Genomic DNA, 115,343 nt, shown 5'->3' on the forward strand with positions numbered 1-115,343 from the left:
AATAGCGGCGTGATAGCGGGTGCGAAATTCGGCCTCTTTTACCGTCTTGTTCAGGCCGGGAAACTCCACGCCCAACACCACTTCGACCAGGCAGCGTTGATGATGATTAAGCTGCAGTTTGTGGGCGCCACCGTGGGCAGGCACCAGACCGTTGATGCGCTGCAGTTCACGGGCACAGGCAGGCGCGCCGATAAAGGCGAGCTGATCCCCTTCCTGCAACTGCATGTCGGGGCCGACCGCCGTGTACAGCTTTTCGCCCCGCGTGATGTCGGTGAGATAGCCGTGCTGCAAATTGCGCAGGCCGGCTTCCCGAATCGTTTTGTTGTGCAGGGGGCTGGACCTGGGAATCAGCATGTCGACATGATATTCCCGGGCGTGCTCCAGCTGCTCTACCAGGCCTTCGCGCTCGGGCAATAACCTGCGACCAAACAGCATCAGAAACACTGAACCTGCGAGTAACAGTGGCACGCCGACCCAGGCCAGATCGAAGATGTGAAGACCGGGAAAACCGCGATCCTGCATCAGGCCGTCGACGACCAGGTTGGTACTGGTACCAATCAGCGTACAGGTACCGCCCAGAATGGCGGCGTAACTCAAGGGCAGCAGTAGCTTTGAGGGTGACATCTTCAGGCGCTGCGCCCACTCCTGTACCGCCGGGATCATGATGGCGACAACAGTGGTGTTGTTGAGGAAGGCACTCAGAAAGGACGTCGGTAGAATCAAGCGCATCTGGCTGGCCAGCGGTGTTCTGGGCTGCCCCAGCAATTTATGTGCAATCCAGAAAATAGCCCCGGTATCCCGCAGGGCCGCCGCCACCACATAGAGCACCGCCACGGTTATCATGCCCGCATTGGAGAACCCCGCCAGCGCCTGACCGGTGTCAATAACGCCAGCCACCAGTACAGCGACCATCGCTGCCATCATGGCTATTTCTGCAGGCACCCGGTTGCTGGCCAGGGCCACCAGCACCGCGATGACTACTGCCAGGGTATAAGCCATTTCCGCCGTCATATTTCGAACTTCTCACTACCAGGTATGCTGCCTTCTACAACAAATAATGTGCCAACTCTGCAGAGTCCGCCATCCTGTTGATTTACAATGATTTTCCCATTTTTATAAACTTCCTATTCCAGGTTTACAGCCATATTTAACGGATTTACGTATCTTATTTGACATCTATCTCGCTTTATTTGACGTATATTGCTTTCGATCTGCGAAGAACGGGTAACAGGCCGCAGGCGACGAGACCAGAGAGGGGCAATTTCTACCATGCAGCCAACCAGGGACAGCGGACACCGCGATACCTCCCAGCCAGCCGTTGCAGAGTGCATCATCGGTGCTGACCAGGGGTTGCAGGCTGTCATGCAGCGGGTCAATCAAGTGGCGCCGTCTGAAGCCAGTGTACTCATACTTGGAGAGACCGGTTCCGGCAAGGAAGTCATTGCCCGCGCCATCCATGAGCGCTCCAGAAGACGCAACAACGCCTTTGTCCGGGTCAACTGCGGAGCCCTGCCATCGGACCTGATTGATTCCGAACTGTTTGGTCACGAAAAAGGCAGTTTCACTGGCGCGGTTTCACAACGGCGCGGGTGGTTCGAGCGCGCCGATGGGGGCACCTTATTGCTGGATGAAGTGGGCGAGTTGCCGATGGCAGCTCAAATCCGGCTACTGCGGGTGTTGCAGGACGGCATCATCCAGCGGGTGGGGAGCGAGCACGATATTGCAGTCAACGTCCGGGTCATTGCCGCCACCCACCGCGATTTGCCGCACATGGTGCAGGAAGGGCAATTCCGTGAAGACTTATGGTATCGCCTCGCTGTGTTCCCGATCATTCTACCTGCCTTGCATGAGCGCCCGCGCGACATCAAACCGCTGGCGCTGCATTTCATCCACCGCGCCGCTCAACGCCTGGGGCTGCCCACCCCGCGGCTAAAAGCGACAGATTTACAGCTGCTAATGAGTTACCGCTGGCCGGGCAATGTCCGTGAACTGGGTTCTGTGCTGGAGCGCGCCGTTATCCTGGGCCAGAACAGGGAAATGGACCTGAAGACCTCGCTGGGCGCAGAAGGGCTGAGAAAGTTTGCCTCCGCAACGACAAAACCACGCGCAAAGGATTCAGAAAAAGATCCGATTGAACCCCTGGACGTAATCATCACACAGCACATTCAACGGGCACTGGCCAGGGCCGGCGGTCGGGTGGATGGCCCCGCAGGCGCAGCCGTATTGCTTGGACTCAACACCAGTACCCTCAGGGGGAAGCTGCGCAAGTACGGTATTGAGCCTGCCGACTTCAAGGACTGAGATTGCCGGCAACACCCGGCGGCCCGCACACCCGGGCTATGCGGCAACACCCGTCATCAAATCACCGTTCATCGCCCGGGCGGTCTGGTAGCCGAGCTACTTCAGATTGACGATCTCTGCATCGCGCAACTGGTAGGCGGTAAATGCCGTCACAGATACCGGCACATCCTGCATCGCCTCCTGCCGCTTGCGCGCCTCCTCCATGCGCTATGCCGGGTTGCGAATGTCAAATCCAGTATGGTTTGTGGTGAACAGACGATCGGCTCCCACCTGCAGATTTCCAAGTCATGATGAGGCAAATAGCGATTCCATCTAACGAGAATTTGCTTGAAAAATCACCGGATCCGGCTTTCCCGCAGTAGAACAGCCTTCTGTCCAACAGACTCCTGGAGGACAATATTGGTAGTTGCTGCGACCGGCATTCTTGGCACTGTACATAGCCGTATCTGCGTTCAGCATAAGCGTATCAGTATCGATTCCATCCTCGGGGTAAACACTGATACCGATACTCAGGGTTACCTGCAGCTGGTGGCCAGCTATCATCCGCGGCGCCGCGAGTTTGGCCAACAATTTTTCGGCAATCTGCGCGATGTCCCTCCTCTCTTCGACCTCGCTCAATAAAATAACGAACTCATCGCCGCCGTGGCGGCTTACGGTATCCGTGGCACGCACACAGCCCGCCATGTCCGCTGCGACAGTACGCAATAACTGATCTCCCACCGCATGGCCGAAAGCGTCGTTGATTTCCTTGAAATGATCCAGATCCAGGAACAGCAGCGCAACCTGCTTGCGATGCCGTTTGGCCATGCCGATGGCCTGAGAAAGCCGCTCCACGAGCAGAACCCGATTGGGCAGGCCAGTGAGGAAGTCGTGTTGGGCAAGATGGCTCATTTTCTGCGTTTCAAAGTGAGACTGGCGGGCATCGTGAAACACAATCACCGCGCCGGCGATCTTTCCGAAACAATTATGGATGGGTGCGGCAGAATCCTCGATCGCCATATCGGTGCCATCACGCCGGATCAGCACACTACCCAAGGCCAGCGCCACAATCCGGCCCTCGCTGATAGCACGCTGAGAGGGGTTCGTCGTCCGCTGTCGGGTGATACCGTCGACAATGAACAGGACTTCCTCGACTGGACGCCCAAGAGCCATTTTACCCGGCCAAGCGGTCAGTGTTTCCGCCACCTTGTTGAGATAGATCACCGTGCCTTTCGGATCGACGACCAGAACGGCATCACCAATGGCATCCAGGGTGATTTGTGCCATATCCTCAAACGAGACATCAACGAAGGCCGTGATGGGCGGTTCATCAATCCGCGGGCCGTTCCTTGCCGCGTTGTGGCAAACAACATGGTTCCACAGTTCGCGTATTTGTCGATGAACTCGAATTGTTACTCCCTGCACACTGCAAAAAAGCCGATGGAATGCATGTCCTTCAGCGACAGATTGTCTACCCAAAGTCCCTTCCCAGGTACAGGCAGGATCCTCTTCCGTGGCGCTGCAATGGTACCGCCTGACCGGCGAGAACAGGCCCAGTATCCAATCAACTGGGCGACGCGGCACCGGGAGCAGAAAGCTGTTGCAATGCGGGCAAACGGCGGAGGTGGCGCCAATAGTGTGGCGGGATGCCGCAGGCAGCGGTATGTTGGTGGTAGTGGCCATAACGGCCATATTAGAAAAGCAGTTTCACCTGGTCTGTACGCAACCCCACACAAGATACTAACCCGGCAAGCTTTCGGCAGAGTGGTCAACGGCGCCGAACATGCCTTGGCCGTTGAACTCGCCAGCGATGTACGCAGTGTAAACAGAGTGGACTCCAGCGGGCTGAGCCATTCATAGCCGGCCGGCTCAAGAGGTTAACGGGGAGACAACAAACGATCCGTCTCCCTTTTAACCACGGCATAGCACTCGCAACTCATTTGCTCGAGCCTGGGGCGATCTATCACTTCGATGTGGCCGCGGCGATATTTGATAACACCGAGCTTTTGCAGGCGACCAGCCGCTTCTGTCACGCCTTCGCGGCGCACACCGAGCATGTCGGCAATGAGCTCCTGGGTCATGATGAGGTGGTTCGTGGGCAGGCGGTCCAGAGACAACAACAACCAACGGCACAACTGCTGGCCAATGGAGTGATGGCGATTGCATACGGCGGTCTGGGCCATTTGAGTGATCAGCGCCTGGGTGTAACGCAATACCAGTGACATCAGCGGACCGTGGCGACTGAATTCGTCTATCAACCGCTGACCTAACAAACGGTAACTACTGCCACCGCTCTGAACAATGGCGCGACTGGAGGTGCTTTCGCCGCCCATGAACAGCGAAATACCCACCAGGCCCTCGTTGCCTACGACGGATATTTCCGCCGATGAGCCACTTTCCATGACATACAACAGGGACACAATACAGTCAGTAGGGAAATACACATGACGCATTTTGTCCCCAGGCTCATAGAGCACTTTGCCAAGGGGCATGGAAGCTTCTTCAAGGTAAGGAAACAGCCGTTGCTGAACCTCGGTTGGCAATGCAGCTAGGACGTGGTTCTGCGTTGGTTGTAAGGTCGAGCAAATCAACTGACGCTTCCTTTTCGTAACCAGGCTATAGACTCACTAAAAAGCTTGATTGTAGTTGCCCTGTCGCCGGCAAGGGGAATGAATAGCGCAAACTTCGCGGCGCTGTGCGGCAAAAAACCTTCTTCGGTTCTGAATCCGTTACTCCAGCAGCGCCTCAGCTTTCTCGAGCCGACATCGACTCCCCGATGCATGGGCCACCATCGTGCCATAGTGTTCAAGCGGGTTGGCTACCCCCCAGGTTGCGTGTGATGACGCACAGACATCGCATCCAGGGAAGAACACTATGTTTGGGTAACGTTCCGTAATTTCGCGGATTGTGAGTATTAGCCCACAACAGTATTGGACTGACGATCGGAGGGCAAGCGTTCAGTCCAATGCAAGAAGGAATGTCCAAAAGTATCCGGCCTTTTTCACTGGAAAACAACAAGAGTTGTCGCCATCGAGACTGAAGAAGAATTTACGCATGGAATTTCACTAGCTGGCAATAAAGCCAGATAGGACGAGAGGAGAACCGTATGAACTGGGACATCATTGAAGGTAACTGGAAGACATTCAAGGGCAAAGCCCAAGCACAGTGGGGCAAGTTGACAGATGATCGCCTTGATGTGATTGCCGGCAGGCGAGACGAGCTGAAGGGAGAAATCCAGAAGGCTTACGGTATTACCAAAGACGAAGCCGAGGAGCAGATCAAGGACTTTGAAGAAATGAACAAAAGCTGACTTCTGGCGACTCCCGCGGCCTTTTTCGTACTGCCTGCGACACTCTGTCGAAGGCAGTATCTCAGGCCCCGAAGAGAAAGGTCCGGTGCCAATCGACAACTGGCTATCGCCCGGGTATTCGAGTACATGTATCGGCAGATTAATTCGCATTCAACCAGGAATATTCCAATGAACTACCAAATTTTATCCATCGTAGCCATTGCTGGACTAAGCTTGGCGATCACAGGTTGTAATCAAGGTACGTCGAACACCGCCAAAGATGTGTCGGAGGCGCGTGCGGAAGCCAATGAAGAAGTCAATGAAGCCCGACGAGATGCGACTGATAAATTCAGTAATTCGAGGGAAGATGTAGTCACCGCCCGGGAAGACTATGTCAGTCGTACCCAGGACGCCCGTGAAAACCTGGCAGAAGTCGAATCTGAGGCAACGACCGCCAATGCAAGAGCGGCGTTCGATATTGCCCAGACGGAAGCTGAAGGCCGGCACAACATCGCCACCGAGAAATGCGGCGCATACACGAATGTTGACAAAGCAGCTTGCCTGAGTCGTGCTGATGCGGCCTTTGCCACCGAAAAAGCGCAGGCAATCGCAGATCGGGATGCAGCTTTGGCGCAGGCGAGACATCACGAGTAAGCACCCAGAGCCAGAGACTGCCCCGCGGCAACCCGATGGCCTACACCAGAACGCCGGAGAAGCGGATGGGCCAGTCTCTTGTCGGCCGTTCTCTAGTACTCGAAATAAAAATCAGCAGCGATGACACGTTTAGTGTCAGGCCGACCATTTTCAGAGCGAGATCTTGTGACAAAAATTCCTCGGCTATAGCTTGCCCAACAACAGCAACACCACTACCACCACCACGATCGCGACGATGGCGCCGCTAGGCCCATAACCCCACTGGCGGCTATGCGGCCATCTGGGAATAGCCCCCACCAGCATCAGTATCAGAATGATTAACAGAATTGTTCCCAAGCTCATAGTGCGCTCCCGGGGTATTGATGTAGTGATGTCGAACCTTGTTCAACATCTAGCCATTCAACATACAAACTGAATGTGAGGCTGTCTGTACGTTGGCGCACCTTGCCTGCTGACGACACGACCGCGACAGCCTGATCGGGAGAGATATGCGGCGAATGCCGAACATTATGACTGACAAATACCACCGATATGCGCTCTACCGATGCAATCATCGCCGTCTCAGGAAAGTCCGGGTCAATGGCAATACCAATGAATGTGATTTCTCCAGTTCCCTTCAATGATTGAAACAGGCGCCTGGTACACCCTGCACGAGTGCCGCGGATAACCGCCGTCCCCCGGAACAGGTACAGACGCCGGAACCGGCAATCAAGACCGGCGACTCTACAAAGGACAATGGATATCGCACACCAATCCCCACCTGGATAGGCTACTATGCGTGAAATATCCCGCGATCAAGCCCGGAGGCTGTATGTCCACCATTGTTAATGAATCCAACGTACATGCCAGATTGCGGGACAAGGCTGAAGCCCAGCTTGAGGCGGGAACCGCACCCGCCACAGGTCAATGGTCAATGGGCATTGACACCTTGCGTCTCCTCCACAGTCTATCGAGTGACCCCAACAGTGCCGATGACGCCCTCAAGCTGCTTCATGAGTTGCAGGTTCACCAGGTGGAAATTGATTTGCAGAACGAAGAAATTGCCACAAATGGGGAGGCGGTTGTAGAGGATCTCCGCCTTTACAGGACACTTTACGATAGCGCACCCTTCGCCTACTTTGTCGTAGATGTCGATGGCGTCATCGTTCAAGGAAACCTTATCGCCGCCAGACTCTTTGGTGTTGGGCAGGACGATCTGGAAGGACAGCGTATTGACACCTTCTTGAATCCGCAAAGCCGATCACTTCTGCTTGGCCTGATAAAGCGTGTCGCGCAGAGCGGCGCCAGGGATTCCTGCGTAGTCGAAACGAGAGTGGGGCTACAGGAATTCCAGAACCTACAGTTTTCGGCGTCCATCCCCCCGGGGCGTAGGCATATTTCTTTGGTCTGCTGCGAGTGCGGAATGCGGAGAAGCGCCGATTAATCGCTCTGCGACATGGAAGCTTTGACGTCTGCCGATCCGCCGCCCCCCCTGTGACCACACGTATCGTTGGTATTGGCGCATCCGCCGGCGGCCTGGCGCCGCTGGAAGACTTCCTTGCCCGAATACCGCCACACAGTCACATGGCTTATGTGGTGGTGCAACATCTCGACCCCACCCATAAGGCCTTGCTTCCGGAACTACTCCAACGCGTCACCCCGATGTCGGTACAGGAAGCCACCCAGGGCATGTCCATCGAGCCTGACTGCGTGTATGTGATACCGCCCAATACAGAACTCAGCGTTGTAGGCGGTCTGTTGAATATTGCAAAGCCCATGGAGCCAAGGGGTATGCGTCTGCCCATCAACGTGCTGTTTTCTTCCCTGGCCAGCGCCCGGGGCGAAGAAGCCATTGGCGTGATACTGTCCGGCATGGGTTCCGACGGCACCCTGGGCCTGCAAGCAATCAAGGCCGTGGGCGGACTTACGGCGGTGCAGCAACCAGACACAGCGCAGTTCAATGCCATGCCCCAAAGCGCTATAACATCGAACTGTGCCGATATCGTTGCCTCGCCTGGCGATTTGCCCGCGCGCATCCTGGCCCGCTTGACCAACGCACCCGCCCCGTCCAACGTCGGCGGAAAATCGGAGCGTTCTGAGTCGGGATCGGAGCACCTGCAGCACATTCTGCGCCTTCTCCAACAGCGGACCCGCCACGACTTCTCACTCTACAAAACCAGCACCCTGCACCGCCGCATGGAACGGCGCATGGCGATCCACGAAATCGCTACCCTGTCGCATTACGCGGATTTTCTCCAGCGCAACCCCGATGAGATCGACCTGCTATTCAAGGAAGTGCTGATCGGGGTGACCAGCTTCTTCCGTGATGCCCCGGTCTGGGAATATATGGCGGATATCACCCTGCCGGAACTGCTGGAGCGACAGCCCGGCGAGTCGCACCTGCGTGCCTGGGTGGTCGGCTGCTCAACCGGCGAGGAGGCCTACTCCCTGGCCATGATCTTTACCGAGGCACTGGAGAAGCTGCCGCCATCTCATGGCTTTACCCTGCAGATCTTCGCCTCCGATCTTAGCCCCGACGCCATTGCCACCGCACGCCGAGGCCACTATCCCGCAGGGATTAGCAGCAGCGTCTCGGCCGAGCGCCTTGCGCGTTTTTTCAGCGCCGATGACAACGGCTACCAGATCAACAGCGATATCCGCGACCTGGTTCTGTTCGCCCAGCAGGATGTGGTGCTTGATCCCCCCTTCACACGTCTCGACCTGATTTCCTGTCGCAACCTGCTGATTTATTTTGACCAGAGCCTGCAACGCAAGCTCATTCCCCTGTTTCACTACAGCCTGCGCGCCGGGGGTGTACTTTTACTAGGCAGCTCTGAAACGGTAGGACGCTACACTCAGTTGTTTGAACCCCTTCAATCCAAACTACGACTTTATGTGAGCCAGGATAATGCCCGTAGCGGCAATGCCAGGTTGCCGGTAAAGTCGTTTCCACCCTTGTCCCGGATAGCCAAGGAGCTTCCTGTGCCCCCCAGCGCCCCCCCTCCCCAGACAGATGACAATCTGCAAACGGCAGCGAACAGGGTGTTACTGCAGGTCTACTCCCCCGCCGCTGTAGTAGTCAACGACGAGGGTGATATCGTCTTTATCAGTGGGCGCACGGGAAAATACCTGGAACCTGCCGCCGGCAAAGCCAACTGGAATTTTCACGCCATGGTGCGGGAAGCCCTGCGGACACCCATCGCCACTGCCCTGCGCAAGTGCGCGAACCAGAATGAACCGCTGCAATTACAAGGTATTCAGGTGCAACTGCCTGGTGGAGCCATACAGAGTGTCGATATTACCGTTCAGGCACTGCGAGACCCCTCCACCCTGCGCGGCATGAAGATGATCGTGTTCCGTGATGTCGCCCCGTCTCATGCCAGCCCTGCCAACAAAGGAAATTCAGAAGCAACCACGCAGCAGGCCCATGCTGCTGAGCTGCAACAGCGCCAGGATGAAATTCAGACACTGCGAGAGGAAAACCGTACCTCCCAGGAAAAGTTGCAGTCGGCGAATGAGGAATTGCAATCCACCAATGAAGAATTACAGTCAACCAATGAAGAACTGACCACGTCCAAGGAAGAAATGCAGTCCATGAACGAGGAGTTGCAAACCATCAATGCAGAAATGCAGACCAAGCTTGATAGTCTTTTCCTTGCTCAAAGTGATATGAAAAATCTGCTCAACAGCATCGAGATAGCTATTCTGTTTCTCGACCAGAACCTGAATGTACGCCGGTATACCGACCGGGCATCAAAAATCATCAATATCCGTGAAAGCGATGTCGGCCGGCCTCTCAGTGATCTCACCAACAGTCTTCAGTATCCAGACCTTAGTAACGACGCCCTTACAACTTTGAGCACCCTGGTTTTTTCGGAGAAGCAAATCCTTGCCACCGACGGCCGCTGGTTTACTGTGCGAATCATGCCCTATCGCCGACTGGACAATGTGATTGACGGAGTTGTCATCACTTTTCTGGACATTACCGCAACCAAAAAGCTGGAACACAACTTACGCAAGGATTTATAGTCGTGACGAACCAGATACTTGTCTGGAAAAGTTGATCTTACATAAGTTAGATAGCGCACCGACCTGATCTCGAAATTCAAATATTCTAGGTTCATCACCCTGCATCTTTATACGGTCACGGTGAGTGGAAAATCCTAACTGAACAATCATCTGGAGATCAGATCATGAGAAAGAATCAGGTCAAAGATAGTGGCGGCGAAGAGAAAGGGAAGATCAATGAGGTTGCCGATAAGGCCTCGAGCAACAAAAGTACGGAGCACAAAGGTGATGCAGGCAAGCGTGGCAGCACCAGGAAGCAAGCGAAATGAACAGTTCAACGGCACAGTCGAAAGGTAAATACGGCGCCGCAGATGAGATGCAGGCCGGAGCCATGTTACTGAGCGCCGACACCATTACCGGCGATGAAGTCTGCAACATGCAAGGTGAAAAGCTGGGAAAAATCCAGGACTTGATGCTTGATATTAGCGAAGGAAAGATACGTTACGCAGTCCTGGCATCAGGTGGCTTTCTGGGTATGGGAGATCGTCTGTTCGCTATTCCATGGAAGGCCCTGAAAGCGGACAAGGAGAACCATCGTTTTATACTCGATGTGGCTATCGAGCGCTTGAAAAACGCACCGGGTTTCGACAAGGATAAATGGCCGAATATGGCTGACACTACCTGGAATTCAACCGTCGAATCCTACTATATTCAATAAGCGGATTATTAACTGGGCAGGATGCGGCACCCGCGAAGGCAGGCGCTGCATTGCTGCTGTGTCGACGAGGAGTAGCAAGGATCATCAACATCCGCGAAAGCGATAGCAGCGGCCCGCTCAGCGAGCTCACCACCATGCAGTACTCGGAGCAGAAGAATTTCGGTTCCATTTTCACCCTTTCCTTTCCCTGCTCAGTGCGACACCGAACCGACTAATCAAAACCATCGGCGTAACCTGGAAACTCATCCTGGATTCCATACTTACTGGCGATTCAGTCATCTTCCCGGTAATGATATCGGTGAAGAAATGCGTGATGAAGCGGTCGGCAGGACATTTTGTCCGACCAAAGTAACTGACTCCAAGGAGATTCACTTGAACAAGCTACAATCATTTACCTTTTACGCGTTGGTCGCACCCGTTATAAGCTTAGGTGCAGGTTCTTTACTGGCTGAAGAATCCACCGGCCAGAATATGGATCGCCAACAGCAGAGCACACAGCGCGAAGAAGGTGTCAAGCAAGGTGCTCAGAGCACCCCCCGTGCAGAGCAGCATAACTCGAAGGCAGCGGCAGATCGCCGGAACGCCAGCAGCCAGAATCGAGGCTTTATGGACTCGACTCCAGCTAATGGCATGCGGGCAAGCAACCTGATTGGTACCGAGGTCAAAACCTCTAAAGATGAGGACGTGGGCTCAGTGAGTGACCTGATTATTAATGATAACGGCCAGCTTATGGCTATTGTAGTCAGTGTCGGCGGTTTCCTGGGCATGGGAGAGCGGGATGTCGCAATTGGCTGGGATGACGTCACGCAGTCAGGCGTTGCAGATGAACCGCACCTGCGGATAAAAGCGACCCTTGATAGCCTGCGCGCTGCTCCAGAGTTTGAAGCGCGCAATTGAGTGCCCCACCCAACAATTAGAGTGCTATAAAAAAGGCCGCGACGAAAGTCGCAGCCTTTTTCAAATATATCCAGTCTACTCGTTTTCGGCGGCGCTGAGCATGGAGTATATATTCGGCACGGTCCGCTTCTGAACCCGTTGGACATAGACACCATTGTCCGGTTCACCGTCATCGGCGCGATGCCCGTAGAGCAGTTGCACACCACGCAAATCGCCAGGCTGCAGGCCGACGAAGGCCTCGGTATAGCGAAATCCCATCACCTGCCCGGACGGTCCGGGATGGTCCAGGCCGATGGTGTGACCAATCTCGTGAATCAGCGTGTAACGAATGTCATAGACAGACTCGTCACCGTCGAATCCGACTTTCCACGCGTGATCAGGGTTAAGGCACACCAGCGCCTGCTCTATGCTGCGCACACCTGCCTCTGGAGCGGGGCGGTAAGACACATTGGCAAATGCCCGTCCTTGCGGCTGACCCTGGGCACCCAGCACGATATCGGCATCACGGGCATCAGCGACCTGATGGAATGACAGATCGGCGACGCGCGCCCACACCCGAAACGCGGCAGCAGTTTCCCGCGCCAGGGTTGCCATGGAGAGATTCTCCCCCAAAAGCCCCTCGATCGGTGCCAGCTCACCGCAGTTGTGCGACCCATCGAAGCGCAGTGTCTCACCGGCAAAGGCATAGCTGACACTGGCCCCCGCCCCCAACCGGCGCTCTCCCCACTTCACTTTATGCCCGTCCAGCTCAAGCAGCCGGTACCCGCCTTCACCGGCATGGGCAGGCAGCAGGCAGGCCATTACTAACGCGAGTAAAGATAGGCCCGCACACGTTACTGATCGCACCGCAGTCTCCTGAGAAAAGTAGCTGACAGCATCGAAATCGACCCTGCAAGAGCGCTTCGAAAGAGAGCACCCGGCCTCCGGAAAGGAACATTGAAGACAACGAGAATGAAAACAACGAGCTAAGTGCGCTAACGCACCGACAAGGCGTTCGCTTGTGCTCAAACTGACCGTACAGTGGGGCTTTTGCGCCTGACGAACTGCGCTCAAGCACTGCCTGGAAGGTAGCGGCAATCACCGGAGATGTCAATTAACGAAGCGGCTGGCCAAGCTGGCTCTGACGGGGAACTGTTGTGCACTGACCAACCCTTTCGGCGTGATTTGGAGCCACATTTCTGATGCCAGGCATCATCTACTTTCTGCCAACAATCCTGGTGCATAGAGTGATGTGGTTCTCGCTGATCTATTCAGGTGTTTTCTTGTATTAAAAGGTTCTCTCGTATCAAGAGATTCACAGCGACAAACCACGGCACTATCGGATCTGGCCCGGTGCTAGTTTCCACCATCGATCACTTCCCTTTCTGCGATGTTTCGAGCAGTCGAATGGCTTCCCCAGCACTGTTTCGTTCGCTAACGCACAGCGCCCCCGGAATGGTTAGTGCAAGCTGTATCCTCCGACGTCCGGTGGCGTCATCACTAACTCGAGGAAAAAAATCATGGGCATCATCATTTGGCTTGTTATGGGTGGACTGGTTGGCTGGATCGCAAGCTTGATAATGGGCACCGACGCCAGGCAGGGCATTATCCTCAACATTGTGGTCGGCATCGTCGGCGCTTTGGTTGGCGGATGGCTGGTTGGACCGCTGCTCGGCGCCGGCTCCATCAACGACGGCATCACTTTTATGAGCTTTGTCGTGTCGCTGATCGGCGCAATAATACTGCTCGCTATCCTGAGTCTCTTTCAGCGCAGTTCCGGCTCCGCAGGCTGAGAGCAGTGCGACCCCGTCATGAAGAGGATGCGGGGAACGCCGTCGAGGCTTTCACTGACGGTCGCTGAGCCGCTGACGCAGGCGCGGAGTGCATCGCTTGGCGATGATCCACACGACGCGAACGATGCCGGGAACATTGCCGAGTATCGAGATCAGGCAGAATGCTGACCCAGAAATGCTTGCCGCGGTCTACCTGCGGCAAGATCGTCCAGCGGCGCCAGCACGATTGCGATGGTGCTGCGCAATGGGGTGTGCTCCAGGGCGTCTATGAGGTGCCGTTCGGGCACCACCATGCGGTATCCATCCCTGTTTCAACATCAGTGCTTCGATGATAGCATATCGTCGCGCAGATTCTCCGCCCGCGCGGCACCGATCGCGCTTGCAACTTTCTTCACTTCCTCGGGGGGCGGCAGCACAGCCGGCAACCCCAGCGATTCGATCCACAGTTCACGGACGAACCCCCTGGTGTGGTAAAGGTGATGGTCCTCTTCCTGCTCTACTGCTTTGAACGCAGTCTTAAGGAACTCGGTTCCCTCTCCCTGTGCATGCTCTGCCAGATGCCCGATCAATTCCCAGTTCTGATGGTCCTTGGTTTCCGCCAGCACTACACACTCGCCGGCCACCAATTGCGCATTCTCGGAACTCCCATGGGCCTTCGCCATTTCCATCGCGGTGATCAGCGATTCGCCGATGTATGTGACTACGTCCCGACCGGGGGTTACAGTGTCCGGATTCAGTCCCAGTTCCTCGAACACCCTCAGCAGCTCACGCTCGTGAGCGCGGGTCTGTTCAAGGTACTCCTCCCATTCAACTTTGAGGTCTTTGTTCTGCGCACATGACAGCGCGGTCTGGTAGATCTTTATACCACCGCGTTCCGCTTCGAGGGCCTGACACAACAACTCGTGGAGTTGCCTTTTTATATACGGTTTCTTTTTCATGGATTCCTCCTGAACAGTGGTAGTTCATTTGATGGGGTTCACCCATCCGGCAGATGCCGAACTGAGTGCAGAACAGTAAACAGCGAGCTGCTTCTGCGGTCGGTGCAGTTACGCACTTAGCCATCTGCAACGCCAGTTTTCACGTTTGTTGCCCCACCCTCATGCACAACCGGTGTTTTTCCCGGCAGGAACTTATGAGTAAGTTTTAAGGAACCTCTGCGAGAGTGTGTTGATTAGCGCAATTCTGTAGAAACCCCGGTGATTCGAAGTTCATGTCCGGCATTACCCACCTGAACGTTTTCGGTGGAGCAGAAAGCGCCCCATCAGTGGTTTGACACTGATGCCGTGGACGACAATGGACAGCGTTACCACGATCAGCGTCTGGCTGACCAGTTCCAGAGCAACTTCTTCAGACAGACCCTGCTGGATGGCAAACATCAGATAGTACAGCGAACCAATGCCGCGAATACCGAACCATCCCACCATGCCACGTAGCGGCCATGACGTTTGCGTTCCCAGCAGGCCAATAATGACGCTGACCGGACGGGCGATCAGGAACAGGAATAGCGCCAGTCCCACCGTACGCAAGCTCCAGGAATCGAGAAAAAGCGTACCGCCGATGAGCAGTACCAGCATCATTTCCGACAGACGCTCCAGGTTTTCCTTGAAGATTAACGAGCCGCCACTGATCGAGGGAGGGAAATCGTCATCCGGATTTACACTTTTCACCTCCGCTTCGAGTACCTCCAACTCAAGCATTTGCGCTTTCAGCTTCTCCGCGTTACGGACACTGTGAGCCGACAGCGGGCTTTGCGGAGGGCCGGCAAGTTTGAGTTCCGTCTGGCGCAAGCTGACAGCGGCAAAAAAAACCGCCAGAAAACCCCAGGCACCAACTAACAGGCTCAACCCGTAGGCCACACCGATCAGGCCTAGACCGAGAAAATTGTCCATGAGGTGGTGACGGGGCGGAGCATCCCGAAGTCTTTGCGCCACGTGGGCCAGTATGTGTCCCGACACCAGCCCGATGGCGACCCCGGCAGCCGTTGCCCACACCACATCGACCAGAACCCAACGTAAATTGAATTCCCCAAGATCGTGCAAACCCAGCATCCCCAGACCCAACATCACGAAAGGAAACGCACTGCCATCATTCATTCCTGCTTCGCTGGTCAGCGTAAATCGCAGTGGTTCACGGTCACCGGGATGACGCGTCTGAACATCGGTGGCCAGCACCGGATCGGTGGGGGCAAGGATAGCGCCCAGTAGAACGCCAACTCCCATCGGCAGATCAAGCACAAAGTAGGCAAAGGCTGCGACCAAGCCAACACTGACGGCCATGGATACCGAAGCCAGCAGAAACGGCCCACGCCAGCGGGAAAAGTTGAAGGGGGCTGGAAGCTTGACGCCGGCGGCGAACAGCGAAATCAGCACCACCACCTCGGTGAGTACCTCGAGCAACGCGGATTGCTCGAGCGGATTGAAGTGAAACAGATTGAGTACCGTTGGACCGAGCAATAGCCCGAGCGCGAGGTAGAACATCGCCGGTGTGATGGGCGATCGCTGCAGCAGGGTTGCTGTCAATCCCCGCGCCAGCAGCAAGCCACCTACGAGCAGAAACCAGAGTGAGTCAGACATGATTTAGCTGCATGGGAGTTTCAGTCCCGGATGCCGCTTTGGCGGCAGGATGCAAAAGCACAGGATTACACAGCCCTGTCAGTACCAGCGTCACAGCCGGCAAATTCCCTACCGCTTTTCATAGAGTAAAAACGCTGTAGTCAACTGAGTTTTCGGTTTGTTCTTTCTGCGCCACCTGTGAGTTTGAACCATCAAATGGATGCAAGTTGCCCACACCGATAATGGCGGGTAGCGGCAGCTGTCTCTGTTCGCTGGGCCTCTTACTCCGAACAACAGCCGCAAGGTCGGTAAAAATAGTCCACGCGGGAAATTTTCCGAAAAGATTCTGCTGCCCAGCAAATCACAGCTTTGATGCCGCGTAGCGGCGATTCACGGACATGCATTTTTAGCAGTAAGGCTTCAGGTTACGAAGCTTGGTATCGGTCAGCATGTGCTCGAGGGTGCTAGGGAGTGCCTGACATTGCCAGGAAAAATAAAGAAAAACCCATTGATATCAATGGGTTAATAGGGGTTTACTGCTTGTGAATGCCAGCCAGTGCCAGATGTGGAATCACTCCCACTCAATCGTCGCCGGCGGCTTGCTGCTCACGTCGTAGGTCACCCGGCTCACCCCCGATATCTCGTTGATAATCCGGTTGGACACCTTCTCCAGCAGCTCGTAGGGCAGGTGCGCCCAGCGGGCGGTCATGAAGTCGACGGTTTCCACGGCGCGGATGGCAATGACGTATTCGTAGCGTCGGCCGTCGCCTACCACACCGACGGACTTTACCGGCAGGAAGACGGCGAAGGCCTGGCTGGTCTTGTGGTACCAGTCCGCGGCATGCAGTTCCTCGATAAAGATGGCGTCCGCCCGGCGCAAGAGGTCTGCGTACTCCTTTTTCACTTCGCCGAGGATGCGTACGCCCAGGCCGGGGCCCGGGAAGGGGTGGCGGTAGACCATGTCGTAGGGCAGGCCGAGTTCCAGGCCGATCTGGCGCACCTCGTCCTTGAACAGTTCCCGCAGGGGTTCCACCAGTTCCAGCGCCATGTCGTCGGGCAGGCCGCCCACGTTGTGGTGGGACTTGATGACGTGGGCCTTGCCGGTCTTGGCACCGGCGGATTCGATCACGTCGGGGTAGATGGTGCCCTGGGCCAGCCACTTCACGTCGGTAATTTTGGCGGCCTCCTCGTCGAAGACCTCTATAAAGGTGTTGCCGATGATCTTGCGCTTGGCTTCCGGGTCGTTTTCGCCGGCCAGCTTGCCGAGGAAGAGGGCTTCCCGGTCGGCGCGAATGACCTTCACACCCATATTGTCGGCAAACATCTTCATCACCTGGTCGCCCTCGTTCAGGCGCAGCAGGCCGTTGTCCACGAATACGCAGGTGAGCTGGTCGCCGATGGCCTTGTGCAGCAGGGCCGCCACCACGGAGGAGTCAACACCGCCGGACAGGCCCAGCAGGACCTTGTCAGAACCGACCTGCTCGCGCACCCGGGCGATGGCATCTTCCACGATATTGGCGGGGGTCCACAGGGCCTCGCAGCCGCACTGCTCCAGCACGAAGTGCTCGACAATGCGCTTGCCCTGCAGGGTGTGGGTCACTTCCGGGTGGAACTGGATGCCGAAGAAGGGCTTGTTCCGGTGGGCCATGGCAGCGATGGGGCAGGAGTCTGTCTCGGCGGTCAACTCGAAGTCCGGCGGCAGGGTGGTCACCTTGTCACCGTGGCTCATCCACACATCCAGCAAGGGGGTACCATCTTCGGCGATATGGTCGCGAATATCATGCAACAGGCCGCCGTTACCGACCTGGCGAATCTGCGCGTAGCCGAACTCGCTGGTGTCTGATGGGGTCACCGCGCCACCGAACTGCTCGGCCATGGTCTGCATGCCGTAGCAGATACCGAGCACCGGAATATCCAGCTCGAAGACCAGCTGCGGCGCGCGCGGAGAATTTTCCGCCGCCACGGATTCGGGGCCGCCGGAAAGGATGATACCGCTGGGGGCAAATTCGCGAATCTCGTCGTCGCTCATGTCCCAGGCGCGGATTTCGCTGTAGACCCCCACTTCCCTGACCCGGCGGGCAATCAGCTGGGTGTACTGGGAACCGAAGTCCAGGATGAGGATTCTGCTGGCGTGGATGTTGGCGGTCATTGCGGGGCCTGGCTGGAGAAATGGATCCCCGCCTGCGCGGGGATGACTCAAAAGTTGTGACCACCGCCGGGCAGGCGCGTGGTCATGAAAACGGTAAAGCCTGATCTGAACCGGCGCCTAGCGCACCGGGTAGTTCGGCGCTTCCTTGGTGATTGACACGTCGTGTACATGGCTCTCGGACATGCCGGCGTTGGTCACCCGCACAAACTCGGGCCGGGTGCGCATCTCATCGATGGTGAGGCTGCCGGTATAGCCCATGGCGGAGCGCACGCCGCCCATCAACTGGTGCACGATGGCCGAAACCGGCCCCTTGTAGGGCACGCGCCCTTCAATCCCTTCCGGCACCAGTTTCTCGGCGCCCTTGCTGGCGTCCTGGAAATAGCGGTCGGAGGACCCCTGGGTCTTGGACATGGCGCCGAGAGAGCCCATGCCACGGTAGGCCTTGTAGGTCCGGCCCTGGTAGAGCTCGACTTCACCGGGAGCTTCCTCGGTACCGGCGAACATGCTGCCCATCATCACGGCGTGGGCGCCGGCGACGATGGCCTTGGCGATGTCGCCGGAGAAGCGAATGCCGCCGTCGGCGACTACCGGAATGTCGTGCCCCTGCAGGGCTTCAATGACATTGGCGATGGCGGTGATTTGCGGCACGCCGGTGCCGGTGACGATACGGGTGGTGCAGATGGAGCCGGGGCCGATGCCGACCTTGACGCCGTCGGCGCCGGCCTCCGCCAGGGCCAGCGCCGCGGCGCCGGTGGCGATGTTGCCGCCGATGACCTGGATCGAGGGATATTCCGCCTTGATCTTGCGCACCCGCTCGATCACGTTGCGGGAGTGGCCGTGGGCGGTGTCCACCACCAGCACGTCGACACCGGCGCGCACCAGGGCGGCCACGCGGTCATCCGTGTCGGGGCTGGTGCCCACTGAGGCACCCACCCGCAACTGGCCATAGGAATCCTTGCAGGCGTGAGGGAAGCTCTCGGCCTTGTCGAAGTCCTTGACGGTGATCATGCCACAGAGGTCGAAATTGTCGTTCACCACCAGGATCTTTTCGATGCGGTGCTGGTGCAGCAGGCGCTGCACTTCCTCGGCGCTGGCGCCCTCCCTGACGGTAACCAGTTTGTCCTTGGGCGTCATGATGGCCGACACCAGCTTGGTGGGGTCGGACTCGAAGCGCACGTCGCGGCGGGTCACGATGCCCACCAGGTCCTCACCCTTCAGCACCGGCACGCCGGAAAAACCGTGGGCAGTGGTGAGTTCGTGCAGCTCGGCGATGGTGGCGTCCTGCTGGATGGTGATCGGGTCCTTCACCACGCCGCTCTCGAACTTTTTCACCCGGCGCACCTGGTCGGCCTGTTCGGCGATGGTCATGCTCTTGTGGATGATGCCGATGCCGCCTTCCTGGGCCATGGCAATGGCGAGGCGGGCCTCGGTAACGGTATCCATGGCGGCGGACACCAGGGGGATGTTAAGCTCGATGTCCCGGGTGAGGCGGGTCTTCAGCGACACGTCGGTCGCCACCACCTCGGAGTAGCCCGGAACGAGCAGAACATCGTCGAAAGTCAGGGCTTCCTGGGCAATACGCAGCATAGGGTTGCTCTCCGGCTGGCGGGTGAAAGTTAAACGTGCAATTATAAATCCTCAGCCTCCTTCAGGTAAACAACAGTAACCTCTCGCGGCCGTGTCCAGTAGCAGTCTCCCACCCTATTCCCCTGATTCAGGCTCTCCTTCCAGTTTGACGACCCAGTCCGCCCCGCCGACCCTCACCGTCAGCCAGCTGAACAGCCAGGTGCGACGCCTGCTGGAGTCGAGTTTCGACTTCCTGTGGGTAGAGGGGGAAATCAGCAACTTTGCCGCGCCCTCTTCCGGGCACTGGTATTTCTCCCTCAAGGACGCCGGCGCCCAGGTGCGCTGCGCCATGTTCCGCAACCGCAACCAGCGCCTGCGCCTGCAACCCAAAAACGGCGACCACATCCGCCTGCGCTGCCGGGTCTCCCTTTACGAGGGCCGCGGCGAATTCCAGCTGATTGCCGAATTCATGGAGCCGGCCGGCGCCGGCGCCCTGCAGGCCGCCTTTGAACAACTCAAGGCGAAACTGCTGGCGGAGGGCCTGTTCGCCCCGGAGCGCAAGCGCCCGCTGCCGGACCACATCCACCATCTTGGCATCATTACCTCCCCGACCGGGGCCGCCATCCACGACATCCTCACGGTGCTGGAGCGGCGCTGGCCGGCAATGCAGATTCACCTGCTGCCGGTGGCCGTACAGGGGGATGCCGCGGCGGGCGAAATTGCCGCCGCCATCGGTCGCGCCAACCGGCTGGCCGCCAGCGGCGAAGTACCGCTGGACGCCCTGATTGTCGGCCGCGGCGGCGGCTCGCTGGAGGACCTGTGGGCCTTCAATGAAGAAGTGGTGGCCCGGGCCATCGTCGCCAGCGCACTCCCCGTGGTGAGCGCGGTGGGGCACGAAGTGGATTTCACCATTGCCGACATGGCAGCCGATGTGCGCGCCGCCACGCCTTCGGCGGCGGCGGAACTGGTCAGCCCCAACCGTGAAGAATGGCTGGCGCGCCTGCAGCAGCTGGAGGGGCGCCTCGAGCGCGCCATGGCGCGCAGGCTTGCCGAAATGCGCAGCCAGCTGGAACACCTGCGCAAGCGCCTGCGGCACCCCGGCCAGCAATTGCGGGAGCAGGCCCAGCGACTGGATGAACTGGAACAGCGACTGATCCGCGCCCAGCACCACGCCCTGCAGCGCCGCGGCGCGGAACTGGCCCTGATGGAAAGCCGCCTGCTGGCGCGCTCGCCCCTGCCGCGGGTACGGCAGCTACAGCAGCAGCTCGGCACCACCGAAAAGCGCATGGAAAACGCCGTACGGAACCGGCTGCAACGGGCCCGGGAGCAACTCGGGCAACTGGCGCAACTACTGGATTCAGTGAGTCCCCTGGCCACACTGGGCCGCGGCTACAGCGTACTGACCAGCGAAGCGGGCAAGGTGATCCGGGATGCCGCCGACGTCGATATCGGCCAGACCCTCAGCGGCCGCCTGGCCCGTGGCCGGCTGGCACTGCGGGTGGAGGGCAAAGTGGAGGACGAAACTGAAAGCCGCTCAAATACCGATAAAGGCAACGATAATAAACACCGCAGCCAGTGAGGCCGTGCCCAGCAGGACGGCTTCCGCCGCATCGTATTTCTGTGCCATGGTGACGCCTCCGGCTGTCTGTCACTGACAAGACTAGCAAGGGGCGGCCAAGCTGCCGGGATCTTTCCGTGGAGAATTGCCGCAGGCCCTGACTTGACAGGAAGGCCCGCAGAAAACGTCAGTACTTCGCCGGTAAGCGAGTATTAATTATGATGTGACGGCCCTCGAAGCGGATGTACTCACCGATAGTGAGATCCTTGAGGATGCGCGCCACCATCTCGCGAGAAGCACCGACCCTGTCGGCGATATCCTGCTGGGTGAGCTTCTCGGGAATGAAGAGGGTGCCATCGCCGCGCTCTTCCGACAGATCCATCAACACATTGGCCACCCGGCCGTAGACATCCTGCAGGGCCAGGCTCTTCACATCGGCGGTGAGTTTGCGCACGCGCTGGGCCAGGTTGCGAATCAGCTGGCGGGAGATGTTGGGGTACTGGTCCAGCACCCGGTTGAAGTCTTCTTTATAGATGATGCAAAAGCTGGACTTCTCCACCGTGCGCACAGAGGCGGATCGCACCGAGTCATCGAGCAGGGCCAGCTCGCCAAAATAGTCGCCGGCGCCCTGGGTGTTCATGATGAACTCCTTGCCGTTCTTGTCGCTGCAGTACACCTTGACCTTGCCGCTCTCGATAATGAAAAGCGAGTCCGCCGGATCGTTCTCGTGGATGACCACGGTATTTTTCGGGAACGATCGGCTGGTACTGCTGGATGACAGTGCATCCAGTTCTTCCCGAGACAACCCCTGGAAGATTTCTACTTGTTGCAACATGCGTTCTGTACCTGCCCCGTGATTAGCCTTGTCCCTTAAGCTACGCCGCCAATAGTAACCCAAACTTCGCGGGATGCGCACCCGTGAAGCCCAAAACACGACGCTTCTGTTACTGTAACGAACGAATTCGCCGTTTCCACACTCCCCCGGCCCTCGCTATACTCGGCCCACACCCTGGAGCAGACCTTCAATTCCCCGTGACCAGCACCCCGCAACAGGCCGCCATTCTCTGGAGCGACGCCCTCCTGCGCACAATGATCGAGCTGCGAGCCCTGTACGAGCGCGACGGCGCCGGCCTCGACGAGATGGCGCGAGAGGACTTCGGCAAGCTGTTTTTGGCGGCCGACCGTCTCGAAAACTGCCTGGGCAGCGAGCAGGATCGCGACGGGCGCCACGAGTTGATGAACGTGCTGGCGGCCATTCGCGGCTATGCGGAAATGCTGCAGGAGGATCTGGAGGGCCGGCACCCGGAACTGGCCGACTCCCTGAGTCGGCTGCTGAAAGCGATCCAGACCGCCGATGCCGGCGGGGAGAGCTCCTCCCGTGGCCGCAGTCCCAGCGTCACCTCCGAGCCCGGCTTCATTCTCGCGGTGGACGATCGCCGCGAAAATCGCGAACTGGTGGCCCGCTACCTGTCGCGCTCCGGCCACCTTGTGGTGACCGCCGCCAGCGGGGAGGAAGCCCTGCACACCCTGGAACAGGCCGACGTGGACGTGGTGCTGCTGGACCTGGTGATGCCGGGCATGGATGGCCGCGAGGTACTCAGGCGCATCAAGGAACACGAGGACTGGCGCGCCACGCCGGTCATCGTGATCTCCGGCCACCAGGACATGGAAGACATTATCGAGTGCATCGAGGCGGGCGCCGACGACTACCTGTTCAAACCCTTCAACCCGGTACTGCTGCAGGCCCGCATCAAGGCGGGCATCGAGCGCAAGCGCTGGCACGACCGCGAAGAGCTCTACCGCCAGCAGCTGGAACGCAATGAAAAGTTCATTCGCGCCACCTTCGGGCGCTACCTGTCGGACGAAATTGTCACCGACATCCTGGAGCGTCCCGAGGGCCTGGAACTGGGCGGTGACCTGCGCGAAGTGACCATTATGATGTCCGATATCCGCGGCTTCACCACCCTCAGCGAACGCCTGGCGCCCGACCAGGTGGTGAAAATGCTGAACCGCTACCTGGGCAGCATGACCGACATCATCATGGCCCACCAGGGCACCATCGACGAGTTCCTCGGCGACGCCATTCTCGCCGTGTTCGGCGCCCCGCTGGCACGGGACGACGACGCCGACCGGGCCGTGCGCTGCGCCCTGGCCATGCAGGCGGCGATGGCCGACATCAACGCCCAGAACCTGGCCGAGGGGCTGCCCGAGGTCGAGACCGGCATCGCCCTCAACACCGGCGTGGTAATCGCCGGCAATATCGGCTCGGAACGGCGCAGCAAATACGGCTTCGTCGGCCACCCGATGAACGTCACGTCGCGTATCGAGGACCACTGCGCCGGCGGCGAGACCCTGATCTCCCGCAGCACCCTGGACAAACTGAACGGCCACTACCGGGTGGCCGAACCGCGGACCCTCAAGGCAAAAGGTATCGACCAGGAGGTGGAAGTCTATCGCCTGCAGGGAGAGCTGGCATGAGCAGCCCTCGCCCCGTCCTGCTGGTGGAAGACAACGAACTCAACCGCGACATGCTGGTCCGCCGCCTCAAGCGCGCCGGCATTGCCGTGATCAGCGCCGGAGACGGCGCGGAGGCCCTGCGCCTGATGGCTGAGCAGCGCCCCTCGGTGGTGCTGATGGACATGAACCTGCCCGTGATGGACGGCTGGACCGCGGTGCGTAATGCCCGCGCCGACGCCGCTCTGCGTGACATTCCCATCATCGCTCTCACCGCGCATGCCATGGATGCCGATCGCCAGAGTGCCATCGCCGCCGGCTGCGACGACTACGCCACCAAACCCATCGACTTCCCCGGCCTGCTGGCCAAAATCGGAAAACTGGCCAGCGCATGAGTCTCCGCCGCCGACTGACCCTGTCGCTGATCGCGATCCTGATCCTGTTTGCCGCCAACGTGGGCACCCACTTCTGGGGCAGCTACGCGCGGAACGAAAGCATGATTGCCTACCGCAACTCGGTGAACGCGGCGCGGCTGTCCACCGACCTGGAGCAGCAACTGGACAACCAGCGCCAGCAGATCCTGGTGCTGGCCACCCTGCGCGAGACGACCGGAGAGCCGCTGGACTCCCAGGAACTGGCCCGGGCAGAGGCCGATATCACCGATATTCGCGGCAAGGTCAGTCAACTGGGCGAGCTCAGCCACGAAGTGACGCAATTGCACTTCCAGAAGCTCAAGGACAGCAGCAACGACCTGCTGGACAGCTGGCTCGCCTACTACCGCAACTACAACGACTCCGACTACCAGGCGGACATGGACGACCCCATCCCCTACCTGGAAGCGGTACAGCGCCTGAAGGAGCTGGAGCAGCGGCAGGCCTTTATCTCGGTACAGCGGGCCAACGTCATCGACCGCACCATCGCACTCACCGACCGCATCACTGTGATCGGTTTTCTCGGCTCCATCCTGCTGACGGCGATCCTCGGCTTTTTCCTGGTGCGCTACACCAACCGCTCCCTCAAACGCCTGAAAACCGGCACCCAGCGCATCGGCAGCGGCGAACTCAACTACCGCATCAACAACATCGACGACAGCGGTGAACTGGGCGACCTGGCGGAAGCCTTCAACGACATGGCCGACAAGCTGCGCAAGGCCATCTACGAGGTGCGCCAGGCCAAGGAGGACGCCGACGAGGCCAACGCCGCCAAGAGCATCTTCCTGGCCAACGTCAGCCACGAGTTGCGCACCCCGCTCAACGCCATCATCGGCTACAGCGAGATGCTGCACGACGAACTGGACGATGACACCGAGGTGGACCGGGAACAGTTCCAGCGCGACCTCGACAAGATCGTCCTGTCCGGGCGTCAGTTGCTGTCGCTGATCAACGACATCCTCGACCTGTCCAAGATAGAGACCGGCAAGATGGACCTGCACAGCGAGGAGTTCAGCCCGGCGGAAGTGCTACAGCAGGTCTGCGACTCCATCCAGCCACTGTTGAGGGAACGCAACAACAGCCTCACCCTCACCGGACTCGGCAAGCTGCCAATGCTGAACAACGACCCCACCAAGTTCCGCCAGATATTTATCAACCTGCTGAGTAACGCCTGCAAGTTCACCGAAAACGGCGACATCAGCGTCAGCGTCGCCCCGGTCGACGGCCGCCAGGGCTGGTTCCAGTTCGGGGTCAGCGACACCGGCATCGGTATGGACGAAGAGCAGCAGGCGCGGGTGTTCGAGGCCTTTGTCCAGGCGGACTCCTCGACCAGCGCCAACTACGGCGGGACCGGCCTGGGCCTGGCCCTGTGCCGGGAGTACAGCGAATTGATGGGGGGGGAAATCAGCGTGCGCAGCCAGCCCGGTCAGGGAGCGACGTTTACTGTCGTGCTCCCCGCTGACCCAGGGTCAGTTCGCGCAGCCGCTTGAGGGCTTCCTCACGCTTCTGCAGGTCTTCCTGGAGCATGCTGTTGTTGCTTTCCAGCTCCGAGATATGGCGGTCCATCATGGCGAAGGATTCCAGCGCATCGCGCATGATCAGGCTGGTGGGATGCACCTTCATCTCGGGAGTGAGCTCCTTGTTCAGGCGGCGCCAGCTCTTGCGCGACGCCTCCGGGTCGAGGAAAGGACTGCTCGACACCATGCTGACAAAGGCGATGCCGATGCCCGCTTCCCACTCTGCCTCCGGGGATGACTCCAGCCGCTGGTAGCGCTGGAAGTACTTCACCGCCTCGATGTGATCCCCCTGGGACAGGGCGTCATAGCCGCGTTCGAGGAAGGTCTGGTCGCGCGCTGCCACGTCCTCCTGCACCTCACAGTTGCAGGGGGCCGGCGCGGACTGCTGCGGCAGATTGAGGGTCAACTCCGGCGCCGCCTGCTCGGTGGCAGGGGGCACCGTATCGGCAGGCTGTTCCGGCAACGGTGCGCAGGCCTGCAGGCCTGCGCTCACCAGAACCATCGGAAGGTATCGCGGGATCAGTTGTAACATTGCCTTGCGTCGGGGTTGAAAGTGGCCACAGTGTAGCACTTTTCCCGCGACCGACTGCCTACTCGGGACGCATGTGCGGAAACAGCAGCACATCGCGAATCGAGGGCGAGTCAGTCAGCAGCATCACCAGCCGGTCGATGCCGATGCCCTCTCCCGCCGTTGGCGGCAGGCCGTACTCCAGTGCGCGCACGTAGTCGGCATCGTAGTGCATGGCCTCTTCATCACCGGCGTCCTTCTCCGCCACCTGGGCGCGGAAGCGCTCCGCCTGGTCCTCGGCATCATTGAGCTCGGAGAAGCCGTTGGCGATCTCCCGCCCGCCGACAAAGAACTCGAAGCGGTCGGTGACAAAGGGGTCGGCGTCGCTGCGCCGCGCCAGGGGCGACACTTCGGTCGGGTAGTGGGTGATAAAGGTCGGCTGGTCGAGGCGGTGCTCAACCGTTTCCTCGAAGATTTCGATCTGTACCTTGCCCAGCCCCCAGCTGTCCTTGAGTTCGATACCGAGCCCTTTGGCGATGGCCCGGGCGCCCTGCTCGTCAGCGAGTTGTCCGGCATCGATATCGCTGTTGTAGTGCAAAATGGAATCGAACACGCTCATGCGGGCAAAGGGTTTGGAGAAGTCGTACTCGCTGCCCTGATAGTGCACGGTGGTGCTGCCGAGCACCGTCGATGCCAGCTCGCGCAGCATGTCCTCGGTTAGATTCATGGCGTCGTTGTGATCGGCATAGGCCCAGTAGAACTCCAGCATGGTGAACTCGGGGTTATGCCGGGTGGACAGCCCCTCGTTGCGGAAGTTGCGGTTGATCTCGTAGACCCGCTCGAAGCCGCCCACCACCAGGCGCTTGAGATAGAGTTCCGGCGAGATGCGCAGGTACATGTCCAGATCCAGCGCATTGTGGTGGGTCACAAAAGGCTTGGCCGCCGCGCCACCAGGGATTACCTGCATCATCGGCGTCTCAACCTCCATGAAAGCGCGGCGGTTCAGGTAGTCGCGGATGAAGGTGATGACGGCGGAGCGGGTGCGGAAAACCTCGCGCGACTGGGGGTTCACGATCAGGTCCACATAGCGCTGGCGATAGCGCATTTCCTGGTCGGCCAGGCCGTGGAATTTATCGGGCAGCGGGCGCAGGGCCTTGGTCAGCAGGCGCGCCTCGCGCATGTTGATGTAGAGGTCGCCCTTGCCGGACTTGTGGATCGGGCCGCGGGCGCAGACGATATCACCCAGGTCCCAGCTCTTGATATCGGCCAGGGTCGCATCGTCCAGGCCCTTGCGGTCGACATAGAGCTGAATGCTGTCGGACCCGTCCTGAATCAGCAGGAAGGCACCGCGATTGCGGACCAGGCGGCCCGCCACAGCGTACTCGGCATCCAGAGCCTCCAGTTCCGCCTTGTCGCGCTCCCCGTACTCGCGCTGCAGCTGGGCGGCTTCCGCCGTGCGACGGAAGTCGTTGGGGAAGGCATTGCCCTGCTCGCGCGCGGCTGTCAGCTTGGCGCGGCGCTCGGCGATGAGTTTGTTCTCGTCTTCGATGATCGGCGTGTCGTTACTCATGCTTCTCGTTCCTTACAGCCCGCTTTTCAGCGAGGCTTCGATAAAGTCGTCCAGATCGCCGTCCAGCACGGCCTGGCAGTTGCTGGTCTGCACTCCGGTGCGCAGATCCTTAATGCGGGAATCATCCAGCACGTAGGAGCGAATCTGGCTGCCCCAGCCAATGTCGGACTTGCTCTCTTCCATGGCCTGCTTCTCGGCGCTGCGCTTGAGCATTTCCTGCTCGTAGAGACGTGCCCGCAGCATCTTCCAGGCCTTGTCGCGGTTCTGGTGCTGGGAGCGCTCGCTCTGGCAGGCCACCACGATGCCGCTCTCGATGTGGGTCAGGCGCACTGCGGAGTCGGTCTTGTTGACGTGCTGACCGCCCGCGCCGGACGCCCGGTAGGTGTCTTCCCGCACCTGGGATTTATCCACCTCGATCTCGATGTTGTCGTCGATCTCCGGCGACACGAACACCGAGCTGAAGGAGGTGTGACGACGGTTGCCCGAGTCGAAAGGCGACTTGCGCACCAGACGGTGCACACCGGTCTCGGTGCGCAGCCAGCCGAAGGCGTACTCGCCGGCAAAGTGAATGGTGGCGCTTTTCACCCCGGCCACTTCCCCGGCGGACACTTCCTCCAGGGTGGTCTTGAAGCCGTGGGCCTCGCCCCAGCGCAGGTACATGCGCAGCAGCATCTCCGCCCAGTCCTGGGCCTCGGTGCCACCGGAGCCCGCCTGGATGTCGAGGAAGGCGTTATTGGGGTCGTTCTCGCCGCTGAACATACGGCGGAACTCCAGCTGTTCCAGCGACTTCAGCAGGTTGTCGATATCGCTGGCAACTTCCCCGATGGTACCTTCATCGTCCTCCGCAGCCGCCATTTCCAGCAGGTCGGCAGCGTCAGAGGTGCCGGTTTCGAGCTGCTCGATGGTGTGCACTACAGCCTCCAGGGCGGCGCGCTCGCGGCCCAGTTCCTGGGCGCGATCCGGGTTGTCCCAGACGCTGGGCTCGGCCAGCTCGAGTTCTACCTCTGCCAATCGATCCTTGCGATTGGCGAAGTCAAAGATACCCCCTAAGCACGTCAGTACGTGCCTCGATGTCCTTGAGGGCGTTCAACAGCGGATTAATCTCGGCCATGGTCAGGGTTCCTGTTAAAAAGGGCGCGCATTTTACCTGATAACCGCCCTCGCCTGCACTCGCGCATGCAGCCCTCACCCGCCGAACTGGTTGAGGATAAAGCCGATCACCATCACCTGGGGCACTGTCACCAGCGGCAGGAACAGGGCCAGTTTCCAGGAGCGGGTGGTGTCTTTGATGGACATCAACTCGGTGTAGTCGGTAGCCACGCCGGCCATCAGGAAGGTAAAGGCGTTACCCGGGGCGGCGGCGCGGTTCATGAGGTCCGCCGCAATCGGTGTGGCCCCTTCGGAGCAGACTTCGATCACCGTCGCCGCCAGCAGGGTCAGCCAGAGGCCGGCAAAGGACGCGCCAAACCAGGTGGCGAAGGCATCCGCGGGTACCAGGGCGCGAATCAGCGCCGCCAGCACCAGGCCAAACAGGGCCCAGCGCAGCACCACCCGGGAACCGGCGAAGCCATCCTTCAATACCCCGACTGTGCCCGCCAGCGACAGTGCAATGGTGCCGCGAAAATCGCGCCACTGTTGCGCCAGGGGCGCCCCCTGCCCCAGTTCCTCGCGCCAGGGATTGGCCGGCAGGGTGCCGCGGGCCACCAGGGTGTCGAAGATCAGGCCGGTGACCACACCGATAACCAGCGAGATAAGGATAAACAGCAGGGTCCAGCCCACCCCGATCAGGCCGAAAAGAATCAGGGTGAGGGAAAACGAGTTCCAGGGGCTGGCGAGCAAAAAGGCCATCACCTGGCCGACGGTGGCGCCGCGCTCGTAGAGCTTCATCCCCACCGCCAGGATGCCGTGACTGCAGAGGTCGAGAAACACACCGGCGAAGGTGGCTCGGAACAGACCGCTGACGCCCCCGTTGCGGCCCAGCAGGGCCAGCACCAGGTCGCGCGGGATGCGACCCAGCAGGCCGACGAAAATGACCCCCAGTGCCAGGCCCCACCACATCTGGTTGAACAACTCGAAAATGCCGCCGGTGAACAGGCCGATCGCGCTGTCGTGGTCGTGGGCGCCAGTGACAAGCGCCCAGCCGTAGGCCAGCGCCACTACCGACAGGCTGCCCCACAGCAGGTAGTCGGGCCTGGAACGAGTCGGGCAACAGCCATCACTGGCTGTACCAGGCGCGGTATCACTGTGGCAGGGCGCTGCGCCGGCGGGCGCTTCACCGTGACTGTGGCAGGCCTTGCCGGCTGCCGGTCTGGCGGAATGACAGTCAGACATGGCGGTGCTCTCCCCCGCTGAGGTCATCGAGAATGGCGCAATCCGGGCCGTCATCGCCGCGGCAGCGCCGCGCCATATCGTCCAGCTGGCGCTGCATGACCTTCAGTTGACGGATGCGCTCGCGCACCTGGCGGCTCTTCTCCAACACCAACTCCCGGGCCTGGGCACTGTGCCGGCTGTGGTCGCGCAGCAGCGACAGCAACTGGCGACACTCGTCCAGGTCGAAACCCATCTGGCGGGCGCGGCTCAGAAACTGCAGTTCATCCAGATCAGCTTCGCCGTACTGGCGGTAGCCGTTGTCGGCACGCTGGGCGGGGACGACGAGGCCGATGTCCTCGTAGTAGCGAATGGTTTTGGCGCTGAGCCCGCTGGCGCGGGCTGCCTGGGAGATATTCATAGGTCCCTCCAATACTGTTGAAGGGAAGCATAGACCTTCCAGCTACTGGAAGGTCAAGGGAGGCTTCGCAGAAATTCGATCACCAATTGCACGCTGTGCTGGCCGCGAAATTCATTGACGTCCAGGCGATAAGCCGCCTCGATCTCGGTAACCGACGCATCGGGCCACAGCTCGGTATCCACGTTGAAGGCGATAGCGTCGACTACGGTGTTGGTGCCCGGCAGGCCCAGTACAAGCTTCAGGTGGCGTTCACCCACAATGCGCTGGGAGACCACCTGGAAGCGCCCGTCGAACAGGGGCTCCGGGAAGTGCTGTCCCCAGGGCCCGGCATAGCGCAGGGCGGTAGCCGCCTCGAGGTCGAAGTCCGCCGCGTCCAGCTCGCCGTCCGATTCCACGATGGCCTGCAAATCCACGGCGTCGGCGTGGCGCGCTACTTCCTCGACAAATGCACGGCTGAAATCCTCGTACCGCGAGCGCGGCAGGCTGAGGCCGGCGGCCATGGCATGACCGCCGAATTTGGTAATCAGGCCGGGATGGCGGGTCGCCACAGCATCCAGCACATCGCGAATATGGATACCCTGGATGGAGCGGGCCGAACCCTTGATTTCCATACCCGATTCATCGGCGTTGGCGAAGGCAATCGTGGGCCGGTGCAGGCGATCCTTCACCCGCGAGGCGAGAATGCCGATCACGCCCTGGTGCCAGTCGGGATCAAACAGGGTCATCGCCAGCGGCGGTTCCCCGCCCGCTTCCAGGTCCAGCCCCGCCAGCATCTGCAGCGCCTGGCGTTCCATGCCGCGCTCGATAGTGCGGCGATCCTGATTGAGCTGGTGCAGCTCGGCGGCGATGCGCCGGGCCTTGCCAGCGTCCTCACTGAGCAGGCACTCAATACCTACGCTCATATCGTCCAGCCGCCCGGCGGCGTTGAGTCGGGGACCGGCGGCGAAGCCGAGGTCCGAGGCCACCACATTGTGAAAGCGGCGACTCGCCACCTCGAGCAGGGCCAGGATGCCCGGCCGCGCCTGTCCGGCGCGGATGCGCTTGAGGCCGGCATCTACCAGGATGCGGTTGTTGTGGTCCAGCGGCACCACATCGGCCACGGTGCCCAGCGCCACCAGATCCAGCACTTCCGCCATGTTCGGCTCGCCGGTGCCCTGGCGGGTAAACCAGTCGCGCCGGCGCAGTTCCGCCCGCAATGCCAGCATGACATAGAAAATCACACCGACACCGGCGAGTGCCTTGCTGGGGAAACTGCAGCCAGGCTGGTTGGGGTTCACGATGACCGCGGCGGCGGGCAATTCCCGGCCCGCCAGGTGGTGGTCTGTGACCAGCGTGTCGATGCCCAGCGCGCGCGCCGCCGCAACCCCTTCGATACTGGAGATGCCGTTGTCCACGGTAATGATGAGATCGGGGTTTCGCTGTGCCGCCAGCTCGACGATTTCCGGGGTCAGGCCGTAGCCGTAATCGAAACGGTTGGGCACCAGGTAGTCGACGGAGACGGCGCCGAAGCGGCGCAGGGTCGAAACCGCCAGTGCGGTGCTGGTGGCGCCGTCGGCGTCAAAATCGCCGACAATCAGCAGGCGCTTCTGGCCGGCGATAGCGTCAGCCAGCAGCTCGGCTGCGGCCTCTGCCCCCAGCATGGATGGCGGGGGCAGCAAGCGATTCAGACCGAGTTCCAGTTCTCCTGCAGAGGCCACGCCGCGATGGCCGTAGACCCGGGCCAGCAGCGGATGCAGCCCGGGCGCATCCAGGCTACCCCCCGGCGCGCGGCGGCGAATATGGCGCTGAACGCGGCTCGCGGCGCTGGACACGGACTCAAGCGCTGAGGTTGCGCGCCATAAAGGCCTGCACGTCAGCCAGAGTGTTGGGCAGGACCTCGCAGCGCTCGCGGCGCTCGAACAGGTCCTTGAGGTGCAAGGGCAGGTTCGGCGACTCCACAACGCCGGCCTTCGCCACGGCGTCGGGGAATTTGGCGGGGTGGGCTGTGGCAAGCGTAATGACCGGCACCTCCGGCGCCAGGCCGGCGTTCAAGGCAGCATTAACGCCGATGGCACTGTGCGGATCCAGCAGGTATTCGCACTGCTGCCAGGTAGCGGCAATCTGTGCACAGGTTTCTTCGTCGGACACCCGATGACTGCTGAACAGGCTGGCGGCGCGTGTCATGGCAGCTTCCGAGAAGCTGATATCACCTGCGTCAAAGCGCTGCATCAGGTCGGCAATGGCGGCACCATCGCGGTCGTAGAGATCGAACAGCAGGCGCTCGAAGTTGCTGGACACGGTGATGTCCATGCTCGGCGACAGGGTGTGCTCCAGCGGCTGGCGGCCGTAGGTACTGGTGGTCATCACCCGGTGCAGTACATCGTTGCTGTTGGTGGCGATGATCAGGCGCTCCACCGGCAGGCCCATATTGCGTGCCAGGTAGCCTGCAAAGATGTCACCGAAGTTGCCGGTCGGCACCGAGAAAGCCACCGGCCGGGCCGGCGCGCCCAGGGCAAGCCCCGCGTAAAAGTAGTAGACGATCTGGGCCATGATGCGCGCCCAGTTGATGGAGTTCACCGCCACCAGACTGCGATCCGCCGGCAGGAAGGACTTGTCGGCAAAGCTGGCCTTGACCATGGCCTGGCAGTCATCAAAATTGCCCTGCACGGCCAGGTTGTGGATGTTGTCCCCCACCACGGTGGTCATCTGCCGGCGCTGCACTTCGGAAACCCGCTGGTGCGGGTGCAAAATGAAGATGTCGATGTTGTTGCAGCGTTTGCAACCTTCGATGGCGGCGGAGCCGGTGTCGCCAGAGGTGGCGCCCATGATCACCACTTTCTGGTGGCGGCGCTCCAGTACGTAGTCCAGCAGGCGCCCCAGCAACTGCAGGGCAAAATCCTTGAAGGCCAGGGTGGGGCCGTGGAACAGTTCCAGCACCCACTGGTTGGCGCCGATCTGGACCATCGGTGCCACCGCAGTGTGGCGGAACTCGGCGTAGGTATCGTCAATCAGGGTCTTCAGGTCGTCGGCAGGGATACTGTCAGCCACGAAGGGCTCAATAATGCGCCGCGCCAGCGCCGGGTAATCCAGCGCTGCCATTTCGCGCATCTCATCGGCGCTGAAGGTGGGCAGGGATTCCGGGACATAGAGCCCGCCGTCACTGGCCATGCCAGTCAGCAGGACCTCTTCGAAACTGAGTGCTGGGGCCTGGCCCCGGGTGCTGATGTACTTCACGTCTGCTACCTGTGTTGTCCGCTGTGCCCGTCGCTGAACGGGTCAGCCGTCCAGTTCTTCCACCCGGATACGGGAGATGCTGCTACTGATACTGTCGAGCGCTTCCATGCGCGCCACCGCCTCGTCGACCTTGCCCTGGGCGGCGTGGCTGGTGAGCACGATGACCGGCACCCGGGTAGCGCCGGGGGGCGGGGCTTTCTGGATGATGGCCTCGATGCTGATGCCCAGGTCACTGAGAATGGTCGCCACTTTTGACAGTACGCCCGGCTTGTCTTCCGCCTCAATGCGCAGGTACCAGGGGGTGACTACATCGGCCATCGGCACAATCGGCAGGTCGCGCAGGGCGTCATCGGTCACCGACAGGGAAGGCACGCGATTTTCCTGCTCGGCGCTGATATCGCGGGCCAGATCCACCAGGTCCGCCACTACCGCGGAAGCGGTGGGCGCGGCGCCGGCGCCGGCGCCGTAGTACAGGGTCGGGCCCACGGCGCTGCCCTCCACCAGCACGGCATTCTTGACGCCGTTGACGTTGGCCAGCAGGCGCTCCTTGGGAATCAGCGTGGGATGCACCCGCAATTCGACCCCGGCGTCGCTCTGCTTGGCCACTCCCAGGTGCTTGACCCGGTAACCCAGCTCTTCGGCGTAATCCATGTCCTGTGGGGTGAGACGGGTAATGCCCTCGGTATACACCGACTCGAACTGCAGCGGAATGCCGAAGGCCAGGGAGGCGAGAATCACCAGTTTGTGGGCGGCGTCGATGCCTTCAACGTCAAAGGTCGGGTCCGCCTCGGCGTAGCCCAGTGCCTGCGCTTCCGCCAGTACATCGGAGAACTCCCGGCCGTGTTCGCGCATCTCGCTGAGAATGAAGTTGCCGGTACCGTTGATAATACCCGCCAGCCACTCGATGCGGTTGCCGGCCAGGCCTTCGCGCAGGGCCTTGATGATAGGAATACCGCCGGCCACCGCGGCCTCGTAACGCACTGCCACACCGTGCTCGGCGGCCAGGGCGAAAATTTCGTTGCCGTGTTCGGCAATCAATGCCTTGTTCGCAGTGACAATGTGCTTGCCGTTGCGAATCGCCGTTTCCACCAGTTCGCGCGCCACGGTGGTGCCGCCAATCAGCTCCACCACAATGTCCACGTCTTCGTCGCGGGCGACGTCGAAAATATCGCGAGTGACCCGGGTAGTGCTGAGATCGCACAGGGGGTTGTCGCGGCGGGCGCCGACCAGGCTTATCTCGAGCGGCGCCTGGGCGCGGGCGGCGATTTCCACCGCGTTTTCGCGCAGTACATTAAAGGTACCGCCACCGACGGTGCCGAGGCCGCAAAGGCCGATCTTTACAGGTTTCAAGCTACACCTACTTGCTAGTGATCACAGTGGCCGGCCCAGTCAGGCCGGAATGGCGCCGTCCTGTTTGAACATGCGCCGGATATTACGGATGGCCTGGCGGGTGCGGTGTTCGTTCTCTATCAGTCCGAAGCGCACATAGCCCTCACCGTACTCGCCGAAACCGACACCGGGAGACACTGCCACTTTGGCCTCTTCCAGCAACTTTTTGCTGAATTCGAGGGAACCCATCTCGCGGTAGAACTCCGGCAGCCGGGCCCACACAAACATGGTGGCCTTCGGTGGAGTGACCGGCCAGCCGGCGGAGTTGAGTCCGCCGCAGAGCACATCCCGGCGCGACTTGTACATGGCGTTGATCTCGGCAACGCAGCTCTGGTCGCCTTCCAGCGCGGCGATGGCCGCCACCTGGATGGGAGTGAACATACCGTAATCGAGGTAGGACTTCATCCGCGCCAGGGCGCCCACCAGTTCCCGGTTGCCACAGCAGAAGCCGACCCGCCAGCCGGGCATATTGTAGCTCTTGGACATGCTGAAGAATTCCACCGCGATATCACGGGCACCTTCAACTTGCAGGATGGAGGGCGCCACATAGCCATCGAAGCAGAGGTCGGCGTAGGCCAGGTCGTGCACCACCCAGATTTCGTGCTCGCGGGCGATGGCGACGACTTTCTCGAAGAAGTCCAGTTCCACGCAGTGACCGGTGGGGTTGGAAGGGAAGCTCAGCACCAGCATCTTGGGTCGCGGCCAGCTGTTGCGAATGGCGCTTTCCAGTTCCTCGAAGAAGGTCTGTTCGCTGTCGGCCATCGGCACGTGGCGGATGTCGGCACCGGATATCACAAAACCGTAGGGATGGATCGGGTAGGCCGGGTTGGGGACCAGGATGGCGTCGCCGGGGCCGGTGGTGGCCAGGGCGAGGTGGGCCAGCCCCTCCTTGGAACCCAGCGTGACGATGGCCTCGCTGGCCGGGTCCAGGGTCACGTCGTAGCGCCGCTGGTACCAGTCGCAGATGGCCTTGCGCAGGCGCGGAATACCCTTGGACTGGGAGTAGCGGTGAGTATCACCGCGGCGCGCGGTTTCCACCAGTTTGTCGACGATATGGGCGGGCGTGGGCTGGTCGGGGTTGCCCATGCCGAAATCGATCACGTCCTCCCCCGCCGCACGCGCCTTCTGCTTCAACTCGCCAATAATATTGAACACATAGGGGGGCAGGCGCTGAATGCGCTGAAACTGGCTTTCCACGTCGATTGGGTCCGATCGAATGCCGCCCGCAGGCGGCGGGGTTGTCAAAAAGGTGGGAAACAGTACTGAGTCCACTGGGGACTGTCAACGCGCCCGGCAGCAATAGCGTAAAAGGCCGGTTATTTGAGCCGCGAAACGCCGCGGCTCGCGCTTACTTGAGACCCAGGGTCACCATCAATTCGTCGGCGCTCTGGTAGCCGGGAATCATCTGCCCGCTCTCGGTGATGATGGCGGGCGTGCCGCGCACACCGAGCTCCTGCCCCAGGGCATACTCGGCAGCGATCGGATTGCCGGAGCAGACGTTGTCGGGCACCGCCTCGCGGTTTTTCAGCTTGGTCAGGGTATCCTGCGGGTCGTCGGCGCACCAGGCGCTGGCCAATTGCCGGAAACCCGGGGAACCGAGCCCCGCCCGCGGATAGGCCAGGTACCGCACTTCCACCCCGCGCTTGTTCAGCTCGGGAACTTCCTTGTGCAGCTTCTGGCAGTAGAAACAGGTAACGTCGGTGAATACCGTGATATGGGTGCGGGCTTCGCCCTCCGGCGCAAAGATAATCATGTCGTCGGTGCTGACCTTGGCCAGGCGCTCAAGGCGCATACCGTCGCGGCGTTTTTCCGCCAGGTTCACATAACCCTGCGGACTCACGGTGAACAGGTCACCCACCACGAAATAGTCGCCCTTTGCAGTGGCATAGACCAGCGGGCCGTTGGCAAACTGCACTTCGTACATACCCGGCAGTTCGCTGGTGGAAACCGACTCGATCTTGAGTCCCGTGGACTGCACTTCCATTGCGGCGCGCAGTTTGTCTGCCACCGACTTGTCCACCGGCTCGCCAGCCTGTGCGCCACCGGCAATCAGTGCGCTGGCGGCGGCCACGATGGCGGCGAATTTTCGTAAGGTCATAGTCGTTCCCCTGTCTGCCCTCGCGGGCGGTTGTCACATTGCGCAGGCTTTGAGCCCGCTATCGCTTATTAGTTCCTCGCAACCGCGCAGTACACGGCGGGCGTAGAGTTTAATACGATACCCGGGGAAAAGCGCAATAGCGGGACTTGTGGGCGGGCCTGGCACGCTGCACTCTAGCGACATACAGCCGAGCGCGGCCCGGCCGAGCGCGGCCCGGCCGATCGCGGCCCGGCCGATCGCGGCCCGGCCCATCCATGAGGCATAAACGAAAAAGCGGCCACACGGGCCGCTTGGGGTACTGCCTGGAAAGTGGCTTAGTTGGCCAGCTTCTCCTTGATACGGGCCGCCTTGCCGCTCAGCTCGCGCAGGTAGTAGAGCTTGGCCTGGCGCACGTCGCCGCGACGCTTGACGGAAATGCTGTCCACCAGCGGGCTGTAAGTCTGGAAAGTACGCTCGACGCCCACACCATGGGAAATCTTGCGCACAGTGAAGGCTGAGTTCAGGCCGCGGTTACGCTTGCCGATCACCACGCCTTCGAAGGCCTGCAGACGCTCGCGGGCGCCTTCCTTGACTTTTACCTGCACAACCACGGTGTCACCCGGGCTGAACTCAGGCAGTTCTTTTTGCATCTGTTCAGCGTCGAGCTGAGAGATAATCTTGTTGGTGCTCATGGTGTGCTCCTGTCGTGTCAAACTCGTAGCTTCACAGCTAGCGATCAATTAAGTCAGTGTCAGCGGCCGCCCGCTCCCGGCGGTATGCAGCCAGCAATTCCTCTTCCTCGGGCGTCATCGCCCTGCCTTCCAGCAGGTCCGGGCGACGCTCCAGCGTACGCCCCAAAGCCTGTTTCAGGCGCCAGCGGCGGATCTTTTCGTGATCCCCGCTGAGCAATACTTCCGGTACCGCCCTGCCCTCAAAATGCTCGGGCCGGGTGTAGTGCGGGCAGTCCAGCAGGCCGTTGGCGTAGGAGTCTTCCTCCGCCGAGGCCTCGTGACCCAGCACACCGGGCAACTGGCGCGTTACCGCGTCGATGACCACCATGGCGGCGAGTTCGCCACCCGTTAGTACGTAATCACCGATGGACAGTTCCTCGTCCACCTCGGTTTCTATCAGGCGCTCGTCGACACCCTCATAGCGACCGGCAACCAGGATCAGCGCTGCCTTGTCGGCCAGCTCCACCGCCCGGCGGTGGTCAAAACGCCTGCCCTGGGGCGAGAGGTAGACCACATGGGCCTTTGCCCCGCCGTCACGCTCCGCCTGCTCCCGCGCAGCGGCAATGGCCTGCTGCAGCGGATCAATCTTCATCAACATGCCCGGGCCGCCGCCGTAGGGCCTGTCGTCCACCGTGCGGTGGCGATCCACGGTGTAATCGCGCGGGTTGCTGTGGCTTACCGACACCAGCCCCTGCTTCACCGCCCGACCGGTCACCCCGTGCTCGGTCACAGCATCGAACATTTCCGGGAACAGGCTTACCAGTGCAATATGCATTGAGCCCCGCCCCCTGCGCGTTCGTTCTCCAGTGGCTGGCGATTCACCCGGACACTAGTCGTCCAGGAACCAGTCCACCTCAATTCTGCCCGCTTCTACATCCACCCGGGTCACCACGTCGCCGGGGAGATAGGGAATCAGGCGCTCCCTGTCGTCGATGCTGCCATCGCCGGCTTTCACCACCAGCACATCGTTGGCGCCGGTCTCGATCAGGTAGTCGACCCTGCCCAGCAGGACCTCGCCCTCATCGGTCGCGCACCAGACAGACAGCCCTTCCAGTTCATGCCAGTAGAAGTCGCCCTCTTCCAGCACCGGCAGACTGTCCGCCGCAACCGCCACTTCCAGGCCGCGAAAAGTTTCCGCGGCAGTGCGATCATCAACGCCGCGGATATGGGCTACCAGCCCCCTACCCTGACGTTTGCCGGCGTCGAACTCGATCGGCTCACTGCCATCGCGACGCCGCAGCACCCACCCCTGGTACTTCAGGAAATTTTCCTGGGGGTCGGTATAGGAGTGAATTTTGACCCAGCCCTTGATGCCAAAACAGCCGGTAATCTTACCGACTGTCAGCAGCTCGCTGGCCAGATGATCACTCATGCGCCGAGCCGAATCAGGCTGCGGTGTTTTCCTTCAGCAGACGGGCAACGCGCTCGGAGACCTGAGCGCCCTGGCCCTGCCAGTACTCGATGCGGTCGGTGTCGATACGCAGACGCTCTTCCTGACCACGCGCTACCGGGTTGAAGAAACCCACGCGCTCGATGAAACGACCGTTGCGAGAGGTGCGGCTGTCGGTCACAGTCAGGTGGTAGAACGGGCGCTTTTTAGCACCGCCACGGGACAAACGAATAGTTACCATATTCCGTAAATTCCTGAAAAATAAGGGGGAATTCGGGCTATCCGGCCAAAATTCCACGGCAAATTACCGGCACCGGGGCCGGAAAGGTGGCGTATCATACGGAAAACGGGGCATTAGTAAAACCCCCCGAGGTGGAAATTTTGCAGTAGTTCCGGGGGCTTAGCCAACGATTACCGGCAACGACTCATCGGAACGGGAAGCCGCCACCGCCACCACCGGGCGGCATCATGCCACCACCACCGCCGCCCATCATGCCGCCCAGGCCGCGCATCATTTTCTCCATGCCGCCGCCTTTCATCTTCTTCATCATCTTCTGCATCTGCTTGTGCTGCTTCAGCAGACGATTGAGATCCTGTACCTGGGTACCGGAACCCTGGGTGATGCGGCGCTTGCGCGAGCCGGCAATCAGTTCCGGCTTGCGGCGCTCCAGCGGGGTCATGGAATTGATCATGGCCTCCATGCGGGCAAACATTTTCATGTCCAGGTTCTGCTGGGCCATCTGCGCCATGTTGCCCATGCCCGGCAGCTTGTCCAGCATGCCGGTAATGCCGCCCATGTTGTTCATCTGCTGCAACTGGTCGCGGAAGTCCTCGAGATCAAACTTCTGCCCCTTCTTGACCTTGCGCGCCAGCTTCTCGGCCTTGGCGCGGTCGACCTTCTGCTCCGCCTCTTCGATCAGCGACATCACGTCGCCCATACCGAGGATTCGCGAGGCCAGGCGATCCGGGTGGAAAGGGTCGAGGGCGGCGGTCTTCTCACCCACACCCAGGAACTTGATCGGCTTGCCGGTCACGGTGCGCACCGAGAGCGCGGCGCCGCCGCGGCTGTCGGCGTCCACCTTGGTGAGGATAACGCCGGTCAACGGCAGGGCCTCGCCAAAGGCCTTGGCCGTGTTGGCGGCGTCCTGGCCGGTCATGGCATCCACCACGAACAGGGTTTCCGCCGGGTTCAGAACCTTATTCAGTTCCGTGATCTCTGCCATCATGGCTTCGTCCACCGTCAGGCGACCGGCGGTGTCGACAATCAACACGTCGGAGAATTTCACCTTGGCGTGGGCAACGGCAGCGCGGGCGATATCCACCGGCTTCTGGTCGGGCTGGCTGGGGAAGAAATCCACGCCCACCTCGGCGGCCAGTGTTTCCAGCTGCTTGATCGCTGCCGGGCGGTAGACGTCGGCGCTCACCACGGTCACCGATTTCTTGTCCCGCTCTTTCAGCAGTTTGGCCAGTTTGCCCACCGAGGTGGTTTTACCCGCCCCCTGCAGGCCCGCCATCAGGATCACGGCCGGCGGCTGCACCGCCAGGTTCAGGCCCTCGTTGGCGCTGCCCATGACAGCTTCCAGCTCCGCCTGAACGATTTTCAGGAAGGCCTGGCCCGGGCTCAGGCTCTTCAGCACCTCCTGGCCCAGGGCGCGCTGCTTCACCGACTCCACAAACTGCTTCACTACCGGCAGGGCGACGTCGGCCTCCAGCAGCGCCATGCGCACCTCGCGCAGGGTGTCCTGGATATTGTCCTCGGTGAGCTTCGCTTTGCCGGTGACATTGCGCAGACTGGCGGACAGGCGATCAGACAAACTCTGGAACATGGGGAAAACTCTTCGCTGGGGGCTGCCGCGGAGGTATGGCGCTATTGATTCCGCGGAGACAAGTCGGTACAAAGGTGCGCAGTATACGCCACCCGGGCCCATCCTAAAAACCCATGCCACTTCCCCTGATTGCCACCCTGGCCGCACTGCTTTACCTCGTGGCGACCGGGATGCAACTGGTTTTCCTCGCCCAGCGCGGAACGCCGGCCAGCCGCATGCCAGTGACCATTGCTGTCCTGGCCATGGCGTGTCACACGGTGGTGGCCTGGGACAGCATCAGCGCAGCCGACGGTGTGCACCTGGGTTTCTACCGGGTCGCGGCGCTGATGTTCCTGGCGGTGAACGCCGTCTGCGTACTGGCTATTCTTATGAAACGGCCACTGCACAACCTGCTGCTGGTGACCTTCCCCCTCTCCGCGGTGGCGGTGATGGTGTCCAGCCTCGGCCCCCAGACCGAAAGCGGCAGCCAGCTCGGGCACGGGCTGCTGGTGCACGTTGGCAGCTCGATTCTCGCCTACGCCGTACTTACGCTGGCATCGGTGCAGGCCGCGGTGCTGGCGGTACAGGATCGCCAGCTGCACGAACGCCACCCGGGTGGCATCGTAAAATGGCTGCCGCCCCTGCAGCGCATGGAGAGCATGCTGTTCGAACTGTTGTGGGTCGGCGTGGTGCTGCTGAGCGTGGCGATTGTCTCCGGCTTTCTCTTTGTCGACGATCTGTTCGCCCAGCACCTGGTGCACAAGACTGTGCTGAGCATCGTCGCCTGGCTGACTTTCTCCGCCCTGCTGTGGGGGCACTACCAGCTCGGCTGGCGCAGTCAGACCGCGGTGCGCCTGACCCTGGCGGGCTTTCTCTCCCTGATGCTGGCTTTCTTCGGCTCCAAACTGGTGCTGGAACTGATTCTTCAGCGCTGAACCCGGCCCCGGAACGGAGCAACAGGGGCCATATCAGCGCTTGCCCCGCCCGGGGTTTTTCTTCAAGATAGCTGTTTGCTCATTACCAAGGGTTTTTTCCTGACTTGAACGAAGCACCGCTGGGTCTTTTATGCTCAGTTCTGGTAGTCCTCATATTGCTCTCCGGTTTCTTTTCCAGTTCCGAGACCGGCATGATGTCCCTCAACCGCTACCGGCTGAAACACCTCAGGAAAAACAAGCATCGCGGAGCGCGCCGGGCCAGCAAACTGCTGCAGCGGCCGGATCGGCTGATCGGCCTGATCCTGATCGGCAACAATCTGGTCAACATCCTCGCCTCCGCTATCGCCACGGTAATAGCCATCCGCCTGTGGGGCGATGCCGGTATCGCCATCGCCACCGGCGGCCTGACCCTGGTGATCCTGATTTTCGCCGAGATCACCCCCAAGACCATCGCCGCCCTGTACCCGGAAAAAATCGCCTTCCCGGCCAGTATCGTGCTGCTGCCATTGATGAAACTGATGTACCCGCTGGTATGGCTGATCAACTCCATCACCAACGGCCTGATGCGGCTGATGGGCGTCGACCCCTCCAAGGGCGGTGACGAGCACGTCTCCACCGAGGAACTGCGCACCATCGTTACCGAAGCGGGCCAGCTGATCCCCACCCGCCACCGCGGCATGTTGCTGAACATCCTCGACCTGGAAGAGGTCTCGGTGGACGACATTATGGTGCCGCGCAACGATGTCTATGGCATCGACCTCGACGACTCCGACGAGGAGATTCTCGGCGCCATCCAGGCCAGCTCCCACACCCGCCTGCCGGTATGGCGCGACGACATCAACAACATCGTCGGCGTATTGCACATGCGCAATATCAGCCGTGTGATCGACAAGCAGGGACTGGACCGCGGCGCCCTGGAGCGGGAAATGGAAACGCCCTACTTTATTCCAGAGAACACGCCCCTGCACACCCAGCTGTTCAACTTCCAGAAGAACAAGCTGCGCCTTGGCGTGGTGGTGGATGAGTACGGCGATGTTATGGGCCTGGTGGCGCTGGAGGACATCCTGGAGGAGATTGTCGGCGAGTTCACCTCCAACCTGGTGGATACCGCCGACACCATCTTCCCCCAGCGCGACGGCAGCTACATCATCACCGGCAACGCCAACATTCGCGAGATCAACAAATCCCTGGACTGGGAGCTGCCCACCGATGGCCCGAAAACCCTCAGCGGCCTGATTCTGGAGTACCTGGAATCCTTCCCCGACGGCAATGCCGGGCTGGCTATCGACGATTACCGCCTGGAAATCCTGGAACTGCAGGGCAATGTGGTGCAGGCGGTGCGGGCTTCGGCGCGCTGAAGCCGCACACCGTGCCTGCCGGGGCAGGCGCCCGCGCCCCTTAGACCTCCCCTGCGACAACGTGTCGCATCCCGTTTGGCCCGGGCAATCCCTATACTTCCGGCACTTCGAAAGCCGCCCGGAATCGCAACATGCCCCCCCTCCATCCGCGCACCCAGCCGCTTCACGCGGCGGTCTACGCCGCTCTTTTCAGCCTCCCGGTGACGGGCGCCCATGCGGATGAAAGCCGCCTGGAAACCGTGGAAGTGCGGGCCCGGCAATTGCAGTCGGACCTGCTGCGGCAGCAGGCACTGACCCCTGGCGGTATCTCGCTGGTCGACGGTGAAGAGCTGTACCAGCGCAATGTCGGCAACCTGGCGGACATGCTGCGCTACACTCCCGGTATCTGGAGTGACAGCAATAACGGCGGAGACAGCGTATTCATCTCCAGCCGCGGCTCCAACCTGGACGCCACGGATTACGACTCCAACGGCATCAAGCTGCTGCAGGACGGACTGCCGGTAACCACCGCCGACGGCAATAACCACAATCGATTTATCGACCCCCTGGCAGCCCGCTATGCCAGCATCGCGCGCGGCGCCAACGCCCTCACCTACGGCGCCTCCACACTCGGCGGCGCCATCAACTTCCAGAGCCCCACCGCTCGCGATACGGCCCCGGTACAGGCTTTCCTGAGTGGCGGCAGTGACGGCCTGCTAAACGCCCGCGCCAGCATTGGCGGCGTCAGCGACAACGGTCTGGACGGGTTGCTGACCGTGGAACACAAGGCCTTCGACGGCTACCGCGAGCACAGCAGCCAGCGCCGCGACGGCCTGTATGCCAACACCGGCTGGCAGTTCAGCGAGCGCGGCGAGACCCGCATCTACTTCACCTGGCTGGACAATGAGAACGAACTGCCCGGGAACCTGAGTGCCGAACAGCTCGAGGAAGACCCGGACCAGGCCACTGAGGACGCCCGGCGCGGCGACTATGCCTGGAATGTAGAGAGCTGGCGCCTGGCCAACATTACGCGGTGGCAGCTGAGCGACAACAGCGATCTCTCCTTCGGCCTGTCCTGGGAAGAGCAGGCCCTGTACCACCCCATCGTCGACGTGGAAGTCGACTTCGACGGGCCCGGCCCAATGCCGCCGACCCAGGTTTTCAGCCTGCTGATCGACACCGACCACCGCAATGCCGGCGCCAATGCCCGCTACAACCTGCGCGCCGGCAATCACGATCTGCTGTTTGGCATCGACTTCGGCGACAACAAGGTGACAGGCGGCAACTACAGCCATAGGGGCGGCGAGCGCACCCGCCTGGATACCCGGGTGGACAACTCGGCTCGCAGCGTGGAAGCCTTCGCCGTGGATCGCTGGCAGTTCGCCAGCGACTGGACCCTGGTCTACGGCCTCCAGGCCCTGTGGACGGAACGGGAAATCTGGAACCAGAGCGTGGCCAGCGACGCGGTGCGCAACCCCGAGGGGGACTACGACAACGTCAACCCGCGCCTCGGCCTGATCTACGATGTCAGCGACAGTATCGCCCTGTTCGCCAATCTCAGCCGCACCTACGAGGCGCCCACCAACTACGAGCTGGAGGACGACGCCAGCGCCAGCAACGCACTGCTCGACGCCATGCGCGGCACCGTGCTGGAAGTGGGCAGCCGCGGCCAGCAAGCCATCGGCACGCACAGCAACTGGCACTGGGACGTAGCTCTCTACTACGGCGCTATCAACGACGAGATTCTCTCGGTTGACGATCCGGCCGCTCCCGGCACCAGCCTGTCGGCCAACGTGGACAGCACCGTTCACGCCGGCATCGAAGCCCTGGTCGGCGGCAACTTCGCCCTCGATAACGGCGGCGTGCACAGCCTGCAACCCACCCTGAGCTTCACGCTGAACGAGTTCAGCTTCGACGACGATGCCGTCTACGGCGACAACCAGTTGCCGGCGGCGCCGGGCTACGCCCTGCGCGGCGAACTGCTGTACCGCCACGCCAGCGGTTTCTACGTCGGCCCCACCTTCGATGTCATCGACGAGCGCTATGCCGACTTCGCCAATACCTACAAGGTCGACAGTTACGAATTGCTGGGGCTGCGGGCCGGCTTCAGCCGCGACCGCTGGGAACTCTTTGCCGAACTGAAGAACCTGCTGGACGAGGACTACATCGCCACCGTGAAGGTGCGTGACGTGGCGGCGGCGGATGCACCGGTACTGGCGCCAGGGGCGCCCCTGTCGGCCTTCGCCGGGGTGCGGTTTGCCCTGTGAGTGATTCCGACAACTGCGCGCGCCAGCAGCGGGCGCGCTACCACCTGGCCTGGCGCTGGCACTTTTACGCCGGGCTGGTGGTTCTGCCCTTTCTACTGATCCTGGCCGCGACCGGCCTGGTAATGGTGTACAACAGTTCGCTGGCATCCCCCAGCGGCCCAGTTCTCAGCGTAGCGCCCGCTGACACAGTGCATGACGCATCCGCCCTGCTGTACAGTGCGCAACGGGCGGTGCCCGACGGACGGGCGACGCAGTACGCACCGCCGGCCAACTCCCAGGCAACGGCTCAGGTGGTGTTCGATACCGCACAGGGCGCCGTTGTGGCAGACCTCGACCCCTACCGCAACACGGTATTGCGCCTCGCCAACCGCGACCGGAGCGTTTACGCTTGGGCCCACCGCATCCACGGCACCCTGCTGCTGGGCGAGGTCGGGGATTTTATTATTGAGACCGTTGCCGGACTGACCCTGTTATTGGTGGTGACCGGGCTCTACATGTGGTGGCTGCGCCGCGACAGCAGCTCTGGCGGCCGGCGCGCATCCTGGCTGCGCTGGCATCGCAGCTCCGGACTCTACGCCGCGCTGGGCTTGCTGTTCTTCCTCCTCTCCGGACTCGCCTGGACCAATGTCTGGGGCGGCAAAATGGTGCAGGCATGGGGATCGTTCCCGGCCGAAAAATGGGGTCCTGTCGGACTCTCGACCGACACCCACAGCGCCATGAACCACGGCAGCCAGCGCGAGGTGCCCTGGGGACTGGAACAAACGCCCATGCCGGCCTCCCACGTTGGTCATGCCCGGACTCCCCTCCCCCTCGCCGAGGTTCAGGCCCGTGCCGAAGCACTGGGCTTCGGCCCCCGTTACCGCATCAACCTGCCGGCCGACAGCGAGGGCGTGTACACCCTGAGCGCCAATACCATGAGCGGTGACATCCGCGACCCGCGGCATGAGCGCACCGTCCACCTGGATCAGTACAGCGGCGAGGTTCTGGGGGAAGTGGGCTTTGCCGACTACTCCCTGCTGGCCAAGAGCATGGCGGCCGGTGTCGGGCTGCACCAGGGCAGCCTGGGGCCGCTCAACAGCGCTTTCAACGCCCTGGCCTGCCTGGTGGTGATCTTCCTCTGCTTCAGCGGCGCATGGATGTGGTGGTTGCGCCGGCCCTCTCGCGTCAGCGGGCTGCGTGCGCCGCCGCGCCCCCTGCCGCCCCCCGGACGCAACGGCATGGCGCTGATACTGCTGCTGTGCGGACTGGCCTTCCCGCTGCTCGGCCTGGCCCTGCTGACAGGAATTGCGCTGGACCGCCTTTACCTGCGCAGAAAGGAACTGCTGCCACAGTCGCGCTGAAGTGCCCCGGGAGTAGCCCTGCCCCCCATTCGCCGGTGGCGTCAGCCTGACTATACTTGAGCGCAGGCAACAGGGAGGTTCCCATGAAGACTGGCAATACCGTTTTCACTATCTTCGCCGTGATAGGCCTGCTGGCAGTGGCGGGGGCAGTGTGGATGTTCCTGAACACGCGGGAGTTCATCGCCAACGCCGCAAGCGCCGAGGGCACCGTCATCGAACTGGTGCGCTCCCGCTCATCGGACTCGACCACTTACCGCCCGGTAGTGACCTTCACCAGCGCAGATGGCAGGGAGATCGAGTTCACTTCAACTTCCGGCAGCAACCCGCCGGCCTTTCACCGCGGCGAGCGGGTCACAGTGCTGTACCGGCCCGAGGCACCCGAGACGGCACGTATCGGAAGTTTCTTTTCCCTGTGGGGGCTGGAGTTGATCTTTGGCGGCATCGGCAGCCTCTTCGTACTGATCGGCGGCGGCGCGCTCGCATTCCAGGTGTACCGCAAGCGCCTGCACCAACATCTGCGCCGGCATGGCACGCCCGTCAAGGCCGAACTGCAATCAGTAACGCTGGACTCGTCCTACGAAGTAAACGGCCGCAACCCCTACCGGATTCACGCCCAGTGGCAGGATCCGCACTCGCGCCAGGTCTACGTATTCAGCAGCGAGCCCATCTGGTACGACCCGAGCGAGTTCGTGACCTCAGAAGTGATCGCGGTTTATATCGAGCGGGGCGACCCTTCCCGCTATTACATGGATACGTCCTTCCTGCCGCCAGCGGGCGACACCTGAAAACAGGTGCGATACACCTCAGGACAGGCGGATGGGGTTGTCCGCCAGCATCCGTTCCCGGGCGCGCCGGACAATGGCACGCTTTTCTTCCGGGCTGGCCATGAACCAGTCGGTAATTTCCGCGGCGCTGCGGTAGCAGCCGAGGCAGACATCCTCACTGTTTAGCACGCACACGGAAATACAGGGAGATTTGGGCTCGCCCTCGCTCACGCCTGCTCCCTTAATAGAGCCTTAAAGTTGGCGGCATTGCTCACATAGTGTTTGGCATTCAGCTGCAGCATGGCGATGGCGTCCTCGCCCAGCGCCTTCTTGATTTTGGCCGGGGCCCCCAGGACCAGACTGCCATCGGGGATCTCCATGCCCTCGGTGACCAGGGCGTTGGCGCCGATCAGGCAGTTTTTGCCGACTTTCGCGCCGTTCAGCACCACCGCACCAATCCCCACCAGCGAACCGTCGCCAATCTGGCAGCCGTGCAGCATGGCGTTGTGGCCCACCGTGACATTGTCGCCCACCACGCAGGGAAAGCCGGGATCGGCGTGTACCACGGTACCGTCCTGAATGTTGCTGCCGGCGCCAATCTCGATGCGCTCGACATCGCCCCGCAGCACACAGCTGAACCAGACACTGGCGCTATCCTTGAGGATCACATCGCCAATAACCGCGGCGGTCGGCGCGATAAAGTGGCCGTCGCCCTCCAGCGTGACCTGCTTGTCACCCAGTGCATATTTCACGGCAAATCCTCCCAGTTGCGTTTCAGATCGAGCCCGGCATCGTAGACCAGGTTGGCAATGCGGGCCAGCACAGCAGCGGTGACGCCCCAGACATTGTCATCGCCAACCTGGTAGTGGGGCACGTAAACCTCGGTGCTGCCGTAGGGCATCCGCTCCAGGCGATAGCCCTCGCGGCCATCGAATTGGCGCAGCGGCGGCATAAAGGCGCTGTCGAATTCCGATGGGTCCACCTCCGGTATGATCGTCGCCGGGATCAAGCCGATGCAGGGCAGCACCTCAAAGTGCGAACGCGTCAGCAGGGACGGCATCTGGGCGACCGGACGCACCGCCCCCGGCGCCAGCGCCACCTCTTCCTGCGCCTCGCGCAACGCCGTATCCCAGGGGCTGCGATCAATTGCCTCGCGCTTGCCGCCGGGGAAGGCGACTTCGCCCGGGTGCAGGGGCAGATGGTTGGCGCGTCGCCCGAGAATGACCCGCGGCTCCGCTTCGTCGGTCAGGGCGACCAGGACCCCGGCCTGCCGGCCACTGCCCTGCCAGGGGGCATCGCTGACCGGAAAGGCCTGCGCCAGCGGTCGCAGAAGTGCGGCGGCAACGCTCATTCAGCTTTCGAACTCCGTCACCAACTGCAGCACATCAAAGGCCGGCTCCTCGTATGGGTGGGCCAGGCGCAGGGCGGCGATAACACCGCGGATACAGGTATCGTCGACCACCAGTTCCACCCTGTACTCGCTGACCTGTTCCAGCTTGTCGCTCTCACCGATAAAGGGATTGGCGCCCGCCAGGGGACGAAACTGCCCCTGCCCCGCTACCTGCCAGCAGCACCGGTCGTAATCGCCGATGCGCCCGCCTCCGGCCTCGAAGACCGCCTGCTTGACCGGTTCGAGGTGGGACGCCGGAACATAAAAGCACAGTTTGTACACCGCTATACCCCCTCCGCCTGACCGGCATAGAACTCGGCTGCGTAGTCATCCAGTTGCTGCGCCTCAATGGCCGCGCGAATCCCGGCCATGTGCTGCTGGTAGAAGTGCAGGTTGTGAATGGTGTTGAGCTGGGAACCGAGGATTTCGTTGCACTTGTCCAGGTGGTGCAGATAGGCCCGGCTGAAGTTCTGGCAGGTATGGCAGCTGCAGTTTTCATCCAGCGGCAGGGTGCTGGTTTTGTGGCGGGCGTTGCGCAGCTTGAGCTGGCCTTTGGAGGTAAACAGGTTGCCGTTGCGGGCATTGCGCGTGGGCATCACACAGTCGAACATGTCGACACCGCGACGCACGCCTTCCAGCAGGTCCGCCGGGGTGCCCACGCCCATCAGGTAGCGCGGCTTGTCGGCGGGCAATAGCGGCTGCATCACATCCAGCACCGCCATCATCTCCTCTTTCGGTTCGCCCACCGACAGGCCGCCGATGGCGTAGCCGTCAAAGCCGATGTCGGTCAGGCCGGCCAGGGATTCGCCGCGCAGCTGCGCGTACATGCCGCCCTGCACAATACCAAACAGGGCTGCCGGGCTCTCACCGTGCGCGGCCTTGCTGCGAGCGGCCCAGCGCAGGGACAGTTCCATCGAGTCGCGCGCTTCCTTTTCCGTTGCCGGATAGGGCGTGCACTCGTCAAAGATCATCACGATATCGGAGCCCAGGCTGCGCTGGATGGCCATCGACTTTTCCGGGTCCAGGAAGACCGGCGAACCGTCCACCGGGGACTGGAACTTCACGCCGTCCTCGGTGATTTTGCGCATGTCCCCCAGGCTGAATACCTGGAAGCCACCGGAGTCGGTGAGGATGGGGCCGGACCAGCCCATGAAATCGTGCAGGTCGCCGTGCTGCTCAATAATGTCGGTGCCCGGACGCAGCCACAGGTGGAAGGTATTGCCGAGAATGATCTGGGCACCGATCTCGTGAATATCCCGGGGCAACATGCCCTTCACCGTGCCGTAGGTGCCCACCGGCATAAAGGCCGGAGTTTCCACTGCACCGCGGGGGAAGGCCAGGCGGCCGCGGCGCGCCGCGCCGTCGTCACCCAGGCGTTCAAACTGCATGTGGCACTGGCGGCTCATGACAGCCTCCCTGATTCCGGCCCGGCGGTGATAAACATGGCGTCTCCGTAACTGAAAAAGCGGTAGCGCTCGGCGATAGCCTCGCGGTAGGCGGCAAGAATGCACTCGCGCCCGACAAAGGCGCTGACCAGCATCAACAGGGTGGACTCGGACAAGTGAAAGTTGGTGACCATGGCGTCCACCGCGCGGAAGCGGTATCCGGGGTAGATGAAAATGTCCGTGTCGCCGCAATAGGGCTGGGGCTCCCCGCTTGCCTGGCTGGCGGTCTCCAGCGAGCGCACCGCCGTGGTGCCCACAGCAACCACCCGGCCACCCCTGCGGCGTGTTTCCGCGACCGCTTCGCACGTCTCCGCGCTGACCTCGAGGTACTCGGCGTGCATCGGGTGGTCCTCGATGTTTTCTTCGCGCACCGGCTGGAAGGTACCCGCCGCCACGTGCAGGGTGACAAAGGCCCTGCGAACGCCCCGCGCCTCGATCGCCGCCAGCAGTTCATCGCTGAAGTGCAGGCCCGCAGTGGGCGCGGCCACAGCGCCCTCGCGCTCGGCGAACACCGTCTGGTAGCGGCCCTGGTCCTCGGCGTCGTCGGGGCGCTCGATATAGGGCGGCAGGGGCATGTGGCCGATCACCTGCAGAATTTCGCTGAGAGGCTCCCCCTCCGGTGCCTTGAGGGCGAAGAGTGCTCCCACCCGTTCGGTGACTTCCAGACTGAAGGGGCCGGGTTCGCCGCCGGGCTCCGTCGACAGCAGAATGCGGCTGCCGGGTTTGGGCGATTTGCTGCTGCGGATATGGGCCAGTGCGGTGTCGATACCGGTGAGGCGCTCGATCAGGATTTCCAGTCGCCCGCCGGTCTCCTTCTGGCCCCACAGGCGCGCGGGAATCACCCGGGTATTGTTGAACACCAGCAGGTCGTCCGGGCGCAATTGCGCCAGCAGGTCGGGGAACTGACGGTGTGCGAGTTCGCCGCTGGCGCCATCAAGGCACAGGAGCCGGCTGGCGCTGCGCTCTGCCAGCGGATGCTGGGCGATCAGTTCCGGCGGCAGGTGGTAGGTGAAGTCACTGCGTTTCATACAAAACCGGTGTTCAAAGACGAAAAAGCCGGCACGGGGCCGGCTCTCATGATAGCGCGAAAGCCCTTACTCAGCGGCTTCTTCAGCACCTTCTTCTGCGGCAGTTTCTTCGGCCGGCGCTTCTTCCTCAGCGGGCTTCTCGGCCGGAGCGGTCAGCTTGATCAGGCCTTCAGCCAGCAGGATGCGGGCTTTCTCTTCGCCGTTGACGGGCTTCTTCGCCGCGTCTTTCACCGCGTAGCGCTCGTCGCCACGCTGGAAAATGCTGTATTCGTCAGTCTTCTTAACCAGTTTCATAGCCATGTTGTTTCTCCTTGGGTACTCATAACGGGCCGCCTGGCAGCAGCCCGCCCTTTTCCGCCATGGGCGGGACGGCGCGGAGTTTACAGGGAATTCCGAGCCAGGTTAAGGGCTGGTGATTGCAGTTTGGACGGCGGTTGCTATAATCGCGCGCTTCCCCGGGGCGCCCCACCGCCCCAACTCCTGTGCCGGAGTGGTGAAATTGGTAGACACAGGGGATTCAAAATCCCCCGCCCTTAAAAGCGTGCCGGTTCGAGTCCGGCCTCCGGTACCACACTATTTCGCGCGGCACGCTTGCGCGTACCGGCCGAAATGTCGGACCATCGAGTCCGGCCTCCGGTACCACACTATTTCGCGCGGCACGCTTGCGCGTACCGGCCGAAATGTCGGACCATCGAGTCCGGCCTCCGGTACCACACTATTTCGCGCGGCACGCTTGCGCGTACCGGCCGAAATGTCGGACCATCGAGTCCGGCCTCCGGTACCAACCTCTTGAGCATGGAGCGCTTCAGGCTCCGGGCTTCACGGCCCCGGGCCCCGCAATCTCCATCGCCTTCTGATACGCCGGCCGTGCCGTGACACGTTCCACATAGGCTTTAGTAGCCGGCAGGCTGTCGTTAATCTCCCGCGCCCCAAGCATGCCCAGTGAGGTCAGGTTGAAGATCGACATGATGTCGGCGCAGCTGAATTCCGGCCCGCCCAGGTAATCGGACGCTGCCAGGCGCTCTTCCAGCGCGCGGTAGAGGCCGTCTTCGCGGCGTTGGGTGGTAGTGAGGATCAGGCTGGCGGGGTCCGCTTCCTGACCTGCCGCCATCTTCACGAACAGCGCGGTCTGCAGGTTGTTGTTGAACTGCATCCAGAACAGGTAGTGGGGATAGTCGGGGCTGTCGGGCGATACCGACAGGCGGCCGCCGCCGTGACGCCGGGAGATGTACTCCACAATCGCCGTGGACTCCGCCAGCACCAGGTCGCCATCGGTGATGATGGGCGCGGTGCCCGCGGGGTGCAGGCTGCGGTACTCCGGCGGCGCCAGGAAATCCTCGCCGCGGTCGTACCACTTCAGTTCGTAGGGCAGGCCGAGCTCTTCCATCAGCCACACAATCCGGTCGGACTGCGATACACCGAGATGGTGAATAGTGATCATCGAAACCTCCTGGTTCTGGAAAACACTGTTTACGGTCACCGCGACCATCCAGATCACCCGCCATGACGATTATCTACAGGGAAAGCTGGCCGGCCGCAGTTTGGCCGCTCACGCCTACGCCTTACGCCGCACCAGTTTCGCGGTGGACGTGGAGCGGGCGGACACCTCGCCCGCGCCGTTGATCAGGGTACCTTCGAGGAAGGCGGTACTGCCACCCAGCTTGACGACTTTGCCGAAAGCTTTTACTGGCCCCGCCAAAGTTGGTGCGAGAAAGCTGACCTTGATCTCCAGCGAGGGCAGCGCGGCAATGTCGCTGGCCATCATGAAGGCGGCGTTGGCCATGGCAGCGTCCAGCATCACTGTCACGTTGCCCCCCTGCACCACGTTCACTGAGTGGCAGAACTGCTCGGATACCTCGAAGTGCATCTCGCACTCCCCTGCCTCCGGGTTTATGTCGGCAACCTGGCCGTTGAGTACTTTGATACAGGGGGGAAGCAATTCATTGATCTGTGCGATGCGGGCCGCCTTGTCCATCCGGATTCCTTAACATTATTCGGGCGAAAGCCGGGGATCATAGCACTGGCCCCGAAAGCACCTCCAGCCGCAGCGGTTTCACCAAAACCGGCCATTGCGCAGCAGGCTGCGTATCGGCGCACTACAGTGACAGTGAGCCAACGGAATGGAGAATGCGAACTGTGAAAAAACCGACATGGATGCTGGTATCACTGTGGGTGCTACAGGGCCCGGCGGCACTGGCGGAAGACCCGGAGCTGAAAGCCTGTCAGCGCCTGAAGAACAGCATGGACAGCTACGAGACGAAGCGGCGCAGTGGCGGCTCCGCCGCCCAGATGGACCGCTGGAAGCGGGCGCGCCAGGAGAAAAAGGACGAGTACGACCAGCGGCGCTGCCGGCAGTACCGGGGGCAATTGAAGTAGGCCCGGCTAAAGGATGGAAGGGAAGGATGCGTAGACGCAGCACTTGGAGCGACGCTCCCGGGGCATAGCCACCGCTTGTGGTTCCCGGGGGACTGTGGTGAGCTGGCCGACAATCCCTAACACTTCGGAACTGCCATGCTCAAGGTCCTCAAGATCGGCACACTGATCCTGCTGGCGGCGCTGCTGTTACTGATCGTTGGCCTGAACCTCTGGGGCGCCGCCACCCTCGGCCACTACACACCCGGCGCCGACACGCCCCGCAATGCCGAAGCCAACCGCGTCGTGATGGTGTTTGGCGCCACCGGCTCGGTGGGCGACGGCCTGCTGAAGGCGGCAATGCAGGACCCGCAGGTGGACACCCTCTACGCGGTGACCCGCCGCCTGTCACCGCGGCTGGAAGCCGGACAGGCCACCGGGCGGGTACAGGTGATCCTGCACGAGGACTTTACCGACTATCAGGCCATGGGGGACATTCTGGCCACGGTGAACACCGTGATGTGGGGGCTGGGCACCACCTCCATCGGGATGGACCCGGAAACTTACCGCCACATTCACGAAGACTTCCCCGTTGCCTTCGTCGAGGCCTGGCTGGCAGCACGCACAGCCGCGCCGATGGCCTTCCACTACGTGACCGGCATGGGCACCGGAGAAAATGAAAGCGCCCGGTGGGCGCAAGACAAGGGTCGCGCGGAACGCCGGGTGGCGGAAATGGCCGAAGGCACCGGGCTGCGCACCTATGGCCATCGCTCGGCCTGGATTCGCCCCACCGAGGAAAATGCCCACCCGGGCATCTACCTGCTGGAGCCGCTACTGAAACCCGGCCACCTGGTGATCCGTGCTGTCGACCTCGGGCGCGCCATGCTGGAGATCAGCGCCCGCGGCGACGAGATACCCAATGGCGCCCTGATCGACAACCGCGATGCACTGGAATATGCCGCCGCCTACCGCCGTCACGCGGGGCTGGACTGACACGCCCGGAGCTGTATCAACCGGCCGCCAGGCGTCGCAGTACATAGTGCAGAATACCGCCGTTCTCGTAGTAGGCGTACTCGTTGGGCGTGTCGATGCGCACCCGGGTGGCAAAGGTCAGTTCTTCGCCGTTGCTGCGGGTCACCGTGACGGTTACCTCCTCCTGCCCCTTGGCAACGGCCGGAATGGCAAAGGTTTCGCTGCCATCCAGTTCGAGGCTGTCGGCGCTGTCATCCCCCAGGTACTGCAGCGGAAGAATACCCATACCCACCAGGTTGGAGCGGTGAATACGCTCGTAGCTGCGGGCGATCACCGCGCGAATACCCAGCAGGGACGGCCCCTTGGCCGCCCAGTCCCGGGATGAGCCAGTGCCGTACTCGGCGCCCGCCAGCACCACCAGCGGAATGCCCTGCTGCTGGTAGGCCATGGAGGCGTCGAAGATGGATTCCTGCTTGCCGTTGAGGAAGTTGGTGGTCCAGCTGCCCTCGGTGCCGGGGGCCAGCTGGTTCTTCAGGCGCACGTTGGCGAAGGTGCCGCGCATCATCACTTCATGGTTGCCGCGGCGCGAACCGTAGGAATTGAAATCCTTCACATCCACGCCCTCGGCCTGCAGGTACTGGCCGGCGGGGCTGTCGGCGGCGATGGCGCCGGCGGGGCTGATATGGTCGGTGGTCACGCTGTCGCCCACCTTCACCAGGCAGCGGGCGCCGTTGATGGCAGTCACCCCCGGTTCGGTAGTGGCGATGCCCTCGAAGAAGGTCGGTTTGCGTACATAGGTGGAATCCGGCCAGGGGTAGCGCTCGCTGCCATCCACCGGCAGTGCATTCCAGTCCTCATTGCCGCTGTAAACATCGGAGTACTTGTCGCGGAACATCGCGGTATCGAGGGCTCCGGCAAGAATGCCGTTGATCTCTTCGCTGCTCGGCCAGATGTCGGCCAGGTAGACCGCCTTGCCGTCCGGGCCAGCCCCCAGCGGCTCCTTGTAGAGGTCGATATCCATACGCCCGGCGATGGCGTAGGCCACCACCAGCGGCGGCGACGCCAGGTAGTTGGCGCGTACATCCTGGTGGATGCGGCCCTCGAAGTTGCGGTTGCCAGACAGCACCGAAGTCGCCAGCAGGTTGCCGGCGCGAATGGCGTCGGTGATGTCGTCAGGCAGCGGGCCGGAGTTGCCGATACAGGTGGTGCAACCATAGCCCACAACGTAGAACCCCAGTGCCTCCAGGTCGTCCATCAGACCGGTTTTCTCCAGGTAGCCGGTAACCACCTTGGAACCCGGAGCGAGGCTGGTTTTCACCCAGGGCCTGGCCTGCAGGCCCAGCGCCCGGGCCTTGCGCGCCACCAGGCCGGCGGCGATCAGTACGGCGGGGTTGGAGGTGTTGGTGCAACTGGTGATGGCGGCGATCACCACCGCGCCATGGCGCAGTTCAAAACTGTCCTCGCCGCGCTCGACGTGTACCCCCTTGAGGGCTTCCTTGTGCTCGTCGAGCTGACCGCCCTCGTCCTCCCAGCCCTCTTCAGGTTCCGGCACCAGAGCCAGTTCATCAAACTCACGCAGCACGTTTGTGAAGCTGGATTTGCTCTCGGTGAGGGGAATACGGTCCTGGGGGCGTTTGGGACCGGCCAGCGAAGGTACCACCTCGCCGAGCTCGAGTTCCAGGGTGGCGCTGTAGCGGGCCACCGGCGAACTGTCATCGTGCCACAGGCCCACCGCCTTCATGTAGTCTTCCACCAGCGCGCGCTGCTGCTCGTCGCGGCCGGTGAGCTCCAGGTAATCCAGGGTGCGCTGGTCCACCGGGAAGATGCCGCAGGTGGCGCCGTACTCCGGGGCCATGTTGGCGATGGTGGCGCGGTCCGCCAGGGTCAGGTGCTTGAGACCGGGGCCGAAAAACTCGACAAACTTGCCCACCACGCCGTGCTCGCGCAGCATCTGGGTCACCGTCAGCACCAGGTCGGTCGCAGTGGCGCCCTCCGCCATTTGGCCATCCAGGCGGAATCCCACTACCTGGGGGATCAGCATGGTCACCGGTTGGCCGAGCATCGCAGCCTCGGCCTCGATACCGCCCACACCCCAGCCCAGCACACCCAGGCCGTTGATCATGGTGGTGTGGGAGTCGGTGCCCACCAGCGTGTCGGGATAGGCCACGGGCTGGCCGCCCTGCTCCCCGGCGAACACACCGCGCGCCAGGAACTCGAGGTTCACCTGGTGCACGATGCCAGTGCCGGGGGGCACCACGCGGAAGTTGCTGAAAGCCTCCTGCCCCCAGCGCAGGAAGCGGTAGCGCTCCAGGTTGCGCTGCAATTCGATGTCGGTGTTCTGGCTCAGGGACTGCTCGCTGCCGTAGTGATCCACCATCACCGAGTGGTCAATCACCAGCTCCACCGGCGACAGCGGGTTGATCTGCCCCGCGTTACCGCCCAGTTCCACCATGGCGTCGCGCATCACCGCAAGGTCGACAATGGCCGGCACCCCGGTAAAGTCCTGCAGCAATACCCGGGCCGGGACGAAGGCGATCTCCTGATCCGGCTCCGCTGTCGGATCCCAGTTCACCAGCGCTGCCACATCCTCATCGGTGACGTAGTCCTCGGCGCCGTGGCGCAGCAGGTTTTCCAGCAGGATTTTCAGGGAGAATGGCAGGCTATCCACATCGCCAAGCGATGAGAGATGTTGCATAGGGTAGATGGTGAACTCGCGACCGGCGCTGGTGAGGGTAGCGGCTTTGCTGTGGCGGGTACTCATGACAGTCTCCGTAGCGACAGGTTAAACACCGGGTGTCGTGGCACCCGTTTCCCCCTCACTATAGCAGTTGCGCGGCGCCGTGGGTGCGAACAGCGGCCGCGGGCGACACGGCTCAGTAGCGCCAGAAGGCGGGAACCAACAGCGCCAGTACAGTGAAATATTCCAGCCGGCCGATAATCATTGCCGCCGACAGCAGCCAGATGCCGGTATCGCTCACTACCGCGAAATTGCTGCCCACCTGCCCCAGCCCTGGCCCCAACACGTTGAGACAGGCGGCCACCGCGGAGAATGCAGACAACAGGTCGAGGCCGGTGCCCATCAGCGCCAGCGTGAACAGCAGGCTGCTGGCGGCGACAAAGGAAAAGAAGGCCATCACGGCGTGGCGGATATCCGGCGCCACAATCTGGCGCTGAAAGCGGATTTCCTTGACCGCGGCGGGGTGCAGCAGCCGCATGGTATCGCTGCGCACTGTCTTGAAGGCGATGATGTTGCGGATGAATTTACTGCCGCCGGCGGTGGAGCCGGCACAGCCACCCAGATAGCCCGCCAGGATCAGCGCCACCGGGGCAGCCACCGGCCAGCTGGTCAGATCCTGATCACCGAAGCCTGTGCTGGTGATAAACGACACCAGGTGGAAGGTGGCGAAGCTCAGGGCCTCCCAGAAGCCCTGGTAGCGCTGGTGCCACAGCAGGTACAGCGCCAGCAGCAGGGAGATCGCCGCCACACTCAGCAGGAATACCCGGGTCTCCTCGTCGCGCCAGTAGCGGCTCAACTGGCGGGTCTGCAGAATGCGATAGTGCAGGCCGAAGCTGATCGCCCCCAGCAACATGAAGACATTGGCGATATTGAGGATCAGGTGGCTGTCGAAGTGACCGAGGCTGGCATCGTGGGTGGAAAAGCCCCCGGTGGATACCGTGCTCAGGCTGTGGGCAATGGCATCAAAAACGCTCATACCACCGAGGAAGAAAGCCAGCGCGCAGCCCAGCGTGATCAGGATGTATACCAGCCACAGGCTGTGGGCGGCGTGAGTTATCCGCGGCGACAGCTTGTCGTCCTTTACCGGGCCGGAGGTCTCCGCCTTGAGCAGGCGCATGCCGCCCACGTTCAACATCGGCAGCACCGCCACCACGAAGATCACCACGCCGAGCCCGCCCATCCACTGCAAGAACTGGCGATACATCAGAAAGGTGGCGGGCAAGTCGTCGAGACCGCTGAGGATAGTGGCGCCAGTGGTGGTCAGGGCGCTGACCGATTCGAACACGGCATCGGTAAAACTCACGCCGGTGACGGCCCTGATCGGCAGCGCCCCCAACACCCCGGTGAGTACCCAGGTCAGGGTGGCGAACACCAGCGCATCGCGATAGGAAATCTGGTGGATGCGGGTGCGCAGTACCAGGTGCAGGACGCCGGCCGCCAGCAGGGTGAGGCCGCCGGGGATAAGGAAGGACTCGGCGATGCTGTCATCGTGCAGCACCAGCGCCACCGCGCCGAACAGGAATTGCACTGCGCCCATCCACAGGGCGGGCATGGCGAGGAGCCTGAGCGTATTGGGGGTATTCACCATCCCGTCGGGGGCTTCCGGTCAGTCCGGCCGCCAGGCGCGCCGGGTGAAGGGTTTGGGGCAGTATACTTGCTTGCGTACTGTGCCAGAATAGGCGGCAGTCAAAAGCCAAGCGGAATGGAGGGCGCCGATGAACGCGCTGCAGCAATTTACCCTGGGCGTGGTCGAGGTCCTCGCGGTGATTATCGCCCTGGCGGTGACCTTCGGCATCCTGACACTGCTCTGGATGTACGTGGTCGATGTCACCCAGACCCGCCACGCCATCCGCCGCAACTACCCGGTTATCGGCCGCTTTCGCTACTTTTTCGAGCACCTCGGGGAGTTCTTCCGCCAGTACTTTTTTGCCCTGGACCGGGAGGAACTGCCCTTCAACCGGGCCCAGCGCAGCTGGGTCTACCGCGCGGCGAAAAATATCGATTCCACCGTGGCCTTTGGCTCCACCATGCCCCTGAACCAGCCCGGGGACATCCTCTTTCTGAACAGCCTGATTCCGCCGCTGGAAGAAGACATCAAACCCCGCAGCCATCTCAGCTTCGGCGCCGGCTATGCCCGCACGCCCTACACCACCGATGCTTTTTTCAATGTTTCCGCCATGAGCTTCGGCGCCCTCTCGCAGCCGGCGATAAGGGCCCTGTCGCGCGGCGCCGCCAAAGCAGGTATCTGGCTCAACACCGGCGAGGGCGGGCTGGCGCCCTATCACCTGGAGGGCAACTGCGACGTGGTGTTCCAGATTGGCACGGCCAAGTACGGGGTGCGCGACGAACACGGCCGCCTCAGTGACGAACGCCTGCGCCACATCGCCGGGCACGAACAGGTGCGCATGTTCGAGATCAAGCTGTCCCAGGGCGCCAAGCCGGGCAAGGGCGGCATTCTGCCGGGCGTCAAGGTTACCGAAGTCATCGCCTCCACCCGCGGCATTCCCGTGGGGGAGGATTCCATCAGCCCCAACCGGCACCGGGAAATCCATACGATCGACGACCTGCTGCACCTGATCCACCACGTGCGCGATGTCACCGGCAAGCCGGTGGGCATCAAGGCCGCGATTGGCCAGACCGCCTGGCTGGACGAGTTCTGCCAGCGCATCCACGACCTGGGGCTGGAATACGCCCCTGACTTTTTCACCGTGGACAGCGCCGACGGCGGCACCGGGGCCGCGCCCCAGAGCCTGATGGACCTGATGGGCCTGCCGGTGCGACGCAGCCTGCCCATCGTGGTAAACAAACTGGTGGAGTACGGCCTGCGCCAGCGCGTGCGAGTGATCGCCTCGGGCAAGATGGTCAACCCGGCCGGGGTCGCCGCGGCCCTCTGCCTGGGCGCCGACTGCGTCAATTCGGCCCGCGGTTTCATGTTTGCCCTGGGCTGCATCCAGGCGCTGCAGTGCAATCGCAACACCTGCCCCACCGGCGTCACCACCCACAATCCGGAGTTGCAGAAAGGGCTGGACCCCACCAACAAGGCCGAGCGCGTGGCCCACTACGCCCGCAACCTGATGCACGAGGTGGAGATCATCGCCCACTCCTGCGGCGCCACGGAGCCGCGCCTGCTCAATCGCAGTCACGCCCAGATCATCAGCGAGCGCGGTTTGCCGGAGCCGCTGATGGACTATTATCCCCTGCCCGAAATACGCGCCGAATACCGCGCCAGCGCCAGCCAGAGCTAGGACGCTGCCAGAAACTCGCTGCCCAGCGCCTCGCAGGCATCCAGCAGTGCCTGCAAATCGCGCCAGCGCGTGCGGTGGTTGGTGATAGCCACGCGAATGGCCGCCGAACCGTTGATTACGGTAAAGGACGGCGCGGCAATGCCCCGGCACTGCAGCTCCACCACAATGCGGCGGTTCAGCTGATCCAGCACCGGCGCGGTAAGGCCAGCCGCGCGGTAGCGAAAACAGACAATATTCAGCGACACCGGCGCCAGCAACTCCAGGTGTTCGCTGACGGCCACTGCCTCCCCCAGTTTCCCGGCCTGCAGGCAATTGCGGTGGATTGCCCGGCCCAGCTTTTCGATGCCCATTTCCCGCAGCTGGAACCACACGCCGAGGGCGGCGAAGCCCCGCGACAGTTCCAGCCCGAAGTCGTTGGGCCAGGGAGTGCCGCCGGCAATGCCCTGGCGTTCTCCCTGCAGGTAGGCGTGGGAAGTCTGGAAGGTCTGGCGGTGCAGTTCGCCGTCGGCCACCAGCAGGCAACCGACCGAATAGCCCACATGCATCCACTTGTGGAAGTCGAAGGCGATGGAATCCGCCGCCTCGATACCGGCCAGTCGCGGCCGCAGAACCTCGGAAAGCATGCACAGCGCGCCGAAGGCGCCGTCGACGTGATGCCACAGGCCGTAGTCCGCGCACAGGGCATTGATAGCCGGCAGATCGTCAATGGCGCCGGTATTGACACTGCCCACCGACGACACCACGGCAAAGGGCTGTAGACCGGCCGCGACATCCTCCGCCACGCAGCGCGCCAGGGCGTCGACATCCATGCTGAAATCCGCGGCCACCGGCACGCTGCACAGGGCCTGGCTGCCAAGGCCCATCATCTCCAGGGCCTTATCCACCGAAACGTGGGCCTGGGCGCTGGTGTAAACCCGCAATCCCGGCATCACCGCGTTGCCGCCGCGACGCACCTCTCCGGCGGTAGCGCGCTGGCGGGCGATGGCGAGCCCGAGCAGGGTCGCGGTGGACGTGCCACTGCAGATCATGCCGCTGGAACCGGCCGGCAGGCCGAACAGCGACTGCATCCAGCCCAGTACCTGGCGCTCGAGATAGATGGGGGCGTGATCGCGGCCGCCCATGTTGGCGTTGATGGACGCTGTCAGCATCTGCGCCACAATGCCGCTGGCGGTGCCAGTGCCATTCACCCAGCCCCAGAAGCGGGGATGGATATTGCCCAGGGTATAGGGCAGAACCCGCTCTTGCAGTTCCGCTACCAGTTCCGGCAGTGGCGCGCCCGCCACGGGCAGGGGGGCATCCGTGCGCTTCGCCAACTCCGGTAACTCCTGCCACACGCCCTGGGTCGGGCGCTCGCGCACATGATCCAGCGCCACATCGAGGGCGGCGTGGGCCTGCTCGCGAAAGCTCGCCCAATCGGCGGGGTCCAACAGGGAGGGGGCGTCAATATCGGGGGTATCGGGTGTATGGGGAGTATCTGGCGTCATCACAACATCACGGTCGACCCGCGAGCGAACACGGACGGCACCACAGGCCCTATGAGCCTGTGCGCTGTCTGCAGGTTACTGCTGTTGCTGCTGAACTTCCTCGCGCTTGGCGTCCTGGATGTTCTGCAGGTTCTGGCGATAGGCCTCGACAACCTTGTCGATACCGCTGCCGTTCAGGCCGCCACTATTGCCGGCAAAGGCGTAGGTGGTGTACACGCCGGAAGCGGTCATCAGGGCGGCGGAGATCAGCCGGGTGGGCACCCCTTCGTTCTTCATGGTATTGGCGAGATCGATAAATCGCTGCATGCTTTTCTGGTGCTGTTCGGCTTCTTCTGGGGTTGCCATGGCTCGGCCCTCGTTGTCTGGAGTGAATGGCTGCCAATTCTAGCACTCACCGCCCCCTGCTGTGGAGGCGGCGTCGACCAGGGCGCGAAACAGGTTGAGATGCGCCGTGCGGGTGGGCAGGTACTCCGGGTGCCACTGCACCCCTTTGAGAAAACGCCGCCCGGGCGATTCCACGGCCTGTACGAAACCGTCGAGGTCGCGGCCGCTAACCACCAGCCCCTCCCCCAGGCGGTCAATCGCCTGGTGGTGCAGGCTGTTGATACGCAGGCGGCGGGCACCGAGAATGCCCTCCAGCGCCGAGTCCGGCTCCACCAGCAGGGTTTTGCGCGCCAGCGGCGTGCGGCGGTTGGAAGTGCGCCTGCGCAAAGGCCGCAGATCCGGCAGCAGGCTTCCACCCAGTACCACATTCAACAACTGCGCCCCGCGGCAGATACCCAGTACCGGCAGATCCGCCGGCAGTGCGGTCTCCAGCACGGCAATCTCGAAGCGGTCGCGTTCCGGGTTCATCGGAGCCCGCTCCGGATCGTGAGGCAGGTAGAGACCGGGGTCGATATCGTCACCGCCGCTGATAATGACACCGTCGAGGGCCTCAACCCCGTCGCGCCGCGGTGTCATCCGCACGGCCCGGGCCCCACAGCGCCAGAGGGCCCAGCGGATGAACCACCAGGCCACCGGCAGGTGACCGTCGGCGCCGGTGACGCCGATCAGTGGCCGCTGCACAGGCGATGCGCCCTGCCCGCTCGCAATTACAGCAACTCCGGCAACAGCCAGCGGCTCATCGCTTGCGGCCAGTCGTGAAACAGGCCGCCGGCGGGGGCATCGAAGTGCCGGCGATAGGCGCGGCAGACCAGCGCCAGGCGACGCTCATCGCAGGCCAGTGTTTCCACCTGCAGCCAGTTGCGCCAGGGTGAAGCGAGGCTCCAGCTGCCCTCGTCGATCTGGCAGTTGGGCAGGCGGTAATGCAGGGTGGGCCGGCTGCCGACGCGCCCGTCTGTCACCGCCCTCTTCACCCGTTCGGCGTCCAGGTAGGTGAACAGCGGCAGCAGGTCCAGCGCCCGGTTGCGGGTGGCATTGTGAGCCAGGTAGTCGTCGATCAGGGTCGGCAGGTCCGGCGCGTAGTCGGCGTCCAGCACCCGCACTACGTATTTGCGCGGGAAGGGAGCAATATAAGGCGTGATACGACGGCTGAGATCCACCTCCTCCCGTTCAAGCAGCCACTCATAGAGGCAGAGGAAGCTCCGCAGATAGGCGAGAATGGTGGTGGCACTCAAGTCCGGCAATTCCGGGTTGAGGTGCAGGCCAAAGGCGTAGACAGCGGCGTGCCGGGTACCTTTGGCGCCGGCCTCACGCAGGCGCTGCAGCAGCGCACCCAATCGCCACAATTCCTGCATGGGGATCGGCGGGCTGACCACCTCATGGGGTACCAGCTGTTCGGCGACCAGCTTGAGCAGGGACTCTCCCAGTTGCTCCAGCTCGCTCTCCTCAGCCAGATTCCGTTCCCTCCCCAACTGTTTCAGGTAGGCGTAATCCAGCTCCAGGCCAAAGCTGCCGAGACTGGTGTTGTGGAGCTTCTGTTCATAGGCGGAGACCACCTCCGCCTCGCCACCCAGTTCCGCCAGCATCAGGCCGGCAATGCGCTCGATATCCAGCCCGGAAAACTCCAGCTCAACGCCCACACGCCGCGGCTTACCCTCCTGCGTAAGGGTCTTTGGCGGCATCGGCCACAGACCGGCCCGATAACTGTTGTCGTCGCTGCTTTTCACGTAGCATCCTCGCCCAAGCCGTTCCCGGCACTACCACTGCAAAGTCACTTTTACTATACACGCCGGAGTTCCCATGCTGCGATACCTACTGCTGACCCTCACCCTGATTGCACTGCACAGCCACGCGGGGGAGTCACTCCTGCTGACCAATGTGCAGGTCGTGGACGTGGAACAGGGCCGCCTGTTGCAGCGCGACGTGCTGCTGGAAGGCGGCCGAATCGCCGGGTTGCGGCAACCCGCTGCGCCTGCGGTAGCGGAGCGTACACTCGACCTCGGCGGGCGCTACCTGATCCCCGGCCTGTGGGACATGCACGTACATTTCGAGGGCACTGACCTGGTAGAGGACAACGCCCTGCTGCTGCCACTCTACCTCGCCTACGGCATCACCGCGGTGCGCGACGCTTCCGGCAGCCTGGCCGGTACCGTGCTGGACTGGCGCCGGGAAATTGCCGCCGGTGAGCGGCTGGGGCCGCGCATTTTCACCTCCGGGCAGAAGTTCGAGGGTGTGGATTCCCTGTGGGAAGGCGATCGCGAAATCGCCGACCGGGCGCAAATGCTGGCGGGGATGGATGAACAGCAGGCGCTTGGTGTCGACTTCATCAAAATCACCGAAAACACCCTGCCGCCGGCGCTGTTTCTGGAAACGGTGGCCGAAGCCCACCGCCGCAGTCTGCTGGTATCCACCCATGTGCCGCTGGGCCTGGGCATTTTCGAGCTGGCCGCCGCCGGTGTCTCCAGCATCGAGCACGCCAGCTACCTGCTGCGCCTGGGCAGCGCTGACGAGGAAGATATCGCCCGCGCCGTGCGCGCGGGAGAGTTGGGCGCCGACGACGCCAACGCCCGCTACGACCGCGACTTCAACCAGGCCACTGCCAATGCCGCCTACGCTCGCCTCGCCGCCCTCGACGTCGCCGTCACCCCCACCCTGATCGGAGGCCGGCAGTTGGCCTGGCTGGATGAGACCGACCACAGCGACGATGCCTTCCTGCGCTATCTGACCCAGCAGTTCACCGCCAAATACCAGTGGCGCATTGGGCGCATGGCCGGGGAGACCGCGGCCCAGCGCGCTGCCCGCAAGGAGCGCTATCGTCTCATCGCCGCCCAGCTACCGCCCCTGCAAGAGGCCGGCGTAACACTGCTGGCGGGCAGCGATTCCGCGGCGCTCAACACCTATGTCTACCCGGCCCAGGCCCTGCACGACGAGTTGGCGCTGTTCGTGGAGGCCGGACTAACGCCGCTGCAGGCCCTGCAGGCGGCCACCATCAACGGCGCGCGCTTTATGCGCCTCGGCGACGACTATGGCAGCATCAGCCCCGGCAAGCGGGCCGACCTGGTGGTGCTGGAGGAGAATCCACTGGAAGACATCGCCGCTACACGCGCAATACACAGCCTGATCCGGGGCGGCGAAGTCTTTGACCGCGCGGCTCTCGATGGAATGCTGGATGCGGCCGCGGCGCGCAAGCAGGCGCTGGAAACGGGGCGGCAGTAAGTCAATGACTACTCGGGGATTTGAGCAGTCACTCAGGTTTTGCTGCGGCCCCTGCTCTGGGCAGGGGCCCATTGTGCGACGGCGCGACCGCTAGGCTGCTACCGGACTTACCATCACCCCCGGGCGCGCATCGGTCGCGGCTGTACCGTCAAAGGTTGTCACCCCGTTCACCACCGTCAGGCGCATCGGCGCCGGCTGCCGGGTCCAGCGCCAGGTGTGCCCGCCCTTGCCGTTCGGCACGTCGTACACACGCTCCATATCCCGCGATTCGATCTCGTCCAGCTTGAACACAGTGATGTCAGCGCGCTTGCCCACCACCAGTTCGCCCCGGTCCGGCAGCGAGAAGTGCCGCGCCAGCTTGCCGGTCATGGAGTGGATGGCCTCCTCGATCGTGATTTTGCCGGTTTCACGCACCCAGTAGGTCAGCAGCTTGATGTTTTCGCCACCGCCGCAGAACATCTGGCCGTGGGCGCCGCAGTCGTTGATATTGCCGGTGGCCATGGGGTCCTTGATCAGGGCCTCCACCACATCGTCGGTCATCGCAAAGGGCGGCATGGTGACGGTGGACTCCAGGCCATTGGCGAGAATCCACTCGGCCATCGCATCCGACGGGTGGGGCGCTCCGATTTGCTGCTGGTACTCGCCCAACGTGGTGTGAATGGGGCCGGCGCCATTCTCGGAGTTGAGCAACTGCAGGTTCTCGGCCCGGCCTTTGGGGAAGGGAGAAAACTCAAAAGTCTCCTCATCCCAACTCTTGCGCGCGCGTGCGCGCCACTCGGGGTCGCGCAGGATGCGGATTTTATCCTCGTCAGTCTCTGCGGTGACCACCTCGTGCCACACATAGTCATTGCTCTGGGCGAACATCAGGGAGTTCTGCACACTGAGGGTCGAAGTCACCGGAATGTGGGCAAAGCCGGTCCAGAAATCCTTTCCGGAGGCCTTGATCTGCTCGTGCAGTTGCACCAGTGGTGCCTGGATGCCCATCAGGTCGCGCTGGAACTCCAGGGTCGGCACGCCGCCCCACTGCACGCGGACATTGAGGCCATCGGACAATCGCACCAGTCGCTGCAGGGATTCCCCCGCGGTCATATTGCGGAAGGTGTCGAGGATGATCTGCAGGCTGCTGCCGGGATAGCGGTCCAGCACCTCCATCAGGGCGCGAAACTCGGCGTCGTCGGCCATCAGGCTCGGCACCGGACGATCCTCGCCATCGTGATCCATCAGGTTGGAGGACATGCCCATGGCACCGGCCGCCATGGCCTCCTCCAGCATCTGCGCCATGTGCTCGATTTCAGCCGGGGTCGCGGCGCGCTCCCAGGCCTCCATCCCCATGGCCGCCAGGCGCAGGGCGATATGGCCGCAATACACCGCGTAGTTCAGGGGCACCTTGCACTTTTCCACCATGGAGTCCCGGTACTCCGGCCAGGTCTTCCAGTCCCAGGGCAGCTTGTCGATAAAGGGGCCTTCGGGAATGTCTTCAAAGAAGGAGAAGATTTTCACCACCTCGCGACGGGCTGCGGCATCGTCGGACAGGGGGGCGGTGGCAAAGCCGCAGTTGCCCATCACCTGGGTGGTAGCACCGTAGCCGGGCAGCGGGTCGAGGCTATTGTCCCACCACATGGCGCCATCGTAGTGGGTGTGAGATTCGATGAAGCCGGGGGCGACGATGCAGTCCGCGGCGTCATAGCGCGCTTCACCTTCAGCGGGGCTCAGGCCCTCGCCGATTTCAACAATCAGTCCCTGGCGAATGCGCACATCGGCGCGATAGGCCGGTGCACCGGTGCCGTCGACGACAGTACCGTTCTGGATCAACAGGTTTTGCGGCTCACTCATGGTTTTATCCTCATTATCGTGGGAACACAGGCCGGGCGTGGCGACGCGCTGCAACCAGCACCAATGTACTCTCGCCAGCGATGGGCTAGTATGATCATTGCGTTGAATACTTGGACGATTTTACTGACATGAAGCACGAGCGCGATGCCGCCAACGCCCTCTTCCGTCTGCTGGACGGGCGCCCGGTAGCCGCGGCACAACTGGACAGCGCCGGGCACTGGTTCGAAACCCTGGATACACCGCTGGATCGCCGTTCCATCAAGTACTATGTGGAAGCGCTGCAGCGCCCGCTGCCGGCGGCCAGTCCGCTGGCCGTAGTGGCGCCGCGCTGGCGTCAGGCCTGGTGTGAGGAGGCCGGTTTCAGCGCTGAAGACGCGGCGGGATTCTTGCAGGATTACCTCAGCAACCTCGACCCCAACCTGCTGTTTCGCGCCCCCATCACTGCTGGCTACGCCCGCTGGCGCAGCGCCGAACTGAAGCGCGGTTTTGCCTACGGCAGCGAGAGCGAACAGGGCTGGAGCATGCTGTGCTGCGAGGGCGGCGGCGCCAGTCTGCGGGCGGCGGGTCGCAGCCTTGCCCTCAAGCCAGACATGGTGGTACTGGTCGCGCCGGGCGCTCTCTACAACCTCCAGCCGCTTGCCGGGGAAAATGAATGGCGTTACGACTGGGTAGTATTCCAGCCCGATTCACGCTGGCGGGACTGGCTGCGCTGGCCCGAGTTCAGCAGTCAGGTCAGTGTCCTGCACATAAACGGCGCCGCCACTGCCAGAATACGCACCCTGTTCCGCGACCTCGAGCACTGCCTGCACAGCGAGGATGCACTGCGCGAGGAGTTGTCACACAACCTGCTGGAGCAATTGATACTGCGCTGCCGCGCCTGCCTGCCGCCGGGCTACCAGAGCCAGCGCGACGCGCGCATTGAGCGCGCCCGGGAGTTTATCCGCACCCACTATATTGAGGCCTTCAGCCTGGAAGACGTGGCGCAGGCCGCCAGCCTCTCTCCCTCGCGCCTGTCGGGCCTGTTCCGCGAGCAGTGTGGCCTGAGTGTGCTGGGTTACCGGGACGAGTTGCGCATGGCCCACGCCGCCCGACTGCTGCACGACAGCGCCCTCGGTATCGCCGACATCGGCGCCGAGGTGGGCTACCCGGACCCCGCCTATTTCTCCCGCACCTTCAGTCGCCATGTTGGGGTTTCACCCCGGGCCTACCAGCAGGGCACTAACAGTAATTGAACGACGGGTCGCTGCTGTCGCGGGACGAGACAGCGCTGACATAGCCTTTCACGCTGGCCTGGCCAGCCTCAGCGCCCAGTGGATGGATGGTCTGCATGTCGAGCACATGCTCCCGGTGCTCAATGGCCCAGCGCCCTTTGCGGCAGGCCCAGCGATCGAGATAGCGGCCGCGGCCGACGATTTCCTGCTGCCGCCCATCGGCATCGGGCAGGGTCCACAGGCACACGGTGACGTAGCTTTCGCTGCGGGCGCTGTCGCCATCCACGGCAATCCAGCTCTGGGCGATCTGGTGGGAGTGGCGTTCCATGGCCGCGTGGGCCTGCCACACCCAGTCGACAAAGCCGTGCCCGCTGCCCTCGAAGATATCGTGATAGAGGGCGCTGCCATCGCTGTGCCAGACGCCATAGGCCGCGTTCTTGTCCATGCGATCGAGGGCCCGGCAATACTGCGCCAGAACCCGGCGAATTTCCGCTTCGGCGGCCAGTTGCTGTAGTTCCTGTGGAGCCATTTCCAACCCTCGCTTACCCGATTGGCACCGAGTATAGCCACGCGCCCCGTTTTGCGCCGGCAACGGGGTGTAGCTATTCAGCCCACCCTGGCCTTTGCCCGGCGGCAGCCGGTGCACCGGCTCAGGGCTGGGGCTCGCCGGCCGGGCGCTGGCCGGACAGGCGCTCACTCCACTCCAGTACCACCACCGTCAGCGCAGGCAGCATGGTCAGGGTGACCAGTGCCGCGCCGAGAATGCCGAACATGACAATGGCGCCAACACCGCGATACAGCTCGGTGCCGGCCCCCGGGATCATCACCAGCGGCGCCAGGCCGCAAATGGTGGTAATGGTCGACATGGCGATCGGTCGCAGGCGCGCTTCCACCGCCTCCCTCACCGCTGCAACGGGTTCCAGACCATGCACTTTCACATTCCGCACGGCACGGTCAACGATCAGGATGGGGTTGTTGACGACGGTCCCCATGAGAATGAGGAAGCCGAGCATGGAAATCATGTCGAAGGGCTGCACGATGGCCGCCATACCCAGCGCCGGCAACAGGGCGCCGACACCGTTCAACAGCGCCAGGCCAACAATACCGCCAGCGATCCCCAGTGGGATAGAGGTCATGATCAGCAGGGGATAACCCCAGTGCGTGAAGATGGCCACCATCAGCAGGTAGATGATGAAGAGCGCGACCGCGTAATTGCTGACCAGCGCCTCCCGGGTGGCGTCCAGCTGATCGGCAGCGCCGGAAATATCAATGGTCACGCCCGCCGGGATTTCACCGCTCTCACGCATTCCCGCCACCAGCTCATCGCGCACCATGGCCACACCGGTTTCCAGCGGGATGCTGCGCGGCGGAATGATATTGAGCGTGACTGTGCGGCGGCCGTTCACCCGGCGCAGCGAGTTGGTATCGACAGACTCCTCGATGCTCGCCAGTGCGCCCAGCGGCAGCACCGCGCCGCTGGGTGTGTACACCGGTAACTGGGCCAGGTTGTCCAGCTCGGCATTCTGGCCCACATCGGAGTAGAGGTAGATGTCGATCTTGTCGTCTTCCATAAAGAACTCATCGACATAGCTGCCGTCGGTGAGTGCCGATACGGTGAACCCGAGGTCCTCGGCGGTCAGCCCCAGCTCCGCTGCCCGCTCCCAGTGGGGGTGAATTTCCACCATCGGCTGCGCCAGGGTCAGGGAGGATGGCTGACTCTGGATGCGCGGGTTGTCGAACACTTCCCCGGCGTGGCGGTAAGCCGACAGCGCCACCCGGTAGATATCCTCCAGGCGCGCCCCGCCGATATCGAGATTGATGCTGCGCGTACCGCCGTCGTTGCTAGTGATGATCGAACCGCGAGCGGCGAAGGCGCGCATGCCCGGGTAGCCTTCATAGACCTCGGTGAGGACGTCCATCAGGGCTTCGATATCGGCGCCGTCCACCGGCTCGGTAATGATGCGCATGTTGCCCGTGCCGATACGAATGTTGAGGTATTTCAGGGCGGGTACCGGCGCCCCGCCGCGCTGGAAGTCCACGGGATCGGCATCGACGAAGGGCAGCAGAAACTGTTCGATCTCGCGCCCGATCTGCAGCATGGCCGGCAGGTTGTAGCCTGGGGGAGCATTCATGGAAGCAAAGACCTTCGGCTCTTCGCCCTCGGGTAGATACTCCGCCGGCGGCGTCAGCCAGGCGATGATTACCACGCTCAACAGGCAGGTTACGCCAATACAGGTATAGCGCCGGCGCGGCGTGGCCAGCAGGGCCTCCACCGCGGCCAGGGTCGATCGACGCAGGCGCTCGCCGCTGGCGCTGCCCTCGCCTTTGCCCCGGGAGCGGATGGTCAGTCGCGCCGCGGCCGTGGGCAACACGGTGATCGCCACCAGCATCGAGGCCAGGATGGCGGCGGATATGGCCATTGCAATGTCGGAGTACAGTTGCCCGGCCTCCTCGCGCACAAACAGCACCGGGATAAACACCAGCACCGTGGTCATGGTAGAGGCGAAGACCGCCGGCCACACCTGGCGCACGCCCTCCACCGCGGCGCGGATGCGGTCGGCGCCCCGCCGCCGCTCCAGCTCGATGCTTTCCAGCACCACGATACTGTTGTCCAGGGTCATGCCGATGGCAAAGGCAATACCGGCGAGGGAGATCACATTCACCGTGCGCCCCGCCAGCAACAGGCCGAGGAAGGCCACGATGATGCAGATGGGAATGCCCATCACCCCCACCAGGGTGGTGCGCCAGGAGCGCAGGAAGAGGTACATCACCGCCGTGGCCAGCAGCGCGCCGAGAATGAGGTTCTGCCACACATTGGCCACCGAGTCCTCGACGTAGCGCACGTCGTCGGACATCAGTTCCATCACCAGGCCGTTGGGCTGCAGCAACTCGGCATTCATCGGTTCCAGGTCGGCGAGAATGGCGCGCTTGATGTCGATCACATTGGAGCCGGACTCCCGCCGCAGGGCGACCATGATGCCGTCCTGGCCATTGAAGGTGGTGACATCCCGCTTCTCGAAATGGTCGAGCTGGATGGTGGCGACATCGGCCAGGCGGATCACCGAGTCGCCGCGGCGCGCCAGCACCAGGTCATTGAGCGAGGCCACCGAATCGAAGCGCCCGACCGTGCGCAACAGGTACTGGCGCTTGCCCGATTCAATTTCACCGCCCGACCGGTCGCGGTTGCGGCTGCGAATGGCGTTGCGCACGTCGGCGAGGCTCAGGCCGCGCTGGGCCAGCCGGGCCGGATCGATCAGGATCTGCACCTGCCGTTCGGCGCCGCCCCAGACACTGACTTCCGATACCCCGGGGACCCGCGCCAGGCGCGGCTTGACGTTGTCCTCCAGGAAGTCGCGGCTCAGGTCCATATCGAGCTGGCGCGGATTGCCCGGCAGCGGCGTGACGATGAAGAACATGAAGTTATTGGCGGAGAATGAGTTGGCGTAGATGCGCGGCTCGTCCACCGCCTCGGGATAGGAGGGCACCTGGCTGAGGGCGTTATTGACCCGGATCAGCATTTCGGTGATGTCGGTGCCGAAGGGAAACTCCAGTTCGATCTCCGCCGAGCCGCTCCCGGCGGTGGCGATGATGCGCGACAGATTGGGCAGGTTGCGCAGGTACTCCTCCTGCTCGATGAGAATCTCCTTTTCCACATCCTGCGGTGTCGCGCCGGGCCAGTTGGTGCGCACGCTGATCACCCGCACGTCGAGATCGGGGATCATCTGCACCGGAATACGAAGGGCGGCGACAATGCCCAGCACACAGACAATCAATACAGTGACCGTCATCAGGGTGCCGCGGGCGACGATCTTCTCGAACATGGTCTAGGCCCCTCCGGCGGACGCCGACGCCTTGCGCACCGTCACCGCCTGACCGATCTGCAGGGCCTCATTGCCCTCCAGCACTACCAGCTCATCACCGGACAGGCCGCTGCGGATTTCCACCAGCCCGTCGAACTGCAGGCCGGTCTGCACCAGGTTCTCGGTCACGGTGGGACCATCGCCGTCGCGCTGAATGGTCCACACCACGGTGCGGCCATCGGGATAACGCAGGGTGGCATCCCGCGGCACCACCAGTCCGTTGCGCCCGGTGGGCATCTGCAGCACCGCGCTCACCGACATGCCGGGCATCAGCCGGGGGCCTTCATCCCCGGGCAGCACCCGCAGCATGAAAGTGCGGGCGCCGGGGTCGGTGACCGGCACCGCGGTTTCCACCTGGCCCACATAACGCAGTTGCGGCGCGGTGCTCAGGCTGTAGTGAACCTCGCCGCCTTGGCGAATGGCTTCCAGGTAGTCTTCCGCGACAGGAAAGTCCATGCGGACTGCATCGACGGCCACCAGATCCAGCACCGCCTGCCCCGGCGTCACCCACTCGCCGAGGTCGGTCAGTTTGGCACTCACCACCCCGGCGAAAGGTGCCCGCAGAGTGTGTCGCGCCAGCACCGCGCGCTGGTAGGCCGCGTCTGCCAGCGCCTGCTCGCGGGCGGCCTGGTCCTGCTGCACTTCCGATTCGATGTCCCGCACCACGCTTTCGGCAATGCTGCGCTGGGGAATCAGTACCTGCGCTTCCTTGAGCCGTCGCCTGGCGTCTTCCAGCGCATTGCCGGCCTGCCGCGCCCGGGCCTCGGCGCTGTCCAGCTGCAGGGCCGCCAGTTCGGGATCCAGCTCCAGCAGTACATCGCCCTCCTCCACCCGCGAACCGGCATCGACCCGCAGCGACTGCACCAGCCCGCTGGTGGCCGCCGACAGGCGCGAACTGCGCTGGGCCATCACGGTACCGGTGAGGGGTACCTGTTGCAGTATGGCCATGCGCCGTACTTCGGCAACGGTAACCGGTACCCCGGCATTCTGGGCGCTGACAGGGACCATGACAGAGACCGCCAGTACAGCGACCAGCAGGGACAAAGTGGATCGGTGGCGGGAAATCACGGGAATGCTCTGCACCTTGTTGGCAATAAACAGGAATGACTATCAATCAGGCAGCAAGAATATAGGACAGCCCGCCCACTTACTATGTTCCCGCCACCGGCCAACTGGCATTTCCAGCGCCCTCCCCCTACCATCGGACACTCAGGGGAAAGCGAGCGGCACCGATGAATCCGTCACTGTCACCGCTGGACTGGCTGGTGATCGGCGCGTATCTGGTGTTCCTGGTGCTGTTCGCCCTGTGGCTGGCCCGGCAACAGCGCGACCGCAACGACTACTACGTGGGAGGCCGGGCCCTCGGCGCCTGGCCGGTCGCCATCTCGGTGATGGCTACCCAGTGCTCCACCAACAGTATCCTCGGCGCACCGGCCTTTGTCGCCTTCGCCGCCGGTGGCGGCCTGGTGTGGCTGCAGTATGAACTGGCCCTGCCGCTGGCCATGGTGCTACTGATTCTGCTGGTCATGCCCCTGTTTCGCCAGTTGCAGCTGGTGTCGGTCTACGCCTACCTTGAACAGCGTTTCGATCTGCGCACCCGCCTGCTGCTGTCGGCGCTGTTCCAGTTTGTGCGGGCTTTCGCCACGGCGGTCACCGTATTCAGCATCGCCATTGTCATCGACCTCATCCTCGGTATCGGCTTTTTCTGGTCGGTGGTGATACTCGGCGTGTTTACCGTGGTCTACGACGTACTCGGTGGCATCCGTGGGGTGATCTACAGCGACGTGCTGCAGATGGCTATCCTGGTCGTGGTGCTGGCGCTCCTGCTGGTGCTGCTGGCCGCCGACCACGGCGGTATCGGTGGACTGCTGGAGCGCATCGAACCGGCCCGGCGCCAGGCCCTGGACTTCAGTCGTCACGGCCTCGGCGACGGCGAGACCTTTGCCTTCTGGCCGATGCTGATCGGCGGCCTGTTTCTCTACCTGGCTTACTACGGCTGCGACCAGAGCCAGGTGCAGCGCCTGCTCAGCACGCGCGACATCGACACCACCAACCGCGCCCTGATGATCAATGGCCTGCTGCGCTTCCCGCTGGTGGCCCTGTACTGCCTGGTGGGGGTCGGCATCGCCGCCTACGCCAGCGAAAACAGCGGCTTCATCCCCAGTCTGCCTCTGCACGATGGCGCTCCCCAGTACAACCTGGCGGTGCCGCGCTACATGATCGACAGCCTGCCACCGGGGCTGGTGGGCCTGGGGCTGGTGGCACTGTTTGCCGCCGCCATGTCGTCCCTGGATTCGGTGCTCAACTCCCTCAGCGCCACCACCATGGAAGATTTTGTACTGCGCTTCTCGCGCCGGCCGCCAGGCCCGACCCGGGAGCTGTGGCTGTCGCGCGGGATTACCGTGGCCTGGGGCGTGGTGACCCTGACCCTGTCCTTTTATGTCGGCGATATCGCCCCGACCGTGCTGGAAGCCATCAACAAGATCGGCTCCCTCGCCAATGGGCCCATCCTGGCGGTGTTCGCCCTCGGCCTGCTGACCCGCCGCGCCGATGGCCGCGGTGCCTGTGTCGGCCTGCTGCTGGGCATCGCCGGCAACGCCCTGATGTGGCGCTACGCGCCGGGAGTGTCCTGGCTGTGGTGGAATGTCATCGGCTTTGTCGTCACCTTCGGCGGCGGGTGGCTGCTCAGCGCGTCCAGCCACCGTTTCGACCGCGAAGCCCTGCCCCATCCGCTGGCGTTGCTGCGACGCGAATCCCGCCTGCACTGGCCGCGGCGCTGCATCCTGCTGCTGTGCTGGTTTGCAGCCCTGCTGGCGTTGCTGGCGAACATCGGCTAGAGCTGCGGCCCCTTGCCCCGGGCGATGCGCTCTGCCACAGCCTTCTCCTGCAGGCCTGCCACCCAGTCACTGGCAGCAAGTTGCGCGCGGATAGCCTGTTCTACATCCACCATGCGTGCCCCCACGGCCTTCACCGGATTTCCGATCATGCGAAATGACAGATAGGAGGCGCACTGCTCGGGGCTGGCGTACTTCAGCTCGCGATCGCGCCCCTGAACCAGGCTACTCAGGCTACCGGCAACCGGCCCGCTGGCCGCGGTCGAACAGAGCTTGCGACCGGCGGGGAAGTGCCACTGCAGGCCGTAAATTTGCGAGGCCGGCTGGCCATACTTGCCGATCAGGGCCTGTTGGAACTCAGCCAGCGTAACCGGGTTGGCGATGTTGTTGTCGCTGCGCGTGATCTGCACGACCCGGCCGCCGAGGGGCGGCGGCGAGAATTCCACCGTCACCGACAGGATCTCCTGGTTACTGAGGTCGTGGCGGACAGGGCCGGAAATGCTGCCCAGAAACTCCTCGGTTTGCAGATTCTGCAAACCGTCGGAATAGTGGAAGTAGGCATTGCGCACGTCGAGTTTGACGTCGGGGTTCAACTGGCGAAAGAGCGCTTCTACCTGCTCTCTGTCCATCCCCAGGCGAAATCCCAGTATGTCAAAGGCTTCCCCCTCCTGCCCGCCCCGGGCGGATCCGGCGGACAGCGACAATACCACCAGCACGACGGCGGCCACTCGCCGATACAACGGCTGAGGAACCCACATCGGCTGCACTCCCTCACACATCACGCTCATGACTGCTCACCCCGGACTGAGGAGAACACTTGCCGGAACGCCGCCCGGCACTCTTCTTTTACGTTGTGTATGGTGATGCTGCGCTGGCCACGGAAGCTGTTGAAGCCCACATACAGACACGCGACCTGGGCCAGGGCCACCAGCAGGAACAGCAGGGTGCCGCGGGTCAGCAAGAGCAGCAGGGCCGCCGCTGTGCTCACCAGCAGAACCAGGCTCAGATGAGATACATCCAGGATATTCAGTCGCGCCCGGTAGCCTGTGAGGCCCAGCACCGCCAGCAGCACCGACACCAGGCTCAGCACCGCCAGGGGCGACACCAACAGCCCCAGCCCCGCACCGGCCAGGGCCAGCAGATAGCAGTAGCGCGTGTACCTGGCCGGTGGAATAAAGCCCGCAGGCTCGCTGTGCCGCTGAGCGGCACAGGATTCGCCACTCACCGCAGTGTGCTGACCGCTGGCGAACCACGCTGCACTACCCGCCAGCAAGGCGATCACTCCGAGCCAGAACACAACGGGGCTGTAGGCCGGCCCTTCGGCAAAGGCCACCGCGCCCTCGCAAATCGCTGTCGAGGAGTACAGGCAGGCCAGCAGACGCGCGCTATAGTCCTCGCCCATGAAACTGCCCGCCATTTCCATGGCCTCGGCATAAGTGATAAAGAACCAGACCGCCGCAATCAGGACCAACCCGAGCCCTCCGGCGATTAACAGCAGGCTGAACTTTCTGGTATCCATGCTATATCTCCTGTCTGCATCATTACCTTCAGGCTGGCGCAGGGCCGCGCAGATGTCCTATCTTTGCCATAACCAATTCCTAACCCGGCAAAAAAGGGCGGGGATTCAACATCTTGCATGGATCCTGCGAGGAGCCGGACAGCGATGGTGAAGACTTCGAAGACGGCCCTGTTCCGCTATCGCTTCGGCACGGCGGAGTTCGACGAGGCCCGGTTCGAGTTGCGGGTTGCCGGCTTGCCGGTGGATATCCAGCGCAAACCGCTGGAAGTACTGGCCAAACTACTGGCCCATGCCGGCGAAGTAGTCACCCGGGAGGAGTTGCTGGACACGGTGTGGCAGGGTCGCCCCACCGTGGACAACGTGGTGGCCAACGCCATCGCCAAGTTGCGCGCTGCCCTCAATCCCGAGGGCGCGAGCTTTATCATCACCCAGCCCCGGGTCGGCTATCGCTTCCACGGCCCGCTGGAGCGTACCGCTGTCGGCCGTCACCTCGGCAGCCGGCTGGACCTGGCGCCGGGTGCGGCGGTTCCGGGCCGCCCCAACTTCCTGCTGGAAAACCGCCTGGGCGGCTCGCGGGACAACGAAGTCTGGAGCGCCAGACACGCAAAAACCGGAGAGCTGCGGGTCTACAAGTTCAGCCCCGGCGGCGAAAGCCTGACTGAGCTGAAACGCGAGGCCACCCTGTACCGTGTGTTGCGGGAGAACCTCGGTGAACGACCGGACTTCGCGCGCATCATCGACTGGAACTTCGAGACAGCGCCCTTCTTCCTTGAATGTGACTACGCCGGCGAGTCCCTGATCGCCTGGGTCGCGAGCGGACAGGGTCTTGCCGCCATGGCACTGGAACAGCGACTTGAACTGTTCCTGCAGATAGCCGATGCAGTGGCCGCCGCGCACAGCGTCGGGGTGCTGCACAAGGACCTCAAGCCGGCCAACGTCCTGATGGACCCGACACCAGAGGGCGGCTGGCAGGCCCGCCTGAGTGACTTTGGCAGCGGCCGCCTGCTGGAAGCGGCCCGCCTGGGCGATATCACCGGCTCCGGGCTGAGCACCAGCGGCAGCATCCTGAGCGATTCCGGCAGCGGCACTGCGCACTACCTCGCCCCGGAACTGCTGGCAGGTCAGCCGCCCACCGTCCAGAGCGACCTCTACGCACTGGGCGTGATGCTCTACCAGTTTGTCGTTGGCGACCTGCGCAAACCCATGGCACCCGGCTGGGAGCGGGATGTGAGTGACCCCCTGCTTCGCCTCGATCTGTCCGGCGCCACCGACGGTGATCCGGAGCAACGCCTGGGGGCTGTCAGCGACCTGGCCCAGCGCCTGCGCAGACTGGACGCCAGGCGCGAGGAGCGGCGCGCGCAGCAACAGGTGGAGCAGCGTGCGCGGGAAGCACAGCGCGCCCTGCAGAAAAGCCGGGCGCGACGCCCCTGGCTGATGGCGACACTGCTGACCCTGCTGGCCGGGCTTGGCGCCAGCCTGTTCCTGTACCGCCAGGCGAGTATCAGCAGTGAGCGGCTGCAGGCAGTGAACGATTTCCTCTACCGGGATGTACTGGCCAACACCGGCGCCCTCAAGACCGACAGCGACCCGGACCCCGGCATGCGGCGCGTACTGCGCCACGCCGCGGACACCGTGGGCGAACGTTTCGCCAACGACCCGGGCAGTGAGGGCTGGATTCGCAACGGCATTGCCCAGGGCCTGACCGGCCTCGGTGACTACAGCGCGGCGGAACAGCAGCAGCGTCTCGCCGTGGATCTGCTGGGTCGCGCCTACGGCCCGGCTCACCCGCGCAGCCTGCTGGCGCGGCGCGGCTACGCCATGTTGCTGCTGGAACAGTCGCGGTTTGACGAGGCCGAGGCCGTGCTGTCCGCGGTGGACAATCTGCAGCGCAGCGCCAGCAGTAGCAGCCCGGAGGACGCCTTTGTGCTGCAGGCCCTGCGCGGCATGTTGAGAGCGGCGCGCAAGGATTGCAGCGGCGCACTCAAAGACCTGCGCAGCGCCGAGGCCATCGCCCTGCCGCCCTCGCCAGAATCCTCCTACAACCTGTTCAACGTGCGCTCATGGATTGGCGAGACACTGAACTGCCTCGGCCAGCACGACAAAGCACTGGCGCACTACCGCGAACTGTTCCATTCACCCTACGATGCTGCGGCCCTCGGCCCCGCCCTGATCGCCTACGCCCGCCTTGGACAGGCCAACGCCATGCTCCACAACGGGCAACAGGAAGGCGCCGGGGCAACCCTGCAGGCAGCGCTGCGGCAGCTGGAAAGCGGTATCGGCGACAGCGACCCCTTTACCCTGGGGCAGGCCCTGGTGGTTGCCGGCCGTTTCTATATGGAAACGGGTGATCTGGAACGCGCGGCGGGCTATCTGCAGCGCGGGCGTCAGCTCCTGCTGAGCGTGGACGAGCGTCAGGAGAAAGCCCTGAACGCACAGCGCATGCTGGCCAGCATCGACTATTGCCGGGGCGACCTCCGGCCCGCCGCAGCCCGACTGGGCGAAGCCCGGGCGGCCTTCGTTACGACTTGGGGAACCCGGGCCCCGGATACCCAGGCTGCCAGTTTCTGGCTGGCGGCCACCCTGCTGGAAAGTGGCGAGGTGGAAGGGGCCGCCCGGCTGGCGAAGGACCTGGACCCCGCCGCCCTCACCATCGCCATGGGCGATGCAAAATGGAAGACGAAGCTGGCTGCCCTGCAGGCCCACACCCGGGCAGGCACACCACTGCGGCGGGGGATGCTGCCTACTGAGCTCTGCGCCGTGCAGGCGCCGGGGCAATACAGTACTGCCAGCGAATCAGGCCAGATCACCCGCCAGGGCCTGTAGCCGCTGCCTCAGCCACTGGTTGGCGGGGTCGCCATCGGCATTGCCGTGCCAGAACAGGTGCCACTCCAGCGGCGGCACCGGGAACGGCAGCGGCCGCGACACCAGGTCAACCAGCGGCAGCAATACCCTGGGCACTGTCCACAACAGGTCGGTTTGCTGGGCGATGCGGGCCGCCACCAGGTAGTTCTGAACCCGCATCGACACCCGCCGCCGCAGGTTGCGGCTGTGCAGGGCAATTTCCACCTGTCCGCGCCCCCGGCGCCGGCTGGACACATGCAGGTGTTCCGCCGCCAGGTAGGCCTTCTCCGTCATTTTCCGGCGCGCCAGCGGATGCCCGCGGCGCATGGCCACCACATAGGGCAGGCTGGCCAGCGGCGCGTGGCGCAGTTCCCGGGCATTGAACACCGGTGCATCGAGCAGCAGGTCCGAGCGCCCGGCGCGCAGTTCATCGACGGCCGAGGCCCGGTCCACGTAATAGCTGGCCACCGCCACGCCCGGCGCCGCGTGCGCCAGCGACGACTGCAGGGCCGGCAGCAACAGGGATTCGGCCAGGTCGTTCATACCCAGGCGGAATGTCTTGTCCGAGGTCGCCGGGACAAAGCGGGCACCGGCGCCCACACTGCGACGCAGTAACACCAGCGCCTCGCGCACATCGGCCACCATACGTTCCGCCACCGGCGTCGGCTGCATCCCGTCCGGGGTGCGCAAGAAAAGGGGGTCGTCGAAGGACTGCCGCAGGCGCCCGAGGGCGTTGCTCACCGCCGGCTGGGTCAGGTTGAGCTGCATCGCCACCCGGGTCACATTGCGCTCCCGGTAGAGGGCATCAAACAGGACAAACAGGTTCAGGTCGATATGATCGAGGCGCACGCCAGGGGCCCCCTCATCCAAATAACAGTTATGAATACTAACCCATAATAAAAATCAATTTCCTCAATGTGACAGGAAATCGCTAAGCTTCGACTGACAACCAGAGGAGACCACCATGTTCGAATTCAGCGACACCTCGCGCCACTACCAGGCCCAACTCGCCACCTTTATGGACGAGCATATCTATCCCAACGAAACGGCCTACCACCAGCAGCTGGCGCAGGCCGCCAATCGCTTTGCCGCACTGCCATTGATGGATGAGCTCAAGGCAAAAGCCAAAGCCGCAGGCCTCTGGAACCTGTTCATCCCGCCTTCACTGGCGGAGTTTGCCGACCACGACGGCCTGTCCAACTTCGACTACGCGCCGCTGGCAGAACTGATGGGCCGGGTGCTGTGGAGCCCGGAGGTGTTCAACTGCAACGCCCCGGACACCGGCAACATGGAAGTGTTCATGAAATACGGCAACGCCGAGCAGCAGGCGCAGTGGCTGAAACCCCTGCTGGCGGGCGAGATTCGCTCCTCCTACGCCATGACCGAACCCCAGGTGGCCTCCTCCGACGCCACCAATATCGAACTGCGTATCGAGCGCGACGGCGACGACTACGTACTGAATGGGCGCAAGTGGTTCATCACCGGCGCCCTGTACGAGCGCTGCACGATTTTCATCGTGATGGGCAAGTCCGATCCCGACAATCCCAATCGCCACCTGCAACAAACCCAGATCCTGGTGCCCAAGGGCACGCCGGGGCTGGAAGTGATTCGCCCGCTGACCACCCTCGGCTACGACGACGCCCCCATTGGCCACGCCGAACTGCGCTTTGACAATGTGCGGGTGCCGGCGGCCAACCTGCTGCTGGGCGAGGGCCGCGGCTTCGAGATCGCCCAGGGCCGCCTCGGCCCGGGCCGTATCCACCACTGCATGCGCCTGATCGGCGCCGCCCAGCGCTCACTGGAACTGGCCTGCACCCGCGCCACCCAGCGCACCACCTTCGGCCGCGAACTGTCACAGCACCAGTCGGTGCGCGAGGACATTGCGAAAAGCTTTGCGGAAATCGAGATGGCGCGCCTGCTGGTACTGAAGACCTGCAAGCGCATGGACGAGGTGGGGGCCAAGGGCGCCATGGACCTGATCGCCGCCAGCAAGATCAGCGTGCCGATCATGGTGCAGACCATCATCGACCGCTGTATGCAGATCCACGGCGCCGGCGGCCTGACCGAGGATTACTGCATGGCCGAGGCCTTCAACTACGCCCGCTGGTGCCGCCAGGCCGACGGGCCGGACCAAGTACACCAGATGGCGCTGGGGAAACAGGTGATTCGGGCTTACACCGAATAATGACCAGCGGCGGCTTCAAGGCCGCCGCTTCCCGCTTCTCAACTCCGCTGGTAACTCCCCACCAGCCGGTTTATCCCCAGCACATGGGGCTCGACCTTGGCCAGGAAGTCCCACAACTCCAGCCCCTCCGGCAGGTTCAGCTCGGCATCCAGGGCCACAATCCAGAAATAGTACAGATGGGTGCCATGCCCGGGTGGCGGCATGGGGCCGCCGTAGCCGGTGTTGCCGAAATCGTTTTTCCCCGAGGTGTAGTCACTGCAGCCCTCCGGCAGTTCGGTGACCGAGGCCGGCAGGTTGTAGAGGACCCAGTGAACGAAGCCGTAAGTACCGCGCGGCTTGATCAGGGGGGCGTCGGGGTCGTGGCAGAATACGGCAAAGGATTTCGTGCCGTCCGGAATGTGATTCCAGCTCAGCGCCGGGGACACGTCCTCCCCTTCACCGGTGTGTTTCGTGGGAATGACGCCAGCGGCGCTGAAGGCAGAGCTGGTAATCTGGATGTCGGAGAGAGCGAAGCCCATGGGAGTACCTCTGTTGGCTGATGGACAAGAGCTCTACAGACTAGCAAAGGAGGGCGCCCCGCGGCCATGCCGGGGGCGCAACAAGGGCAATCAGGAGTTGGCGGCCACCGGCGGCAACAGGGCCGGCTCCTTCACCTCACTCCAGTCCGGGCGGCTGAGCCCCTCGGCGTAGCGGTACAGCAGCCACACCAGGCCGCAGAGCAGGAACATGGCGCCAAACAGTATGGAGCCGCTCCACAGCTCGATCACAATGCCCCCCGCCAGCGGCGCCAGGGACCAACCCAGCGAATAGAACGAGGAGGCGCCGAAGTAGCTACCACGCAGGTGGTCCGGTGCCATCTGGTCGATCTGCACGCTCATGGTGGGGAACAGGATCGCCTCCGCCACGCTCACCACGAAGGTAGCGCCCAGCCAGCCCAGCACGAAGTGCACCGGATTCAGGGCCACCCACAGCTGGCCCGCCGCCAGTATCACCAGGCCGATGATGATGCGCTGGTTGGCCGGCATGCCGGACATCAGCGACAGCAGCGGAAACTGCAGCAGAATCACCGTGACCGCATTCACCAGGATCAGGCTGGAGATCAGCGCCACCAGGTTCGGCACCTCAACTCGCGTCAGGTACTGCACCAGGCTGGAGTCCATCTGCGCGTAGATGAACAGCGCCAGTACATTGGCCAGGATCACCACCAGGAACTTGTGATCCTGGCGCAGCACCCGCAGTGTGCCCCTGAAAGAGGCGCTGCGGTCGCGCCGCTGCCGCGCCACCCGCCCGCTGGCGGTGTGGGCGAAGGCCCAGATGACCGCCAGGTTCAATGCCAGGTAGCTGAGCGCCGTCAGGCCGAAGGTCGACTGCTGGGCGCTGAGCCCCGCCCACACGCCAACAATCGGACCCATGGCCGCACCGGCGTTGACCAGGAAGTAGCGCAATTGCAGAGCCAGTTCCCGCGACCGCCGCTCCTTGAGCAGGTCACCGATCAGCGCGCTGGACGGCGGCTCCCAGATGGCCCGGCCCACCGAGCACAGGCTCATCGCCGCCACGAATGCCGGCAGGCTCTCGGCGAAAGCCAACACCGCGAAGGCCACCGCATTGATGGCCGTTCCCGCCAGCATGATGCTGCGGCGCCCGTGCCGGTCCGAGAGCGCGCCCACATAAAAGCCGAGCACTGCCGCCCCGACCGCCGAAGCACTCAGAATCAGGCCGATCTGGGCCGCGCCCAGGCCGAATTTTTCGTACAGCAGAATCGCCAGAAAGGGCCACACCATGAAATAGGTGCCGCGCCCGAAGAAACTGCCAAACAGGATGATCCACACCAATGGCGGAAACTCCCGTAATTGCCGCCACGCTTGCCATTTCATTGTTGTTTCCCTCCCATTTGAATGGCTTGTTGTCGTTGTCCGGGCGCCATAAAGCAGAAAACCCGGAAGGTCTGCCTTCCGGGTTTTCTGGAGAGAAAAGGAGGAAGGCGATACACCTTCCTCTGCTTTGAGCTCGGGTCAGGTGTTCATGAGCGCTTTAATGCCCACGGTGCGCATCTTCTGCACCGGCACGCTAAACGCACTTCGACACAGATAGGCGGCCGCGGACAGCGAATGCTGCCAGCGACAAGTGCTCTGTGTGTGTCGGGTGCGGTTCATGGAACGGCCTGATAAATCGGTATTGAGACCAGCAAGCTTAGCCGGATTAAAAACTGGCGCAACGACAGGCTGAGCCAACTATTCCCGTTTTGCTACGGGAATAAACTGTCAGCAGCGACTGCCCGGTCACAACAGCTTTGACGAAAGGCCATCCAAGTCGACTTGCCACAAAACCGGTAAGTGCGAATGTTGCCCACAAAATGAAAAAGCCCGGACTGAATCTCATCAGGCCGGGCTTTCTTCACCTCGCATCAATGATGCAAGCGATACTCGCCGGGGTGAATCAACCCAGGTTCGCGTTCACGAAGTCCCAGTTGACCAGTGCCCAGAAGGCGTCCATGTACTTGGGACGGGCGTTGCGGTAGTCGATGTAATAGGCGTGCTCCCACACGTCGACAGTCAGCAGTGGCTTGTCGTCGCCGGTCAGCGGGGTTTCCGCGTTGCTGGTGTTGACGATGGCCACGGAGCCGTCGGCCTTGGCGACCAGCCAGGTCCAGCCGGAGCCGAAGTTGCCCACGGCGCTGGCGGTGAACTCTTCCTTGAACTTGTCGAAGGAGCCGAAGGCCGCGTTGATTTTTTCGGCCACCGCGCCGGTCGCAGCGCCGCCGCCGTTGGGGCTCAGGCAGTTCCAGTAAAAGGTGTGGTTCCACACCTGGGCCGCGTTGTTGAACACGCCGCCGCTGGATTTTTTAACGATGGTTTCCAGATCGGCGTCCTGCAGGTCGGTACCTTCGATCAGCGGACCCAGTTTGTCGACGTAGGTGGCGTGGTGTTTACCGTAGTGGAACTCCAGAGTCTCCTGGGAAATATGGGGCTCCAGTGCGTTCATTGCGTAGGGCAGCTCGGGAAGTGTAATAGCCATGGAAAGTGACTCCTGTAGTTGTCGTTGGCAGAACCCGGATGGGGTGCAGTCAGCGGGTGCGTACTATACGGAAAGTTAATGACAATTGGCACTTGCCGGGACGCCCGGCCCGGAACGCACTGGTGTCCTGTCCCGGCCGGCGAGGCAATCTGCACGCACCAACGCACTACGGTGGTGCAGTTTTCCTCCCGGCGACGCCGCAAGGGGCGTCTTTACCGTGTACCAAGCACGCAGGATGCCAATCCTGCGCTGCGGATTCAAATGCCCGGGCAAATCCCGGGCTGGCGGCGGCTTGAAGGTGCCGGGGGCACCACTCAGAAACCCAGCAGGGCCGGGTCCAGCGTCCGCGCGAGCTCGCCGCTGGCAATCAGCGCCGAAGCGGCGGCGATATCCGGGGCGAAGTAGCGATCCTTGTCGTAGAAGGTCACTGCGCCGCGCAGCAGGTCGTGGGCGCCCTCCACGGGCGCACTGGCCTTCAGCGGGCGGCGGAAGTCCAGCCCCTGGGCCGCCGCCAGCCACTCCACCGCGAGTATGCCGGCCACATTCTCGAAAATGTCCGCGAGGCGCCGGCCGGCAAAGGTCGCCATGGAAACATGGTCTTCCTGGTTGGCCGAGGTCGGCAGGGAATCGATGGACGCCGGATGGGCCAGGGTTTTGTTTTCGCTGGCCAGCGCCGCCGCAGTCACCTGGGCGATCATGAAGCCCGAGTTCACCCCACCGTTTTCCACCAGGAAGGGCGGCAGACCACTCAGGGATGAATCGATCAACAGGGCCATGCGGCGCTCGGACAGGGCACCGATTTCCGCCAGGGCGATGGCCAGCATGTCGGCGGCCATGGCCACCGGCTCGGCGTGAAAGTTGCCGCCGGAGAGGATATCGCCGCTGTCGCTGAACACCAGTGGGTTGTCGGACACGCCGTTGGCCTCGTTCAGAAGTGTTTCCGCGGCAAAGCGGACCTGCTGCAGACAGGCGCCCATGACCTGGGGCTGGCAGCGCAGGGAGTAAGGATCCTGCACCTTTTCGCAATCCTCGTGGGAGCGCCCGATCTCACTCTCCTCCCGCAGCAGGGCGCGGTAGCAGGCGGCCATGTCTTGCTGTGTGCGGTGCCCGCGAATGGCGTGAATGCGCTCGTCAAAGGGCGTGCGCGAACCCTGTGCGGCCTCGACGGCCATGGCACCGATAACGGTTGCACTCTTGAGGGCGGTTTCGGCGGCAAACAGCCCCTGCAGGGCGAAAGCGGTGCTGGCCTGGGTGCCATTTAGCAGGGCCAGCCCCTCTTTCGGTGCCAATTGCACCGGCTGCAGCCCGGCAATATCCAGCGCGCGGGCAGCACTTATACGCTCGCCGCGATACAAAGCCTCGCCCTCTCCCAGCAGGACCGCGCTCATGTGCGCCAGCGGCGCCAGGTCACCGGACGCCCCCACCGAACCCTTGCGCGGCACCGCGGGGTAGACCTCTGCGTTCACCAGGGTGATCAGGTTGCCGATCACTTCCCGGCGGATGCCGGAGTAGCCCCGGGCCAGGGAGTTGATCTTTAACACCATCATCAGGCGCACGGTGCTCTCGTCCATAAAACTGCCAATACCGGCGGCGTGGGACAGTACAATGCTGCGCTGCAGCTCCTCCAGCTCGTCGGGCTGGATGCGGGTGTTGGCGAGCAGGCCGAAGCCGGTGTTGATGCCGTAGACCACCCGCCCCTCCTCCAGCACCCGCGCCACCGTCGCCGCGGCGGCGTCGATACCCGCATGACAGCTTTCGTCGAGGGCAACCTGCAGCGGCCCGCAGTTGACCCGGCGCAGCGCCTCCAGGTCCAGGGCCCCGGGCGTAATCATCAGACAGTCCGTACTCATGCTTTGGCTCCGGTGATCATCGGCAGGTCCAGGTGATTGCGGTGGGCACAGTCCAGCGCAATGTCGTAACCGGCATCGGCGTGGCGCATTACGCCGGTGGCCGGATCGTTGTGCAGCACGCGGGCGATGCGCCGGTCCGCCGCTTCGGTGCCGTCGCAGACGATCACCACGCCGGCATGCTGGCTGAATCCCATGCCCACCCCGCCGCCGTGGTGCAGGCTGACCCAGGTGGCGCCGCCGGCGGTGTTGAGCAGGGCGTTGAGCAGGGGCCAGTCGGAGACGGCATCGGAGCCGTCCTTCATCGCCTCGGTTTCGCGGTTGGGAGAGGCCACCGAGCCGGAATCCAGGTGGTCGCGGCCGATCACGACCGGCGCCTTCAGCTCGCCGCTGCGCACCATCTCGTTGAAGGCCAGCCCGAGACGGGCGCGATCCGCCAGCCCGACCCAGCAAATACGCGCCGGCAGGCCCTGGAAGTGAATGCGCTCGCGGGCCATATCCAGCCAGTTGTGCAACGACGGGTTGTCCGGGATCAGTTCCTTCACTTTGGCGTCGGTGCGGTAGATATCCTCCGGATCCCCGCTCAGGGCCACCCAGCGGAAGGGGCCGATGCCCTCGCAGAACAGCGGGCGGATATAGGCCGGCACAAAGCCGGGAAAGTCGAAGGCATTGCTCACCCCCTCTTCCAGCGCCATCTGGCGGATATTGTTGCCGTAGTCGAGGGTGGCGGCGCCGGCGGATTGCAGGTCGAGCATGGCCTGCACCTGAATCGCCATGGATTGCCTGGCGGCCCTGACCACAGCGGCAGCATCGGTGTTGCGCTGCTCCGCGGCCTGCGCCAGGGTCCAGCCCGCCGGCAGGTAGCCGTTCAGGGGGTCGTGGGCGCTGGTCTGGTCGGTGACCACATCCGGCGTGATACCGCGGGCCACCAGTTCGGGAAAAATCTCGGCGGCGTTGCCGAGCAGGCCCACCGAGATCGCCTGCCCGCTATCGCGAGCCTGGTCGATCATGGCCAGTGCCTCGTCGAGGCCAGTGGCCTTTTTGTCGACATAGCCGGTGCGCAGGCGGAAGTCGATACGGCTCTCGTCGACCTCCACCGCCAGCATGGAGAAGCCCGCCATGGTGGCCGCCAGCGGCTGGGCACCGCCCATGCCACCGAGGCCGGCGGTGAGAATCCAGCGCCCCTTCTCCCGCCCGTCAAAGTGCTGGCGTGCCACCGCGGCGAAGGTCTCGTAGGTGCCCTGCACAATGCCCTGGGAGCCGATGTAGATCCACGAGCCCGCCGTCATCTGGCCGTACATCATCAGGCCGCGGCGGTCGAGTTCATTGAAGTGCTCCCAGTTGGCCCAGTGGGGCACCAGGTTGGAGTTGGCCAGCAGTACCCGGGGCGCGTCGGCGTGGGTGGGGAAGACACCCACCGGCTTGCCGCTTTGGATCAGCAGGGTCTCGTCATCCCCCAGGCGCTTGAGTACCTCGACAATGGCGTCGAAGCTCTCCCAGTCCCGCGCCGCGCGGCCGATGCCACCGTAGACCACCAGGCTTGCGGGGTGCTCCGCCACGTCCGGATCCAGGTTGTTCATCAACATCCGCAGGGGGGCCTCGGTGAGCCAGCTGCGGGCAGACAGCCCGGTACCGGTGGGGGCCTTGATATGGCGTGCAGGGTCGTTGCGGGTCATGGTGTACCTCAATCTCAGGCGTCGATATGGGATCCCAGGCGATAGCGATTCCCGGGGTGCAGCAGTTGCGCCAGGGAAACCACACCGCGGTGGGAAAAGGTGCGCCGGGTAATTTTCAGGCAGGGCTCACCGGGCGCCATGGCGAGGGCCTCGGCGACCGGCGCCTCGGGCAGCACGGCCTCCACCGTCTGGTCGGCTTCCGCCAGGGGCGCCACTGCCGACAGATAGGCGCTGGGAGTGGTCTGGCTGAAATCCTGCTGCAGGTAACCCGGCGCCAGGCTGGCGGTGACGTGACGGCTCTCCCACTGCAGCGGTAGCGCATCTTCCAGGTGCACCAGCACACTGTGATAGAGTAGCTCGCCCTCCACCAGGCCCATGTGCGCCGCCAGTTCAGGCGGCGCCGGCAGTTCGTCCAGGGCGATGACCCGGCAGCTGTGGTGATGGCCCCGCTGGCGGATTTCCTCGGCGATATTGCGAATCTGGCTGATGGAGCTCATCGGCCGCAGATCGGCGACAAAACTGCCCAGGCCCTGGGTGCGCTGCAGCAGCCCTTCGTCCGCCAGTTCCAGCAGGGCCCGCCGCGCCGTCATGCGACTGACGCCGAATTCCGCCACCAGCTGGTTTTCCGATGGCACCCGGTCGCCGGGGCGCAGCTCGGCGTGCTCTATGCGCCGCCGCAACGCTTCCTTGATGCGGGCATACTGGGGAATGGACATGTCCGCTCCATTTCGTGGCAGAACAGGGGAGAGTGTAGCTTGTCTATCCTTGTATATACAAACTAGAATGCGGAGACATCAGGAGTCTGGAGGTAGGCATGACCCAGCGCTGTGACTGGCTGATCAACAATCTGCGCCTGGCCACCCTCGCCGAGGGCGGCCAGGCCTATGGCGCGATTCAAAACGCCGCTCTGGCCCTGCACGGTGACCGCATTCTCTACGCCGGGCCGGAAAAGGACCTGCCAGACCTGGCTGCGGCACGGCAACTGGACGGCGGCGGGCGCTGGGCCACCCCCGGCCTGGTGGACTGCCATACCCACCTGGTGTTTGGCGGCAGTCGCGCCTGCGAATTCGAGCAACGCCTGCTCGGCGCGAGTTACGAGGAGATCGCCCGCTCCGGCGGCGGTATTCTGAGCACCGTACAGGCCACCCGCGCCGCAACCGAAGACGAACTGTTCGATAGCGCCCGCGCGCGCCTGCTGCGACTGATTGCAGAGGGAGTGACCACCGTTGAGATCAAGTCCGGCTACGGGCTGACCCTGGCCGACGAGACAAAGATGCTGCAGGTGGCCCGCCGCCTCGGCGAGGAACTCCCGGTGGACGTGCGCACCACCTTCCTCGGCGCCCACGCCCTGCCCCCGGAGTTTGGTACAGCAAACGACTACATCGACGCCCTGTGCGGCGACTGGCTGCCAGCCGTCGCCGGGGCGGGGCTGGCCGATGCGGTGGACGTATTCTGCGAAGGCGTGGGCTTCACGCCCGGCCAGTGCGAACGTGTGTTCCAGCGCGCCGGTGAGCTCGGGCTGCCCATCAAGGCACACGCCGAACAACTCAGCGACCTCAAGGGCGCCCGCCTGGCCGCCCGCTACGGGGCGCTCTCCGCCGATCACCTGGAGTACCTGGCCGCCGACGATGTGCCGGCCCTCGCTGCCAGCGGCACAGTGGCAGTTCTCCTCCCCGGCGCTTTCTACTATCTGCGCGAACAGCAATTGCCCCCCATCGGGACCCTGCGGCAATCCGCAGTCCCCATGGCGGTAGCGACCGACCTCAACCCGGGCACCTCGCCCATGGCGTCCCTACTGAGCGCCATGAATCAGGCCTGTGTACTGTTCCGGCTGAGCCCGGAAGAGAGCCTCCGCGGCGCCACCCACAACGGCGCCCGGGCCCTGGGCCTGCAGGATCGCGGCCAGTTGCTGGCTGGCCAGCGGGCCGACATCCTGCTGTGGGACATCGACACCCCCGCCGCCCTGAGCTACGCGCTCAACTACTACCGCCCCGGGGGGCGCTTTGTCGCCGGAGAATACTATGACGCCAGCTGATGCCACTCCCTGGCAGGGGCGTATCGACAGCGAGGACGGCGAACTGGGACTGCGCTGGCACCAGGTAGTGAGTACGGAGGTATCCGAAATACCCGGTGCCGCCCTGCTGGGCTTCGCTTCGGATCTCGGTGTCACTTTGAACAAGGGACGCCCCGGCGCCGCCGAGGGACCGCCGGCATTGCGTCGTGCGCTGGCCAACATGGCCTGGCACCATCACGTGCAGCTAATGGATGCGGGGGATGTGCCAGTCACTGGGGATCTCGCCGCCGGCCAGGCGACTTTTGCAGCGCAGCTCAGCAGCCTGCTGGAGAAGGGCCACTTTGTACTCGGCCTCGGTGGCGGCCACGAGATCGGCTGGGCCAGCTACCAGGGCTGCCGCGATTATCTGCAGCGCAGCGGCGCCGGGCAGCGACTGGGCATCATCAATTTCGACGCCCATTTCGACCTGCGGCTTCCCGCGCCCCACCCCAGTTCCGGCACACCCTTTTACCAGGTGGCAGAAGACTGCGAAACCCGCAACCAGCCCTTCGATTACTGCTGCATCGGGGTGGCGCCCACCGCCAACACCCGCGCCCTGTTCCAGCGTGCCGCGACCCTCGGTGTCCGCCACCTGCTGGACATCGACTGTCACGGCCGGGATGCCAAAACGCTGCTGCAGGAGTTTATCGCACCGCTCGATGCCCTTTACGTGACCGTCTGCCTGGATGTACTGCCCCCGGCCAGTGCCCCCGGGGTCAGCGCGCCTGCCGCGCCCGGCGTCGAACCAGCGTGGATACTGCGCCAGCTGGCACTGATCGGCGATCTGTGCCGCCACTTCCAGGTGAACTGGCTGATGGCGGACGTGGCCGAACTGTGCCCGCCGCTGGATTTCGACGCCCGTACCGCCCGCCTGGGCGCGCGGGTGCTGGATACCGCGCTAGGGGCGCGCCGGCCGGGCCAGCACTTTCAGTAACAGGCCCTCCAGCGCCGCGATCATGCGGCGCAGGTCTGCCGCTTCAGACAGGCGGTGATCGCCGCTCTTGATCAGCTGCAACTCGACATCCGGGCCGCGGATGCGATCCACCAGCTCCAGTGTCTGCCGCCAGGGCACCGAATCATCCCGCTGCCCCTGCAGCATGATCACCGGGATCTCCAGCACAATGTCCCTGCCCGCCAGAAAATGGCTGCGCGCCTCCTCAATCAGCTGGCGGCTGATCGGCCAGGGCGCCTCGTCATATTCCGAGGGCAGCAGGCAGAGGCCCTCATCGTCGAGTTGCTGACGCTGTACTGGCGTCAGGCGGTCGCGATACAGGCGGTCTGTAAAATCCGGCGCCGGGGCGATCAACATCAGGCCGCAAACCCGTTCGGGGCGAGCCAGTGCCATCAGCAGCGACAGCCAGCCACCCATGGAAGAGCCCACCAGTATCTGGGGCCCGCTGGCGACTGTATCCAGAACCGCGAGCGCATCCGCCAGCCAGGCGCCGATGGTGCCGTCGGCAAAATCGCCACTGGAGGCGCCGTGGCCGCTGTAGTCAAAGCGGGTGAACTGCCGGCCACTTCCGTCGCACCACTGAGTCAGCGCCTCGGCTTTGCAACCCTGCATATCGGAGTGAAAGCCCGGGCAAAACAATACCCCCGGAGCGCTGCCCGAACGGTGGCGGCAGGCGAGTCTGCGACCATCCGGGCCGGCAATATCAAACTGTGTTTCCTCGATCATTCAATGTTCCTTGGCCAGCGACACTTGCATCCGGGGCAGACAATGCTTGAGGCAACCTGCAACCTTGGTTAGTCTTTCGCCCCTGCCCCGGTTCGATCAAGGATCTCCCCCGAATGCGATGGCCCTCCGGCACGGGCGTCCTCATGGCGCTCGTTTGCTGCCATTTCGCCCATGCGGACGAAAAAACAACCAGCCGCCCCGCCGAATACTCGGCGGAAGTCGGTGTGGGCGTCGAGTATGACAGCAATGTCGCGGTGGACGAACTGGATGCCAGCAGCAGCGAGAGCGACTACGCCGCAACGTTCGATGCGGAAGTGTCGATGAAAAAGGCGCTCTCGGACAAGACCGACCTGGGACTGTCCTATGACTTCAACCAGAACATCTATCGCCACTTCAAGGAAGTCAATCGCCAGACCCACATCCTCGGCGCCAACCTGTCCAGGGATATCGGCGGCGCCGACATCGGCCTCACCGGCTTTTATATCAACTCTCGCCTGGACGGCAGCAGCTTCCTCCAGTTGAGCCGGCTCTCACCCACCGTATCCGGTTTTCTCGGCAAGAAATGGTTCGGTCGCGCGGCCTACGTCTACGCCGACAAGAGCCTCGCCCAGAGCCCGGAGCGGGATGCCAGCACCCAGGCCGCCGAGGCCGATCTGTATTTTTTCCGCCGCGGACTGCGCAGTTACTTCAACCTGGGCTATCGCTTTCGCGACGAGAACGCCGAGGGCGAACCCTTCGATTACCAGTCCAACGCCGTTAAACTGCGCTATATCCACCGCTTCGATCTACAGCAGCGCTCGGTAAAAATGGAGCTGGCCTGGCGCTATGAAATGCGCGACTACCAGTCGGAGACGCCGAGTATCGGCATGGAGAGGGAGGACCGGCGCCAGCGCCTGCAAGTGGATATTGAAGTGCCCGTTATGACCCGGGCAGCGCTGCAGTTCTACGCCGGCTATGGCGATTTCGAATCCAACTTTGACCCCGCCGACTACAACCAGAACATCGTCGGCAGTCGCTTTATCTACCGCTGGTGACCAGCGTCAGCGGCTGCAGCAGGCCGTAACCGTAGATCTCGTCACGCCCCGGGGCACCGAGATCCTGCACACTGCGATACAGATTCTCCAGCACATTGGTCCCGGGCTGCAGGAAGCGCAGGCGCGCCGCCGCGGTGGTGGCGAAAGGCACCGCAAAAGACGTGCCTGACGAGGTGGCATAACCGCCGCCGGCGCGGGCGTGCAACATGCCGACTCCCGGCGCAGCGATATCCAGGTAATCACCCCGGTTGGCCAGTCGGAAGGCGCGGCCCGCAGTATCCACGGCGGTCACCGCGACCACCGTTGGGTAGGCAGCCGGATACTTGGGTTTGGCCACCGGACCGCCGTTGCCGGCAGCCGCCAGAATCAGTACGCCGCGCTGTGAAGCCCGGTTCAGGGCGGTTTCCAGCAGTCGATTGGGCGGCCCCGCCAGGCTCACATTGACCACGTCGACACCCGAAGTGACCAACCAGTCCAGGGCCCGCACCAGGCTGACAGTGGAAGCGACTTCTCCGCGCTCGGCGTCCTGTTCGAAGACCCCGGCCGCATAGAGCCTCGCGTGGGGCGCCAGCCCCTGGTAATCGTCGCCGTTGGCCGCGATGATCGAGGCAATGGCGGTGCCGTGGAAGGCGGGGGTGTTGGCGTCTTCGCGCACGAAGGACTGGGACTCGATACTGGAGCGGGACAGCGCTGGATGGCTGGTGTCGACCTGGCTGTCGATCATGCCGATGCGCAGCCCCAGGTCGTCGACGTCCGCGGGGAACGGCACGGCTTTGCGCGGGGCAATACCCTCAACGGTGTGCTCAATGGGTGAGCCGGCGGTGTAAAAGTGGTTCAAATCCACGTCGGCGCGCTCGGAGCCCACTACATCCACCACCCCCTGGCGCACCTCGGAAATCTCGAAGGTGGAAGGCGCGGCGACTTCCGCCAGGCGCAGCCCCATGCCGGGCAATTCGGTCACGTTGTCGAACAGGTAGCCCTTTTTCGCCAGTTCATCGAAGGCTTCCGGCTCTGCCATCACCAGCCACTGGGCGGTCTGGATGCGATCCTCGTTCACCTCGAACTTGTTCTCGATCTCGTCCAGGATCTCGTCGATCTCGTTCTCCAGGCGATCCTCGATGGTGGTGGCAACCGCCTCCTCGACACTGCCTTCCACGCTGCTTTCGACCGACTCTTCAACCTGGTCCTCAACCTGCCGTTCCACCGCTACTTCCACGGTGCTCTCAACACCCTGCTCGACGGTGTCTTCAATGCTGTCTTCGACGCCCTCCTCTACAGTGGATTCAACACTGTCCTCGACGGCGACCTCAACGGTGTCTTCTACGCTCTCTTCAACAGCGGTTTCGACCACCTGCTCGACACTGTCCTCAACGGTATTCTCTACACCGGATTCGATGGATTCCTCGACGCCCGACTCGATCGACTCTTCCACACTGGCCTGTACGTCATCTTCGATATTGGCTTCAATTTCCTGCTCGATATTGCCCTCGACAGTTTCCTCTACGGCACCTTCGACCTGGTTGGCAACCTCTTCCTCGACTTCCTCCTCGACCTGGTCCTCAACATCTTCTTCGGTCTCGGATTCGACGTTGTCCTCAATTCCCTCCTCAATGCCCTCTTCAATTTCATCCTCGGGCACCATACAACAGGGCACCTGCGCCCAGGAAAGCTGGGCACAGCCGAAGAGAAATGCCAGGATCAGGGCATTGATTGCAGTGGTAAATTTGCGGGAGCCGGTCACGGCACTCCCCGGGGAAAATCTCAGGCCTGTTCTGCCCAGCGATACCTGTGGCATGTTGGTGTCCACTGAATTCCAAGGGAATGTATGAAGTTGACGTGTATTCGGCAGATAAATTCCCCGTTTTGGAATAAAATCCCCGCCCAACACGTCAAGGTCATAACAGGGACATTATGCCATTACTCAACAGCTCTCAGCGAGAGGCTTTGCTCGCGGAGCTGAGTGGCCTGAAGAGATTCTGCTTTTCTCTCACCGGGAGTCAAGCGGATGCGGACGACCTTCTTCAGGCCACCGTGGAAAAGGTTCTCGAGAAAGGGATGCCAGAGGACGCCCACCCAGCAAAGTGGGCGTACCGGGTGTGCAAGAACGCCTGGATCGACGAACTGCGCTCACGAGAGGTAAGGCAGCGATATCCCGAGCAGGCGGAGGAGCCGGAGAGCTCCCCCTCTGCCGAGCAGGTTGCCGGCCGCGAGCGGCAGGTGAGTGCGGTAGGTGCCGCCCTCGAACAACTGCCAGAGGAACAGCGCCTGGCGCTGACCCTGGTAGCGATAGAGGGCAAAACCTACGCCGAGGCTGCCGAGATTCTGGAGGTTCCCGTGGGAACTATCATGAGCAGAATCGCACGGGCGCGGCGGCAACTGGCAAATACCATTAGTTTGGCTGAAGACGACTGACCGGACACGTTATGACCACCCAGGATCTGGAACTGCTATCACAATACCTCGACGGCGAACTGGCCGCCGGGGAAGTCGCTCACCTGGAACAGCGGCTCGCGAAAGAGGCGCCACTGGCCGCCGAATTGCGCCGCCTCAGGCAGGCCGATGACGCCGTGAAGGCCTTTGTCGAACAAGGCGCCGCGGGGCCCGTTCCCTCACATATCGCCGAATTGCTGGCGCCGGTATCACAGTCCGCCCGTGTGATTCCCTTCCCCTCCCGCCGCGGTCGCGCGGCAGTGGGCTTTGCTATCGCCGCCTCGCTGGTTGCCGCCGTCGGGCTGGTACTGGCACCGCAGTGGCAACAGGCGGGCAACGGCCCGCAACTGCTGGCCGAGGCGCTCGAAACCACCCCCTCCAGCGCCGAGCAGTGGTCACCGCTGGCCGACGGGCGCGCCCTGCGTCCGGTGCTGAGTTTCGCCGGTGACGACGGCCGCTGGTGCCGGGAGTACCAGCTCAGTGATGCCGGGAAGCAGTGGCGGGGAGTCGCCTGTCGCGGCGAGAACGGCTGGCAAACTGAAGTCCAGGTGGGCGAACCGGCCGACCTCGACAACGGCAGCGAATACCTGCCCGCCGGCGCCGGTGATGTCGACGCCATTTCCAGCTTCATCAATCGCAACGCCACCGGCATTCCCCTCAGCGCCGCCGAAGAGGCCAGCCTGATCGACCAGGGCTGGCGCTGACACCTGCCGCCAGGGGCCGCTATCCGGCGGCTCCTCCTTCATCCTTTCCCTGCCAATGACCTGTGCTCTGCGGGACGTCGCAGTTCGGCCGCAGTCACGGCTGTCACTGCCGATACTGCGCATTCAATCTGCGCGCAATTCGATAACTTCTATTGGGAACTTCCCGCCACCAGGGATGGCAGCGTAGTGCTCAAGACTTGAGGAATGGGGCAGTCAAAAGAGGGGGAGAGTGGCAGAGCCTGCCGCCCCATGTAGACGGCAGGCTCTGGAGTCCAGGCCCGGAGGGCTAGCGGTCCCCGGTCCTGTGTCCCGTTGCCAGTTTCGCCCTTACAGCTCACTGACGGGTGCCGCAACCACTTGCGCAGTCACGGCGGGCGTTCTTGAAAGTCGAGGCAGGAGATGCCGGTCAACGCCCCCTTTCTGTTCCGGAGGTCGATACCCAATCCAACGCGGCAACCCTGCACTCAAAGCGGTTTCACTCCACTTTCATGTACTTGACGGGCTGGCGGCGGAAGTTATTCCCCATAATTTCGATTTTTTTTGTCCGGCATAACCGACTCAATTGCCTATCGGCGGAATTCACGCGAACTTGAGTGCTGCCTACAGGAGCGCCCGGCGAATGTTGTCACCCAGCGCCAGCAGGGCCTCCCGGCGCGGCATGGCCAGCAGCCCGTCGAACATCGCGCGGTTCTGCTCACCGGCCACATACACCGGGCCTTTCGCCAGGTTGTCGAGAGCTTCGCGGGCCACCTCCCGGGGGCTCATCATGCCCTCCAGAGTACTGCGGTCGATGCCCTGCTTTTCGTGGGCCTCGGTGTCGGTACTGCCCGGGCACAGGGCCAGCACGTCAATGCCGGCCGGTGACAGCTCCCCCCAGAGCCCCTCTGCCAGGCTGTTGGTAAAGGCCTTGGAGGCCGCGTATACCGAGGAGTACGGCACACCCATCAAGCCCTCCACCGAACTGGTGATGATGATACCGCCACGACCGCGAGCGCGCAGGGCGGGAATCAACCGGTGGCAGAGTTGCAGGGGGGCCTGGCAATTCAGCTGCAGCATCTCGGCCATCACCGCCGGGTCGTTGTCCTCGTGGGCACCCTTGAGGCCAAAGCCGGCGTTGCTGACCAGCAGCCCGCAATCGCGGCCCTGCAGTACCCGGGCCAGCGACTCGATACCGACAGGGTGCGCGAGATCGGCGACCAGCACCTCCACGGCTACGTCACACTCGTTGCGCAGGCGCACGGCGAGTTGCTGCAGGTGCTCACCGCGGCGCGCCACCAGCAGCAGGTCGAGGCCGCGCGCTGCCAGTTCCTCCGCAAACCCCGCGCCGATACCGGAGGAAGCCCCGGTGACCACGGCCAGCGGGCCATAGCGATCAGGAAATGCCATCGGGCACCACCTGGCCGTTGTGCCGGTCCTCAAACAGTTCGATGATCAGCGGGTCACCCTCGCGCTCCATGTAGGCCACCGCCAACCCTTCGGCAAAGCGGGTGTGCCAGATCGCGCGATAGCCCACCGCCTCGGCGGCGGCCACCTTCGGCTCCAGTTGTGCCACCTTGAAGCGCAGGTGATGCATGCCCTCGCGCCCGGCGTCCAGGAACTCCTTGTGCGGCGAACCGCCGGACACCCACTCGATAAATTCAATCTCGATGTCGCCGCTGCGGGCGAAGGCCAGTTTCAAACGGCAGGGTTCGCGCTGTCCGCGATAGTCGTATTCGTAGGCATCGTATTCGTGGTAACTGAAGGGGCCGAAAACGCTCTGGTAGCGCGCGATCGCCGCCTTGATGTCGCGGAATACAAAACCCACCTGGTCCATGGGACCGAGGTCCAGCTGAGCGCACAGTTCGTCTGTCATGATTATTCTCCTGTCGAACGGATTCGCTGAAAGTGTGGGGGCAGCTCAGTCGATACCGGCCACCAGTTCCGCCGCCGATTCCATGGCGCCCTCGATGTAACCGACCCCGCGGCAATCGCCGATACTGTGTACTTCCACGCCCTGCTCCTGCAGCTGTTCGGCCAGGCTCAGGTCGCCGGTGGCGCCCTGGGCAACGATCACCTCGTCGGCATCAATCCGGCGCTGCTGGCCGCGGTAGTTGGTGTAACTCACGCTGTGGTCGCCGATGGCGATATCCCGGGCGCGGTTCAACATGACCACGCCCTCCTCCCGCAGTTCGTGCAGCAAGCGCAGGCGACGCACCAGGTAGAGACCGGCGCCGGCGCGGCTGGCGCTGTCGATAACGGTGACCTGGCGGCCGCGATGGGCCAGGTACTCCGCCAGTTCCAGCCCCACCAGCTCCGCGCCGATGACCACAATGTTTTTGCCCAGAGGCAGCCAGGCGCGGGATACCTGACGCAGCAGCCAGGGGTGCTTGTTGGCCCCGGTGAGCGCCCCGGCGCGAGTCATCAGGCGGGTGAAGCCACTGGTCTTGCGCCGCAGGGCCGTATTCTCTTCCCCAAGCACCAATGCACGCATCTCGTCGCCACTGTAGACGAAGTCCTGCTCCTTGCCCGGGAGATCCGGCAGATCGCGTTTCGCGCCTGTCGCCACAATCACGGCGTCCACGCCCAACTGCGTCAACAGTGAGGGCGTGGCGCGGGTGTTCAGGCGCACGTCCACGGCCGACTGCTCGGTCTGGCGCCGCAGCCAGCGCAGCAAACGTTCATTGGGTTCATAGGCGATGCTGGCGAACTGCAGGGTACCGCCCAGGCGGTCGGACGCTTCCAACAGGGTCACCCGGTGCCCTTTCTCCACCAGCCGGCGCGCCGCTTCCATGCCAGCTGGACCGCCACCTACCACAGCGAAGTGGCGCGCATGGGTGGTGGCGATAAGGCTGCGGGTGAGTTCGTGGGCGGTTTCAGGATTGACGGCACACTTGACCGGCTTGAGTACGTAAATCTGGCTAACGCAGCAGTAGCAGTAGACACAGGGGCGAATATCGTCCAGTTGGCCTGCCATCACCTTGTTCGGCAAATCTGGATCCGCCAGCAGTTTGCGTCCCATGCCGAGCAGGTCAAAGTGGCCGGCGGCAATGTGCCTGTCGGCGGCGGCGGGCTCGATGCGGCCGGAAGTAATCACCGGGATGGACAGGGCCCGCTTGATGCTGCTGGCCCCGGCCACCAGCCGCTCCGGGGTATGGGGAATATTCGACTCGGAGTGGTTCACCCCCATCGAGGTGTCGTGATAGGCGCTGACCGTAACGGCATCGACGCCGGCCTGTTCCAGCATTCTGGCGGTGTCCCTGGCGTCCGCCAGGCTGATGCCTTCCGCATTGCCAAATTCGCCAGAGTCGATCTTTACCCAGACCGGGTAGTCCCTGCCCACTGCCGCGCGCACTGCGGCGACAATCTCCAGCAGGAAGCGGGCACGGTTTTCCAGGCTGCCGCCGTATTCGTCATCCCGCTGGTTGGTCAGGGGCGAGAGAAACTCGGAAATGATGTAGCCGTGACCACCGTGAATTTCCACACCATCAATACCAGCGCTCTTTGCCCTTACGGCGGCCGCGGCGAAATCCGCCACCAGCTTGTCGATATCCTCTTTGGTCATTACATGCAGGCTCGGCTCCGGCGCATCCGGGTCGAACATGGCGGCCAGCTCCGACTCCAGAAAGCCCTCGAGCATATCGCCCTGCTTGACCACCGGGTAGGAAGGCACCCACATGGGGCGTCCCTCGGCCCGGTCCTGGGCCGCCACCAGCCCGCCGTGATGCAACTGGGCCGCCAGCCTGGCACCGTGGGCATGCACGGCATCCGCCAGCTTGCGCCAGGCGGGAATATGTTCGTCGCGGGAAATCGCCGCCTGCCGGGGCTGGTTGCCGCCACTGGGCCAGCTCACCCCCACCGAACCGAGGACAATCAGGCCGGCACCGCCCTTCGCCTGGCGTTCGTGGAAGGCGTGCAGGCGCTCGCTGGGGCCGCCGTCCTCGGCGCCCAGGTTGGTGCCCATGGCGGTGACCACCATGCGGTTTTTCAGGTGCAGGCTGCCAATCCGGCAGGGGGACGAGAGGTTGGCGAGGGGCTTGCTCATACGGCGGGCTTCCGGCAGCAGAATCACTATAATTTGCCGCCCATGGTAGCCAACAAGGGGCGCCGCCGAACCCCCGCAAGGGCGCCGGTGCCGCGATTGCCATGCCCAGTTCAACTATACAATCAGCGCCTGCACAGTTGACCGGATTGACCACCCCGCCGCGCTTTGCCATCCTCAACCGCTTTCTCACCCCGATTGACTGACAAAGATCCCCGCCCATGGCCCGAAAAACCATCGACCTGCCCGCGCAGTTCCTCTACCAGACCGACTACGACGTGCTTTACACCGACGTCAACAATGCCAACCACCTGGGGGCAGACAGGGTGCTGCCCATCGCCATGGAAGCCCAACTGCGCTTCATCAAACAGATTGGTTACGAGGATGCCATCGCCTTCGAGGACGCCGGCCTCATCATGGCCCATTCGGAAGTCGCCTATCTGTCCGAGGCGGGCTACGGCGACCGCCTCAGGGTGGAACTGGGCGCCGGTGAGTTTGCCGGCAAGAGCTTCCAGTTTATCTATCGCATCAGCAACCTCACCCGCGAACAGGAAATGGCCCGGGTGGCCACCACCCTGCTGTGCTTTGACTACAAGCGCCGCTGCGTGGTCGCCGTGCCCGACGCCTTCCGCCAGCGCTGCGGCGCCTGACCCCCATTCATACCGTCAACCGGAGCATTCCATGCGCAACCTCCGCAACACCATCGCAATAACCCTGCTGGGCGCCTGCCTCTCCAACAGCCTGCCGGCACTGGCGGCCGGGCAACCTCTGGAGGCGGCCATCGCCGCCAGCGAAGACCAGGTAATCGCCTGGCGCCGCCATTTTCACCAGCACCCGGAGCTGTCCAACCGCGAGTTCGAGACAGCAAAAACCATTGCGGCGGCACTGCGCAAACTCAAGCTCGACAGTGTGGAAACCGGCGTCGCCCACACCGGCGTTGTCGGCACCCTGGTCGGCGGCAAACCCGGCCCGGTGATCGCCCTGCGCGCGGATATGGACGCCCTGCCCGTCGCGGAGCAGACCGGGCTCCCCTTCGCCTCGACCGCCAGGGGCGAATACAACGGCGCCGAGGTACCGGTCATGCACGCCTGCGGCCACGACGCCCATGTGGCCATGCTGCTGGGAGCGGCGAAGGTGCTGGCGGAGCAGCGCGAGCAACTGGCCGGTACGGTAAAATTCGTGTTCCAGCCGGCGGAGGAAGGGCCGCCCGGCGACGAGGCCGGCGGCGCCGCCCTGATGATCGCCGAGGGCCTGCTGAGCGGCAAGGACGCGCCGGAAGCCATCATCGGCCTCCACGTATGGCCTAATGACGCCGGCGAGATCACCTACCGCGCCGGCGGCTTCATGGCCGCGGCGGATAACCTGGCCATTACCGTCACCGGTCGCCAGACCCACGGCTCCTCGCCCTGGCTCGGCGTCGATCCCGTCTACACCGCCGCCCAGATCACCACCGCCCTGCAGGGCCTTCCGGGGCGCCACCTGGATGTGACCCGCGGCCCGGTGGTAGTGACGGTGGGCAGCATCCACGGCGGTGTGCGCGGCAACATCATCCCCGACACCGTCACCCTGTCCGGCACCCTGCGCACTTTCGATATGGACGTGCGCGACGACCTGCACGAAAAGCTGCGCAACACCGTGACCGCCATCGCTGCGGCCAACGGCGCCAGCGCGGAGGTCACCATCACCGAAGCGGCGCCGGTCACGGTGAACGATCCGGCCCTGCTGAAGCGCATGATGCCGACCCTGGAGCGCGCCGCCGGCGCGGCGCGGGTGCAGGAAGGGCCGGCCATTACCGGGGCCGAGGACTTCGGCTATTTCGAGCAGCACATCCCGGGACTGTTCCTCCACCTCGGGGTGGGTGACCCGGACACTCCGCGCACAGAGCGCCCGGCCAACCACTCGCCCTACTTCGATATCGAGGAAGACGCGCTGATTACCGGCGTGCGCACCCTGGTAGGCTTCGCCATGGACTACGCCGCCACCGCGGAACAATAGGCTCAGATTGGCAGGGGGATAAACACCGTCGATGCGGTGTGCACGGCGCTGGTGATCAGGCGGTCATCGGCGTCGGCCGCCACCCGCGCCAGCAGGTCCTGCAGGGCAATCAGCTTGCCAAACAGGCGTTCAAAGCTGAGATTGTCCACCACGCCCGCGTGTTCGTGGCTGATCAGGTAGGGTCGGCCATCGGGATAGCGGGTGCTTTTCAGCTTCCACACCAGCACCTCCACATTGCGGGCGCTGGTGGACAGGGCCTCGGCATTGAGCTGGTCCACCATGAAAAACTCGGGCCGAAAGTCGTAGGCCTGGCGCAGCATGCCGCCGAGCCCCGCCACCAAAGCGAAAACCCGGTCACCGCGATAGTCCGCGGCGAAGGCGAGATTCATGGCGTCGATGCCCTGCCGCCCCTGCAGCTCGGGGAAACTCAGCTTGCGTTCGTTGACTTTCAACTGGGCCAGGCGGCCCTCGATGGTCATACCGGGGATCTTTTCCAGCTCAGCGGGATTGCGCCGATACAGCTTGACGGTCAACTCCCGCACCAGGCGGCGGGTCTCGCTGATGGCCTCATCGGCCACCAGGTCGATGTCGGACTTGGCGAGATTCTTGACGTTGTAGCTACCGCAGGCGCCGAGGCCGGACAGCGCGGCCAGCAACAAGAGCCGCGCGAGAAGAGCGAGCGGTTCAGTAAACCGGTACATCCCGCTGATAGCTGTCGCTGTCCAGCGACTGCACACCAAACATCAGATCGGCGCTGGCCCGATTGCAGGCCACTGGTACGTTCCACACGCTGCACAACCGCAACAGGGCCTTCACATCCGGGTCGTGGGGTGCGGGATAGAGCGGATCCCAGAAGAACACCAGGGCATCCAGCCCGCCCTCGGAAATCAGCGCCCCGATCTGCTGATCGCCACCCAGCGGGCCGCTGTTATAGCGGTGCACTGGTTGGCCAAGCGCCTCTTCCAGCAGGCGTCCGGTAGTACCGGTGGCCACCAGACGGTGAGTCTGCAAGCGCTGGCGCTGGGAAACGGCCCAGCTGATCAGATCGTCCTTCTTGTGGTCGTGGGCCACCAGGCCAATAGTTCTGCGGGGCAATCCGGTTACCTGTCTGTGGAGGTCGATAAGGTGCCCTCATACTAAGGGCATTGTTGTGACAATAACAGGCTCCTAGACCGTGGCGCCGATTTTCCAGGGGTTGAACTCGTTGTCGCCATAGCCGAGCAGCTCACTGGCCGTGCGCTCACCGGAAGCCACCGCCAGTACCCGCTCGAAAATCTCCTCCCCCTTGCGCTGCACGTCGCTGTCGCCGCTGACGATATCGCCGCAGTTGATATCCATATCCTCGCCCATGCGATCAAACAGGCGCTGGTTGCTGGCGAGCTTCAGGCAGGGTACTGGCTTGAAACCGAAGGCGGAGCCGCGACCGGTGGTAAAGCAGATGACATTGGCGCCGGAGGCCACCTGACCGGTCACCGACACCGGGTCGTAGCCGGGGCTGTCCATAAAAGCCAGACCTTTGCGGGTCACCGGCTCGGCGTAGCGATACACACCGGTCATCGGCGTGCTGCCGCTCTTGGCCTGGGCCCCGAGTGATTTCTCCAGGATGGTAGTGAGTCCGCCCGCTTTGTTGCCGGGCGAGGGGTTGCTGTCCAGTTCCACCCCGTTGATACGAGTGTAGTCTTCCCACCAGCGAATGCGCTCCAGCAGGGCCTCGGCAATCTGCGGCGTTTGCGCACGCTGGGTCAGCAAGTGCTCGGCGCCGTAAATTTCCGGGGTCTCCGAGTAAATCACCGAGCCTCCGTGGCGGATGAGCCAGTCCCCCGCTTCACCCAGCGCCGGATTGGCAGTCAGACCGGACAGGGCATCGGAGCCGCCGCACTGTACCGCCAGCACCAGTTCGCTGGCGGGTATGGGCTCGCGCCGGCAGGCATTGGCTGCCGGCAGCATTTCCTTCAGCACCGACACACCGCGCTCGATGGCGGCGCGGGTGCCGCCCGCGTCCTGGATGGTGAAGGCGCGAAAGCGGCCGGAGTCCGCCAGCCCGCTCTCTTCCATCACCCGCTGGATTTGCAGGGTTTCACAACCCAACCCCACCAGCATGACGCCGGCAAAGTTGGGGTGGCGGGCGTAGCCCTCCAGTGTGCGGCGCAGGGTCAGGTAGCCTTCGTCGTCCCCCTGCATACCGCAACCTGAACTGTGAGCCAGGGCCACCACGCCGTCGATCCCGGGATAGTCAGCCAGCAGGGCTTCGCCCCGGGCGGCAATGCCGCGGGCCACGGTGGCGGAGCAGTTCACCGACGTCAGCACACCGAGGAAATTGCGGGTTCCGGCGCGCCCATCGGCGCGCAGATAACCCATGAAGCGGGCCTGCGCCGCCGCGGGTACCAGTGCCGGCGACACCGCGTGGCGGCAGAATCCGTAGTCCTTTTCCAGTTCCCCCATGCGACAGTTGTGCACGTGTACGTGGTCACCGGGCGCGATGTCAGCGGCGGCAAAGCCGATCACCTGGCCGTACTTGAGAATGGGCTGGCCGCCGGCAATGGCGGTAATCGCCACCTTGTGCATGGCGGGAATCGCAGCGCGACTTTCCATACTGGCACCGGCCACACCGAGCAGGGCGCCGGCGGGGATATCGTTCACCGCAATGGCAACATTGTCGGCGGCATTGATACGGATCAGGTTCATATAGATAAAGCCCCCGGAAAGGTAATATCGGCATCGGCGCAGCACGGTGTGGGGGGTATTGCGGCGCTTGCCATGGCGGAAACGATACCTTAGTATGCCACCGGTAGCAATCATACTGGCAATACACTCCTGCAGGCAGGTTACTCTCTATGTCACAGACGCTTTCCATGCACCCAGACCGACTGTTTCCCGCCGACGCGGGCACCCGTGCTGTGGCTCGCGCCCTCTACCAGAGCGTGAAGGATCTACCGATTATCAGTCCTCACGGCCACACCGACCCGTCGTGGTTCGCCGGCAACGAGCCCTTTGCCAACGCCGCCGAGTTATTCATTACCCCCGACCACTATGTATTTCGCATGCTCTACAGCCAGGGCGTCAGCATGGAATCCCTGGGGGTACCCAGCGTCGACGGCGCCGCGGTGGAAACCGATGGCCGCAAGATCTGGCAGCGCTTCGCCAATCACTATCACCTGCTGCGCGGCACTCCGTCGCGTATGTGGTTGGACAGTGTGTTCTCCGAGGTGTTCGGTTTCGAGCAGCGCCTGGACAGCAGCACCGCCGACACCTATTACGACAGCATTAACGAGCAACTGGCCACCCCCGCTTTCCGCCCACGGGCGCTGTTCGAACGCTTCAATATCGAACTGCTGGCCACCACTGAAGGCCCGCTGGATGACCTCGCCCACCACCGGGCCATCCGCGACAGCGGGTGGAGTGGCCGGGTGATTACCACTTATCGCCCCGACGCAGTCACCGACCCGGACTACGAGGGCTTTGTCGCCAACCTCGGCCAGTTCGCCGAGCTGACCGGCGAGGACACCGGCACCTGGGCGGGCTACCTCAACGCCCACCGCGTGCGTCGCGCCTTTTTCAAAACCATGGGCGCCACCGCGAGCGATCACGGCCACCCCAGCGCCACCACCGCCAATCTCTCCCCGTCGCAGGCAGAGGCCCTGTACAACACCGTGCGCAGTGGCAAACACAGTGCCGAAGAAGCGGAACTGTTCCGCGGCCAGATGCTCACCGAGATGGCCGGTATGAGCCTGGAAGACGGCCTGGTGATGCAGATTCACCCGGGCAGCTTCCGCAATCACAACGACGCCGTGTTCCAGCGCTTCGGACGCGACAAGGGTGCGGACATCCCCTCTCCCACCGGCTACGTGAAAGCCCTGAAACCCCTGCTGGACAAGTACGGCAACGAGCCGGAACTGGAAATCATCCTGTTCACCCTGGACGAAACCAGCTACAGCCGCGAACTGGCGCCCCTGGCCGGCCACTATCCCTGCCTGCGCCTGGGACCGCCCTGGTGGTTCCACGACAGCCCTGAAGGTATGCGCCGGTTTCGCCAGCAGGCCACCGAAACCGCCGGCTTCTACAACACCGCCGGCTTCAATGACGACACCCGCGCCTTCCTCTCCATCCCCGCCCGCCACGATGTTGCGCGGCGCATGGACTGCGCCTTCCTCGCGGAACTGGTGGCGGACCATCGCCTGCAGGAAGAGGAAGCGGCGGAACTGGCAGTGGATCTTGCCTACAACCTGGCCAAACAGGCCTACCGCCTGTAGAGGGTTGTCAGCATGAAGATTGAGCACATCGCCTACAACGTCAGCGACCCCGACGCCATCAGTGCCTGGTACTGCGAACACCTGGGCATGCGCGTAGCCCGGCGCATCGACGACGCCCAGAAAACCACTTTCCTCGCGGACAGTGAAGGCATGATGGTGGAAATCTACTGCAACCCGCCGGATGCAGTGCCTGACTATTCCGCCATGAGCCCCCTGCAGTTGCACCTGGCTTTTGTATCGCAGAATCCGCAGGCCGACCTGGTGCGGCTCAGCGCCGCGGGCGCCACCCTGGTGGATGACCTGCACCTGCCGGACGGCTCCAACCTGGTGATGATGAAGGACCCCTGGGGCTTTGCCCTGCAACTGTGTCGTCGCGGGCCGGCGGCCTGAGGCGAGACAAGCGGGCGCCGGGACGAGCAGTCAGCTCGCGCCCTTTTCCCTTTCCCCTACACTGGCACGCGCACTGAGAAAGCCCAACAGCTTCGCCATGTTGGCGATGTAGCGGTCAAGGGCGATGACTTCCCGCGGCTGCTGCAAATACCAGGGCGAGGTATCACTGGCATCTCCCACCCAGGTATCGGCATAGCGGGTGGTATCCCGGCCTGTTTGCAGCATTCCACTTTGGCCTGCCGGATGGGTGGTAAAGCGTTGCAACGACGGCCAGTAGCCGCGCTCATTCAGGCTCGCCAGCAAACTGATGACCTCGGCCTCCGTCAGTGGCCGATCGTCAAGCTCCCTGTCCGAACCGGGAATCCCCTCCAGCGTGCGCGCGTTGATATAGCGCTCCGGCAGCGTCAGTGCCGGCGCCTGCTGCACGCGTTGCCACAGGGTTCCCGTGGGCGCCCCGGCAGCCAGTATTGAGCGGTATTCCTCGCGCAAGGCGGCAACATCCAGGCGACCGGCGGAAGGGTAGTGCCGCACTGTTTTGCCAGGCTGATATGCGAAATAGTAGGCGCCGTTGTCGACATTGCTGCCGCGCCGGTAGATATAGAGCGGCCGGTCGCTACCGAGCTCCACTACCCGGGGGTGCGTGCGGCCGTCGCGCACGGCTGCGGCGGGCAGCGCCAGGGAATCGAGCCAGTCGAGCGCCGCGGGAATGGGTGTCAGGAAGCGCTGCTCCCCCGTGACCCTGTAAAAGGCCATCAGGGCGCGGAGGTTGTGCGCCGTCATCGCCGGGGACAGGGCCGCCGCCTCATAACTGCGCCCCGCAGCGGGCGCGCCATCCCGGTGGTACTGCAGTGCCCAGCCTGGCTGAGGATGGGGTAACTGCAGGGCCAGGTAGCTGTCCATCCCTTTCAGCGCGGCATCCCGATAGCGCTGCTGCCCGGTCAATCGCCAGGCCATCAGCAACAGGCGAATATTGCCATCGGCCACCCCGTCATTGAAGGTAATGGCATCGGCGTAGGGAATGGGCGAGTCCGCCACTGGCGGGTAGCGCTGGGGCCAGCCGCCCCCGGGAAACTGGCTGTCGAGAATAAAGGCCAGGGCCCGCTCCAGGCCTGGGCCAAACACCTCTCCTTGCTGTGGCGCCTGCGCCAGGCGCATCAATAACAGAGTGGCTTCGTGGGTACCGCCGTCGTCAAAGGTTGCGTTGCCGAGGTAGTGCTGGAACTCCTCCAGCCGCCAGGCGTGGCGCCCGACGCGCCCATACCAGTTACGCAGGGCCTGTTCCCCTGCAAAGTCGTGGACATAGTTCCAGCCACCGCTGCTGTGCTGGGCAGCCAGAATCGCCCGCCCCACTTTCTGTGCCGCGTGCAGATAATCCCCATCGTCAGTGACGTGGTAGGCATCCAGCAGCAGGTGGCCGACGCTGGCCGTACCCGGCGGCTGCACCCAGAGCATGGTCGAAGTGGCTTCCAGTTCCCCCCAGCGACGACTGAAATCCGGCAGGTAGTACCAGACAAAGCCGCCGCGATGGCTCACTTCATCGAGCATAAACCGGGTGGCCCGTTGCATGGCGGAAAGCACCTTTACCTGCAGCGCGGCCGATGCGTCAGCATCGCCCCCGCCCGCCATGCCGGGACTGCACCAGATCCATCCCGCACACAGCAACGAAATGAGGCGGCGCCGGCAGAGCATCCGTTCAGCCCGCCTCAGTCATCGAGACAGGTCGCCAGGGTCGACTCCAGTCCGTCCCGCTCGAGCTGAACAATGATCGCCGCCAGCGCCTCCGCCAGGCCCGGAACCGCCTGCAGACAGCCGTCCCAGATCAGCTCACTGTCGATGATCGCGGCAACCGCGCCGGACACTTCTCCGCTGGACTGCCAAAGCCGCTGACACTCCGCCACAGCCGCCAGATCATCGCGCACCGGTAGCACCCTGCCCTGCCACTGACCGCGGTAGAAACACAGCAGGGCCGCCAGCGACAGCAGCAGCAACGGCGGCGGGCTGCCGCGCGCGGCCAGCGCGGCCAGCAGGGAAGGCAGCAATCGGGCCCGCCACTTGGACAGGGCATTCAGGGCAATATTCTCCCAGCGGTGTTCCACATGGGGATTGTCGAATCGCTCCAGGATGGCCGCGGCGTAGCCGGCAATATCATCCCCTGACAGGTTCGGGCAGATCTCGTCATAGACCAGTCGCTCCAGGTAACGCCGCAGCAGCGGGTGCTGCATGCTGTCAAACACCGTCGGCACTTCCAGCATCAGACTGAGAGCGAACCCGGCGGTGTGGGCGCCGTTCAGGATGCGTACCTTGCGCTCGCGCCAGGGAGCCAGATTGGCGACGAACTGCAGGCCGTCGAGGCCGGCAGCGCGCGCCGGCAACAGCCGCTGCACCGATGTCGGGGCCTCAATGACCCAACTGTAGAACGCCTCCGCCTCAAGCAGTGGAGCGTCTGCCGGCAGGGTACGGCGGGCGGGGACATCGGCCGGCTCGCCGGTAACGATGCGATCCACCAGGGTATTGCAGAAATGGCAGGCCGATGCCAGCCATTCAGTAAAAGAAACGGGCAGATGCCAGTCCGCAGCATGGCGCAGCAATATTTGTTGCAGCGTCGTCGCGTTGTCCTCTATCAGTTCACAACACAGCACATTGACGCCGCGCTCAGTGGCGCCATCGAAGTGCGAAAACCGGTGATAGAGCATGGCCGTGAGCAGGGCCGGAAAGGTCTCCGGGGTGGCCTCTTCCGGCGCCAGCTGCGCGACGTAACGAATGCCTGCCTCAGTCGTATTGGAGATCACCCAGCGCCAGTCCCGGCTCGCCGCCAGATCCAGGGCCGCCGCGTAGTCCGCAAATGGGTTGATCGCCCCCTGCAGGCAGTTGACCGCCTGTACCTCGTCGACCAGTTCACCATCCCGATAGCCCCGCAGCCAGATTTCAAACTGGCCACCATGGCGGTTGAGCGGCGCCAGCGCGGCGCTGCTACCGGGGCGAGCCTTGAGGGCCACGATCCGGCCGTCAAAATCACCGCGCTCGTTCAACTGCTGCACAATCCAGTCGACAAAACCGAGCAGGAAAACACCGGTGCCAAACTGGAGGATAGTGGGCGACGAGGCCGCCATTCAGTCTTCCCCCACCGGGCGGCCGATGGTGGCGAGAATACCGCCATCCACGTAAACGATCTGGCCATTGACGAAGTCGCTGCCGCGAGAGGCAAGGAATACCGCCGTACCCTGCAAATCGTCGGGGTCGCCCCAGCGATTGGCCGGGGTGCGGTGCAGGATAAACTCGTTGAAGGGGTTGCCGGGTACACGGATCGGCGCAGTCTGGCTGGTGGCGAAGTAGCCGGGGCCAATGCCATTGACCTGGATGTTGTACCTGGCCCATTCGGTGGCCATGTTGCGGGTGAGCATTTTCAGGCCGCCCTTGGCCGCGGCGTAGGCACCGACACTGTTGCGCCCGAGTTCGCTCATCATCGAGCAGATGTTGATCACCTTGCCGCCACCGTTGTCAATCATGCGCCGCACCACCGGACGGCTCATCACGAACACGCCGGTGAGATCAGTGCGGATCACTTGTTCCCACTCGGCGAGGTCCATCTCCAGCATGGGTACGCGCTTGATGATGCCGGCATTGTTGACGAGGATATCCACAGGGCCGACTTCAGTGCTCATCTGCGCCACCGCCGCCTCCGCTTCGGTCTCGTCGGTCACGTCAAAGCGATAGCCGTGGGCATCGATGCCCGCGGCCTGCAATTCAGCCACGGCAGCGTCAATTTTCTCCTGCGAGGAATGGCCGTTTATCAGCAGTGTTGCACCGGCATCGCCGAGGCCCCGCGCCATGGCGAAGCCGAGTCCGTGGGTGCCACCGGTGACCAGCGCACGCTTGCCGGTGAGATCGAAAAGTTGGCTCATACTCCCTCCTAGCGCAGCTCGTGCGGCTGGCAGTGATCCATATCGCCGTAGTCCAGGTTCTCGCCGGCCATGCCCCAGATGAACACATAGCTGCTGGTACCGACACCGGTGTGCATCGACCAGGGCGGCGAAACCACCGCTTCCTCGTTGCCCATCCAGATATGGCGGGTTTCCTCTTTCGGACCCATGAAGTGACAGACGGCCTGATCCTCCGGCAACTCAAAATAGAAGTAGGCCTCCATCCGACGGTCGTGAATGTGGGCCGGCATGGTGTTCCAGACACTGCCCGGGTGGAACTCGGTCAGGCCCATCTGCAGTTGGCAGGTCTCCACCACGGTGTTGACCAGCAGTTTGTTGATCGTGCGCTCATTGCAGGTTTCTCCCGAGCCCAGTGTCATGGCATCCGCATCGGCCATGCCCACCTTCCGGTCGGGGTAGCTGTGATGGGCAGGCGCTGAATTAATGTAGAACTTGGCCGGTTTGCCTGAGTCGACACTGGCGAATTCCACCTGCTTGTTCCCGGCGCCCAGGTACATGGCCTCCCGGTAGCCGATCTCGTGCACCGTACCGTCCACGGTAATGGTGCCGGGGCCTCCGATATTGATCGCACCCAGTTCGCGGCGGTGCAGGAAATACTCAGCCTTCAACGGGTCGATGGTTTCCAGCGGCAAGGCACGGGTTACGGGGAACACGCCACCCACAATCAGACGCTCGTAGTGGGTGTAGGTCAGCGAGACCCTGTCCTGCTGGAACAGATTGCTGACATGGTAGTGCTTGCGCAGGGTCTCGGTATCGTAGCGCTTGTAATCATCCGGATGGGTTGCAAAACGCACGCTGTATTCAGTGGTCATAGTCTTTCTCCTGGGCGCTTGCCTGCTATTGCAGCAGTTGCGCTATTTCAAGGCTGGCGAAAACAAAGGGGCCGAGGCCCTTGGGATCATCCCTGATCACCTTTTCGCTCATGTAGTACTGGTAGCTGCCATCGCGCCCGAAGCCGAGGCCCGCCACCTGGCAATTATGGGTCAGGCTGGTGCTGCCATCGGGGTGAGGTTCAACGAACTCGCGCACCAGACCTTCGTAGGCTGTCACCGCGGCCTCGCGATAGGAAGCCGGCAGAATGCCATTGTTCACCCCCTTGGCCAGCATGTAGGTAAACATGCTGCTGGCCGACGCTTCCCGGTAGTTACCCACCGCATCGGGGCGGTCGAGTATCTGATACCAGGTGCCGCTGTCGTCCTGTACTTTCAACAGGGCATCCGCAAGTTGCCGGGTCATATCAACAAGCACCTGGCGCTGTTCCTCATGGCCGGCGGGGATGTAATCCAGCGTATCCACCAGGGCCATGGCCAGCCAGCCCAGACCACGCCCCCAGAACAAGGCCGAGCGGCCGGTGTCGGGATCGGCCCAGACCTGCTGCTTCTTTTCGTCCCAGGCATGCCAGTACAGGCCGGTTTCCGGGTCGCGCAACTGGTCGCGGCTGACCTCGAACTCCTTGATCACTTCCTCCAGGCTGGCGCCATTCTCGAATAGCTGGCTGTAGTGAGCGAGGAAGGGCATGCCCATATAGACGCCATCCAGCCACAGCTGCCAGGGATAGCGCTGCTTGTGCCAGAAGGCGCCGGCGCTGACCCGCGGATGCTCCTGCAACTGTTCGCGGAGTTGGTCGGCGGCCTTGCGGTAGCGCTCCTCGCCGGTGCGCTGGTACAAGCGCAACAGCATCTTGCCGCTGTTGATACTGTCGATGTTGTACCTGGACTTGTCGTAGCTATGCAGGCTACCGTCCTCTGCGACAAAGGAGGAGATCACCTCCTCGGCCACTGAGTTGTAGGCACTGTCGTTCAGGGCCAGGCCGACATCGTCGTAGGCTTGCATCAGCAGGCCCGTGGTGTACTCCCAGTTGGAAGGGCGCTGGCGCAGATCATCCCAGCCGCCGTAGGCCAGTTGCTTGCCGTGGCGGGCGATTTCGGAGTCGACCATTGCCTGCGCCCAGCCGCGGGCCGCGGCGGCAGTGACGGGAAACTGCTTTTGGCTGGCGCCGTAGGCGCTGGTCACCTGGACACGCGGTGCGATGGTCAGGCGCTCGGCCTCTTGCTCGAGGTAGTCGGAAAAAGCCTGCCGGTTTTTTATCCCATTTGGCTCTCCGTCCCAGGCAGAGAGAAAATAATACTCAACCCGCGTTCCTCGGGGCCTGAGAACAGCTACATGATTGGCCTCGTCCTCGGCCAGCTGTTGCAGGTCCTTGCGGTGGAACAGCACAGCCATCCCCAGCTTACCGCCATCGAGGCTCTGCTGGCCCCAGGTAGCCAGGTAGGAAAAAGCTTCACCGGTAATATCCAGATCCCCCTTGAGCACCTCGGTACCCGGATGCCTGACCAGCCCGGTCACCAGATTGTCGAGCGCTTCCGAGGATTCCAGAACCACCTTCACCAGCCGGCTACCGGCCTGCATGGTGAGCGTGCTGTGCAATTGCACAGTTTTGCCCGCCACCTGCCAGTCGCGGTAGTCGATACTGAAGGAGGACTGCAGGGCACCGTTCTCGAGAATCCTTGCCGTCCAGCCCGAGACGTCGGACACGCGTTGCACTGCGCCATCCTGCCAGTAGCCATATCCACCCATTCCCAGGGACGCTCCCACCTTGAGTACATCCAGCCCCCAGTCTGCCGGTTCGTGGTAGGACGAAAATCCGTCGAGACCAACTTTCTGCAGCACCGGCTCCGGCACCCGCTTGCCGAAGATATCGAAGCCATTGCGCTCGTCGAGGTAGACCCGGTAGCCGACCCTGTCGGACTCGATACCGGGCCCTTCATAGCGGATGAATTCAGAGTGATCGGTGTGCTCGGGAGGCGGCGTCAATTCGCTAACATTGACGAAATCACCGCCAATGTATTTGCGCCCCTGCCACTGCCCACCCTCCTTGCGGGAAATTTCCGCCTGGGTACGCTTTACGTACTTCTGCTGTGCCGCCAGAGCCGCATCGCTCACCACCCGGAATTGCTCGCGCCCGGCACCCTCGAGGTCCACCGAGACCAGCAGGCTGTCCGGCGCCTCGTCACCGTCGGTATCCAGCAACTGGCTGGGCAGTACCTGCTCACCTTGCAACGCCACCAGGGAGGACGCGGAAACACCGCTTTCTACGCCCAGTTCGGCGAAGCTCAGCACAAGGGGCTCATCTGCGCGCGCAAATTCGGAGGGGGTGGCGACATCCACTGTCGCCAGCGGGGCCGTCCCGGCGCTCGCAACCAGCGGTAGCAATGTCAGCATCAGCCATGCGGGAGTGTGTTGTTTTATGGTCACGATTGCGCTCCGGTTGCTTGATGGGTACTGGGTATACGGTGACAGTCACACTTTGTGCCACCGGTAGCAAAGCAGTGCAAAGAGTACAGGGCTGGCGGGGCGAGTTCAAGGTCTTGAGCAGACCTGCACAAGTGTTTGGCTATCATGCCCATTCTGAATAAAGTCCAATTCCATGCATCGCCACGGACTAAAAAAAACCCACAACCGTCGCCGGCTGTGGGTTCAAAGGGTTGCGGTCCGAATATCTGGGGTCCCCGCCCAACGCTTACCCCCGGACCACGCCCCTGGTACCTGTTACAGCTTCCAGCGGAAACCCAGGAAGTAGTTGCGGCCAGTGTGGTGATACACATAGCTGAGCGAGTTGCCGCCCGCCAGGTGACGCTGGTCGAAGAACTCATCGGTGATATTGATCACCTCGAAAGTCAGCTGCAGATTCTCGTTCCAGTTGTAGGAGGAGGAGAAATCAACCTGGGTTGCCTCTTCCACCACTTCGTCCGGGAAGTCGATCAGGAAGTCGTCGCGGTAGTTGACTGACATCCGCGCAGCGAACTTGTCGTCCTCATAGTAGAGGGTTGCGTTGTAGTTGTTCTCGCTGGTCTGCACCAGCGGGCCCAGATCCTTCGGCTCACCCGGCGCTGCGTAGTCC

The 115,343-nt window shown here is 62.9% G+C and carries 102 protein-coding genes and 1 tRNA gene (2 of these 103 only partly in view); 36 read left to right on the forward strand and 67 right to left on the reverse strand.

Annotated features, from left to right (window positions below; translation table 11 throughout):
* Nucleotides 1–1,011 carry the 5' portion of an SLC13 family permease gene (locus FVW59_RS10780; protein WP_148064275.1) on the reverse strand. It extends 765 nt beyond the left edge of the window, so 1,011 of the gene's 1,776 nt are visible here — the first part of the coding sequence; the start codon lies at nt 1,009–1,011; its stop codon lies beyond the left edge, outside the window.
* 258 nt (nt 1,012–1,269) lie between these two features.
* Here FVW59_RS10780 and FVW59_RS10785 point away from each other — a divergent pair, with 258 nt between their 5' ends.
* Entirely contained in the window at nt 1,270–2,301 is a 1,032-nt protein-coding gene (locus FVW59_RS10785) for a sigma-54 interaction domain-containing protein (protein ID WP_148064277.1), read from the forward strand.
* Nucleotides 2,302–2,613: 312 nt separating this feature from the next.
* On the opposite strand, the gene FVW59_RS10790 is transcribed toward FVW59_RS10785, so the two are convergent.
* On the reverse strand, nt 2,614–3,963 hold the full coding sequence (locus tag FVW59_RS10790; RefSeq protein ID WP_222711473.1) for a diguanylate cyclase domain-containing protein: 1,350 nt from the start codon (nt 3,961–3,963) through the stop codon (nt 2,614–2,616).
* Between the two features lie 194 nt (nt 3,964–4,157).
* A complete protein-coding gene (locus FVW59_RS10795; RefSeq protein ID WP_246139703.1) occupies nt 4,158–4,871 on the reverse strand; it encodes a Crp/Fnr family transcriptional regulator in 714 nt (237 codons plus the stop codon).
* Between the two features lie 515 nt (nt 4,872–5,386).
* Here FVW59_RS10795 and FVW59_RS10800 point away from each other — a divergent pair.
* Complete coding sequence (locus tag FVW59_RS10800) at nt 5,387–5,590, forward strand: CsbD family protein (RefSeq protein ID WP_148064280.1); 204 nt, start codon at nt 5,387–5,389, stop codon at nt 5,588–5,590.
* A gap of 168 nt (nt 5,591–5,758) precedes the next feature.
* Nucleotides 5,759–6,223, forward strand: a complete 465-nt coding sequence (locus FVW59_RS10805) for a hypothetical protein (RefSeq protein WP_148064281.1) — start codon at nt 5,759–5,761, stop codon at nt 6,221–6,223.
* A gap of 183 nt (nt 6,224–6,406) precedes the next feature.
* On the opposite strand, the gene FVW59_RS10810 is transcribed toward FVW59_RS10805, so the two are convergent.
* Nucleotides 6,407–6,565: a DUF3309 family protein gene (locus FVW59_RS10810; RefSeq protein WP_148064283.1), complete on the reverse strand. Its 159-nt coding sequence runs from the start codon at nt 6,563–6,565 to the stop codon at nt 6,407–6,409.
* Nucleotides 6,566–7,034: 469 nt separating this feature from the next.
* On the opposite strand from FVW59_RS10810, the gene FVW59_RS10815 reads away from it, so the two are divergent.
* From FVW59_RS10815 to FVW59_RS10830, 5 genes are all read left to right on the forward strand, one after another.
* Nucleotides 7,035–7,646, forward strand: a complete 612-nt coding sequence (locus tag FVW59_RS10815) for a PAS domain S-box protein (protein WP_148064285.1) — start codon at nt 7,035–7,037, stop codon at nt 7,644–7,646.
* A 50-nt stretch (nt 7,647–7,696) separates the two neighbouring features.
* Nucleotides 7,697–10,231 carry a chemotaxis protein CheB gene (locus tag FVW59_RS10820; protein ID WP_222711474.1) on the forward strand — a complete coding sequence of 845 codons (2,535 nt, stop codon included), beginning with the start codon at nt 7,697–7,699 and terminating at the stop codon, nt 10,229–10,231.
* Between the two features lie 164 nt (nt 10,232–10,395).
* Nucleotides 10,396–10,539 carry a hypothetical protein gene (locus FVW59_RS19620; protein WP_187275848.1) on the forward strand — a complete coding sequence of 48 codons (144 nt, stop codon included), beginning with the start codon at nt 10,396–10,398 and terminating at the stop codon, nt 10,537–10,539.
* Nucleotides 10,536–10,928, forward strand: a complete 393-nt coding sequence (locus FVW59_RS10825; protein ID WP_148064286.1) for a PRC-barrel domain-containing protein — start codon at nt 10,536–10,538, stop codon at nt 10,926–10,928. Before FVW59_RS19620 ends, FVW59_RS10825 begins: the two co-directional genes overlap by 4 nt.
* 372 nt (nt 10,929–11,300) lie before the next feature.
* On the forward strand, nt 11,301–11,825 hold the full coding sequence (locus FVW59_RS10830) for a PRC-barrel domain-containing protein (protein ID WP_148064526.1): 525 nt from the start codon (nt 11,301–11,303) through the stop codon (nt 11,823–11,825).
* Between the two features lie 75 nt (nt 11,826–11,900).
* Here FVW59_RS10830 and FVW59_RS10835 read toward each other — a convergent pair whose 3' ends face one another.
* Nucleotides 11,901–12,626: a matrixin family metalloprotease gene (locus tag FVW59_RS10835; RefSeq protein WP_148064288.1), complete on the reverse strand. Its 726-nt coding sequence runs from the start codon at nt 12,624–12,626 to the stop codon at nt 11,901–11,903.
* A gap of 698 nt (nt 12,627–13,324) precedes the next feature.
* On the opposite strand from FVW59_RS10835, the gene FVW59_RS10840 reads away from it, so the two are divergent.
* Complete coding sequence (locus tag FVW59_RS10840; RefSeq protein WP_148064290.1) at nt 13,325–13,597, forward strand: GlsB/YeaQ/YmgE family stress response membrane protein; 273 nt, start codon at nt 13,325–13,327, stop codon at nt 13,595–13,597.
* Between the two features lie 317 nt (nt 13,598–13,914).
* On the opposite strand, the gene FVW59_RS10850 is transcribed toward FVW59_RS10840, so the two are convergent.
* From FVW59_RS10850 to guaB, 4 genes are all read right to left on the reverse strand, one after another.
* A complete protein-coding gene (locus tag FVW59_RS10850) occupies nt 13,915–14,535 on the reverse strand; it encodes a DUF892 family protein (protein ID WP_148064292.1) in 621 nt (206 codons plus the stop codon).
* A 282-nt stretch (nt 14,536–14,817) separates the two neighbouring features.
* Nucleotides 14,818–16,170, reverse strand: coding sequence for a cation:proton antiporter (locus FVW59_RS10855; protein WP_148064293.1), 1,353 nt, complete (start codon nt 16,168–16,170; stop codon nt 14,818–14,820).
* 550 nt (nt 16,171–16,720) lie between these two features.
* A complete protein-coding gene (guaA, locus tag FVW59_RS10860; protein ID WP_148064295.1) occupies nt 16,721–18,298 on the reverse strand; it encodes a glutamine-hydrolyzing GMP synthase in 1,578 nt (525 codons plus the stop codon).
* A 117-nt stretch (nt 18,299–18,415) separates the two neighbouring features.
* Nucleotides 18,416–19,885 carry an IMP dehydrogenase gene (guaB, locus tag FVW59_RS10865; RefSeq protein WP_148064296.1) on the reverse strand — a complete coding sequence of 490 codons (1,470 nt, stop codon included), beginning with the start codon at nt 19,883–19,885 and terminating at the stop codon, nt 18,416–18,418.
* 145 nt (nt 19,886–20,030) lie between these two features.
* On the opposite strand from guaB, the gene xseA reads away from it, so the two are divergent.
* A complete protein-coding gene (gene xseA, locus FVW59_RS10870; RefSeq protein WP_148064297.1) occupies nt 20,031–21,443 on the forward strand; it encodes an exodeoxyribonuclease VII large subunit in 1,413 nt (470 codons plus the stop codon).
* A 166-nt stretch (nt 21,444–21,609) separates the two neighbouring features.
* On the opposite strand, the gene FVW59_RS10875 is transcribed toward xseA, so the two are convergent.
* A complete protein-coding gene (locus tag FVW59_RS10875) occupies nt 21,610–22,257 on the reverse strand; it encodes a Crp/Fnr family transcriptional regulator (RefSeq protein ID WP_148064298.1) in 648 nt (215 codons plus the stop codon).
* 197 nt (nt 22,258–22,454) lie between these two features.
* On the opposite strand from FVW59_RS10875, the gene FVW59_RS10880 reads away from it, so the two are divergent.
* From FVW59_RS10880 to FVW59_RS10890, 3 genes are read left to right on the forward strand one after another with little or no spacing between them, the layout of a single operon-like run.
* The gene (locus tag FVW59_RS10880) at nt 22,455–23,900 is read left to right on the forward strand and encodes an adenylate/guanylate cyclase domain-containing protein (protein ID WP_246139704.1); all 1,446 of its coding nucleotides are present in this window, start codon (nt 22,455–22,457) and stop codon (nt 23,898–23,900) included.
* On the forward strand, nt 23,897–24,271 hold the full coding sequence (locus FVW59_RS10885) for a response regulator (protein WP_148064300.1): 375 nt from the start codon (nt 23,897–23,899) through the stop codon (nt 24,269–24,271). The genes FVW59_RS10880 and FVW59_RS10885 overlap by 4 nt, the downstream gene beginning before the upstream one ends.
* Nucleotides 24,268–25,797, forward strand: a complete 1,530-nt coding sequence (locus FVW59_RS10890; RefSeq protein ID WP_148064302.1) for a sensor histidine kinase — start codon at nt 24,268–24,270, stop codon at nt 25,795–25,797. Before FVW59_RS10885 ends, FVW59_RS10890 begins: the two co-directional genes overlap by 4 nt.
* On the opposite strand, the gene FVW59_RS10895 is transcribed toward FVW59_RS10890, so the two are convergent.
* The 15 genes from FVW59_RS10895 to ffh form a co-directional block, all read right to left on the reverse strand.
* A complete protein-coding gene (locus tag FVW59_RS10895; RefSeq protein ID WP_246139705.1) occupies nt 25,748–26,326 on the reverse strand; it encodes a hypothetical protein in 579 nt (192 codons plus the stop codon). The genes FVW59_RS10890 and FVW59_RS10895 overlap by 50 nt on opposite strands.
* Nucleotides 26,327–26,414: 88 nt before the next feature.
* A complete protein-coding gene (gene lysS, locus FVW59_RS10900; protein WP_148064304.1) occupies nt 26,415–27,902 on the reverse strand; it encodes a lysine--tRNA ligase in 1,488 nt (495 codons plus the stop codon).
* 12 nt (nt 27,903–27,914) lie between these two features.
* Nucleotides 27,915–29,013, reverse strand: a protein-coding gene (gene prfB / locus FVW59_RS10905) for a peptide chain release factor 2 (protein ID WP_148064306.1) whose coding sequence is annotated in 2 segments (ribosomal slippage) — nt 27,915–28,937 and nt 28,939–29,013 — 1,098 coding nt in all. Because the reading frame shifts where the segments join, the coding sequence is not laid out codon by codon here.
* 74 nt (nt 29,014–29,087) lie between these two features.
* On the reverse strand, nt 29,088–30,233 hold the full coding sequence (locus FVW59_RS10910) for a permease (RefSeq protein ID WP_148064308.1): 1,146 nt from the start codon (nt 30,231–30,233) through the stop codon (nt 29,088–29,090).
* The gene (gene cueR, locus FVW59_RS10915) at nt 30,226–30,630 is read right to left on the reverse strand and encodes a Cu(I)-responsive transcriptional regulator (RefSeq protein ID WP_148064310.1); all 405 of its coding nucleotides are present in this window, start codon (nt 30,628–30,630) and stop codon (nt 30,226–30,228) included. Before cueR ends, FVW59_RS10910 begins: the two co-directional genes overlap by 8 nt.
* A 53-nt stretch (nt 30,631–30,683) precedes the next feature.
* Nucleotides 30,684–32,408 (reverse strand): single-stranded-DNA-specific exonuclease RecJ, encoded by a 1,725-nt coding sequence (gene recJ / locus FVW59_RS10920; protein ID WP_148064529.1) that lies wholly within the window; start codon nt 32,406–32,408, stop codon nt 30,684–30,686.
* 37 nt (nt 32,409–32,445) lie between these two features.
* Nucleotides 32,446–33,843 (reverse strand): threonine synthase, encoded by a 1,398-nt coding sequence (gene thrC, locus FVW59_RS10925; protein WP_148064311.1) that lies wholly within the window; start codon nt 33,841–33,843, stop codon nt 32,446–32,448.
* Between the two features lie 42 nt (nt 33,844–33,885).
* The gene (locus FVW59_RS10930) at nt 33,886–35,193 is read right to left on the reverse strand and encodes a homoserine dehydrogenase (protein WP_148064313.1); all 1,308 of its coding nucleotides are present in this window, start codon (nt 35,191–35,193) and stop codon (nt 33,886–33,888) included.
* A 39-nt stretch (nt 35,194–35,232) separates the two neighbouring features.
* Entirely contained in the window at nt 35,233–36,429 is a 1,197-nt protein-coding gene (gene alaC / locus FVW59_RS10935) for an alanine transaminase (RefSeq protein WP_148064315.1), read from the reverse strand.
* Between the two features lie 151 nt (nt 36,430–36,580).
* Nucleotides 36,581–37,330, reverse strand: coding sequence for a DsbC family protein (locus FVW59_RS10940; RefSeq protein ID WP_148064316.1), 750 nt, complete (start codon nt 37,328–37,330; stop codon nt 36,581–36,583).
* A 314-nt stretch (nt 37,331–37,644) separates the two neighbouring features.
* Nucleotides 37,645–38,001: a 50S ribosomal protein L19 gene (gene rplS, locus FVW59_RS10945; RefSeq protein ID WP_148064318.1), complete on the reverse strand. Its 357-nt coding sequence runs from the start codon at nt 37,999–38,001 to the stop codon at nt 37,645–37,647.
* A gap of 37 nt (nt 38,002–38,038) precedes the next feature.
* A complete protein-coding gene (gene trmD, locus FVW59_RS10950; RefSeq protein ID WP_148064319.1) occupies nt 38,039–38,815 on the reverse strand; it encodes a tRNA (guanosine(37)-N1)-methyltransferase TrmD in 777 nt (258 codons plus the stop codon).
* Nucleotides 38,816–38,869: 54 nt separating this feature from the next.
* The gene (rimM, locus tag FVW59_RS10955) at nt 38,870–39,412 is read right to left on the reverse strand and encodes a ribosome maturation factor RimM (RefSeq protein ID WP_148064321.1); all 543 of its coding nucleotides are present in this window, start codon (nt 39,410–39,412) and stop codon (nt 38,870–38,872) included.
* Nucleotides 39,413–39,425: 13 nt separating this feature from the next.
* Nucleotides 39,426–39,671 (reverse strand): 30S ribosomal protein S16, encoded by a 246-nt coding sequence (gene rpsP, locus FVW59_RS10960; protein ID WP_148064323.1) that lies wholly within the window; start codon nt 39,669–39,671, stop codon nt 39,426–39,428.
* A 184-nt stretch (nt 39,672–39,855) separates the two neighbouring features.
* Nucleotides 39,856–41,256: a signal recognition particle protein gene (gene ffh, locus FVW59_RS10965; RefSeq protein WP_148064325.1), complete on the reverse strand. Its 1,401-nt coding sequence runs from the start codon at nt 41,254–41,256 to the stop codon at nt 39,856–39,858.
* Between the two features lie 113 nt (nt 41,257–41,369).
* On the opposite strand from ffh, the gene FVW59_RS10970 reads away from it, so the two are divergent.
* The 5 genes from FVW59_RS10970 to FVW59_RS10990 all read left to right on the forward strand — a co-directional run bounded on the left by FVW59_RS10970 (nt 41,370) and on the right by FVW59_RS10990 (nt 47,899).
* The gene (locus FVW59_RS10970) at nt 41,370–42,170 is read left to right on the forward strand and encodes a cytochrome C assembly family protein (RefSeq protein WP_148064327.1); all 801 of its coding nucleotides are present in this window, start codon (nt 41,370–41,372) and stop codon (nt 42,168–42,170) included.
* 104 nt (nt 42,171–42,274) lie between these two features.
* The gene (locus FVW59_RS10975; RefSeq protein WP_148064329.1) at nt 42,275–43,528 is read left to right on the forward strand and encodes an HlyC/CorC family transporter; all 1,254 of its coding nucleotides are present in this window, start codon (nt 42,275–42,277) and stop codon (nt 43,526–43,528) included.
* A 131-nt stretch (nt 43,529–43,659) separates the two neighbouring features.
* On the forward strand, nt 43,660–45,774 hold the full coding sequence (locus FVW59_RS10980) for a TonB-dependent receptor family protein (protein ID WP_148064331.1): 2,115 nt from the start codon (nt 43,660–43,662) through the stop codon (nt 45,772–45,774).
* The gene (locus FVW59_RS10985; RefSeq protein WP_148064333.1) at nt 45,771–47,114 is read left to right on the forward strand and encodes a PepSY-associated TM helix domain-containing protein; all 1,344 of its coding nucleotides are present in this window, start codon (nt 45,771–45,773) and stop codon (nt 47,112–47,114) included. The genes FVW59_RS10980 and FVW59_RS10985 overlap by 4 nt, the downstream gene beginning before the upstream one ends.
* 83 nt (nt 47,115–47,197) lie before the next feature.
* Entirely contained in the window at nt 47,198–47,899 is a 702-nt protein-coding gene (locus tag FVW59_RS10990; protein ID WP_148064335.1) for a DUF3592 domain-containing protein, read from the forward strand.
* An 18-nt stretch (nt 47,900–47,917) separates the two neighbouring features.
* On the opposite strand, the gene FVW59_RS10995 is transcribed toward FVW59_RS10990, so the two are convergent.
* The 7 genes from FVW59_RS10995 to FVW59_RS11025 form a co-directional block, all read right to left on the reverse strand.
* Nucleotides 47,918–48,109 carry a DUF1289 domain-containing protein gene (locus FVW59_RS10995; protein WP_148064336.1) on the reverse strand — a complete coding sequence of 64 codons (192 nt, stop codon included), beginning with the start codon at nt 48,107–48,109 and terminating at the stop codon, nt 47,918–47,920.
* On the reverse strand, nt 48,106–48,630 hold the full coding sequence (locus FVW59_RS11000; RefSeq protein ID WP_148064338.1) for a gamma carbonic anhydrase family protein: 525 nt from the start codon (nt 48,628–48,630) through the stop codon (nt 48,106–48,108). Before FVW59_RS11000 ends, FVW59_RS10995 begins: the two co-directional genes overlap by 4 nt.
* On the reverse strand, nt 48,627–49,229 hold the full coding sequence (locus tag FVW59_RS11005; RefSeq protein ID WP_148064340.1) for an NUDIX hydrolase: 603 nt from the start codon (nt 49,227–49,229) through the stop codon (nt 48,627–48,629). Before FVW59_RS11005 ends, FVW59_RS11000 begins: the two co-directional genes overlap by 4 nt.
* Nucleotides 49,230–49,550 (reverse strand): YqfO family protein, encoded by a 321-nt coding sequence (locus tag FVW59_RS11010; RefSeq protein WP_148064342.1) that lies wholly within the window; start codon nt 49,548–49,550, stop codon nt 49,230–49,232.
* A 2-nt stretch (nt 49,551–49,552) separates the two neighbouring features.
* On the reverse strand, nt 49,553–50,656 hold the full coding sequence (gene tgt, locus FVW59_RS11015) for a tRNA guanosine(34) transglycosylase Tgt (protein WP_148064530.1): 1,104 nt from the start codon (nt 50,654–50,656) through the stop codon (nt 49,553–49,555).
* A 14-nt stretch (nt 50,657–50,670) separates the two neighbouring features.
* Entirely contained in the window at nt 50,671–51,741 is a 1,071-nt protein-coding gene (gene queA / locus FVW59_RS11020) for a tRNA preQ1(34) S-adenosylmethionine ribosyltransferase-isomerase QueA (RefSeq protein ID WP_148064344.1), read from the reverse strand.
* 66 nt (nt 51,742–51,807) lie between these two features.
* Nucleotides 51,808–52,041 carry a hypothetical protein gene (locus tag FVW59_RS11025; RefSeq protein ID WP_187275849.1) on the reverse strand — a complete coding sequence of 78 codons (234 nt, stop codon included), beginning with the start codon at nt 52,039–52,041 and terminating at the stop codon, nt 51,808–51,810.
* A gap of 184 nt (nt 52,042–52,225) precedes the next feature.
* Between FVW59_RS11025 and FVW59_RS11030 the strand changes: the two genes are divergently transcribed.
* Nucleotides 52,226–52,312, forward strand: a tRNA-Leu gene (locus FVW59_RS11030).
* A gap of 234 nt (nt 52,313–52,546) precedes the next feature.
* On the opposite strand, the gene FVW59_RS11035 is transcribed toward FVW59_RS11030, so the two are convergent.
* Complete coding sequence (locus FVW59_RS11035; RefSeq protein ID WP_148064346.1) at nt 52,547–53,182, reverse strand: glutathione S-transferase family protein; 636 nt, start codon at nt 53,180–53,182, stop codon at nt 52,547–52,549.
* Between the two features lie 114 nt (nt 53,183–53,296).
* On the reverse strand, nt 53,297–53,716 hold the full coding sequence (locus FVW59_RS11040; protein ID WP_148064348.1) for a PaaI family thioesterase: 420 nt from the start codon (nt 53,714–53,716) through the stop codon (nt 53,297–53,299).
* Between the two features lie 161 nt (nt 53,717–53,877).
* On the opposite strand from FVW59_RS11040, the gene FVW59_RS11045 reads away from it, so the two are divergent.
* Nucleotides 53,878–54,117: a hypothetical protein gene (locus tag FVW59_RS11045; protein ID WP_148064350.1), complete on the forward strand. Its 240-nt coding sequence runs from the start codon at nt 53,878–53,880 to the stop codon at nt 54,115–54,117.
* Nucleotides 54,118–54,252: 135 nt separating this feature from the next.
* Complete coding sequence (locus FVW59_RS11050) at nt 54,253–55,086, forward strand: Rossmann-fold NAD(P)-binding domain-containing protein (RefSeq protein ID WP_148064352.1); 834 nt, start codon at nt 54,253–54,255, stop codon at nt 55,084–55,086.
* Nucleotides 55,087–55,102: 16 nt separating this feature from the next.
* On the opposite strand, the gene acnA is transcribed toward FVW59_RS11050, so the two are convergent.
* Both acnA and FVW59_RS11060 read right to left on the reverse strand, forming a co-directional pair.
* Nucleotides 55,103–57,826, reverse strand: coding sequence for an aconitate hydratase AcnA (acnA, locus tag FVW59_RS11055; RefSeq protein WP_148064354.1), 2,724 nt, complete (start codon nt 57,824–57,826; stop codon nt 55,103–55,105).
* A 112-nt stretch (nt 57,827–57,938) separates the two neighbouring features.
* Nucleotides 57,939–59,354 carry a TrkH family potassium uptake protein gene (locus FVW59_RS11060; protein WP_246139706.1) on the reverse strand — a complete coding sequence of 472 codons (1,416 nt, stop codon included), beginning with the start codon at nt 59,352–59,354 and terminating at the stop codon, nt 57,939–57,941.
* Nucleotides 59,355–59,517: 163 nt separating this feature from the next.
* Between FVW59_RS11060 and FVW59_RS11065 the strand changes: the two genes are divergently transcribed.
* Nucleotides 59,518–61,047 carry an FMN-binding glutamate synthase family protein gene (locus tag FVW59_RS11065; protein ID WP_148064358.1) on the forward strand — a complete coding sequence of 510 codons (1,530 nt, stop codon included), beginning with the start codon at nt 59,518–59,520 and terminating at the stop codon, nt 61,045–61,047.
* Here the strand turns inward: FVW59_RS11065 and FVW59_RS11070 are convergent.
* From FVW59_RS11070 to FVW59_RS11085, 4 genes are all read right to left on the reverse strand, one after another.
* Nucleotides 61,044–62,531: a pyridoxal phosphate-dependent decarboxylase family protein gene (locus FVW59_RS11070; RefSeq protein WP_148064359.1), complete on the reverse strand. Its 1,488-nt coding sequence runs from the start codon at nt 62,529–62,531 to the stop codon at nt 61,044–61,046. The two genes, FVW59_RS11065 and FVW59_RS11070, sit on opposite strands and share 4 nt — an antisense overlap.
* Before the next feature lie 75 nt (nt 62,532–62,606).
* Entirely contained in the window at nt 62,607–62,876 is a 270-nt protein-coding gene (locus FVW59_RS11075; RefSeq protein WP_246139707.1) for a DUF3144 domain-containing protein, read from the reverse strand.
* 39 nt (nt 62,877–62,915) lie between these two features.
* Nucleotides 62,916–63,596 (reverse strand): gamma-glutamyl-gamma-aminobutyrate hydrolase family protein, encoded by a 681-nt coding sequence (locus FVW59_RS11080; RefSeq protein ID WP_148064361.1) that lies wholly within the window; start codon nt 63,594–63,596, stop codon nt 62,916–62,918.
* A 26-nt stretch (nt 63,597–63,622) separates the two neighbouring features.
* Nucleotides 63,623–64,639: an amidoligase family protein gene (locus FVW59_RS11085; RefSeq protein ID WP_222711477.1), complete on the reverse strand. Its 1,017-nt coding sequence runs from the start codon at nt 64,637–64,639 to the stop codon at nt 63,623–63,625.
* A gap of 73 nt (nt 64,640–64,712) precedes the next feature.
* On the opposite strand from FVW59_RS11085, the gene FVW59_RS11090 reads away from it, so the two are divergent.
* Nucleotides 64,713–66,128: an amidohydrolase family protein gene (locus FVW59_RS11090; RefSeq protein WP_148064363.1), complete on the forward strand. Its 1,416-nt coding sequence runs from the start codon at nt 64,713–64,715 to the stop codon at nt 66,126–66,128.
* 90 nt (nt 66,129–66,218) lie between these two features.
* Here FVW59_RS11090 and FVW59_RS11095 read toward each other — a convergent pair whose 3' ends face one another.
* Nucleotides 66,219–67,961 (reverse strand): N-acyl-D-amino-acid deacylase family protein, encoded by a 1,743-nt coding sequence (locus FVW59_RS11095; RefSeq protein WP_148064365.1) that lies wholly within the window; start codon nt 67,959–67,961, stop codon nt 66,219–66,221.
* A 128-nt stretch (nt 67,962–68,089) separates the two neighbouring features.
* Here FVW59_RS11095 and FVW59_RS11100 point away from each other — a divergent pair, with 128 nt between their 5' ends.
* Complete coding sequence (locus FVW59_RS11100) at nt 68,090–69,193, forward strand: helix-turn-helix domain-containing protein (RefSeq protein ID WP_148064367.1); 1,104 nt, start codon at nt 68,090–68,092, stop codon at nt 69,191–69,193.
* On the opposite strand, the gene FVW59_RS11105 is transcribed toward FVW59_RS11100, so the two are convergent.
* The 3 genes from FVW59_RS11105 to FVW59_RS11115 form a co-directional block, all read right to left on the reverse strand.
* Complete coding sequence (locus FVW59_RS11105; RefSeq protein ID WP_148064368.1) at nt 69,180–69,701, reverse strand: nuclear transport factor 2 family protein; 522 nt, start codon at nt 69,699–69,701, stop codon at nt 69,180–69,182. The two genes, FVW59_RS11100 and FVW59_RS11105, sit on opposite strands and share 14 nt — an antisense overlap.
* A gap of 121 nt (nt 69,702–69,822) precedes the next feature.
* Nucleotides 69,823–72,993 carry an efflux RND transporter permease subunit gene (locus FVW59_RS11110; RefSeq protein WP_148064370.1) on the reverse strand — a complete coding sequence of 1,057 codons (3,171 nt, stop codon included), beginning with the start codon at nt 72,991–72,993 and terminating at the stop codon, nt 69,823–69,825.
* A 3-nt stretch (nt 72,994–72,996) separates the two neighbouring features.
* Entirely contained in the window at nt 72,997–74,100 is a 1,104-nt protein-coding gene (locus FVW59_RS11115) for an efflux RND transporter periplasmic adaptor subunit (protein WP_148064372.1), read from the reverse strand.
* A gap of 164 nt (nt 74,101–74,264) precedes the next feature.
* On the opposite strand from FVW59_RS11115, the gene FVW59_RS11120 reads away from it, so the two are divergent.
* Nucleotides 74,265–75,869, forward strand: coding sequence for a sodium:solute symporter family protein (locus FVW59_RS11120; protein WP_148064374.1), 1,605 nt, complete (start codon nt 74,265–74,267; stop codon nt 75,867–75,869).
* Here FVW59_RS11120 and FVW59_RS11125 read toward each other — a convergent pair.
* A complete protein-coding gene (locus FVW59_RS11125) occupies nt 75,866–76,654 on the reverse strand; it encodes a hypothetical protein (RefSeq protein WP_148064376.1) in 789 nt (262 codons plus the stop codon). The two genes, FVW59_RS11120 and FVW59_RS11125, sit on opposite strands and share 4 nt — an antisense overlap.
* Nucleotides 76,651–77,385 carry a hypothetical protein gene (locus tag FVW59_RS11130; RefSeq protein WP_148064378.1) on the reverse strand — a complete coding sequence of 245 codons (735 nt, stop codon included), beginning with the start codon at nt 77,383–77,385 and terminating at the stop codon, nt 76,651–76,653. The genes FVW59_RS11125 and FVW59_RS11130 overlap by 4 nt, the downstream gene beginning before the upstream one ends.
* Nucleotides 77,386–77,529: 144 nt before the next feature.
* On the opposite strand from FVW59_RS11130, the gene FVW59_RS11135 reads away from it, so the two are divergent.
* Entirely contained in the window at nt 77,530–80,208 is a 2,679-nt protein-coding gene (locus FVW59_RS11135; protein WP_187275850.1) for a protein kinase domain-containing protein, read from the forward strand.
* Here FVW59_RS11135 and FVW59_RS11140 read toward each other — a convergent pair.
* Nucleotides 80,179–81,075 (reverse strand): LysR family transcriptional regulator, encoded by an 897-nt coding sequence (locus FVW59_RS11140; RefSeq protein WP_148064382.1) that lies wholly within the window; start codon nt 81,073–81,075, stop codon nt 80,179–80,181. The genes FVW59_RS11135 and FVW59_RS11140 overlap by 30 nt on opposite strands.
* A gap of 115 nt (nt 81,076–81,190) precedes the next feature.
* On the opposite strand from FVW59_RS11140, the gene FVW59_RS11145 reads away from it, so the two are divergent.
* On the forward strand, nt 81,191–82,411 hold the full coding sequence (locus FVW59_RS11145) for an acyl-CoA dehydrogenase family protein (protein ID WP_148064384.1): 1,221 nt from the start codon (nt 81,191–81,193) through the stop codon (nt 82,409–82,411).
* 38 nt (nt 82,412–82,449) lie between these two features.
* On the opposite strand, the gene FVW59_RS11150 is transcribed toward FVW59_RS11145, so the two are convergent.
* From FVW59_RS11150 to hutC, 6 genes are all read right to left on the reverse strand, one after another.
* Entirely contained in the window at nt 82,450–82,929 is a 480-nt protein-coding gene (locus FVW59_RS11150; protein ID WP_148064386.1) for a YbhB/YbcL family Raf kinase inhibitor-like protein, read from the reverse strand.
* A gap of 90 nt (nt 82,930–83,019) precedes the next feature.
* A complete protein-coding gene (locus tag FVW59_RS11155; RefSeq protein ID WP_148064388.1) occupies nt 83,020–84,285 on the reverse strand; it encodes an MDR family MFS transporter in 1,266 nt (421 codons plus the stop codon).
* 562 nt (nt 84,286–84,847) lie between these two features.
* A complete protein-coding gene (locus FVW59_RS11160) occupies nt 84,848–85,426 on the reverse strand; it encodes a superoxide dismutase (RefSeq protein WP_148064390.1) in 579 nt (192 codons plus the stop codon).
* Between the two features lie 314 nt (nt 85,427–85,740).
* Nucleotides 85,741–87,276, reverse strand: coding sequence for a histidine ammonia-lyase (hutH, locus tag FVW59_RS11165; protein ID WP_148064391.1), 1,536 nt, complete (start codon nt 87,274–87,276; stop codon nt 85,741–85,743).
* Nucleotides 87,273–88,949 carry a urocanate hydratase gene (gene hutU / locus FVW59_RS11170; protein WP_148064393.1) on the reverse strand — a complete coding sequence of 559 codons (1,677 nt, stop codon included), beginning with the start codon at nt 88,947–88,949 and terminating at the stop codon, nt 87,273–87,275. The genes hutH and hutU overlap by 4 nt, the downstream gene beginning before the upstream one ends.
* A gap of 14 nt (nt 88,950–88,963) precedes the next feature.
* Nucleotides 88,964–89,665: a histidine utilization transcriptional repressor HutC gene (hutC, locus tag FVW59_RS11175; RefSeq protein WP_148064395.1), complete on the reverse strand. Its 702-nt coding sequence runs from the start codon at nt 89,663–89,665 to the stop codon at nt 88,964–88,966.
* 98 nt (nt 89,666–89,763) lie between these two features.
* Between hutC and hutI the strand changes: the two genes are divergently transcribed.
* Both hutI and hutG read left to right on the forward strand, forming a co-directional pair.
* A complete protein-coding gene (gene hutI, locus FVW59_RS11180) occupies nt 89,764–90,984 on the forward strand; it encodes an imidazolonepropionase (protein ID WP_148064397.1) in 1,221 nt (406 codons plus the stop codon).
* Nucleotides 90,971–91,936: a formimidoylglutamase gene (gene hutG / locus FVW59_RS11185; protein WP_148064398.1), complete on the forward strand. Its 966-nt coding sequence runs from the start codon at nt 90,971–90,973 to the stop codon at nt 91,934–91,936. The genes hutI and hutG overlap by 14 nt, the downstream gene beginning before the upstream one ends.
* Here the strand turns inward: hutG and FVW59_RS11190 are convergent.
* Nucleotides 91,901–92,680, reverse strand: coding sequence for an alpha/beta hydrolase (locus tag FVW59_RS11190; RefSeq protein ID WP_148064400.1), 780 nt, complete (start codon nt 92,678–92,680; stop codon nt 91,901–91,903). The genes hutG and FVW59_RS11190 overlap by 36 nt on opposite strands.
* 113 nt (nt 92,681–92,793) lie before the next feature.
* Between FVW59_RS11190 and FVW59_RS11195 the strand changes: the two genes are divergently transcribed.
* A complete protein-coding gene (locus FVW59_RS11195) occupies nt 92,794–93,714 on the forward strand; it encodes a surface lipoprotein assembly modifier (protein WP_148064402.1) in 921 nt (306 codons plus the stop codon).
* On the opposite strand, the gene FVW59_RS11200 is transcribed toward FVW59_RS11195, so the two are convergent.
* Complete coding sequence (locus tag FVW59_RS11200) at nt 93,698–95,455, reverse strand: S8 family serine peptidase (RefSeq protein WP_246139708.1); 1,758 nt, start codon at nt 95,453–95,455, stop codon at nt 93,698–93,700. The genes FVW59_RS11195 and FVW59_RS11200 overlap by 17 nt on opposite strands.
* Nucleotides 95,456–95,625: 170 nt before the next feature.
* Here FVW59_RS11200 and FVW59_RS11205 point away from each other — a divergent pair, with 170 nt between their 5' ends.
* A complete protein-coding gene (locus FVW59_RS11205) occupies nt 95,626–96,126 on the forward strand; it encodes an RNA polymerase sigma factor (RefSeq protein WP_148064406.1) in 501 nt (166 codons plus the stop codon).
* A gap of 11 nt (nt 96,127–96,137) precedes the next feature.
* Nucleotides 96,138–96,848, forward strand: coding sequence for an anti-sigma factor family protein (locus FVW59_RS11210; RefSeq protein ID WP_148064408.1), 711 nt, complete (start codon nt 96,138–96,140; stop codon nt 96,846–96,848).
* Nucleotides 96,849–97,448: 600 nt separating this feature from the next.
* On the opposite strand, the gene FVW59_RS11215 is transcribed toward FVW59_RS11210, so the two are convergent.
* The 3 genes from FVW59_RS11215 to FVW59_RS11225 are packed head-to-tail and all read right to left on the reverse strand — an operon-like array spanning nt 97,449 to nt 100,869.
* A complete protein-coding gene (locus FVW59_RS11215) occupies nt 97,449–98,234 on the reverse strand; it encodes an SDR family NAD(P)-dependent oxidoreductase (RefSeq protein WP_148064410.1) in 786 nt (261 codons plus the stop codon).
* Nucleotides 98,221–98,700 carry a VOC family protein gene (locus FVW59_RS11220; protein ID WP_148064412.1) on the reverse strand — a complete coding sequence of 160 codons (480 nt, stop codon included), beginning with the start codon at nt 98,698–98,700 and terminating at the stop codon, nt 98,221–98,223. Before FVW59_RS11220 ends, FVW59_RS11215 begins: the two co-directional genes overlap by 14 nt.
* Nucleotides 98,701–98,745: 45 nt before the next feature.
* Nucleotides 98,746–100,869 carry an oxidoreductase gene (locus tag FVW59_RS11225; protein ID WP_148064414.1) on the reverse strand — a complete coding sequence of 708 codons (2,124 nt, stop codon included), beginning with the start codon at nt 100,867–100,869 and terminating at the stop codon, nt 98,746–98,748.
* Nucleotides 100,870–101,087: 218 nt separating this feature from the next.
* On the opposite strand from FVW59_RS11225, the gene FVW59_RS11230 reads away from it, so the two are divergent.
* Together FVW59_RS11230 and FVW59_RS11235 are read left to right on the forward strand one after the other, a co-directional pair.
* Entirely contained in the window at nt 101,088–101,516 is a 429-nt protein-coding gene (locus FVW59_RS11230) for an acyl-CoA thioesterase (protein WP_148064416.1), read from the forward strand.
* Nucleotides 101,517–101,547: 31 nt separating this feature from the next.
* Nucleotides 101,548–102,861, forward strand: a complete 1,314-nt coding sequence (locus FVW59_RS11235) for an amidohydrolase (RefSeq protein WP_187275851.1) — start codon at nt 101,548–101,550, stop codon at nt 102,859–102,861.
* A gap of 2 nt (nt 102,862–102,863) precedes the next feature.
* Here FVW59_RS11235 and FVW59_RS11240 read toward each other — a convergent pair whose 3' ends face one another.
* The 3 genes from FVW59_RS11240 to FVW59_RS11250 form a co-directional block, all read right to left on the reverse strand.
* The gene (locus FVW59_RS11240; RefSeq protein ID WP_246139709.1) at nt 102,864–103,562 is read right to left on the reverse strand and encodes a hypothetical protein; all 699 of its coding nucleotides are present in this window, start codon (nt 103,560–103,562) and stop codon (nt 102,864–102,866) included.
* Nucleotides 103,546–103,956 (reverse strand): methylglyoxal synthase, encoded by a 411-nt coding sequence (locus FVW59_RS11245; protein ID WP_148064417.1) that lies wholly within the window; start codon nt 103,954–103,956, stop codon nt 103,546–103,548. Before FVW59_RS11245 ends, FVW59_RS11240 begins: the two co-directional genes overlap by 17 nt.
* A 72-nt stretch (nt 103,957–104,028) precedes the next feature.
* Nucleotides 104,029–105,546, reverse strand: coding sequence for a UxaA family hydrolase (locus tag FVW59_RS11250; RefSeq protein ID WP_148064419.1), 1,518 nt, complete (start codon nt 105,544–105,546; stop codon nt 104,029–104,031).
* Between the two features lie 167 nt (nt 105,547–105,713).
* On the opposite strand from FVW59_RS11250, the gene uxaC reads away from it, so the two are divergent.
* Nucleotides 105,714–107,111, forward strand: coding sequence for a glucuronate isomerase (gene uxaC / locus FVW59_RS11255; protein WP_425468401.1), 1,398 nt, complete (start codon nt 105,714–105,716; stop codon nt 107,109–107,111).
* A 12-nt stretch (nt 107,112–107,123) separates the two neighbouring features.
* Nucleotides 107,124–107,501, forward strand: coding sequence for a VOC family protein (locus FVW59_RS11260; RefSeq protein WP_148064421.1), 378 nt, complete (start codon nt 107,124–107,126; stop codon nt 107,499–107,501).
* A 30-nt stretch (nt 107,502–107,531) separates the two neighbouring features.
* On the opposite strand, the gene FVW59_RS11265 is transcribed toward FVW59_RS11260, so the two are convergent.
* The 6 genes from FVW59_RS11265 to FVW59_RS11290 all read right to left on the reverse strand — a co-directional run.
* A complete protein-coding gene (locus tag FVW59_RS11265; RefSeq protein ID WP_187275852.1) occupies nt 107,532–109,067 on the reverse strand; it encodes a pectate lyase in 1,536 nt (511 codons plus the stop codon).
* Between the two features lie 137 nt (nt 109,068–109,204).
* Complete coding sequence (locus FVW59_RS11270; RefSeq protein WP_148064423.1) at nt 109,205–110,611, reverse strand: tagaturonate reductase; 1,407 nt, start codon at nt 110,609–110,611, stop codon at nt 109,205–109,207.
* Nucleotides 110,612–111,403: a gluconate 5-dehydrogenase gene (locus FVW59_RS11275; RefSeq protein ID WP_148064424.1), complete on the reverse strand. Its 792-nt coding sequence runs from the start codon at nt 111,401–111,403 to the stop codon at nt 110,612–110,614.
* Nucleotides 111,404–111,411: 8 nt separating this feature from the next.
* A complete protein-coding gene (gene kduI, locus FVW59_RS11280) occupies nt 111,412–112,254 on the reverse strand; it encodes a 5-dehydro-4-deoxy-D-glucuronate isomerase (RefSeq protein WP_148064425.1) in 843 nt (280 codons plus the stop codon).
* A gap of 25 nt (nt 112,255–112,279) precedes the next feature.
* Nucleotides 112,280–114,697 (reverse strand): glycoside hydrolase family 88 protein, encoded by a 2,418-nt coding sequence (locus FVW59_RS11285; RefSeq protein WP_246139710.1) that lies wholly within the window; start codon nt 114,695–114,697, stop codon nt 112,280–112,282.
* A 294-nt stretch (nt 114,698–114,991) separates the two neighbouring features.
* On the reverse strand, nt 114,992–115,343 hold the 3' portion of the coding sequence (locus tag FVW59_RS11290; RefSeq protein ID WP_148064426.1) for a TonB-dependent receptor. It continues 2,336 nt past the right edge of the window; only the last 352 of its 2,688 coding nucleotides appear in the window; its start codon lies beyond the right edge, outside the window; the stop codon is at nt 114,992–114,994.

This window comes from Parahaliea aestuarii (genome assembly GCF_008064635.1).
Classification (GTDB): Bacteria; Pseudomonadota; Gammaproteobacteria; order Pseudomonadales; family Halieaceae; genus Parahaliea; species Parahaliea aestuarii.

Bases quoted from the DNA above. Each gene is read 5' to 3' on its own strand.
- FVW59_RS10810 (WP_148064283.1), bottom strand. From the start codon at position 6,565: ATGAGCTTGGGAACAATTCTGTTAATCATTCTGATACTGATGCTGGTG.
- uxaC (WP_425468401.1), top strand. From the start codon at position 105,714: ATGCACCCAGACCGACTGTTTCCCGCCGACGCGGGCACCCGTGCTGTG.
- FVW59_RS11130 (WP_148064378.1), bottom strand. From the start codon at position 77,385: ATGGATACCAGAAAGTTCAGCCTGCTGTTAATCGCCGGAGGGCTCGGG.
- FVW59_RS11120 (WP_148064374.1), top strand. From the start codon at position 74,265: ATGAATCCGTCACTGTCACCGCTGGACTGGCTGGTGATCGGCGCGTAT.
- FVW59_RS11060 (WP_246139706.1), bottom strand. From the start codon at position 59,354: ATGCCCGCCCTGTGGATGGGCGCAGTGCAATTCCTGTTCGGCGCGGTG.
- FVW59_RS10855 (WP_148064293.1), bottom strand. From the start codon at position 16,170: ATGTCTGACTCACTCTGGTTTCTGCTCGTAGGTGGCTTGCTGCTGGCG.
- queA (WP_148064344.1), bottom strand. From the start codon at position 51,741: ATGAAACGCAGTGACTTCACCTACCACCTGCCGCCGGAACTGATCGCC.
- rimM (WP_148064321.1), bottom strand. From the start codon at position 39,412: ATGAGTGATCATCTGGCCAGCGAGCTGCTGACAGTCGGTAAGATTACC.
- FVW59_RS10910 (WP_148064308.1), bottom strand. From the start codon at position 30,233: ATGTCTGACTGTCATTCCGCCAGACCGGCAGCCGGCAAGGCCTGCCAC.
- FVW59_RS10815 (WP_148064285.1), top strand. From the start codon at position 7,035: ATGTCCACCATTGTTAATGAATCCAACGTACATGCCAGATTGCGGGAC.
- hutC (WP_148064395.1), bottom strand. From the start codon at position 89,665: ATGTCCATTCCCCAGTATGCCCGCATCAAGGAAGCGTTGCGGCGGCGC.
- FVW59_RS10835 (WP_148064288.1), bottom strand. From the start codon at position 12,626: ATGGCCTGCCTGCTGCCTGCCCATGCCGGTGAAGGCGGGTACCGGCTG.
- FVW59_RS11190 (WP_148064400.1), bottom strand. From the start codon at position 92,680: ATGATCGAGGAAACACAGTTTGATATTGCCGGCCCGGATGGTCGCAGA.
- hutH (WP_148064391.1), bottom strand. From the start codon at position 87,276: ATGAGTACGGACTGTCTGATGATTACGCCCGGGGCCCTGGACCTGGAG.
- FVW59_RS11100 (WP_148064367.1), top strand. From the start codon at position 68,090: ATGAAGCACGAGCGCGATGCCGCCAACGCCCTCTTCCGTCTGCTGGAC.
- ffh (WP_148064325.1), bottom strand. From the start codon at position 41,256: ATGTTCCAGAGTTTGTCTGATCGCCTGTCCGCCAGTCTGCGCAATGTC.
- FVW59_RS11025 (WP_187275849.1), bottom strand. From the start codon at position 52,041: ATGGCTATGAAACTGGTTAAGAAGACTGACGAATACAGCATTTTCCAG.
- FVW59_RS11235 (WP_187275851.1), top strand. From the start codon at position 101,548: ATGCGCAACCTCCGCAACACCATCGCAATAACCCTGCTGGGCGCCTGC.
- FVW59_RS11225 (WP_148064414.1), bottom strand. From the start codon at position 100,869: ATGAGCAAGCCCCTCGCCAACCTCTCGTCCCCCTGCCGGATTGGCAGC.
- FVW59_RS10840 (WP_148064290.1), top strand. From the start codon at position 13,325: ATGGGCATCATCATTTGGCTTGTTATGGGTGGACTGGTTGGCTGGATC.
- FVW59_RS11240 (WP_246139709.1), bottom strand. From the start codon at position 103,562: ATGTACCGGTTTACTGAACCGCTCGCTCTTCTCGCGCGGCTCTTGTTG.
- FVW59_RS11075 (WP_246139707.1), bottom strand. From the start codon at position 62,876: ATGGCAACCCCAGAAGAAGCCGAACAGCACCAGAAAAGCATGCAGCGA.
- FVW59_RS11035 (WP_148064346.1), bottom strand. From the start codon at position 53,182: ATGATCACTATTCACCATCTCGGTGTATCGCAGTCCGACCGGATTGTG.
- FVW59_RS11150 (WP_148064386.1), bottom strand. From the start codon at position 82,929: ATGGGCTTCGCTCTCTCCGACATCCAGATTACCAGCTCTGCCTTCAGC.
- FVW59_RS10825 (WP_148064286.1), top strand. From the start codon at position 10,536: ATGAACAGTTCAACGGCACAGTCGAAAGGTAAATACGGCGCCGCAGAT.
- FVW59_RS11205 (WP_148064406.1), top strand. From the start codon at position 95,626: ATGCCATTACTCAACAGCTCTCAGCGAGAGGCTTTGCTCGCGGAGCTG.
- FVW59_RS11250 (WP_148064419.1), bottom strand. From the start codon at position 105,546: ATGAACCTGATCCGTATCAATGCCGCCGACAATGTTGCCATTGCGGTG.
- FVW59_RS11145 (WP_148064384.1), top strand. From the start codon at position 81,191: ATGTTCGAATTCAGCGACACCTCGCGCCACTACCAGGCCCAACTCGCC.
- FVW59_RS10890 (WP_148064302.1), top strand. From the start codon at position 24,268: ATGAGTCTCCGCCGCCGACTGACCCTGTCGCTGATCGCGATCCTGATC.
- FVW59_RS11155 (WP_148064388.1), bottom strand. From the start codon at position 84,285: ATGAAATGGCAAGCGTGGCGGCAATTACGGGAGTTTCCGCCATTGGTG.
- FVW59_RS10790 (WP_222711473.1), bottom strand. From the start codon at position 3,963: ATGGCCACTACCACCAACATACCGCTGCCTGCGGCATCCCGCCACACT.
- tgt (WP_148064530.1), bottom strand. From the start codon at position 50,656: ATGCAGTTTGAACGCCTGGGTGACGACGGCGCGGCGCGCCGCGGCCGC.
- FVW59_RS10970 (WP_148064327.1), top strand. From the start codon at position 41,370: ATGCCACTTCCCCTGATTGCCACCCTGGCCGCACTGCTTTACCTCGTG.
- FVW59_RS11195 (WP_148064402.1), top strand. From the start codon at position 92,794: ATGCGATGGCCCTCCGGCACGGGCGTCCTCATGGCGCTCGTTTGCTGC.
- hutI (WP_148064397.1), top strand. From the start codon at position 89,764: ATGACCCAGCGCTGTGACTGGCTGATCAACAATCTGCGCCTGGCCACC.
- kduI (WP_148064425.1), bottom strand. From the start codon at position 112,254: ATGACCACTGAATACAGCGTGCGTTTTGCAACCCATCCGGATGATTAC.
- FVW59_RS11095 (WP_148064365.1), bottom strand. From the start codon at position 67,961: ATGAGTGAGCCGCAAAACCTGTTGATCCAGAACGGTACTGTCGTCGAC.
- FVW59_RS11110 (WP_148064370.1), bottom strand. From the start codon at position 72,993: ATGTTCGAGAAGATCGTCGCCCGCGGCACCCTGATGACGGTCACTGTA.
- FVW59_RS10980 (WP_148064331.1), top strand. From the start codon at position 43,660: ATGCCCCCCCTCCATCCGCGCACCCAGCCGCTTCACGCGGCGGTCTAC.
- rpsP (WP_148064323.1), bottom strand. From the start codon at position 39,671: ATGGTAACTATTCGTTTGTCCCGTGGCGGTGCTAAAAAGCGCCCGTTC.
- FVW59_RS11215 (WP_148064410.1), bottom strand. From the start codon at position 98,234: ATGGCATTTCCTGATCGCTATGGCCCGCTGGCCGTGGTCACCGGGGCT.
- FVW59_RS11070 (WP_148064359.1), bottom strand. From the start codon at position 62,531: ATGACGCCAGATACTCCCCATACACCCGATACCCCCGATATTGACGCC.
- FVW59_RS11065 (WP_148064358.1), top strand. From the start codon at position 59,518: ATGAACGCGCTGCAGCAATTTACCCTGGGCGTGGTCGAGGTCCTCGCG.
- FVW59_RS11040 (WP_148064348.1), bottom strand. From the start codon at position 53,716: ATGGACAAGGCGGCCCGCATCGCACAGATCAATGAATTGCTTCCCCCC.
- FVW59_RS11090 (WP_148064363.1), top strand. From the start codon at position 64,713: ATGCTGCGATACCTACTGCTGACCCTCACCCTGATTGCACTGCACAGC.
- guaA (WP_148064295.1), bottom strand. From the start codon at position 18,298: ATGACCGCCAACATCCACGCCAGCAGAATCCTCATCCTGGACTTCGGT.
- hutU (WP_148064393.1), bottom strand. From the start codon at position 88,949: ATGACCCGCAACGACCCTGCACGCCATATCAAGGCCCCCACCGGTACC.
- FVW59_RS10940 (WP_148064316.1), bottom strand. From the start codon at position 37,330: ATGACCTTACGAAAATTCGCCGCCATCGTGGCCGCCGCCAGCGCACTG.
- FVW59_RS11270 (WP_148064423.1), bottom strand. From the start codon at position 110,611: ATGGCGGCCTCGTCGCCCACTATCCTCCAGTTTGGCACCGGTGTTTTC.
- FVW59_RS10990 (WP_148064335.1), top strand. From the start codon at position 47,198: ATGAAGACTGGCAATACCGTTTTCACTATCTTCGCCGTGATAGGCCTG.
- FVW59_RS10785 (WP_148064277.1), top strand. From the start codon at position 1,270: ATGCAGCCAACCAGGGACAGCGGACACCGCGATACCTCCCAGCCAGCC.
- rplS (WP_148064318.1), bottom strand. From the start codon at position 38,001: ATGAGCACCAACAAGATTATCTCTCAGCTCGACGCTGAACAGATGCAA.
- FVW59_RS11160 (WP_148064390.1), bottom strand. From the start codon at position 85,426: ATGGCTATTACACTTCCCGAGCTGCCCTACGCAATGAACGCACTGGAG.
- lysS (WP_148064304.1), bottom strand. From the start codon at position 27,902: ATGAGTAACGACACGCCGATCATCGAAGACGAGAACAAACTCATCGCC.
- acnA (WP_148064354.1), bottom strand. From the start codon at position 57,826: ATGAGTACCCGCCACAGCAAAGCCGCTACCCTCACCAGCGCCGGTCGC.
- FVW59_RS10875 (WP_148064298.1), bottom strand. From the start codon at position 22,257: ATGTTGCAACAAGTAGAAATCTTCCAGGGGTTGTCTCGGGAAGAACTG.
- FVW59_RS11230 (WP_148064416.1), top strand. From the start codon at position 101,088: ATGGCCCGAAAAACCATCGACCTGCCCGCGCAGTTCCTCTACCAGACC.
- FVW59_RS11220 (WP_148064412.1), bottom strand. From the start codon at position 98,700: ATGACAGACGAACTGTGCGCTCAGCTGGACCTCGGTCCCATGGACCAG.
- FVW59_RS10805 (WP_148064281.1), top strand. From the start codon at position 5,759: ATGAACTACCAAATTTTATCCATCGTAGCCATTGCTGGACTAAGCTTG.
- FVW59_RS11275 (WP_148064424.1), bottom strand. From the start codon at position 111,403: ATGAGCCAACTTTTCGATCTCACCGGCAAGCGTGCGCTGGTCACCGGT.
- FVW59_RS10850 (WP_148064292.1), bottom strand. From the start codon at position 14,535: ATGAAAAAGAAACCGTATATAAAAAGGCAACTCCACGAGTTGTTGTGT.
- FVW59_RS10800 (WP_148064280.1), top strand. From the start codon at position 5,387: ATGAACTGGGACATCATTGAAGGTAACTGGAAGACATTCAAGGGCAAA.
- hutG (WP_148064398.1), top strand. From the start codon at position 90,971: ATGACGCCAGCTGATGCCACTCCCTGGCAGGGGCGTATCGACAGCGAG.
- FVW59_RS19620 (WP_187275848.1), top strand. From the start codon at position 10,396: ATGAGAAAGAATCAGGTCAAAGATAGTGGCGGCGAAGAGAAAGGGAAG.
- FVW59_RS11135 (WP_187275850.1), top strand. From the start codon at position 77,530: ATGGTGAAGACTTCGAAGACGGCCCTGTTCCGCTATCGCTTCGGCACG.
- guaB (WP_148064296.1), bottom strand. From the start codon at position 19,885: ATGCTGCGTATTGCCCAGGAAGCCCTGACTTTCGACGATGTTCTGCTC.
- FVW59_RS11260 (WP_148064421.1), top strand. From the start codon at position 107,124: ATGAAGATTGAGCACATCGCCTACAACGTCAGCGACCCCGACGCCATC.
- FVW59_RS11005 (WP_148064340.1), bottom strand. From the start codon at position 49,229: ATGAGCGTTGCCGCCGCACTTCTGCGACCGCTGGCGCAGGCCTTTCCG.
- trmD (WP_148064319.1), bottom strand. From the start codon at position 38,815: ATGCATATTGCACTGGTAAGCCTGTTCCCGGAAATGTTCGATGCTGTG.
- FVW59_RS11125 (WP_148064376.1), bottom strand. From the start codon at position 76,654: ATGAGCGTGATGTGTGAGGGAGTGCAGCCGATGTGGGTTCCTCAGCCG.
- FVW59_RS10895 (WP_246139705.1), bottom strand. From the start codon at position 26,326: ATGGTTCTGGTGAGCGCAGGCCTGCAGGCCTGCGCACCGTTGCCGGAA.
- cueR (WP_148064310.1), bottom strand. From the start codon at position 30,630: ATGAATATCTCCCAGGCAGCCCGCGCCAGCGGGCTCAGCGCCAAAACC.
- FVW59_RS11210 (WP_148064408.1), top strand. From the start codon at position 96,138: ATGACCACCCAGGATCTGGAACTGCTATCACAATACCTCGACGGCGAA.
- FVW59_RS11050 (WP_148064352.1), top strand. From the start codon at position 54,253: ATGCTCAAGGTCCTCAAGATCGGCACACTGATCCTGCTGGCGGCGCTG.
- FVW59_RS11105 (WP_148064368.1), bottom strand. From the start codon at position 69,701: ATGGCTCCACAGGAACTACAGCAACTGGCCGCCGAAGCGGAAATTCGC.
- FVW59_RS11265 (WP_187275852.1), bottom strand. From the start codon at position 109,067: ATGCAACGGGCCACCCGGTTTATGCTCGATGAAGTGAGCCATCGCGGC.
- FVW59_RS10885 (WP_148064300.1), top strand. From the start codon at position 23,897: ATGAGCAGCCCTCGCCCCGTCCTGCTGGTGGAAGACAACGAACTCAAC.